118 protein-coding genes, 1 tRNA gene and 1 pseudogene (2 of these 120 only partly in view) are annotated in these 109,890 nt (G+C 64.3%); 55 read left to right on the forward strand and 65 right to left on the reverse strand.

Going from position 1 to position 109,890, the window contains the following annotated elements; translation table 11 throughout:
* From FJ973_RS02630 to FJ973_RS02640, 3 genes are all read right to left on the reverse strand, one after another.
* Positions 1-488, reverse strand: the 5' portion of a protein-coding gene (locus FJ973_RS02630; protein WP_140554780.1) for a type II CAAX endopeptidase family protein. The gene continues 478 nt to the left of window position 1, outside the view; 488 of the gene's 966 nt are visible here — the first part of the coding sequence; its start codon is at positions 486-488; its stop codon lies beyond the left edge, outside the window.
* Between the two features lie 171 nt (positions 489-659).
* Positions 660-1,256 carry a DUF1236 domain-containing protein gene (locus FJ973_RS02635; protein ID WP_140554781.1) on the reverse strand — a complete coding sequence of 199 codons (597 nt, stop codon included), beginning with the start codon at positions 1,254-1,256 and terminating at the stop codon, positions 660-662.
* Positions 1,257-1,318: 62 nt separating this feature from the next.
* Positions 1,319-2,416, reverse strand: a complete 1,098-nt coding sequence (locus tag FJ973_RS02640; protein WP_140524572.1) for a putative zinc-binding metallopeptidase — start codon at positions 2,414-2,416, stop codon at positions 1,319-1,321.
* A 255-nt stretch (positions 2,417-2,671) separates the two neighbouring features.
* On the opposite strand from FJ973_RS02640, the gene FJ973_RS02645 reads away from it, so the two are divergent.
* Positions 2,672-3,472 carry a lytic transglycosylase domain-containing protein gene (locus FJ973_RS02645; RefSeq protein ID WP_140554782.1) on the forward strand — a complete coding sequence of 267 codons (801 nt, stop codon included), beginning with the start codon at positions 2,672-2,674 and terminating at the stop codon, positions 3,470-3,472.
* 186 nt (positions 3,473-3,658) lie between these two features.
* Here the strand turns inward: FJ973_RS02645 and FJ973_RS02650 are convergent, their stop codons facing one another.
* The gene (locus FJ973_RS02650) at positions 3,659-4,882 is read right to left on the reverse strand and encodes an argininosuccinate synthase (RefSeq protein ID WP_140554783.1); all 1,224 of its coding nucleotides are present in this window, start codon (positions 4,880-4,882) and stop codon (positions 3,659-3,661) included.
* A 192-nt stretch (positions 4,883-5,074) separates the two neighbouring features.
* Here FJ973_RS02650 and FJ973_RS02655 point away from each other — a divergent pair, with 192 nt between their 5' ends.
* Positions 5,075-5,716, forward strand: a complete 642-nt coding sequence (locus FJ973_RS02655; RefSeq protein WP_140492181.1) for a LysE family translocator — start codon at positions 5,075-5,077, stop codon at positions 5,714-5,716.
* 79 nt (positions 5,717-5,795) lie between these two features.
* Here the strand turns inward: FJ973_RS02655 and FJ973_RS02660 are convergent, their stop codons facing one another.
* Genes FJ973_RS02660 through rlmN form a run of 3 tightly spaced genes read right to left on the reverse strand, consistent with a single transcriptional unit; the run spans position 5,796 to position 7,926 of the window.
* Entirely contained in the window at positions 5,796-6,248 is a 453-nt protein-coding gene (locus tag FJ973_RS02660; protein ID WP_140554784.1) for a hypothetical protein, read from the reverse strand.
* Positions 6,245-6,694 (reverse strand): hypothetical protein, encoded by a 450-nt coding sequence (locus FJ973_RS02665; protein WP_140524580.1) that lies wholly within the window; start codon positions 6,692-6,694, stop codon positions 6,245-6,247. The genes FJ973_RS02660 and FJ973_RS02665 overlap by 4 nt, the downstream gene beginning before the upstream one ends.
* Entirely contained in the window at positions 6,691-7,926 is a 1,236-nt protein-coding gene (gene rlmN, locus FJ973_RS02670; RefSeq protein WP_140554785.1) for a 23S rRNA (adenine(2503)-C(2))-methyltransferase RlmN, read from the reverse strand. The genes FJ973_RS02665 and rlmN overlap by 4 nt, the downstream gene beginning before the upstream one ends.
* 266 nt (positions 7,927-8,192) lie before the next feature.
* Between rlmN and FJ973_RS02675 the strand changes: the two genes are divergently transcribed.
* Both FJ973_RS02675 and FJ973_RS02680 read left to right on the forward strand, forming a co-directional pair.
* On the forward strand, positions 8,193-8,492 hold the full coding sequence (locus FJ973_RS02675) for a hypothetical protein (protein WP_140554786.1): 300 nt from the start codon (positions 8,193-8,195) through the stop codon (positions 8,490-8,492).
* 308 nt (positions 8,493-8,800) lie between these two features.
* Positions 8,801-10,159 (forward strand): chloride channel protein, encoded by a 1,359-nt coding sequence (locus tag FJ973_RS02680; RefSeq protein WP_140554787.1) that lies wholly within the window; start codon positions 8,801-8,803, stop codon positions 10,157-10,159.
* Positions 10,160-10,213: 54 nt separating this feature from the next.
* On the opposite strand, the gene FJ973_RS02685 is transcribed toward FJ973_RS02680, so the two are convergent.
* From FJ973_RS02685 to FJ973_RS02695, 3 genes are all read right to left on the reverse strand, one after another.
* On the reverse strand, positions 10,214-10,717 hold the full coding sequence (locus tag FJ973_RS02685) for an invasion associated locus B family protein (protein WP_140492199.1): 504 nt from the start codon (positions 10,715-10,717) through the stop codon (positions 10,214-10,216).
* A 275-nt stretch (positions 10,718-10,992) separates the two neighbouring features.
* On the reverse strand, positions 10,993-11,355 hold the full coding sequence (locus tag FJ973_RS02690; RefSeq protein ID WP_140554788.1) for a YkvA family protein: 363 nt from the start codon (positions 11,353-11,355) through the stop codon (positions 10,993-10,995).
* A gap of 426 nt (positions 11,356-11,781) precedes the next feature.
* Complete coding sequence (locus FJ973_RS02695) at positions 11,782-12,075, reverse strand: 4a-hydroxytetrahydrobiopterin dehydratase (RefSeq protein WP_140554789.1); 294 nt, start codon at positions 12,073-12,075, stop codon at positions 11,782-11,784.
* 51 nt (positions 12,076-12,126) lie between these two features.
* On the opposite strand from FJ973_RS02695, the gene FJ973_RS02700 reads away from it, so the two are divergent.
* The gene (locus tag FJ973_RS02700) at positions 12,127-12,645 is read left to right on the forward strand and encodes a low molecular weight protein-tyrosine-phosphatase (protein ID WP_140524586.1); all 519 of its coding nucleotides are present in this window, start codon (positions 12,127-12,129) and stop codon (positions 12,643-12,645) included.
* Here the strand turns inward: FJ973_RS02700 and thpR are convergent.
* Both thpR and FJ973_RS02710 read right to left on the reverse strand, forming a co-directional pair.
* Positions 12,549-13,145: an RNA 2',3'-cyclic phosphodiesterase gene (gene thpR, locus FJ973_RS02705; RefSeq protein WP_140524588.1), complete on the reverse strand. Its 597-nt coding sequence runs from the start codon at positions 13,143-13,145 to the stop codon at positions 12,549-12,551. The two genes, FJ973_RS02700 and thpR, sit on opposite strands and share 97 nt — an antisense overlap.
* Before the next feature lie 127 nt (positions 13,146-13,272).
* Positions 13,273-13,917 carry an arylesterase gene (locus FJ973_RS02710; RefSeq protein ID WP_140524590.1) on the reverse strand — a complete coding sequence of 215 codons (645 nt, stop codon included), beginning with the start codon at positions 13,915-13,917 and terminating at the stop codon, positions 13,273-13,275.
* 82 nt (positions 13,918-13,999) lie between these two features.
* On the opposite strand from FJ973_RS02710, the gene FJ973_RS02715 reads away from it, so the two are divergent.
* The 4 genes from FJ973_RS02715 (at position 14,000) to FJ973_RS02730 (ending at position 18,951) form a co-directional block, all read left to right on the forward strand.
* The gene (locus FJ973_RS02715) at positions 14,000-14,695 is read left to right on the forward strand and encodes an ABC transporter ATP-binding protein (protein ID WP_140492216.1); all 696 of its coding nucleotides are present in this window, start codon (positions 14,000-14,002) and stop codon (positions 14,693-14,695) included.
* Complete coding sequence (locus tag FJ973_RS02720) at positions 14,695-17,244, forward strand: ABC transporter permease (RefSeq protein ID WP_140554790.1); 2,550 nt, start codon at positions 14,695-14,697, stop codon at positions 17,242-17,244. Before FJ973_RS02715 ends, FJ973_RS02720 begins: the two co-directional genes overlap by 1 nt.
* A 240-nt stretch (positions 17,245-17,484) precedes the next feature.
* The gene (locus FJ973_RS02725) at positions 17,485-18,258 is read left to right on the forward strand and encodes a Bax inhibitor-1/YccA family protein (protein WP_140492223.1); all 774 of its coding nucleotides are present in this window, start codon (positions 17,485-17,487) and stop codon (positions 18,256-18,258) included.
* Between the two features lie 123 nt (positions 18,259-18,381).
* Positions 18,382-18,951, forward strand: a complete 570-nt coding sequence (locus tag FJ973_RS02730) for a GNAT family N-acetyltransferase (protein WP_140524595.1) — start codon at positions 18,382-18,384, stop codon at positions 18,949-18,951.
* Positions 18,952-19,002: 51 nt separating this feature from the next.
* Here FJ973_RS02730 and FJ973_RS02735 read toward each other — a convergent pair whose 3' ends face one another.
* On the reverse strand, positions 19,003-19,389 hold the full coding sequence (locus FJ973_RS02735) for a DUF2794 domain-containing protein (RefSeq protein ID WP_140524596.1): 387 nt from the start codon (positions 19,387-19,389) through the stop codon (positions 19,003-19,005).
* Positions 19,390-19,926: 537 nt separating this feature from the next.
* Between FJ973_RS02735 and FJ973_RS02740 the strand changes: the two genes are divergently transcribed.
* From FJ973_RS02740 to FJ973_RS02765, 6 genes are all read left to right on the forward strand, one after another.
* Positions 19,927-20,589, forward strand: coding sequence for an XRE family transcriptional regulator (locus FJ973_RS02740; protein WP_140514019.1), 663 nt, complete (start codon positions 19,927-19,929; stop codon positions 20,587-20,589).
* 35 nt (positions 20,590-20,624) lie between these two features.
* Positions 20,625-21,695 (forward strand): extracellular solute-binding protein, encoded by a 1,071-nt coding sequence (locus tag FJ973_RS02745; protein WP_181170856.1) that lies wholly within the window; start codon positions 20,625-20,627, stop codon positions 21,693-21,695.
* Positions 21,696-21,718: 23 nt separating this feature from the next.
* On the forward strand, positions 21,719-22,570 hold the full coding sequence (locus tag FJ973_RS02750) for an ABC transporter permease (RefSeq protein ID WP_140554792.1): 852 nt from the start codon (positions 21,719-21,721) through the stop codon (positions 22,568-22,570).
* Positions 22,570-23,367, forward strand: a complete 798-nt coding sequence (locus FJ973_RS02755; RefSeq protein ID WP_140492241.1) for an ABC transporter permease — start codon at positions 22,570-22,572, stop codon at positions 23,365-23,367. Before FJ973_RS02750 ends, FJ973_RS02755 begins: the two co-directional genes overlap by 1 nt.
* Complete coding sequence (locus tag FJ973_RS02760; RefSeq protein WP_140492243.1) at positions 23,364-24,476, forward strand: ABC transporter ATP-binding protein; 1,113 nt, start codon at positions 23,364-23,366, stop codon at positions 24,474-24,476. Before FJ973_RS02755 ends, FJ973_RS02760 begins: the two co-directional genes overlap by 4 nt.
* 124 nt (positions 24,477-24,600) lie before the next feature.
* On the forward strand, positions 24,601-25,986 hold the full coding sequence (locus FJ973_RS02765; RefSeq protein WP_140554793.1) for an FAD-binding oxidoreductase: 1,386 nt from the start codon (positions 24,601-24,603) through the stop codon (positions 25,984-25,986).
* A gap of 91 nt (positions 25,987-26,077) precedes the next feature.
* Here FJ973_RS02765 and FJ973_RS02770 read toward each other — a convergent pair whose 3' ends face one another.
* Entirely contained in the window at positions 26,078-26,893 is an 816-nt protein-coding gene (locus FJ973_RS02770) for a thioredoxin family protein (RefSeq protein WP_140554794.1), read from the reverse strand.
* Positions 26,894-27,072: 179 nt separating this feature from the next.
* On the opposite strand from FJ973_RS02770, the gene FJ973_RS02775 reads away from it, so the two are divergent.
* On the forward strand, positions 27,073-27,750 hold the full coding sequence (locus tag FJ973_RS02775; protein WP_140554795.1) for a ceramidase domain-containing protein: 678 nt from the start codon (positions 27,073-27,075) through the stop codon (positions 27,748-27,750).
* A 34-nt stretch (positions 27,751-27,784) separates the two neighbouring features.
* Here FJ973_RS02775 and acnA read toward each other — a convergent pair whose 3' ends face one another.
* Complete coding sequence (gene acnA / locus FJ973_RS02780; protein WP_140524606.1) at positions 27,785-30,475, reverse strand: aconitate hydratase AcnA; 2,691 nt, start codon at positions 30,473-30,475, stop codon at positions 27,785-27,787.
* 284 nt (positions 30,476-30,759) lie between these two features.
* On the opposite strand from acnA, the gene ccmA reads away from it, so the two are divergent.
* The 5 genes from ccmA to FJ973_RS02800 all read left to right on the forward strand — a co-directional run bounded on the left by ccmA (position 30,760) and on the right by FJ973_RS02800 (position 33,114).
* Positions 30,760-31,368, forward strand: coding sequence for a heme ABC exporter ATP-binding protein CcmA (ccmA, locus tag FJ973_RS02785; RefSeq protein ID WP_140554796.1), 609 nt, complete (start codon positions 30,760-30,762; stop codon positions 31,366-31,368).
* A gap of 196 nt (positions 31,369-31,564) precedes the next feature.
* Positions 31,565-32,230: a heme exporter protein CcmB gene (ccmB, locus tag FJ973_RS02790; RefSeq protein ID WP_140492261.1), complete on the forward strand. Its 666-nt coding sequence runs from the start codon at positions 31,565-31,567 to the stop codon at positions 32,228-32,230.
* Entirely contained in the window at positions 32,217-32,366 is a 150-nt protein-coding gene (locus FJ973_RS30740; protein ID WP_181170857.1) for a hypothetical protein, read from the forward strand. Before ccmB ends, FJ973_RS30740 begins: the two co-directional genes overlap by 14 nt.
* Entirely contained in the window at positions 32,363-32,536 is a 174-nt protein-coding gene (gene ccmD / locus FJ973_RS02795; protein WP_140492264.1) for a heme exporter protein CcmD, read from the forward strand. The genes FJ973_RS30740 and ccmD overlap by 4 nt, the downstream gene beginning before the upstream one ends.
* A complete protein-coding gene (locus tag FJ973_RS02800) occupies positions 32,533-33,114 on the forward strand; it encodes a DsbE family thiol:disulfide interchange protein (protein WP_140492460.1) in 582 nt (193 codons plus the stop codon). The genes ccmD and FJ973_RS02800 overlap by 4 nt, the downstream gene beginning before the upstream one ends.
* Before the next feature lie 26 nt (positions 33,115-33,140).
* On the opposite strand, the gene ppa is transcribed toward FJ973_RS02800, so the two are convergent.
* The 5 genes from ppa to FJ973_RS02825 form a co-directional block, all read right to left on the reverse strand.
* Entirely contained in the window at positions 33,141-33,674 is a 534-nt protein-coding gene (gene ppa, locus FJ973_RS02805; RefSeq protein WP_140492463.1) for an inorganic diphosphatase, read from the reverse strand.
* A gap of 190 nt (positions 33,675-33,864) precedes the next feature.
* On the reverse strand, positions 33,865-34,371 hold the full coding sequence (locus FJ973_RS02810) for a GNAT family N-acetyltransferase (protein WP_140492466.1): 507 nt from the start codon (positions 34,369-34,371) through the stop codon (positions 33,865-33,867).
* A gap of 116 nt (positions 34,372-34,487) precedes the next feature.
* On the reverse strand, positions 34,488-35,126 hold the full coding sequence (locus FJ973_RS02815; RefSeq protein WP_140514007.1) for a TPM domain-containing protein: 639 nt from the start codon (positions 35,124-35,126) through the stop codon (positions 34,488-34,490).
* An 8-nt stretch (positions 35,127-35,134) separates the two neighbouring features.
* On the reverse strand, positions 35,135-35,944 hold the full coding sequence (locus FJ973_RS02820) for a YgcG family protein (RefSeq protein WP_181165206.1): 810 nt from the start codon (positions 35,942-35,944) through the stop codon (positions 35,135-35,137).
* 51 nt (positions 35,945-35,995) lie between these two features.
* Complete coding sequence (locus tag FJ973_RS02825) at positions 35,996-36,631, reverse strand: LemA family protein (RefSeq protein WP_140514006.1); 636 nt, start codon at positions 36,629-36,631, stop codon at positions 35,996-35,998.
* A 162-nt stretch (positions 36,632-36,793) separates the two neighbouring features.
* Between FJ973_RS02825 and FJ973_RS02830 the strand changes: the two genes are divergently transcribed.
* The 6 genes from FJ973_RS02830 (at position 36,794) to FJ973_RS02855 (ending at position 42,058) form a co-directional block, all read left to right on the forward strand.
* Positions 36,794-37,045 carry a hypothetical protein gene (locus tag FJ973_RS02830; protein WP_140492477.1) on the forward strand — a complete coding sequence of 84 codons (252 nt, stop codon included), beginning with the start codon at positions 36,794-36,796 and terminating at the stop codon, positions 37,043-37,045.
* Between the two features lie 7 nt (positions 37,046-37,052).
* Positions 37,053-37,937, forward strand: coding sequence for a pyridoxal kinase PdxY (gene pdxY / locus FJ973_RS02835; protein WP_140514004.1), 885 nt, complete (start codon positions 37,053-37,055; stop codon positions 37,935-37,937).
* Positions 37,934-38,704, forward strand: coding sequence for a DUF429 domain-containing protein (locus FJ973_RS02840; RefSeq protein ID WP_140554797.1), 771 nt, complete (start codon positions 37,934-37,936; stop codon positions 38,702-38,704). The genes pdxY and FJ973_RS02840 overlap by 4 nt, the downstream gene beginning before the upstream one ends.
* A gap of 138 nt (positions 38,705-38,842) precedes the next feature.
* Positions 38,843-39,487 (forward strand): carbonic anhydrase, encoded by a 645-nt coding sequence (locus tag FJ973_RS02845; RefSeq protein WP_140492485.1) that lies wholly within the window; start codon positions 38,843-38,845, stop codon positions 39,485-39,487.
* A 20-nt stretch (positions 39,488-39,507) separates the two neighbouring features.
* Positions 39,508-39,918, forward strand: coding sequence for a nuclear transport factor 2 family protein (locus FJ973_RS02850; protein WP_181168552.1), 411 nt, complete (start codon positions 39,508-39,510; stop codon positions 39,916-39,918).
* A gap of 85 nt (positions 39,919-40,003) precedes the next feature.
* The gene (locus FJ973_RS02855; RefSeq protein WP_140554798.1) at positions 40,004-42,058 is read left to right on the forward strand and encodes a M3 family metallopeptidase; all 2,055 of its coding nucleotides are present in this window, start codon (positions 40,004-40,006) and stop codon (positions 42,056-42,058) included.
* On the opposite strand, the gene FJ973_RS02860 is transcribed toward FJ973_RS02855, so the two are convergent.
* The 4 genes from FJ973_RS02860 to FJ973_RS02875 form a co-directional block, all read right to left on the reverse strand.
* Entirely contained in the window at positions 42,059-43,564 is a 1,506-nt protein-coding gene (locus FJ973_RS02860; RefSeq protein ID WP_140554799.1) for a M81 family metallopeptidase, read from the reverse strand.
* Between the two features lie 78 nt (positions 43,565-43,642).
* A complete protein-coding gene (locus tag FJ973_RS02865) occupies positions 43,643-44,467 on the reverse strand; it encodes a carbohydrate ABC transporter permease (RefSeq protein ID WP_140554800.1) in 825 nt (274 codons plus the stop codon).
* On the reverse strand, positions 44,464-45,333 hold the full coding sequence (locus FJ973_RS02870; RefSeq protein WP_140554801.1) for a sugar ABC transporter permease: 870 nt from the start codon (positions 45,331-45,333) through the stop codon (positions 44,464-44,466). Before FJ973_RS02870 ends, FJ973_RS02865 begins: the two co-directional genes overlap by 4 nt.
* Before the next feature lie 126 nt (positions 45,334-45,459).
* Positions 45,460-46,692, reverse strand: coding sequence for a sugar ABC transporter substrate-binding protein (locus FJ973_RS02875; protein ID WP_140554802.1), 1,233 nt, complete (start codon positions 46,690-46,692; stop codon positions 45,460-45,462).
* Between the two features lie 280 nt (positions 46,693-46,972).
* Between FJ973_RS02875 and FJ973_RS02880 the strand changes: the two genes are divergently transcribed.
* From FJ973_RS02880 to FJ973_RS02890, 3 genes are read left to right on the forward strand one after another with little or no spacing between them, the layout of a single operon-like run.
* Complete coding sequence (locus tag FJ973_RS02880; RefSeq protein WP_140554803.1) at positions 46,973-47,743, forward strand: SDR family oxidoreductase; 771 nt, start codon at positions 46,973-46,975, stop codon at positions 47,741-47,743.
* Positions 47,744-47,745: 2 nt separating this feature from the next.
* On the forward strand, positions 47,746-48,813 hold the full coding sequence (ugpC, locus tag FJ973_RS02885; RefSeq protein WP_140554804.1) for a sn-glycerol-3-phosphate ABC transporter ATP-binding protein UgpC: 1,068 nt from the start codon (positions 47,746-47,748) through the stop codon (positions 48,811-48,813).
* Positions 48,814-48,837: 24 nt separating this feature from the next.
* Positions 48,838-49,719, forward strand: coding sequence for a MurR/RpiR family transcriptional regulator (locus FJ973_RS02890; RefSeq protein ID WP_140492512.1), 882 nt, complete (start codon positions 48,838-48,840; stop codon positions 49,717-49,719).
* A 3-nt stretch (positions 49,720-49,722) separates the two neighbouring features.
* Here the strand turns inward: FJ973_RS02890 and FJ973_RS02895 are convergent, their stop codons facing one another.
* Together FJ973_RS02895 and FJ973_RS02900 are read right to left on the reverse strand one after the other, a co-directional pair.
* Positions 49,723-50,040, reverse strand: a complete 318-nt coding sequence (locus tag FJ973_RS02895) for a DUF167 family protein (protein ID WP_140554805.1) — start codon at positions 50,038-50,040, stop codon at positions 49,723-49,725.
* Between the two features lie 12 nt (positions 50,041-50,052).
* Positions 50,053-50,343, reverse strand: coding sequence for a YggT family protein (locus FJ973_RS02900; protein WP_140492518.1), 291 nt, complete (start codon positions 50,341-50,343; stop codon positions 50,053-50,055).
* A gap of 136 nt (positions 50,344-50,479) precedes the next feature.
* Between FJ973_RS02900 and FJ973_RS02905 the strand changes: the two genes are divergently transcribed.
* The 5 genes and pseudogenes from FJ973_RS02905 (at position 50,480) to FJ973_RS02930 (ending at position 54,004) form a co-directional block, all read left to right on the forward strand.
* Positions 50,480-50,555 (forward strand) — tRNA-Ala (locus FJ973_RS02905).
* A gap of 325 nt (positions 50,556-50,880) precedes the next feature.
* Positions 50,881-51,626: pseudogene (locus tag FJ973_RS02910) on the forward strand (helix-turn-helix transcriptional regulator).
* A gap of 402 nt (positions 51,627-52,028) precedes the next feature.
* Positions 52,029-53,123, forward strand: coding sequence for a SagB/ThcOx family dehydrogenase (locus tag FJ973_RS02920; RefSeq protein ID WP_246675817.1), 1,095 nt, complete (start codon positions 52,029-52,031; stop codon positions 53,121-53,123).
* Between the two features lie 69 nt (positions 53,124-53,192).
* Complete coding sequence (locus tag FJ973_RS02925) at positions 53,193-53,444, forward strand: hypothetical protein (RefSeq protein ID WP_140492525.1); 252 nt, start codon at positions 53,193-53,195, stop codon at positions 53,442-53,444.
* Between the two features lie 236 nt (positions 53,445-53,680).
* Positions 53,681-54,004: a hypothetical protein gene (locus FJ973_RS02930; RefSeq protein ID WP_140492528.1), complete on the forward strand. Its 324-nt coding sequence runs from the start codon at positions 53,681-53,683 to the stop codon at positions 54,002-54,004.
* Between the two features lie 74 nt (positions 54,005-54,078).
* Here FJ973_RS02930 and FJ973_RS02935 read toward each other — a convergent pair whose 3' ends face one another.
* The 4 genes from FJ973_RS02935 to FJ973_RS02950 are packed head-to-tail and all read right to left on the reverse strand — an operon-like array spanning position 54,079 to position 57,267.
* The gene (locus FJ973_RS02935) at positions 54,079-55,023 is read right to left on the reverse strand and encodes an energy transducer TonB (RefSeq protein ID WP_140554806.1); all 945 of its coding nucleotides are present in this window, start codon (positions 55,021-55,023) and stop codon (positions 54,079-54,081) included.
* The gene (exbD, locus tag FJ973_RS02940) at positions 55,020-55,487 is read right to left on the reverse strand and encodes a TonB system transport protein ExbD (RefSeq protein ID WP_140554807.1); all 468 of its coding nucleotides are present in this window, start codon (positions 55,485-55,487) and stop codon (positions 55,020-55,022) included. The genes FJ973_RS02935 and exbD overlap by 4 nt, the downstream gene beginning before the upstream one ends.
* Positions 55,488-55,499: 12 nt before the next feature.
* Positions 55,500-56,420, reverse strand: coding sequence for a tonB-system energizer ExbB (gene exbB, locus FJ973_RS02945; protein ID WP_140554808.1), 921 nt, complete (start codon positions 56,418-56,420; stop codon positions 55,500-55,502).
* Between the two features lie 55 nt (positions 56,421-56,475).
* On the reverse strand, positions 56,476-57,267 hold the full coding sequence (locus tag FJ973_RS02950; protein ID WP_181168304.1) for an ATP-binding cassette domain-containing protein: 792 nt from the start codon (positions 57,265-57,267) through the stop codon (positions 56,476-56,478).
* 219 nt (positions 57,268-57,486) lie between these two features.
* On the opposite strand from FJ973_RS02950, the gene FJ973_RS02955 reads away from it, so the two are divergent.
* On the forward strand, positions 57,487-58,161 hold the full coding sequence (locus tag FJ973_RS02955) for an isochorismatase family cysteine hydrolase (protein WP_140554810.1): 675 nt from the start codon (positions 57,487-57,489) through the stop codon (positions 58,159-58,161).
* Between the two features lie 98 nt (positions 58,162-58,259).
* Here FJ973_RS02955 and FJ973_RS02960 read toward each other — a convergent pair whose 3' ends face one another.
* Together FJ973_RS02960 and FJ973_RS02965 are read right to left on the reverse strand one after the other, a co-directional pair.
* Positions 58,260-59,207, reverse strand: a complete 948-nt coding sequence (locus FJ973_RS02960) for an LLM class flavin-dependent oxidoreductase (RefSeq protein ID WP_140554811.1) — start codon at positions 59,205-59,207, stop codon at positions 58,260-58,262.
* A 137-nt stretch (positions 59,208-59,344) separates the two neighbouring features.
* Positions 59,345-59,500, reverse strand: a complete 156-nt coding sequence (locus tag FJ973_RS02965; RefSeq protein WP_140492547.1) for a hypothetical protein — start codon at positions 59,498-59,500, stop codon at positions 59,345-59,347.
* Positions 59,501-59,792: 292 nt separating this feature from the next.
* Here FJ973_RS02965 and FJ973_RS02970 point away from each other — a divergent pair, with 292 nt between their 5' ends.
* On the forward strand, positions 59,793-60,560 hold the full coding sequence (locus FJ973_RS02970; protein ID WP_140492551.1) for an SDR family oxidoreductase: 768 nt from the start codon (positions 59,793-59,795) through the stop codon (positions 60,558-60,560).
* Between the two features lie 43 nt (positions 60,561-60,603).
* Here FJ973_RS02970 and FJ973_RS02975 read toward each other — a convergent pair whose 3' ends face one another.
* From FJ973_RS02975 to FJ973_RS31200, 9 genes are all read right to left on the reverse strand, one after another.
* On the reverse strand, positions 60,604-61,548 hold the full coding sequence (locus tag FJ973_RS02975; protein ID WP_140524643.1) for an ABC transporter permease: 945 nt from the start codon (positions 61,546-61,548) through the stop codon (positions 60,604-60,606).
* Positions 61,545-62,600: an ABC transporter permease gene (locus FJ973_RS02980; protein WP_140492557.1), complete on the reverse strand. Its 1,056-nt coding sequence runs from the start codon at positions 62,598-62,600 to the stop codon at positions 61,545-61,547. The genes FJ973_RS02975 and FJ973_RS02980 overlap by 4 nt, the downstream gene beginning before the upstream one ends.
* The gene (locus tag FJ973_RS02985) at positions 62,600-64,111 is read right to left on the reverse strand and encodes an ABC transporter ATP-binding protein (protein WP_140554812.1); all 1,512 of its coding nucleotides are present in this window, start codon (positions 64,109-64,111) and stop codon (positions 62,600-62,602) included. Before FJ973_RS02985 ends, FJ973_RS02980 begins: the two co-directional genes overlap by 1 nt.
* Before the next feature lie 165 nt (positions 64,112-64,276).
* Entirely contained in the window at positions 64,277-65,308 is a 1,032-nt protein-coding gene (locus FJ973_RS02990) for a BMP family protein (RefSeq protein ID WP_140554813.1), read from the reverse strand.
* Positions 65,309-65,458: 150 nt separating this feature from the next.
* Complete coding sequence (pcaF, locus tag FJ973_RS02995) at positions 65,459-66,664, reverse strand: 3-oxoadipyl-CoA thiolase (RefSeq protein WP_140554814.1); 1,206 nt, start codon at positions 66,662-66,664, stop codon at positions 65,459-65,461.
* Positions 66,665-66,862: 198 nt separating this feature from the next.
* Positions 66,863-68,161, reverse strand: a complete 1,299-nt coding sequence (locus FJ973_RS03000) for an FAD-binding oxidoreductase (protein ID WP_181170858.1) — start codon at positions 68,159-68,161, stop codon at positions 66,863-66,865.
* Between the two features lie 2 nt (positions 68,162-68,163).
* The gene (locus FJ973_RS03005; protein ID WP_140554815.1) at positions 68,164-69,537 is read right to left on the reverse strand and encodes a glutamine synthetase family protein; all 1,374 of its coding nucleotides are present in this window, start codon (positions 69,535-69,537) and stop codon (positions 68,164-68,166) included.
* Positions 69,438-69,866: a nucleotide disphospho-sugar-binding domain-containing protein gene (locus FJ973_RS31695; RefSeq protein WP_348642395.1), complete on the reverse strand. Its 429-nt coding sequence runs from the start codon at positions 69,864-69,866 to the stop codon at positions 69,438-69,440. Before FJ973_RS31695 ends, FJ973_RS03005 begins: the two co-directional genes overlap by 100 nt.
* The gene (locus FJ973_RS31200) at positions 69,776-70,096 is read right to left on the reverse strand and encodes a hypothetical protein (RefSeq protein ID WP_224655810.1); all 321 of its coding nucleotides are present in this window, start codon (positions 70,094-70,096) and stop codon (positions 69,776-69,778) included. Before FJ973_RS31200 ends, FJ973_RS31695 begins: the two co-directional genes overlap by 91 nt.
* 93 nt (positions 70,097-70,189) lie before the next feature.
* On the opposite strand from FJ973_RS31200, the gene FJ973_RS30745 reads away from it, so the two are divergent.
* A complete protein-coding gene (locus FJ973_RS30745; protein WP_181168303.1) occupies positions 70,190-70,384 on the forward strand; it encodes a hypothetical protein in 195 nt (64 codons plus the stop codon).
* A 29-nt stretch (positions 70,385-70,413) separates the two neighbouring features.
* On the opposite strand, the gene FJ973_RS03020 is transcribed toward FJ973_RS30745, so the two are convergent.
* The 6 genes from FJ973_RS03020 to FJ973_RS03045 all read right to left on the reverse strand — a co-directional run bounded on the left by FJ973_RS03020 (position 70,414) and on the right by FJ973_RS03045 (position 76,243).
* Positions 70,414-71,121 carry a hypothetical protein gene (locus FJ973_RS03020; protein ID WP_140554816.1) on the reverse strand — a complete coding sequence of 236 codons (708 nt, stop codon included), beginning with the start codon at positions 71,119-71,121 and terminating at the stop codon, positions 70,414-70,416.
* Positions 71,122-71,443: 322 nt separating this feature from the next.
* A complete protein-coding gene (locus FJ973_RS03025) occupies positions 71,444-72,205 on the reverse strand; it encodes a glucose 1-dehydrogenase (protein ID WP_140492572.1) in 762 nt (253 codons plus the stop codon).
* Between the two features lie 10 nt (positions 72,206-72,215).
* The gene (locus FJ973_RS03030) at positions 72,216-73,028 is read right to left on the reverse strand and encodes an ABC transporter permease (RefSeq protein ID WP_140554817.1); all 813 of its coding nucleotides are present in this window, start codon (positions 73,026-73,028) and stop codon (positions 72,216-72,218) included.
* Positions 73,028-73,885, reverse strand: a complete 858-nt coding sequence (locus FJ973_RS03035) for an ABC transporter permease (RefSeq protein ID WP_140554818.1) — start codon at positions 73,883-73,885, stop codon at positions 73,028-73,030. The genes FJ973_RS03030 and FJ973_RS03035 overlap by 1 nt, the downstream gene beginning before the upstream one ends.
* Before the next feature lie 77 nt (positions 73,886-73,962).
* Complete coding sequence (locus FJ973_RS03040; protein ID WP_140492580.1) at positions 73,963-75,126, reverse strand: spermidine/putrescine ABC transporter substrate-binding protein; 1,164 nt, start codon at positions 75,124-75,126, stop codon at positions 73,963-73,965.
* Positions 75,107-76,243, reverse strand: a complete 1,137-nt coding sequence (locus FJ973_RS03045; protein WP_140513973.1) for an ABC transporter ATP-binding protein — start codon at positions 76,241-76,243, stop codon at positions 75,107-75,109. The genes FJ973_RS03040 and FJ973_RS03045 overlap by 20 nt, the downstream gene beginning before the upstream one ends.
* Before the next feature lie 119 nt (positions 76,244-76,362).
* Here FJ973_RS03045 and FJ973_RS03050 point away from each other — a divergent pair, with 119 nt between their 5' ends.
* Complete coding sequence (locus FJ973_RS03050; RefSeq protein ID WP_140554819.1) at positions 76,363-77,169, forward strand: LuxR C-terminal-related transcriptional regulator; 807 nt, start codon at positions 76,363-76,365, stop codon at positions 77,167-77,169.
* Between the two features lie 27 nt (positions 77,170-77,196).
* Here FJ973_RS03050 and FJ973_RS03055 read toward each other — a convergent pair whose 3' ends face one another.
* The 5 genes from FJ973_RS03055 to FJ973_RS03075 all read right to left on the reverse strand — a co-directional run bounded on the left by FJ973_RS03055 (position 77,197) and on the right by FJ973_RS03075 (position 83,868).
* Entirely contained in the window at positions 77,197-79,269 is a 2,073-nt protein-coding gene (locus FJ973_RS03055) for a 3-hydroxyacyl-CoA dehydrogenase NAD-binding domain-containing protein (protein WP_140554820.1), read from the reverse strand.
* A gap of 145 nt (positions 79,270-79,414) precedes the next feature.
* Positions 79,415-80,362 (reverse strand): ABC transporter permease, encoded by a 948-nt coding sequence (locus FJ973_RS03060; RefSeq protein ID WP_140554821.1) that lies wholly within the window; start codon positions 80,360-80,362, stop codon positions 79,415-79,417.
* A 3-nt stretch (positions 80,363-80,365) separates the two neighbouring features.
* Positions 80,366-81,340: an ABC transporter permease gene (locus tag FJ973_RS03065; RefSeq protein ID WP_140554822.1), complete on the reverse strand. Its 975-nt coding sequence runs from the start codon at positions 81,338-81,340 to the stop codon at positions 80,366-80,368.
* A gap of 1 nt (position 81,341) precedes the next feature.
* On the reverse strand, positions 81,342-82,805 hold the full coding sequence (locus FJ973_RS03070; RefSeq protein ID WP_140554823.1) for a sugar ABC transporter ATP-binding protein: 1,464 nt from the start codon (positions 82,803-82,805) through the stop codon (positions 81,342-81,344).
* A 49-nt stretch (positions 82,806-82,854) separates the two neighbouring features.
* Positions 82,855-83,868, reverse strand: a complete 1,014-nt coding sequence (locus tag FJ973_RS03075; RefSeq protein WP_140492600.1) for an ABC transporter substrate-binding protein — start codon at positions 83,866-83,868, stop codon at positions 82,855-82,857.
* 208 nt (positions 83,869-84,076) lie between these two features.
* Between FJ973_RS03075 and FJ973_RS03080 the strand changes: the two genes are divergently transcribed.
* From FJ973_RS03080 to FJ973_RS03100, 5 genes are all read left to right on the forward strand, one after another.
* Entirely contained in the window at positions 84,077-86,494 is a 2,418-nt protein-coding gene (locus FJ973_RS03080) for a glucan 1,4-alpha-glucosidase (RefSeq protein ID WP_140554824.1), read from the forward strand.
* Positions 86,495-86,536: 42 nt separating this feature from the next.
* Entirely contained in the window at positions 86,537-87,553 is a 1,017-nt protein-coding gene (gnd, locus tag FJ973_RS03085; protein WP_140492606.1) for a phosphogluconate dehydrogenase (NAD(+)-dependent, decarboxylating), read from the forward strand.
* 22 nt (positions 87,554-87,575) lie between these two features.
* Complete coding sequence (zwf, locus tag FJ973_RS03090; RefSeq protein ID WP_140513965.1) at positions 87,576-88,952, forward strand: glucose-6-phosphate dehydrogenase; 1,377 nt, start codon at positions 87,576-87,578, stop codon at positions 88,950-88,952.
* Between the two features lie 16 nt (positions 88,953-88,968).
* Positions 88,969-89,673, forward strand: coding sequence for an ROK family protein (locus FJ973_RS03095; protein ID WP_140554825.1), 705 nt, complete (start codon positions 88,969-88,971; stop codon positions 89,671-89,673).
* A gap of 216 nt (positions 89,674-89,889) precedes the next feature.
* Positions 89,890-90,351: a MucR family transcriptional regulator gene (locus tag FJ973_RS03100; RefSeq protein WP_140492615.1), complete on the forward strand. Its 462-nt coding sequence runs from the start codon at positions 89,890-89,892 to the stop codon at positions 90,349-90,351.
* Between the two features lie 179 nt (positions 90,352-90,530).
* On the opposite strand, the gene FJ973_RS03105 is transcribed toward FJ973_RS03100, so the two are convergent.
* Together FJ973_RS03105 and FJ973_RS03110 are read right to left on the reverse strand one after the other, a co-directional pair.
* A complete protein-coding gene (locus FJ973_RS03105) occupies positions 90,531-90,938 on the reverse strand; it encodes a lysozyme inhibitor LprI family protein (protein WP_140492618.1) in 408 nt (135 codons plus the stop codon).
* A 34-nt stretch (positions 90,939-90,972) separates the two neighbouring features.
* Complete coding sequence (locus tag FJ973_RS03110) at positions 90,973-91,398, reverse strand: hypothetical protein (RefSeq protein ID WP_140554826.1); 426 nt, start codon at positions 91,396-91,398, stop codon at positions 90,973-90,975.
* 893 nt (positions 91,399-92,291) lie between these two features.
* On the opposite strand from FJ973_RS03110, the gene FJ973_RS03115 reads away from it, so the two are divergent.
* On the forward strand, positions 92,292-93,530 hold the full coding sequence (locus FJ973_RS03115; RefSeq protein WP_140554827.1) for an MFS transporter: 1,239 nt from the start codon (positions 92,292-92,294) through the stop codon (positions 93,528-93,530).
* Positions 93,531-93,615: 85 nt separating this feature from the next.
* The gene (locus FJ973_RS03120) at positions 93,616-93,846 is read left to right on the forward strand and encodes a hypothetical protein (protein ID WP_140492627.1); all 231 of its coding nucleotides are present in this window, start codon (positions 93,616-93,618) and stop codon (positions 93,844-93,846) included.
* A gap of 21 nt (positions 93,847-93,867) precedes the next feature.
* Here the strand turns inward: FJ973_RS03120 and FJ973_RS03125 are convergent, their stop codons facing one another.
* From FJ973_RS03125 to hemC, 6 genes are all read right to left on the reverse strand, one after another.
* Complete coding sequence (locus tag FJ973_RS03125; RefSeq protein ID WP_140492630.1) at positions 93,868-94,596, reverse strand: glutamine amidotransferase; 729 nt, start codon at positions 94,594-94,596, stop codon at positions 93,868-93,870.
* Between the two features lie 22 nt (positions 94,597-94,618).
* The gene (locus FJ973_RS03130) at positions 94,619-95,098 is read right to left on the reverse strand and encodes a TerB family tellurite resistance protein (RefSeq protein ID WP_140492633.1); all 480 of its coding nucleotides are present in this window, start codon (positions 95,096-95,098) and stop codon (positions 94,619-94,621) included.
* A 36-nt stretch (positions 95,099-95,134) separates the two neighbouring features.
* The gene (locus FJ973_RS03135; RefSeq protein WP_140554828.1) at positions 95,135-96,736 is read right to left on the reverse strand and encodes a heme biosynthesis protein HemY; all 1,602 of its coding nucleotides are present in this window, start codon (positions 96,734-96,736) and stop codon (positions 95,135-95,137) included.
* A gap of 10 nt (positions 96,737-96,746) precedes the next feature.
* Positions 96,747-98,228, reverse strand: coding sequence for a COG4223 family protein (locus FJ973_RS03140; protein WP_140554829.1), 1,482 nt, complete (start codon positions 98,226-98,228; stop codon positions 96,747-96,749).
* A gap of 89 nt (positions 98,229-98,317) precedes the next feature.
* Positions 98,318-99,034: a uroporphyrinogen-III synthase gene (locus FJ973_RS03145; RefSeq protein ID WP_140554830.1), complete on the reverse strand. Its 717-nt coding sequence runs from the start codon at positions 99,032-99,034 to the stop codon at positions 98,318-98,320.
* Between the two features lie 2 nt (positions 99,035-99,036).
* Positions 99,037-99,963, reverse strand: a complete 927-nt coding sequence (hemC, locus tag FJ973_RS03150; protein WP_140554831.1) for a hydroxymethylbilane synthase — start codon at positions 99,961-99,963, stop codon at positions 99,037-99,039.
* A gap of 104 nt (positions 99,964-100,067) precedes the next feature.
* Between hemC and tsaD the strand changes: the two genes are divergently transcribed.
* Genes tsaD through FJ973_RS03180 form a run of 6 tightly spaced genes read left to right on the forward strand, consistent with a single transcriptional unit; the run spans position 100,068 to position 104,112 of the window.
* Positions 100,068-101,153: a tRNA (adenosine(37)-N6)-threonylcarbamoyltransferase complex transferase subunit TsaD gene (gene tsaD / locus FJ973_RS03155; RefSeq protein WP_181170862.1), complete on the forward strand. Its 1,086-nt coding sequence runs from the start codon at positions 100,068-100,070 to the stop codon at positions 101,151-101,153.
* Between the two features lie 26 nt (positions 101,154-101,179).
* Positions 101,180-102,202, forward strand: coding sequence for an NAD(P)H-dependent glycerol-3-phosphate dehydrogenase (locus tag FJ973_RS03160; protein ID WP_140554963.1), 1,023 nt, complete (start codon positions 101,180-101,182; stop codon positions 102,200-102,202).
* 23 nt (positions 102,203-102,225) lie between these two features.
* Positions 102,226-102,522, forward strand: a complete 297-nt coding sequence (locus tag FJ973_RS03165) for a YciI-like protein (RefSeq protein ID WP_140554833.1) — start codon at positions 102,226-102,228, stop codon at positions 102,520-102,522.
* A gap of 28 nt (positions 102,523-102,550) precedes the next feature.
* On the forward strand, positions 102,551-102,976 hold the full coding sequence (locus FJ973_RS03170) for an EVE domain-containing protein (protein ID WP_140492656.1): 426 nt from the start codon (positions 102,551-102,553) through the stop codon (positions 102,974-102,976).
* Positions 102,973-103,644 carry a methyltransferase gene (locus FJ973_RS03175; protein WP_140554834.1) on the forward strand — a complete coding sequence of 224 codons (672 nt, stop codon included), beginning with the start codon at positions 102,973-102,975 and terminating at the stop codon, positions 103,642-103,644. Before FJ973_RS03170 ends, FJ973_RS03175 begins: the two co-directional genes overlap by 4 nt.
* Before the next feature lie 51 nt (positions 103,645-103,695).
* Positions 103,696-104,112, forward strand: coding sequence for a DUF1761 domain-containing protein (locus FJ973_RS03180; RefSeq protein ID WP_140513953.1), 417 nt, complete (start codon positions 103,696-103,698; stop codon positions 104,110-104,112).
* 9 nt (positions 104,113-104,121) lie between these two features.
* Here the strand turns inward: FJ973_RS03180 and gcvA are convergent, their stop codons facing one another.
* Positions 104,122-105,054: a transcriptional regulator GcvA gene (gene gcvA / locus FJ973_RS03185; protein ID WP_140492662.1), complete on the reverse strand. Its 933-nt coding sequence runs from the start codon at positions 105,052-105,054 to the stop codon at positions 104,122-104,124.
* Between the two features lie 165 nt (positions 105,055-105,219).
* On the opposite strand from gcvA, the gene FJ973_RS03190 reads away from it, so the two are divergent.
* Positions 105,220-105,465, forward strand: a complete 246-nt coding sequence (locus FJ973_RS03190; protein ID WP_140554835.1) for a hypothetical protein — start codon at positions 105,220-105,222, stop codon at positions 105,463-105,465.
* 56 nt (positions 105,466-105,521) lie between these two features.
* Here the strand turns inward: FJ973_RS03190 and FJ973_RS03195 are convergent, their stop codons facing one another.
* Positions 105,522-106,058, reverse strand: coding sequence for a L,D-transpeptidase (locus FJ973_RS03195; protein ID WP_181165209.1), 537 nt, complete (start codon positions 106,056-106,058; stop codon positions 105,522-105,524).
* Positions 106,059-106,202: 144 nt separating this feature from the next.
* Between FJ973_RS03195 and FJ973_RS03200 the strand changes: the two genes are divergently transcribed.
* Both FJ973_RS03200 and FJ973_RS03205 read left to right on the forward strand, forming a co-directional pair.
* Complete coding sequence (locus tag FJ973_RS03200) at positions 106,203-106,886, forward strand: response regulator transcription factor (protein ID WP_091576052.1); 684 nt, start codon at positions 106,203-106,205, stop codon at positions 106,884-106,886.
* A 121-nt stretch (positions 106,887-107,007) separates the two neighbouring features.
* The gene (locus FJ973_RS03205; RefSeq protein ID WP_140524662.1) at positions 107,008-107,463 is read left to right on the forward strand and encodes a cyclic nucleotide-binding domain-containing protein; all 456 of its coding nucleotides are present in this window, start codon (positions 107,008-107,010) and stop codon (positions 107,461-107,463) included.
* A 122-nt stretch (positions 107,464-107,585) separates the two neighbouring features.
* Here FJ973_RS03205 and FJ973_RS03215 read toward each other — a convergent pair whose 3' ends face one another.
* From FJ973_RS03215 to FJ973_RS03225, 3 genes are all read right to left on the reverse strand, one after another.
* Positions 107,586-108,392, reverse strand: coding sequence for an exodeoxyribonuclease III (locus tag FJ973_RS03215; protein ID WP_140492674.1), 807 nt, complete (start codon positions 108,390-108,392; stop codon positions 107,586-107,588).
* 130 nt (positions 108,393-108,522) lie between these two features.
* Positions 108,523-109,203: an outer membrane lipoprotein carrier protein LolA gene (locus tag FJ973_RS03220; protein ID WP_140513951.1), complete on the reverse strand. Its 681-nt coding sequence runs from the start codon at positions 109,201-109,203 to the stop codon at positions 108,523-108,525.
* A gap of 136 nt (positions 109,204-109,339) precedes the next feature.
* Positions 109,340-109,890 carry the 3' end of a DNA translocase FtsK gene (locus FJ973_RS03225; RefSeq protein WP_140554836.1) on the reverse strand. 2,116 nt of this gene lie beyond the right edge of the window, so only the last 551 of its 2,667 coding nucleotides appear in the window; its start codon lies beyond the right edge, outside the window; the stop codon is at positions 109,340-109,342.

Consider the following 109,890-nt stretch of genomic DNA (forward strand, 5'->3'; position numbering starts at 1 on the left):
GTGAGCGCGAGGATCGGGATCAGGAACAGCAGCCAGGACGACAGGGCGATGGAGCCGCGCGCGATCTCGGGCTGCATCAGGTAGAGCAGGACCTCGGACACGAGCGAAGTGACCAACACCGCGACCAGTCCCTTGATGAAACCCGAGCGCGAAATGCGACGGCTGTTGCCGAGGAGCGCCGACAGCTTCTCGCCATGCACCCAGCGCATGGCGATCCACAAGCCGATCCAGATGCCGGCGAAAGACGCGAGCGCGGTGAGAATGCCGACGGGCGACGCAAGGAAACCCTGCATGCCGCCGGCGGGCGCAGCCGCGCCTTGCGCTGTCCGCCAGGCGAAAAAGGCATAGGTGCCGCCCAGCAGCACGACCGCCGTCGACACGGCCCAGAACAGGACGACGATCCCGGTCCCGAGAAGCAGGCGCGGCAGGGTCGTCTTTTCGTTGGCTGTGTTTCGATAGTGCTCGAAGGCGGCAGGGTCAGATATCACGCTCTCTCGCAAGCTGGTGCTTCGCGTCGCATGATCTATGGGATCGGACGGTTCTGCGCAATCATTCCTGTTCGGTACGCCCCGCCAGCCTTCGGCGCATTCGCGCCGCCCTCGCCTGCCTGCCGGCAGGCGAAAGGCATGCTCCGTGATTAACCCCGTGTCCTATCCGCCTCAACGCACCACATACACGATGCGCCGCGTCTGCGGGTCGATCAGCGCCGGCTGGCCGTTCACATAGACGTAGCGGTAGTCGTAATCGGGGATCTCGCGCAGTTCGACGCTCTCGGGCAATACGGCCCCGGTGACCACCTCGCCCTCAAGATAGACAGGGTCGACGCGATGCGTGTCGACATAGGTCCTGACTTCGGCGGGAGGCTGCGGGATGGCGTCCTCGACCGGCTCGCCGGCGATGATCGAGCCGGTGTAATCGGTGGAATAGCCCTCGGGCGGCGACACGACGGCGACGCTGGAGCCGAGCGGACGTCGCGTCAACACGACCCGGTTGCCGCCGAAATCAGCCGTCACATAATCCGAATAGACCCAGCCCTGGCCACCGGCTTCGGCGATGGTGCACCATTTGCTGTTTTCGATGCAGCCATTGAGCGTCGCCGACTGGCCGGCGGCGAGCACGCCGATGATAGGATATTGCGGGCCCGGGCCAGCGCGGACGTTGAGATCGGTGATCGCGGAGACCGGGGTGTCGGCCATGGCGGCGCCCGAGAAGAGCGCGAGCATTCCGGCGACCGCGGGAAACAATACGGATTTCATGGTTTCTCTCCGTTTCATGGTCCCTCGGCAGCGAAAACGGGAGAGCGGCGCATGCGTTCCAGCTAAAATGTTGAAGCCAACTCACGATTTGTTCCCGTTTCTTGCGGCAGGCCGGTCAGAAGGTCGTGAACGAAGGCCAGTTTGCGCGCCGCGACATCCGAGATGACGAAGGGGTAGAGGTCGGGCAGACCCATGCAGCGATTGATGGAATTGGAGGCTTCCGACAGCACCAGCCAGCGCGACAGGATCTTTTCGAACGGTTCGGGAGCGGGTGTCGGTTCGGACGGCGCTGGTTGTAGCATGCCCCCGGTATCGCCCTGGGGCAATTCGTTGGCTTCCACCGTCTCCAGCCGGCCGAGCGGGAAGTTCAGCGCATGGACCATTTCCAGCGTGTCGGTGATGTGCAGGTGGTGGGCCCAGCTTTCGGCCCAGTCCTCCCAGGGATGGGAGGTGGCGTAGGACGAGATGTGGCGTTGCTGCCAGTCGGGTGGGGCACCATTGGCATAGTGGTTCTTCAATGCCTGCTCGTAGCCGGTGCGCTCGTCGCCGAACAGCGCGCGGAAGGCGTCAAGCCTTTGCGGATTGTCGCGGATCAGCCGGTCCCAGTAGTAGTGGCCGAGCTCGTGGCGGAAATGGCCGAGCAAGGTGCGATAGTTCTCGCCCATCTCAACGCGCCGCCTTTCGCGCTCGGCGGAGTCGGCTTCGGCGACGTTGAGGGTGATCAGGCCATTGTCGTGGCCGGTCAGGATGCGCTCGCCGCCCGGGCCGCCGCCGATCGGATCGGCAAGGAAGTCGAAGGCAAGGCCGGCCTCGTCGGCGGGGTTCTGCTTGGGCGTCACCGGCAGTCCGAAAGCCAGCAGCGAATAGACCGCGCGCTTCTTCGCGGCCTCGACCCGTATCCAGCGGCGGCGGTTGCCGTCGACGGAGAGGTCCGGGATCAGCTGGTTGAGCGCGCAGGCGCGGCAGAAGGGCTGTCCCGGCTCGGCCATCCAGTTGCAGGCGCATTCGTCGGCGTTGGCGCATGGGGAGCCGCCGTCGGCACCGGACAGGGCAAAGCAGGCGCGCTGCGGATCATAGAGCACGGCACTGGAGCAGTTCAGGCACCGGGCGTTCTCGAAATAGAGACGATGGCCGCAATGAGGACAGTCGAAGAGTTTCATCTCGGTCTCGGACCAGGGAACAGGGGAAGGCGCGTCGTGCAAAACGCCGGCCGACAGACGTCGTTCCCGACTGTGACGTCATTGAGCAACATGGCGCAAGGATCGTCGGGCCATGGGTGGTTCTTGCCACAATATTTGCTTGATCGTAGGCAAATTCCCTTCCATTGGCCAGCTTGCGCGCGCGACAGTGACAAGTGCGCGTTTCACTGGCAAATTCCGGCCGGGACGTGATTCAGGCAACCAGGAGAGAACAACATGGCATTTCTTGCCAAAGGTAAGATGTTTGCAGCGGCCACTGTGGTGGCGATGATTGCGCTGGCGACGGGCGCACAGGCGGCGGCCAGCTGTGGCAAGACCGGAGCCGGCTTCGATGCCTGGAAGCAGGACTTCGCAGCGGAGGCCAGGGCCGAGGGCGTGGGTTCGAGAGGACTGGCGGCCCTGGCCGGCGCGACCTACGCGACCAGGACCATTTCCGCGGACCGCGCCATCCACAAGGCTTTCAGCGGCTCGGTGGAAGCCTTCATGAAGCGCCGCGGCGGGGCGGCGATCATTTCCAAGGGCCGGGCGCTGAAGAAATCGAATGCGGCGCTGTTCGACAAGATCGAACGGACCTACGGCGTCTCGCCGGGCGTGCTGCTTGCCATCTGGGGCATGGAGACGGGCTTCGGCGCCTCTATGGGCAACCAGAACACGGTGTCCGCCATTTTGACGCTTGCCTATGACTGCCGCCGTCCGGATTACTTTCAGCCGCATGCCATTGCGGCGCTGAAGCTGGTCGATCGCGGAACGTTGACCGCCTCGTCGGTCGGGGCCATGCATGGCGAGATCGGCCATACGCAGTTCCTGCCCGGAAATGTCCTGAAATATGGAGTGGGCAGCGGAAACCTGCGCGATAAGAGCACCGCGCTGGCTTCCACGGCCAACTTCCTCAAGGCGCATGGCTGGCAGGCCGGCGCGAGCGCTCAGGCGAATATGGGTGCAATTGCCGGCTGGAACTCGGCGAGTGTCTATCAACAGGCCATCGCCCGTATCGCCACCGCAATCGATGGCGAGTAATCGTTAGGGCAGTTCACCGTTTCACGGAGACGGCGAACCGCTCTATGTCTTTGTTTTTGCGCGATTCCCAAGGGAAAGCGCTACGCGCTTTTCCCGGGAAAACCGTACACACTTTTCCTGGAATTGCTTTTCAGCAGAAAGCCCGGCCGCGTTGCCGGGGTTCCTGTTCGCTGACTGGCAGAGTGGTCAGTCCCGGCGGTTGCGTGCGGCGAGCGTGCGCAGCCTCAGCGCATTGAGGCGGATGAAGCCGGCGGCGTCCTTCTGGTCGTAGGCGCCGCGGTCGTCCTCGAAGGTCACCAGCGCGTCGGAATAGAGCGTCTTCTTCGACTTGCGGCCGGTAACGATGACATTGCCCTTGTAGAGCTTCAGACGCACCGTACCTTCGACATCCTCCTGGCTCTTGTCGATCATCGTCTGCAGCATCAGCCGCTCGGGCGCGAACCAGAAGCCGTTGTAGATGAGTTCGGCGTAGCGCGGCATGAACTCGTCCTTGAGGTGGGCAGCTCCCCTGTCGAGCGTGATCGATTCGATGGCTCGGTGGGCAGCGATAAGGATGGTGCCGCCGGGGGTCTCGTAGACGCCGCGCGACTTCATGCCGACGAAGCGGTTCTCGACGAGGTCGAGCCGGCCGATGCCGTTGTCGCGGCCGAGATCGTTGAGGGCGGCGAGCATGGTTGCCGGCGACAGCTTCTTGCCGTCGAGCGCGACCGGATCGCCCTTCAGGAACTCGATCTCGATCTCGGTGACCTTGTCCGGCGCGTCCATGGGCGAGACGGTGCGCTGATGGACGAATTCCGGCGGCTCGCTCCACGGGTCCTCAAGCACCTTGCCCTCGGAAGAGGAATGCAGGAGATTGGCGTCGACCGAGAACGGCGCGTCACCCTTCTTGTCCTTCGGCACCGGAATCTGGTGCTGCTCGGCGAAGTTGATGAGGTCGGTGCGCGACTTGTACGACCAGTCGCGCCAGGGCGCGATGACCTTGATATCGGGATTGAGCGCATAGGCCGAAAGCTCGAAGCGCACCTGGTCATTGCCCTTGCCGGTGGCGCCGTGGGCGATCGCGTCGGCGCCGGTCTCCTTTGCGATCTCGACGAGGTGTTTCGAGATCAGCGGCCGGGCGATCGAGGTGCCGAGCAGATAGGTCCCTTCGTAGACGGCGTTGGCGCGGAACATCGGGAAGACGAAGTCGGCAACGAATTCCTCGCGCACGTCGACGATGCGGATGTCCTTGATGCCCATCATCTCGGCCTTGCGGCGCGCCGGCTCCAATTCGCCGCCCTGGCCGAGGTCGGCGGTGAAGGTGACGACCTCGGCGCCGAGCTCGGTCTGCAGCCATTTCAGGATGATTGATGTGTCGAGGCCGCCGGAATAGGCGAGCACGACCTTCTTGACGTCTTTTGTTTTCGACATTTGCTGTTTCCGCGACAAGAGTTCTCGGCCGGCGAGGTATCACGCCGTTTCCGGTCACCGCAAGGGATGAACGGGGCAAGGCGCGGAGAAACAGGCATACGGGACAGCTGGATCATCCTTTCCGTCGCACAGCCGCTGGCAACGGCAGGCCCCGTTCATTATAGCTGCGTATCGAAAGTCAACGGGCCTACCATGTCCTTCATTCCCGACACCGCAACGCTGATCCAGTTCGCCATCGCCACGGTCATCCTGGCGATCACGCCGGGGCCGGACATGACGCTGTTCGTCTCGCGCACGCTGAGCCAGGGCCGCGCCGCAGGCTTCGCCTCGATGGCGGGGGCGCTGTGCGGCACGCTGATCCACACCACGCTGGTGGTGGTCGGCGTCTCGGCGCTGATCGTCGCCTCGCCGATGGCCTTCTTCGTGCTGAAGATCTTCGGCGCCGGCTATCTCGTCTTCCTGGCCTGGCAGGCGATCACCAAGGGTTCGGCCTTCTCGCCGGAGAAGAAGACGGGCCCGCAAATCTCGCTGTTCCGGAGCTGGATGGTGGGGCTGGGCGTCAACCTGCTCAACCCGAAGATCATCCTGTTCTTCATGACCTTCCTGCCGCAATTCGTCTCGGCGCATGATCCGCACGCGCCGGGAAAGCTGTTCTTCCTCGGCGCCATGTTCGTCGTGCTGTCGACCCCGGTGACGACACCGATGGTGCTGGCGGCGGAGAAATTCTCGGCGGCGATGAAGGCCAGCCCGCGCGTGACGCGGGTGGTCGACTATCTCTTCGCCGGCGTGTTTTCCGCGTTCGCGCTCAAAATCCTGACTGCCCAGGCGAAGTAGGATTTTGCTGTTCGCTGCTGATCTCTTCCGAACCGGAGGTCAGCAAAGCTCCCTGCTTACGCGGGCGCTCGGTTCGAGGTCAGGGTTCGGCTTTCCACCAGCTTCCGGCCCAGCGCCCGGCGCTGAGCCAATAGAAAATGCCCCCGACCATGCCGCCGCCGATGACGGCGGCCATGGCGCGCGGCTCGGTGATGGCGAATGGCGTATCGCCCATCTGGTCGGCGAAGCCGAGGAAGACGGCGGCGACGATCGCACCGGCCAGCGCATAGAACAGCCAATCGCGCCGGCCGAGGATCTCGGCGATCAGAATCGCGAGGGCCGCCGGCATGAAGGCGAAATAGGCGGCAAACAGCGCGACGAAGGGGATCGAGAAATAGAGCGAGGCGGTCGCCGCCGGCTCCGCATGCGCCAGCGTGTAGCCGAGCGAGGCCAGGAACAGGACATTAAGGAACGCGCTCGCCGCCAGCGCGGCGACGGCATAGCCGAACAGGATGACGGCAAGGCGCACGATATAGGCGACGAGGCGGGTCATTGCGGATCCCGGCGCATGGGATGGCCGGACTTGCGCCCGGCCAGAAACCAGTAGACCGAACCGGCGGCAATGCCGGCGGTGGCCAGGAAGCCGAGAAAGCCCGGGTTGAAAACAAACCCTCCGGCCGAGCCCGGGACAAGAACCCCGAATGCGATGGACGTGATCGCGCCCGTGGCCGCGAAGTAGAACCACCCCCGAAGCGACAAGCGTTCGGCCATGAAGATCGCGGGGCCGACGATCAACAACGCGCAGACCGCCACTGTCACTACCGCGAGCGGGAAGGAAACCAGCCAGTCGAACGCGAAAACGATGGACCAGGTGCCATATTCGAGCCCTTCCAGAAGAGCGATCAGCAGCACAGGCACCAGGATCGAGGTCAGCACGGCGGCGATATAGCCGACTGCTATGATGACGAAGCGCTTGAGCCCGGCGACGAGACGCCTCACGCCTCGCCGTGCCCCGCGATCATCATGGCTTCCAGCGCCAGCCGGTCGACCTTGCGCATGCGCTCCGATTCCGACTTGAGCTGGCCGCAGGCGGCGAGGATGTCGCGGCCGCGCGGCGTGCGGATTGGCGACGCATAGCCGGCGTTATTTATGTAGTCGGCGAATTTCTCGATCGTCTCCCAGTCCGAGCACTGGTAGTTGGTGCCGGGCCAGGGGTTGAACGGGATCAGGTTGATCTTGGCCGGAATGCCCCTGAGCAGCTTGACCAGCGCCTTGGCGTCGTCGAGGGAATCGTTGACGTCCTTCAGCATCACATATTCGAAGGTGATGCGCCTGGCGTTCGACAGGCCGGGATAGGCGCGGCAGGCGGCGATCAGCTCCTTGAGCGGATATTTCTTGTTGATCGGCACCAGAAGGTCGCGCAGATCGTCATTGGTGGCGTGCAGCGAGATGGCGAGCATGACGCCGATCTCCTCGCCGGTGCGGAAAATCTCCGGCACCACGCCTGAGGTCGACAGCGTGATGCGGCGCTTCGACAGCGAAAGGCCGTCGCCGTCGGAAGCAATCAGCAGCGCCTTCTTGACCGCCTCGAAATTGTAGAGCGGCTCGCCCATACCCATCATGACGATGTTGGACACTTTGCGGCCCTCGGCCGGCACGATGGCGCCGTCGGGCGTGTCGCGGTCGGGGAAATCGCCGAGCCGGTCGCGCGCGGTGAGCAACTGGGCGAGGATTTCCTCGGCAGTCAGGTTGCGCACCAGCTTCTGCGTGCCCGTGTGGCAGAAGGAGCAGGTCAGCGTGCAGCCGACCTGCGAGGAGATGCAGAGCGTGCCGCGGCCTTCCTCGGGGATGTAGACAGTCTCGATCTCGACCGGGCGACCGGCGCCGCGCGGCGGGAAGCGGAACAGCCATTTGCGCGTGCCGTCGGCGGAGACCTGCTCCTCGACGATCTCGGGCCGCGCCACCGTGAAATGCCTGTCGAGTTCGGCGCGCAGATCCTTGGAAATGTTGAACATGCCGGCGAAATCGGAGACGCCGCGCACATACATCCAGTGCCAGAGCTGCTGTGCACGCATTTTTGCCTGGCGCTCCGGCACGATGCCGGACGCGACGAGCGCCTCGCCCAGTTCGGCGCGCGTCAGGCCGATCAGCGACGGCTTTTCCGGCTGTGTCGCGCGGGCACGCAACGCGTCACGGGCGCCTTCGGCGGTCAGGTCGAATGAAAGGGTCATGGTTGCACTGATATAAGCGGTTTGCGGCCGATTTCATCCGTCGGCCCGATATGAAGCGCGGCCCATAGCACAGCTTGGCGGCGGAGTCATGCGATGGCGAGGCGATCCGTGCGCCGACCGATTGACAGATGCGCCGGCCGGTCAGACCTGCGGTCCGTGCTTTTCGCCCGAAAACGGATCACTTGATCGTGTTGAAGTAACGGTTCTCACCGCGCGTTCGAACCCTGAATGGGGCAACCATGCCCCGACAAATGGGAGTATGCACGATGAACTCTATCAAGCTCGCCGTCATTGCCAGCTTCGTCGGCCTTTCCGCCTCGCAGGCATTTGCCGAAGACGCGATGGGCACAATGACAATGATGAAGGCAGGGCAAGTCACGGCAATCATGCCGGACGGGCATATGGGCACCATGACGCCGGACGCGAAAATGAGTGCCGAGATGATGAAGATGGCAAAGCCGATCAAGCACTGCATGATGATGATGACCGACGCCAAGGGCAAAGCCTTCATGATCGACACGTCGACCAAGAAGGCTCAGGCGGAATGCGAAAAAATGGCCATGTGAGGCCTGCCGTCGATCGATATTCCCGCCGGCTCGAAGGTCGGCGGGAGCCCATCCGAGCCTTGTTCCCGCAGACCACTCCAGCACACGCAGGTCGAGATATCCACCTGTCGGTGTTGAGGGTGTCTCACGATCAATGCGGAAACGACGATCATTGCGCCGAACCGGCATAACTCATGGTTCCTTGTTCATGGTGCCAAACCGCAGCCATGGACTTTTGCTCCACGTCCGTCTTCCATTTCACGTTTGATGCGAACGCTTGATCGAGGCCATGCCTGTGTTAGGGCTGGGGCTCCGTCGAGAGGACAGACATGGCCGGTACAGTGCGAAAATACCCCTTGCTGCGGCGTTCGCGCGCGATGTGGGGCTCTCGCCGGGTGTGGCAGCCGCGGCTGGTGTTCTGGGCCGGCGCGATCTGCATCGGCGTGATCAGCGTGCTGTTCGCGGTGCTCGCCGACAAGGCGCAGGTGCTGTTCCATGCCATGACCGGCGATGACGGCGGCTGGCGCTTCTACCTACCTTTGGCGATCACGCCGCTCGGCTTCGTGCTGTGTGCCTGGCTGGCGCAAGCCTTCTTCCCGGGCTCGCAAGGCAGCGGCATTCCGCAGGCGATCGCGGCGCGGCATCTGCGCGACGACGACGACCGTGGCCACATCCTGTCGCTGAAGCTGGTCGCGGGCAAGATCGCGCTCACCCTGGTCGGCCTGTTCTGCGGCGCTTCGATCGGCCGTGAGGGACCGACCGTGCAGGTCGGCGCGTCGTTGATGCTGCAGGCGGCACGCTGGGGCGGCATGGCGCAGGCGCGCGGCCTGATCCTGGCCGGCTCCGCCGCAGGCATCGCAGCCGCCTTCAACACGCCGCTGGCCGGCATCGTCTTCGCCATCGAGGAAATGGGCCGCACCTACGAAGCGCGGACCAATGGACTGGTGCTGACGGCGGTGATCCTGGCCGGCATCGCCTCGCTCGGCCTGCTTGGCAACTACACCTATTTCGGCGTCTCGAAGGAGACAATCTCGTTTGCCGCCGAGTGGCCGCTTGTCATTGCCTGCGGCGTTATCGGCGGCGGCTTCGGCGCGCTGTTCTCGCTCCTGGCGCTGAAGGCGACGCGCCGGATCCGGCGCTGGAACACGGGGCAGCCCTTGCGGCGCGTCCTGCTGGTCGCCGCCATCTGCGGGCTCGGCGTGGCGGCGATCGGCATCGCCTCGGGCGGCCTGACCTTCGGCACCGGCTACGCGCAGGCGCGCGGCGCCGTTGAAGGCACGCCGCTGCCCTGGTTCTTCTTCGCCGAGAAGTTCCTTGCCGGGCTGCTGTCAATGGTCTCAGGCATTCCGGGCGGCATCTTTGCGCCTTCGCTTTCGGTCGGCGCCGGCATCGGCAGCTCGCTCGGCCTCGTCTTCGGCGCCAGCACGGGTGCGGCCGCGTTGCTCGGCATGGCCGGTTATTTCGCCGGCGTCGTGCAGGCGCCGATGACGGCCTTCGTCATCATCCTGGAGATGACCGGCAATCACGACAATGTCATCGCGCTGATGCTGGCCTCGATGCTGGGCTACGGCACGGCGCGCATGATCTCGCGCGAGCCGCTCTATCATGCGCTGTCGCGCGTCTTCATCGCGGAAGCCATCCGCAGGCGCAGGGCGGCGGAGGCGGCGCCGGAACCGGGTCCTGCGTGAAAAACAAAGGCCGGACCCAGCGGTCCGGCCTCTCTGTTCAAAGCGAAATTTCGACTATTTGCAGTTGGCGATCGACGACAGCGCCGCCGAGATGCCTTTCAGCGAGAAGACGTAGGAGGTGGTGTTGCCGCGGCCGGACTTGGCCTGCACCTTCATGTCGGTGCCGGATTTCATGGCGGCGATCAGCACCGGCTCCTCGGCGGCGTTCTCGACCCAGGCCGACTTGCCGCGCGTGAACATCGAAAACGTCTTCTTGTCGATGGTGACGGTGGCCTTGGAGTTTTCCTGGAAGGTGTAGCCGGCGATGAATTGCGGCTCGTAGGACACCTGCTGGCCGGGCCGCTGGCTGACGAAGAAGAACATGTCGCCATGGTCGAGCGTCGGCGGCTGCTTGTCGGTCGGCACGGTGAGGACATAGCAGACCTTGCCGCCCGATGCCTGGTAGCTGTAGGTGCCCCAGGCATTGTGCTGGCCGATCTTGGTCGCCTGCTGCGCCATCGCCGGCGCTGCGAAGGCCACCAGGACCAGGCTCGAAACTGTAGCAATCAATCCGCGCATCGTTTTTCCCGTATTCCAAATGGTGCGGAGGCGGGCCGCGTGGCGTCCTGCCGTCGCTTCATTTTGATTTAATCTGGGTTACCAAACGGTGAATTACCTCTGAGAAAAGGACGCTCACCCCAGGAAACCGCCGCCGTCTTCGCGCCGCCGCCTTTCAAGCGGCTGGCGCGATGTCCCTTCGGCGACTTGGAGGGCATGAAAGCGGCAAGAGTTTGACTTTTCCACAAGCCCTCTGAACGCTGGTGTCCAGCGCGCGCGAAGGCCGGTTCCAGGGCTCAGCCCTTGTCCGATATGGCGTCCTTGGCGGCCTGCCGGTGCGCCGGCGTGATATGGGCGCTGACGGCGGTGATCGCGGCGGTGAGCACGGCGATATCGTCGGTGAAGCCGAGGCCGAGGATGAAGTCGGGGACCATATCCACCGGCAGGACGAAATAACCGAGTGCCGCCACCAGGATGCCTTTTGCGCGCAGCGGCGTGTTCTTGTCCATGGCGCAGTAATAGGCCGCGACGACATCTTCCATGAACGGGATCTGCCGCGCGGCCCTCTTGGCCGTGCGCCAGAATTTCTCGCGCACCTCGCCCTCACCGCCCAGCCTGTCGCCAAAGCCGAAGAAATCAAAACCGGATTTTTGCGCCATCAATTTCTCCTTGCGGGCTCATGCGCTTGCCTGCGCATGGCCGCGGGGCAAAATGTGGTGAAACCCGACGCTTGCTGCAAGAGCTTGGGAGATCGCTGGCCTGAAAATCGGATCAGTCTTTACCGTGCTGTCCTGCGGATCAGGTGATGCCGGCCTAGCGGACACTCCGGTGGCAGTCGTCCTCCCTTGGAGTTCGGCGGCAAACGCCCCTCCCGTCGTCATTCTAGGGCGAAGCCAGGAGCGAAGCGACGCGGCGCAGACCCTAGAATCCATGCCGCGACTCAAGAGCGACGCAGCGGTGCTGAATTCTGCTCGACTGCACCCCTTGGTCAACGTCGCGGCATGGATCCTCGGGTCTGCGCGTCCGCTTCGCTCCCGCTCCGCCCGTGGCTGACGAAGCCGGGGTTGCCGCACCTATGAATTACCCTAGCCAGCAAAGCGGTCCATTTTCTTCGCCAACTCGATGTCAAGCGCCGTGACTCCGCCGGCATCGTGCGTGTTCAGCGTCACGTCGACGGTTTTGTAGACATTCGACCAGTCGGGATGATGGTCCATCTTCTCGGCCGCAAGCGCGACGCGGGTCATGAAGGCGAAGGCTTCGGAGAAATTCCTGAAGGTGAACGTCCGTTTGATGGAAGCGCCATCCGCAGCCAGCGACCAGCCTTCGAGGTCTGTCAGCGCCGCGACGATGGCTTCCTTGCCAAGTTTCTCTCTCGTCATGTCCGGTTCCTGTGCTATTTCGAAGATGACTTTCACCATAGCGCCGGATCGATGAGCACGAAGCCCATAAAATCCATTCTGTTCGTCTGCCTGGGCAACATCTGCCGTTCGCCGCTGGCGGAAGGCGTGCTTCGTTCCGTGCTGACGGAACGTGGACTGGGCCGGGACATAGTGCTCGATTCAGCCGCAACCAGCGACTGGGAGGCGGGCTCCGCCCCCGATCGGCGTTCGATCGCCATCGCGTCGCGCCACGGCATCGACATATCGGAACTGCGGGCACGCAAGATCGCGCCCGAGGATTTCTCGCGTTTCGACCTGATCTTCGGCATGGACAGGTCGAACGTCGCCGACCTGAAGACGCTGGCGCCCGCCGGCGTGCGCGACCGCATCCACCTGTTCCTGGAATTTGCGCAGGGAAAGGCGCGAGACGTTCCGGATCCCTATCACGACGGCGAGGAAGCCTTCGCCGAGGTCTACCGCATGATCCGCGAAGCGTCGGAGGCGCTGGCGACGCGGCTTGCCGCGCGCGTATCGGCGCCCGACAACGGCCAGGCTTCCTCGACGATGTAGGGGCCGCCGCCGACCGAATCGCGCGACGACATCAAGACGAACCGGCTGATGCGGAACGGCAAGGTCGAAAAATTGCCGCGCGCCGAAAGATATTGGGCGACGTCCAGCGGGCTCGAATTGCGCAGGCGGGCCAGTGTGACATGCGGCATGAACTTGCGCGGATCGGCCGGAATGCCGAGCCGCTGGCAGATGCGCTCGATTTCAGCCTGAAGCGCCGAGAGATCCGGCGAGGCAGAGACCCCGGCCCATACGGCATGCGGTTTCTTCTGGCCGAAAGCGCCGACGCCCGACAGCGTCAGCGGGAAGGAGGGGCGGTGGACGCGGTCGAGCGCGTTGGCGATCTCGTCGGCGACATGGCCTTCGACATCGCCGATGAAGCGCAGCGTCAGATGATAGTTCTCGACGTCGATCCAGCGGGCCCCGGGCAGGCCGCCCCTGAGCAGGGACAGCGAAAGGGCGGCGTCACGCGGAATTTCGAGGGCGGTGAAAAGACGCGGCATGAAGAGCCTCCCTTCCTCGAATCGAACTGTGCCCCCAGCGAATCATCGATAATCAAGCGGGGCAAGAGGTTTGTTGGTCACAGGTCTCGTCAAAAAGATTTCCCCAACGGAAAGGGCCTATCCCGTCTTACGATCCTCCCGGCGCCGCCGCGATGGCCTTCTCGACCGCAGGCAGGATGCGCTCGACCATCTGGGCGACCCCCTTGGCGTTCGGATGCAAGCCATCCTCAAGCTGCAGGGCGGACTGGCCGGCTACGCCGTCGAGAAAGAACGGGTACAAGGTAACGCCGTATTTTGCAGCCAGTTCCGGGAAGATGGCGTCGAAGGCGTTCTGATAGTCGGCGCCGAGATTGGGCGCTGCGCGCATGCCGGCCAGCAGAACGGCGATCTTGCGCTCTTTCAACTTGGCCAGCATCGTATCCAGGTTCTTGCGGGTGATGTCGGGCGAAACGCCGCGCAGCATGTCGTTGGCGCCGAGTTCGAGGATGACAAGCTGCGTGCCGTCCGGCACCGACCAGTCGAGCCGCGCCAGCCCGCCGCTGGAGGTGTCGCCGGAAACGCCGGCATTGGCGACGGTTACATCCCTGCCCCTGGCGCGCAGCGCCGCCTGCAGCCTGTCGGTAAAACCCTCGTCGGGTCCGAGGCCGTAGCCGGCCATCAGGCTGTCACCGAAACCGACGATCTCGAAAGGCTCGGCGCGTGCCGACGAGATGGCGCCGCAAATGGCGAGGAAAACGATCAGGCCTGCGGCAATTCTGCGTTGGAAAGACATGCGGCAGGTCCCATATGACAGAGAATTCTTCCGGCGACGGCCCGCAGGCGGAGCCCTCATCTCCATATAGGACGCTTTCATTTTGACAGAAGCCGTCATCGAGCTGAAAGACGTATCGCTGACATTGGGCGAAGGCGCCTCGTCCGTCCATGTGCTGAAGGGCGTCAGCCTCGATGTGGCGCGCGGCGAGGCGACCGGCATCGTTGGACCGTCGGGGTCGGGCAAGTCGACGCTGCTCATGGTTCTCGCAGGTCTGGAAAGGGTCGATTCGGGCACGGTACGAATCGCCGGCGAGCTGCTCAACGGCAAGAGCGAGGATCAGATCGCATCGTTTCGGGGGCGAAACATCGGCATCGTGTTCCAGTCCTTCCATCTCATCCCCAATATGACGGCGCTCGAAAATGTCGCCGTGCCGCTGGAGCTGGCCGGTCATGCCGATCCGTTCTCGGTGGCGGAACGCGAGCTGGCGGCCGTCGGTCTGAGCGACCGCGTGACGCACTATCCCGGCGAACTTTCGGGCGGCGAGCAGCAGCGCGTCGCGATCGCCCGGGCGCTTGCGCCATCGCCGCGCATCCTCATCGCCGACGAGCCGACCGGCAATCTCGACCAGGCAACCGGCAAGCAGGTCGCCGACCTTTTGTTCGCCAAGGCGGCCGAGCGCGGCATGACTCTGGTGCTGGTCACGCATGACCAGGCGCTCGCGGCGCGCTGTTCGCGCCAGGTCTCCATGCGCTCCGGCAGGATCGAGGCACCGGCGCCGACCAAGGCCATCGCCTGATGTCACCGGCGCGGACGTTGAAGCTCGCCGTCCGCTTCTCCTTGCGCGAGATGCGCGGCGGCCTGTCCGGTTTCCTGATCTTCCTTGCCTGCATCGCGCTCGGCGTCGCAGCGATCGGCGGCGTGAATTCCGTGGCCCGCTCGATCAGTGGCGGCGTCGCCAACCAGGGCCAGACGCTGCTTGGCGGCGATCTGCGCTTCCAGCTTAACCAGCGCGACGCAAGCGAAGCCGAACGCGGCTTCCTCGATGGGCTGGGCACGGTGTCGAGAACCGCCAGCATGCGTTCGATGGCGCGGCTTGCCGACGGCTCCGATCAGGCGCTGGTCGAGGCCAAGGCCGTCGACGAGGCCTATCCGCTTTACGGTGCGCTGGAAACCGAGCCGGCGCTGACGAAGCAGGAACTGTTTGGCGAACAGTTCGGTGTTTTCGGCGCGGCCGCGCCCGACCTGCTGTTCGAGCGGCTGCATGTGAAGCTCGGCGATCGGCTGAAGCTCGGAACCGCCACCTTCGAACTGCGCGCCAGGCTGGTCACCGAGCCCGATGCCGTGTCCGAAGGTTTCGGTTTCGCGCCGCGCCTGATGATCTCGACCGAGGGCCTGGTCGCGACAGGGCTGGTTCAGCCGGGCAGCCTCGTCGAGAATTCCTACAAGATTCGGCTGGCCGCCGACGCCGACGAGGCGCGGCTCAAGGCCATCCAGGACAAGGCTGCCAAGGATTTCCCGGAGTCCGGCTGGTCGATCCGCACGCGCAGCAATGCGGCCCCGGCGCTCTCTTCCAACATCGAACGCTTTTCGCAATTCCTGACCCTGGTCGGGCTGACGGCGCTGGTGGTCGGCGGCGTCGGCGTCGCCAACGCGGTGCGCGCCTATCTCGACGGCAAGCGCGGCGTCATCGCCACCTTCAAGAGCCTGGGCGCATCGGGCGGCTTCGTCTTTGCCGTTTACCTCGTGCAGATCCTGATGATCGCGGCCCTCGGCGTCGCCGCAGGTCTGGTGCTCGGCGCACTGATGCCCTTTGCCGCGAGCGCCGCACTTCAGTCGGTCGTTCCGGTGCCGGCGCAAGGCGGCTTTTATCCCGGCGCTCTCGGCATGGCAGCGCTGTTCGGACTGCTGGTGACGCTGGCCTTCGCGCTGCTGCCGCTCGGTCGCGCCCGCGATGTGCCGGCGACCGCGCTGTTCCGCGAGATGGGACTGGAAGGCCGCGGTTTTCCACGCCCTGTCTATGTCGTTTCGGCGCTCGGCATCGCAGTGCTTCTTGCAGCGCTCGCCATCCTGTTTTCGGGCGACCAGCGCATCGCTTCGATTTTCGTCGGAGCCACCATCTTCGCCTTCCTGGTGCTGCGCCTGGTCGGCGCGCTTGTGCAATGGGCGGCAAGGAAGTGCCCGCGCGTGCGCTTCGTGGCGCTCAGGCTCGCCGTCGGCAACATCCATCGGCCGGGCGCGCTGACGCCGTCGGTGGTGCTGTCGCTGGGGCTTGGGCTGACGCTGCTGGTGACGCTGGCGCTGATCGACGGCAATCTGCGGCGGCAGATCTCCGGCAGCCTGCCGGAGCGGGCGCCGAACTTCTTCTTCGTCGATATCCAGAGCAGCGATGTCGACGGCTTCTCCAGTCTGATCAGCAAGGAGGCCCCGCAGGGGACGCTTGCCAAGGTGCCAATGCTGCGCGGCCGGGTGATGGCGCTGAACGGCGTTGCCGTCGACAAGGTCAAGGTACCGGCGGAGGGCGCTTGGGTGCTGCGCGGCGATCGCGGCCTGACCTATGAGGCCAAGCAGCCGGACAACGCGACGCTGACCGAGGGCAGCTGGTGGCCGGCCGATTATACCGGCGAGCCGCTCGTCTCGTTTTCCGACAAGGAAGGCAAGGAAATCGGGCTGAAGCTCGGCGATACCGTCACCGTCAACGTGCTCGGCCGCAATGTCACGGCCAGGATCGCCAATTTCCGCCAGGTCGAATGGGAGACGATGGGCATCAACTTCGTCATGGTGTTCTCGCCCAACACATTTGCCGGCGCGCCGCATGGCTGGGTGGCGACGCTGACCGAAAAGAGCGCCACCGCGGCTGATGACGCCCGCATCCTCAATGCCGTCACCCGCGCCTTCCCGGCAGTCACCACGGTGCGCGTCAAGGACGCGCTCGACATCGTCAACCGGCTGGTCGGACAGCTCGGCGCGGCGATCAGGGCGGCGGCCGGCGTGGCACTGATCGCGTCGGTGCTGGTGCTGGCCGGCGCGCTCGCCGCCGGCAACCGGGCGCGCATCCATGACGCGGTGGTGCTGAAGACGCTCGGTGCGACGCGGCTGACGCTGATATCGGCCTTCTCGCTCGAATACATGCTGATCGGCCTCGCCACGGCGGTCTTCGCGCTCGCCGCCGGCAGTGCCGCCGCATGGTTCGTCGTCGCCCGCATCATGACATTGCCGTCGCATTTCATGCCGGAAGTGGCGGTGGCGACCATTCTCTTTGCGCTGGTCATCACCGTCGGCATCGGTCTCGCCGGCACCTGGCGGGTGCTCGGCCACAAGGCAGCGCCCGTGCTGCGAAACCTCTGAGTCCGTATTGGTTCCACCCCGCCGACGGCCGTCATTTGGTTAAATCGACGTAATGTTTCGCGGCCAAAGGGCTGGAAAACCGCGCCATGCGTGCCTCACGAAGCATTACACCCGGTTACGGTCTTGTTCTTGACGCGAATAACCATCATATTTCGCCGCAGGCATGCTGGAGTCCCGCCAGCGGCGCCTGGGTCCGGGTGGACCCGACACCGGACGGGGCAGAAGCAATAGAGGACCACAATGGCTGAACCCATTCGCAACTATCAGACGCGCGCCGTGCCCGGCGCCGCCGTCGACATCGATCAGGGCCTGCGCGCCTATATGATCAAGGTCTACAATTTGATGGGGCTTGGTCTCCTCATCACTGGTCTTGCCGCCGTCGGCACGATCATGCTGGCCACAACCACCGATCCGGCCTCGGCTGTCGCGACGCTGCCGAGCGGCGAGATGCTGACCTCGTTCGGCTACGCGATCTTCGGCTCGCCGCTGCGCTGGCTGGTGATGCTGGCCCCGCTGGCCGCCGTTCTGTTCCTGTCGTTCCGCGTCCAGTCGATGAGCGTGTCGGCGGCGCAGACGACGTTCTGGGTCTATGCGGGCCTAGTCGGCCTGTCGCTGTCGTCGATCTTCCTGGTCTACACCACCGCCAGCATCTCGCAGACCTTCTTCGCCACCGCCGCGGCCTTCGGCGCGCTGTCGCTGTTCGGCTACACGACCAAGCGCGACCTGACGGCGATGGGCTCGTTCCTGATCATGGGCGTGTTCGGCATCATCATCGCGATGGTGATCAACATCTTCCTGCAGTCGTCGGCGCTGTCCTTCGCCGTCTCGGCGATCGGCGTGCTGGTCTTCGCCGGCCTCACCGCCTACGACACGCAGAAGATCAAGGAGATGTATTTCGAGGGCGACGCTTCCGACGTTGCCGGCCGCAAGGCCATCATGGGAGCGCTGACGCTCTATCTCGACTTCATCAACCTGTTCATGTTCCTGCTCCAGTTCATGGGCGACCGCCGCTAAGGGCTGGTCCGCGTCATGGTCTGACTGGACCATCGGGTTTGGAGGGGCGGCCCAACGGCCGCCCTTTTCTTTTGCGCCGACCTTTGCTGTTATTGCAGGCAGACAAAGAGGCCTGCATAAAGAATGAGCACTATCGTTATACGGGCCGCGCGCGCGGCCGACCTCGACACCATTACGCAAATCTATGCCGACGCTGTGACCCGCGGCACGGCGAGCTACGAGCTGGAGCCGCCGGGGCGCGCCGAAATGGGCATGCGATTCGACACGCTCCAGGCCGGCGGCTTCCCCTACCTTGTGGCGGAAAAGGATGGCGCCGTGCTCGGCTATGCCTATGCCGGTCCCTTCCGGCCGCGCCCGGCCTATCGCTTTGTCGTCGAGGACTCCGTCTATGTCGCGCCTGATGCCAAGGGCCAGGGTGTCGGCCTCAAACTGATGCAAAGCCTGATCGCGGCCGCCGAGGCGGCGGGCTTTCGCCAGATCGTCGCTGTGATCGGCGATGGCCATCCCGACAGCGCTTCCGTCAAGCTGCACGAAAAGCTCGGCTTTCGTCATTCCGGCCGCCTTGAAGGCTCCGGCTACAAGCACGGACGCTGGCTGGACACCGTGTTCATGCAACTGGCGCTGAACGGCGGGGCCTCGGCTCCGCCGGATCCGGAATCATTGCCGGAACGGAAATTCCGTCAAGAAAAATAAGGGCTTAGATGAGCGCCAAGACTGAGGTCAACCGAGCAATTGCGCCGCGGTTCAGGCCTCGACCAGCTTCAGCTTGTTGTCGAAGACGCCGAGCACACGGCCAAGCTCCTGCCCGCGCTTGAGGATACGGCCGCCCGCGGCGATGACGGCGAAGGCGCCTTGTTTGCGTGCCAGTTTCGGGTCCTTGACGATCTGGAACAGCGGCACCTCGCTGGCCCGGCGGAACACTGAAAACACGGCCCTGTCGGTGAGATGATCGATAGCGTAGTCGCGCCATTCATTGGCGGCAACCATGCGCCCGTAGAGTTTCAGGATCTGGTCCAGTTCGCGCCGCTCGAAGCGCACCGGCTGGTCGAGGCGCGCACGGCGTGCCTCGTGGAGCGGGATCAGTATCGCGGATGCGTCGCCATCCTCCGTCCCGCCGCCGTGATCGGTCATGCCTCGATCCTTCAAAAATGAATCTTTGCCAACCAAAGTTGGCGCTTTCGCCATCGAATTGCAAGTGCCGGCGAAGCGGTGCGGACCCGCGCCATTTCCGTCGCGTCCAGTCACGTTTGCAAACGACATGTTGGAATTGGTGATGCTCCGCCACATTCTCGCCATTTTTTATCCGCGCTCATGCCCCAATGTCCGACGAATTTACCGGCGTTGCCTGAGACGGTTCGGTCCGGCACCGGCTCGTAAACCCCAAGCCCCCCGCCCACGGGTCTGCGTCGGATCGAACCAACCTCGGTTTTTCCTCGGAAAGACCGGGTGCGACGATCCCAAAACCTAAATGACCGACGTCAGAAGCAAGCTGACGTCGGTTTTTTCATGCCTGGGTCGCCGCTAATGCGGATTTCCCGCCGTATGGACGGTTTTCAGCCCGATCCGGTGCGACCGGCAGGATCGATGGGCGCCGAAATCTTGGCATGCCGTCCGCGCTTGCCAACGCCATCACCACTTAATAAGGTGTTAAGTGAAACGGGAGCGGCAATGCCACGCATATCGGACTCCACGGCGAAAGAGGTGAATGGTACGGTCGCGGCCACCCCTGAGGCCGGCGGCGTCGGTCCCCGCATCAAGGCGCTGCGCATGGCAAGGCGCGTCTCGCTGCGCCGGTTGGCCGACATGACCGGCACGACGGCGAGCTTCATCAGCCAGCTCGAGCGCAATCTGTGCGGCGCCAACACAGGCACGCTGCTCAGGATCGCCGCCGCTCTCGATCTCGGCATCAACGACCTGTTCGAGGGCAGCAGCCGTCCGTTGCACAAGGTGCTGAGGCGCGAGGAACGGCCTGTCGTTCCCGTCGGCGTGCGAGGCCGCAAGATGCTTTTGTCGCGGCGGCCGATCCATCAGTTCGAGGTTTATGCGGGGCATTTCGAGGTCGGCGGCTCGACCGGCGACGACGCCTATGTGCATGGCGGCGAGCATGAGATGTTCATGGTGCTCAAGGGAACCGTCGAACTGACGCTTGCCGACGAGCGCCATCTGATGCGCGAAGGCGACAGCGTCGAATACGCGACCTCGGTGCCGCACCGCACGGTCAATGTCGGCGACACACCGGCGGAGGTGCTCTGGATCATCGCGCCGCCGACCGCCGGCGCGCTGGAACTCGATCAGTACAGGACCGGAAACCGCTCGCATCCGGGTGAATGAGAACAAATGCGAGCTCTGGAATGGGAGAGTTGAACATGAGAGTGAAATTTGCACATGCGGCGTGCCTGGGCGTGCTTCTGGCGGCGACGGCCGCGCTCGCGCAATCGAAGCCGGTTGCCGGAGAGGTGGCCGAAGGCTCGCTGAAGGGCAAGACCCTGACTTTCGTGTCCTATGGCGGCATCTACCAGGACGGCCAGGCGGCAGCGCTCAAGGAGTTCGGGGACAAGTCGGGCGTCAAGCTGCTCAATGACGGCCCGACCGAGATCGCCAAGCTGCAGGCGCAGGTCGAGTCCGGCAATGTGACATGGGACGTTGTCGATACCGACGATCTGCCGCCTTATGTCTATTGCGGCAAACTGTTCCAGAAGCTGGACTTCACCAAACTCGACGTCTCGAAAATTCCCGAGGGCCAGGTCGGCGAGTGCTCGGTGCCGGCGATGAACTACGGCGTCGTGCTGATGTACAACACCGAAAAGTACAAGGACAATCCGCCCAAGAGCTGGGCCGACTTCTTCGACACGCAGAAATTCCCCGGCGTGCGCGGAATCGACGGCTCCGGCAGCCCGACCGGTGGCTTGCTGGAACAGGCGTTCAAGGTTGCCGGCGGGGACCCCAAGGCGATGACGGTGGCCGATATCGACAAGGCCATCGATGTGGTTCGCAAGCTCGGCCCCGATACCATCTTCTGGAAGACGGGTGCAGAATCGCAGCAACTCGCCGAATCCGGCGAGGCCGACATGCTGATGATGTGGACAGGCCGCGCCATGACCGCGGTCAAGAACGGCGCCAAATACGCACCGGCCTGGCAGGACTGGCTGGTGGTGATGGATCAGATGACGATCCCCGTCGGCGCCAAGGACACGGAGGCATCCTACGCGCTGCTCAACGCCTATCTTGGCAAGCACGCGCAGGAGGTGTTGACGGAGCAAACGTCTTACACGCCGATCAACAGTGAAGCGCAGCCCAAGGTCGACGCTTCCGTCTCCGCTTTCCTGACCAACACGCCCGAACGCCAGAAGCAGGGCTACAAGCAGAACTTCAAGTTCTGGGTCCCGAACTTCGCGGTGGCGCAGGAGAAGTGGTCCGCGCTGATGTCCGGCAACTGACCGGCTGAGGGAGACCAAAAGCCGTGAGCGCGTCCCAGCCAGCCATTCCGGCCGCCGAAAGGCGCCGGGCATGGCGGCCGTTCGCGCTCGCGCTGCCGGCGCTGGTCCTGCTCTTCGCGGTGATTGGCTATCCGCTGCTCACCATCGTCGTGCGCAGCCTGTCGGAGCCGCAGTGGGGCCTACAGAACTATATCTGGTTCTTCGGCGCGCCCATCAACCTAGCCGTGCTCCGGCGGACCTTCCTCATTTCAGCATGGGTCACGCTGGTCTGCGTGGTTTGCGCCTATCCCTATGCCTATCTGATGACCGCGGTCCGACCACGCGTGCGCTTGGTGCTGCTGCTCTGTGTGCTGATCCCGTTTTGGGTAAGCGGCGTGGTGCGCACTTTGTCCTGGGTGATACTGCTGCAGGATTCGGGGGTTACCAACTCGATCCTGCGGGCGCTCGGGTTCGGCGGCATCAGGCTGATCCGCACCCAGACGGGCGTGGTCATTGGCATGGCGCAGGTGCTTTTGCCTTTCATGATCCTGCCGCTCTATTCGGTCATGAAAGGCATCGATCTCAGGCTGATGCAAGCCGCGCGGAGCCTCGGGGCGAGACCCTCGCGCGCGTTCCTCACGGTGTATCTGCCGCTGTCGCTGCCTGGCGTCTATGCCGGCGCGATCATCGTCTTCATCCTGGCGCTCGGCTTCTACATCACGCACGGACCGCGCTCGACGATGCTGTCGACGCTGGTGCAGACACAGGTGCTCAGCCTCCTGCAATGGGGCAGGGGCGGGGCCATGGGCGTGGTGCTGCTCGTCACGACCTTCGTGCTGCTGGCGCTTGCCGCGCCCGTGATGCGGTCCAGCCATCGGCAAGCGGGGCGGCCCTGATGGAGATGAAGCCGCTTACCCGCGTCATGCTGGGTCTTGTCTGCCTGCTGGTAGCCATATGGCTGGTGGCACCGACGCTCGTCGTGGTGCCGATGTCATTCAACGAGAACAAATCGCTGGCATTTCCACCCCAGGGCTTCTCCTGGCAATGGTACGAAAATTTTGTCACCAATCCGGATTGGTCGACCAGCTTCCTCAACTCACTGAAGGTCGCATCGATCGTTGCGGTTCTGGCAACGGTGCTCGGCACCCTTGCCGCCTTCGGCCTCGACCGCATGCAGGCGCGGCCGGCAAACCTCCTGCGCATGCTGATGCTGACGCCGATGGTGGTGCCGGGCGTGGTCCTGGCCATCGGCATCTACGCCGTCTATCTCGACACGCGGCTTGTCGGCACGCTGCTCGGCTTCGTTCTGGCCCACACCATCCTTGCGCTGCCTTTCGTGCTGATCGCCGTTTCGGCCAATCTCGAAGTGTTCGACAAGCGGCTGGAGACAGCCGCGGCGAGCCTGGGCGCAGGTTCGCTCACCACGTTCCGCACGGTGACGCTGCCGCTGATTGCCCCCGGGGTACTGTCAGGCCTGCTGTTCGCCTTCGCCACCTCCTTCGACGAGATCGTCGTGTCGCTGTTCATCACCAATCCCTATCTCAAGACGTTGCCGGTGCAGATCTTCGCTTCCATCACGCGCGACGCCGATCCGACGGTCGCGGCCGTCGGCACGATCCTCTTATGCGCAACGACACTGCTGATCGGCGGCGGCATGCTGCTTCTTGGCCGTGAGCGGAAGGGAGGCTTATGAATCAGAAAGCGGAAAATCGCGGTGCGGCGATCGACCTGGAGTCGGTAAGCAAGGCCTATGGTTCCTTCAAGGCGCTCGACGGCGTGTCGCTGCGAATCGAGCCGGGTGAATTCATGACGCTGCTCGGCCCGAGCGGCTCAGGCAAGACGACGACGCTGAACGTGATCGCCGGCTTTACCGACCTGACCAGCGGCAAGCTGCTGGTCGGGGAAAAGAGCGTGGTCGGCGTGCCGGCGCACAAGCGCAACATCGGCGTGGTGTTCCAGCACTATGCACTGTTCCCGCACATGACGGTCGGCCGCAATGTCGCCTATCCGCTGAAGCTGCGCGGCGTCACCGGGGCAGAACGCGAACGCCGCGTCCGCCACGCGCTCGACATGGTCAAGATGGCCGATTTCGGCCATCGCTTTCCAAGCGAGCTTTCGGGCGGCCAGCAGCAGCGCGTGGCGCTGGCCCGCGCCATCGTCTTCGATCCGCCGCTGCTGCTGATGGACGAGCCGCTCGGCGCGCTGGACAAGAAACTGCGCGAATGGCTGCAGCTCGAGATCAAGCGCATCCACCGCGAACTCGGCACCACCTTCGTCTATGTGACGCACGACCAGGAGGAGGCGTTGGTGCTCTCCGACCGCATCGCCGTGTTCAACCGCGGCGGCATCGAGCAGATCGGCACCGGCCGCGAACTCTACGACGAGCCGGCGACGCTTTTCGTCGGCAAGTTCATCGGCGATTCTACCGTGCTGCGCGGCCCCGCCGCCACTTCCGGCAAGGAGACGGCGATCGAGATATCAGGCCAGAGAGTGGCGACCGCCAAGCGTCTCGCCAATGGCGGCAAGCCGGTGATGCTGCTGCGCCCCGAAAAGCTGGCGCTTGCGCGTCGCGGCGGCGGCGGGGATGGCCGCAACCGGCTCGCCGGGCGTATCGGCGAGGCCATCTATCTCGGCTCCGGTTCCAAATACGAGGTGGAGCTCGCCGACGGCTCGAAAGCCATCGTGCGCTCGACGCTCGAGGCGGACACCTTTGCCATTGGAGACGAGGTCGACGTGCTCTTCGCCGGCGGCGACGTGAAACTGCTCGCCGATGACGACAAGGCCGACCTGACGCTTACCTGAAACAAAGCGGCCTCGCCTTTCCATGGAAAACGACGGGCCGCCTCCTCTCTTGGTTTTGAACGCAGTTCCGGACGGGAAACCGCTCCACACTTTTCCTGGAATCGCACGGAGAACGGATCACAAGATGCAAGCCCAGCGCAATGGCGACGTGTCGTTCTGGTATGCCGACATAGGTGGCCCGCCGGCCAGCCGCCCACCCTTGCCCGGCGACATCGAGGCCGATGTCTGCATCGTCGGCGCCGGCTATACCGGACTGTGGACGGCCTACTATCTGAAGAAGGCGGAGCCCGCGCTGCGCATCGCCATCGTCGAAAAGGAGTTCGCCGGCTTCGGTGCCTCGGGCCGCAATGGCGGATGGCTGTCCGGCGGCTTCAGCTGGTCGCGCGAGAAATATGCAAAAACCTCCTCGCGCGGGGCGGTGATCGACATGCAGCGCGCCATGTCCGGCACGGTCGACGAGGTGATCGCGATTGCCGCTGCCGAAGGGATCGACGCCGACATCCGCCGCGTCGACAACATCACCGTCGCCACCAACGCCGCGCAGCTTGAGCGCGCCAAAGCCGAGTACGAAGAGGCCCGGCACTGGGAAATGCCGCCGGAGCGGTTGGCCTTCCTCGGTGCGCAGGAAGCGCGCGAGCGCATCGCCATCGACAATGTATTGGGCGCCTTCGTCGTGCGCGACGTCGCGCGCGTGCAGCCGGCCAAGCTGGTGCAGGGTCTGGCGGCGGCGGTCGCGCGGCTCGGCGTTCCGATCTACGAGCAGACGCAGGTGCTGGCGCTCGAGAAGGGCAAGGTCACCACCGACCGCGGCGTCGTGCGCGCCGAAAAGATCGTGCGCGCCACCGAGGGCTTCACCGCCGGCATTGCCGGCTACGAGCGTCTCTGGCTGCCGCTGAACAGCGCCATCGTGGTGACCGAGAAGCTGCCGCAGAAGCTCTGGGACGAAATCGGCTGGAGCGGCTACGAGGTGCTGGGCGATGCCGCGCATACCTACTGCTATGCGCAGCGCACGCGGGAAGGCCGGATCGCCATGGGCGGCCGGGGCGTGCCCTACCGCTTCGGATCGCGCACCGACACGCGCGGCAAGACACAACAGGCGACCATCGACCAGCTGCACGAGATCCTGACCAGGCTGCTGCCGCAGACCAAAGGCGTGCGGCTCGACCATGCCTGGTGCGGCACGCTCGGCGTGCCGCGCGACTGGTGCACGACGTGCGGCTTCGATCGCGAAAGCGGCATGGGCTGGGCCGGCGGCTATGTCGGGCTCGGCGTTTCCAGTTCGAACCTGTCCGGCCGCACCTTGCGCGACCTGGTGCTCGGACATGACACGGAGCTGACCCGGTTGCCTTGGGTCAACCGCACGGTGAAGAAATGGGAGCCGGAGCCGCTGCGCTGGCTCGGCGTACACGCCATGTACCAGCTCTACCGCATCGCCGACCGGCGGGAGGCAAACGGCCTGGGGCGGACGTCGCGCCTCGCCGCTTTCGCTGATCGCCTGACCGGCCATTGAGGCAGGTCACTCAAACGCGATTCCGTTTGGTCGACAGGCATGAATGGAGACCGACAGCGCGTCGCATCATTTCCGTTTTCGGCGGCGCGCCTCAGAGCCTTCGATCGAACGGCGCATCGGAACCGGGGCGGTGAATGAAGGCGGCGCCCAGGATGGGCCCTGGCAGGCCGTCCTTGCCGACGGACTGCAAAAGCACGGCGCAGCCGCCCTTCTTGGAAATCTCACTCATCGGCAATTCGTAGCGCTGCGCCTTGCCGTGCCAGATGCCCGCTGTCTGGATGCCGGTCACCGCGTTCCAATAGGTCATCTTGCGGCCCGTGTTCTCGCCCTGGCCGATCGTGACCGTCTGCGGCGGCTCGAAATAGACGATGACGACATGAGCATCGCTGGGACCGGTCCCGCCATCGCCGGCATCGATCATGACGCGGTCGCTGGTCCGGCTGACCTTGATGGCGACCCGCATGTCTTCGCCGATCCTTGCCATGCGGGCGAGTTGGCCATCGACCTCGCCGCGATTGGCGCCGTTCACATGGACCCGGCCGTTGATGACCGCCTGCGGCGTATAGACTGAGCGGTTGCCGAAGGCCCGCATATACTCATATTGCCGCTCGGTGTTTTCCTTGCTGCTCAGCGTGTCCCGCCAGCCGAGATAATCCCAGTAGCCGACGTGATAGGAGAGCGCGACAAGATCCTGCCTGGCGGCAAGTTCGGAGAAGAAGGCGTCGGCAGGCGGGCAGGAACTGCAGCCTTGGCTGGTGAACAGCTCGACCACGCCCACGGGCCTGTCGCCCTGGGGCTTGTCGGCCAGGAGCCTGCCGGACTCGCCGGCGTGCCCGGCACCGGCAAACGCCGAGAAGGCCAGCGCGAACGCTGCCAGCCACAATGATCTACGCGAGGCCATGACCATTCCAATTCCCGCCGGTGATGCCGGCTTTGTTTTGATTGGCTGAAATATGTGGCAGAACCGGAAGTCAACGGGAAGTCACGTTGCGGTGAAATTTTGCCATTGCAAGCCTGGGTAGGGCGGCAATAGGAGAAGCCACTGCATTTCAACCGGCGGTTCGATTCGGGGGCGGGATCATCATCATGTGGCAAAGTTTCCTGGCTCCAGTCGATCTTTATTGCGAGCGAACGGGTCCTGAACTTTGGGCCGAGCCGGTGAATGCTTTGACCAACCTGGCTTTCATTGCCGCGGGACTATGGGGCGTCCGCGAAGTGCGGCGATGCAGGACCGGCATTTTCGCCGAGGTCCTGGCCTGGTGGGTGGTGGCGATCGGCGTCGGCTCGACGATCTTTCACATCTTCGCCACCAAGGGAACGGTCTGGGCCGACGTGGTGCCGATCGCCGGCTTCACGCTGGCCTACACGCTGTTCAACCTGCGCCGCTTCCTGCGCCTGGAATGGGGCAAGGCGATCGCGATCTTCGTCGTTTTCTATGCCGTTGTCGGAGCGATAACTCTGGCCGTGCCGGATTGGCTGCGCCAGGCGTCGAACGGCACCACAGGCTACCTGCCGCCGTTCCTGGCGCTCGCCTTCTTCGGTGTCTGGGTGACGGCCCGCGGCAATCGCGCCGGCTGGTATAATCTGGCCGGATCGGCGATCTTCGTGCTGTCGGTCATCTGCCGCATGGTCGATCCGCTGGTCTGCACCAGCTTCCCGCTCGGCACGCACTTCCTCTGGCACCTGCTCAACGGGCTGATGCTGGGCGTGCTGCTGGCCGCCGCGGCGCGCTACGGCGCGCCACAGCGAGGCAGTAGGCAGTAGGTCCTATTACTGCCTAAGCCCTACTCCCTTGCCGCTACGCGGCAAGATCGCGCAACACGTACTGCAAAATGCCGCCGTTCTTGAAGTAGTCGAGTTCGTCAAGCGTATCGATGCGGCAAATGATCGGCACCTTCTTCACCGTGCCGTCGCCATAGGTGATCCTGGCTTCCATCTTCTGGCGCGGCTTGAGGGCGTCCAGGCCGTCGATCTCGACCAGCTCATCCCCTTTCAGGTTGAGCGAAGCCCATGAGGTGCCTTCCTCGAAGACGAAGGGGATGACGCCCATGCCGACCAGGTTGGAGCGGTGGATGCGCTCGAAGGACTGGGCGATGACCGCGCGGACACCAAGGAGATTCGTTCCCTTGGCCGCCCAGTCGCGCGACGAGCCGTTGCCGTATTCGACGCCGGCGAAGATGACCAGCGGCACGCCTTCCTTCTTGTATTGCATCGCCGCGTCGTAGATCGATTCCTCTTCCTTCGACGGGTAATGGATGGTGTAGCCGCCTTCCCTGCCGTTCTCGCCCAGCATGTGGTTGCGGATGCGGATGTTGGCGAAGGTGCCGCGCATCATCACCTCATGGTTGCCGCGGCGCGTGCCGTACTGGTTGAAGTCGGCAACGCCGACGCCATGCTCGGTAAGGTATTTGCCGGCCGGCGAGGCGGCCTTGATCGAGCCCGCTGGCGAAATGTGGTCGGTGGTGATCTTGTCGCCGAACAAGCCCAGCACGCGGGCGCCCTTGATGTCGCCGATCTTGCCGAAGCCCGTGGTCATGCCGGCGAAATAGGGCGGGTTCTGCACATAGGTGGAATTGTCGTCCCAGGCATAGGTCTGGCCTTCCGGCGCCTTGACGTTCTGCCAGTTCTCATCGCCCTTGAAGACGTCGGCATATTTGCGGGCGAACAGCTCGCGCGTCACGTTCTTCTCGATGAATTCCTGGATTTCCGCCGAGCTCGGCCAGATATCCTTGAGGTAGACCGGCTTGCCGTTCCTGTCCTCGCCGAGCGGCTCGGTAGTCAAGTCTTTCGTCACCGTGCCGGCCAGCGCGTGCGCCACGACCAGCGGCGGCGAGGCGAGATAGTTGGCCTGCACGTCGGGCGAGACACGGCCCTCGAAGTTGCGGTTGCCGGAAAGCACCGCGGCGGCAATCAAACCCTTATCGTTGATGGTCTTGGAGATCGGCGCCGGCAGCGGGCCGGAATTGCCGATGCAGGTGGTGCAGCCGAAGCCGACCAGGTTGAAGCCGATCTGGTCGAGCTCCTTCTGCAGGCCGGATTTCTCGAGATATTCGGCGACCACCTGGCTGCCTGGCGCCAACGAGGTCTTCACCCAGGGCTTCTGCTTGAGGCCGAGGCGATTGGCGTTGCGGGCGAGCAGGCCGGCGCCGATCAGCACGCTCGGGTTCGAGGTGTTGGTGCAGGAGGTGATGGCGGCGATGACGACGTCGCCATGGCCGAGATCATGGCCGGTGCCTTCGACGGCGTAGCGCTTCGAGATTTCAGCCGCCTTCTTGTATTCGGTGTCCATAGCCTTGACGAAGCCGGCCGGGATGCCTTCCAGCGCGACGCGGCCCTCTGGGCGCTTCGGGCCGGCCATCGACGGCACGACGTCGCCGAGATCGAGCTCCAGCAAGTCGGTGAAGACCGGGTCGGCGGAGCCTGCGTCACGCCACATGCCTTGCGCCTTGGAGTAGGCTTCGACCAGCGCGATGCGGCTTTCCTCGCGGCCCGACATTGTGAGATAGCGGATGGTCTCGCTATCGACCGGGAAGAAGCCGCAGGTGGCGCCATATTCAGGCGCCATATTGCCGATGGTGGCGCGGTCGGCCAGCGTCATGTTGGAGAGACCGGGGCCGAAGAATTCGACGAACTTGCCGACGACGCCCTTCTTGCGCAGCATCTGGGTGACGGTGAGCACGAGGTCGGTGGCGGTGACGCCCTCCTTCAGCTTGCCGGTGAGGCGGAAGCCGATGACCTCGGGCAAAAGCATGGAGACGGGCTGGCCGAGCATGGCCGCCTCGGCTTCGATGCCGCCGACGCCCCAGCCGAGTACGCCGAGGCCGTTGATCATGGTGGTGTGCGAATCGGTACCGACGCAGGTGTCGGGATAGGCTGATGTTTCGCCGTCCTCGGTGTTGGTCCACACCACCTGGCCGAGATATTCGAGGTTGACCTGATGGCAGATGCCGGTACCGGGTGGCACGACGCGGAAATTGCGGAACGCCTGCTGGCCCCATTTCAGGAACTTGTAGCGTTCCTCGTTGCGCTCATATTCGAGCTCGACATTGCGCGCGAAGGCCATCGGCGAGCCGAACTCGTCGACAATGACGGAATGGTCGATGACGAGGTCGACCGGCACCAGCGGGTTGATCTTTTGCGGGTCGCCGCCGAGCGAGGCCATGGCGTCGCGCATCGCCGCCAGGTCGACCACCGCCGGAACGCCGGTGAAATCCTGCATCAGGACGCGGGCAGGGCGATAGGCAATCTCGACGCCGGCCGTCCCCTTGTCGGTCAGCCAGCCGGCGACGGCCTTGATCGAGTCCTTGGTGACGGAGCGGCCGTCCTCGTTGCGCAGAAGGTTCTCCAGCAGAACCTTCATCGAATAAGGCAATTGGGCGATGCCGGTGAGCCCGTTCTTCTCGGCCTCGACGAGGTCGAAATAGGTATATTCGGCGTCGCCCGCTTTCAGCGTGCGGCGGCAATTGAAACTGTCGAGGGATTTTGACACGTGCGATCCGTCCTTGTCTGTTCAGCCTGAAAGGGAACGGACGCCGATGGCATGCAATCACGCGCAAAGGTGCGGGTACGGCCATTTCCGCTGTCCGCTCCCAAGCAACCCGAGCCGTTCAAGGCGGCGCGTGCGCTGGTTCGGCGCTAGTTCTGTTCCCGCGCCGACCGCTGGCACGGATGCACCGCATATAGAGAATTTTCTGGAATAGTTCTAGACAGTTAAAAAGCAAATTTGTGCGATGCGGCAGGGGCCGAGGCGGATTGTTTCAGGGCGGGCGAGGGATGCGGCTTATCGCCGAAAATCTGGGCGGCGAACGCGGCGGCGAGACGGTGTTTTCGGGCATTGGCTTTGAGCTCGATCAAGGCCAGGCGCTTGTCGTCACCGGGCCGAACGGATCAGGCAAATCGACCTTGCTCAGGATCGTCGCCGGACTGCTGCCGAAGGCTGAAGGCAATTTGCTGATCGAGGGCGGCGGCGATGAATTTCCGTCGATCGCTTCGGCCTGCCACTATCTCGGCCATCAGAACGCAATGAAAACGGCGCTCAGCGTGACGGAAAACCTGCGCTTCTGGCGCGACTTCAACGGCGGTGGATCCTTCGGCGTCGAGGAGGCGCTGGAGACGGTCGGACTGGGCGGCATCGGCCATCTGCCGTTCGGCTATCTCTCGACCGGGCAAAGACGACGCGCGGCGATTGCGAAACTGCTGGTCAGCCACCGACCGATCTGGCTGCTCGACGAGCCGACGGCGGGTCTGGACAGGGATTCGGAGGCGCGATTCGCGGGATTGATGAGGGGGCATTGTGCGGATGGTGGGATGATCGTCGCGGCAACGCATCTGCCGCTCGGGATCGAGGGGGCGCAGACGTTGAGGATGGGGCAGGCCTTTTGATGACGGCACTCTACGGCGCCCCCCTCTGTCCTGCCGGACATCTCCCCCTCGAGGGGGGAGATCGGCTGCCAGCTTGGCTTTCGCCAATTACAACGGTTGAAAGATTGGCGCGCCACCGAAGCTGCCAATCTCCCCCCTCGAGGGGGAGATGTCCGGCAGGACAGAGGGGGGCGCTCAAGCGCGAGTATCTCATATCATGCTAGCCCTCCTCCTCCGCGATATCCGCCTTTCGATTCGGGCCGGCGGCGGGGCGCTGACGGGCGTGATCTTCTTCCTCGCCGTGATCGCCACCATTCCCTTCGGCGTCGGGCCGGACCTGAGACTGCTAGCCCGCATCGGCCCGGCGATCCTGTGGATCGGAGCACTGCTCTCTTGCCTGCTCGGCCTCGACCGGTTGTTCCAGGCCGACCGCGAGGACGGCTCGCTCGATCTCCTGGTGCTTGGCAACGACCGCCACATGCTGGCGCTGACGGTGCTCACCAAATGCCTGGCGCATTGGGCGGGCAGCGTGCTGCCGCTGGTGGTCGCCGCGCCCCTGCTCGGCCTGTTCATGAACATGGAGCCGGTCGCCATCGGCGCCACGGCGCTTACGCTGCTGGTCGGCACGCCGGCGATCACCTTCATCGGCGCCGTCGGCGCGGCGGTGGCGGTGGCGCTGCCGCGCGGCGGGCTCCTGATTTCGGTGCTGGTGCTGCCGCTGACCATCCCGGTGCTGATCTTCGGGGTTTCGGCGAGTTATGGCGCGACGGCCAATCCCGATCCGTTCCTGCAACCTTTCCTCATTCTTGCCGCGCTGACGTTGTTTCTTGCCGTGCTCGGACCGCTGGCGGCGGCGCTGGCGCTGCGCCATGGCACGGATTGAGGCGGCCATGACCGGCAAGGGCTGCGGCGCGGCGGCCAATTGCGCGGTCACCGGCGCGGGGCTAAGGGAAGGCATGATCGAGCACGGCGGAAGGATCGAATTGGCGGGCGGCATGCCGACGAGGTGGACGGCATGAGCCCGCATGCGCTCTACGTCACCGCCGCCTATGCCGTCACGGCGATTGCGCTGGCCGGGCTGATTGGCTGGATCCTGCTCGATCAACGGGCCCGCAAGCGCGAACTGGCCGAACTCGAGGCGGCGGGCGTGCGCCGACGCTCCGACAAGGGCGGGGAGCGCGTGTCATGAGCACGGATATGCCAACGCCGGCGCCGGCCCGGCGCCGCCTGTTCGTGCTGTTGCCGCTGCTGGTCTTCCTCGGGCTGGCGGGGCTGTTCCTGGCGCAGCTCCTGTCGGGGCGCGACACTTCGGAGGTGCCGTCGGCGCTGATCGGCCTGCCGGCGCCGCCGACCAACCTGCCCCCGCTGGACGGCACGAACCTGCCGGGACTCGATTCGAAATCGTTTGCCGGCAAGGTGACGCTGGTCAACGTCTTCGCCTCATGGTGCGCGCCTTGCCGCGAAGAGCACCCGGTGCTTTTGGGGCTGGCGCAGGACAGGCGCTTCACCATGGCGGCGCTGAACTACAAGGACCGGCCGGAAAACGCCCGCCGATTCCTCGGCGATCTCGGCAATCCGTTCCAGGCGATCGGCGTCGACGAGGCCGGCCGCACGGCGATCGACTGGGGCGTCTATGGCGTGCCGGAAACCTTCGTCATCGGCAAGGACGGCAAAATAGCCTACAAGCATGTCGGCCCGCTGACGGCCGAGACGGCTCGGACGCTGCTGTTGCCGCAGATCGAGAAGGCGCTGGCCGCGCCGAACTGAGGCGACTTGCCGGCCTACTTGCCGGCCTACTTGCTTGCCTTGGCCCGCTCGATCGCGTCGACGATCATCTTCTTGGCGTATTTGGAATCGTGCCAGCCCTCGATCTTGACCCATTTGCCGGGTTCGAGATCCTTGTAGTGCTCGAAGAAGTGCTGCACCTGATCGCGGGTGATCTCGGGCAGCTGCGTGTATTCGGTGACGTTCTCGTAACGCAACGTCAGCTTCGGCGACGGCACGGCGATGACCTTCTCGTCCTGGCCGGCATTGTCTTCCATGATCAGCACGCCGATCGGCCGCACATTGATGACGCAGCCGGGCACCAGCGCGCGCGTGTTGCAGACCAGCACGTCGATCGGATCGCCGTCGCCAGACAGCGTGTGCGGAACGAAGCCGTAATTGCCGGGATAGCGCATCGAGGTGTGCAGGAAACGGTCGACGAACAGCGTGCCGGCCTCCTTGTCCATCTCGTATTTGATCGGCTCGCCGCCGATCGGCACCTCGATGATGACGTTGACGTCCTCGGGCGGATTCTTTCCGGTGGCGATGGCTTCAATACGCATGATTTATCCCTCTCTCGATTGGCAGACCGATAGCGGGCGGCGCAAAATGGTGCAATGCGGCGAATGGTGCTCAAGAACGCCCAGCAAGACGCAATGGCATTCAATGCGTTCAATCATTAGCAGAAGATGTTTCAGTGTCGTGATTGCGTAGGTTGCGCTTCGCGCCGCTTACGCGATCGTTCCTCGCCGGTCATTCCCAGACGAAAGCAACCTTCTTCAGCGCCTTCTGCTCGAATATCTCGACGCCTTCGGCGATATCGCGGCCGCCGGCGCCGGAATAGAAGGCGAGCGCGTTCTGATTGTCTTCCAGCGCCCACACCACCGTGCCCTTCAATCCGTGGTCGGCAAGCCGCGCCCGTGCCGCCTTGAAAAGCCGGCTGCCGAGCCCGATGCCCTGATATTCCGGCCGAAGGTACAATTCATAGATCTCGCCCTGCTGCTTGAGTTCGCGGGCCCGGTTCTTGCCGATCGTGGCGTAGCCGGCAACCGTGCCGCCAATCTCGATCACCAGGACGGTGGCGGCGCGGCGGATGGCATTGGCCCACCAGTCGGCGCCGCGACGGTTGATCATCGATGTCAGGGTGCGGTGCGGGATGATGCCGCTATAGGCGCCGCGCCAAGCCTGCAAATGCACGTCGGCGATCGCCGCGGCGTCGCGCGATTCGGCTTTGCGGATATCGATGCTCAGCGTATTCATGATTTGTTAACCATAAACCCGCATCGCTCGAATGCAAGAGTCCGGGCAGTCCGGAGGACGCTTTCTCACAGGCCGTCATCGCCTGCGCAATGCGCGTTCGAGGCTGTCGGTTGAGCTCAAATCTCGACCAGATGATCGTCGAGCTCGTTGGTGTCGCCCGACGTCACCGGGAAGTGCTCGGCGAGCACCGCTCCAACCGATCGGATCGCCTTGACGAAGCCGTCGGCAAGCCGGTCGTCGCCGGCATGTGCGGTAAGCTCGCGCACCACATCGTCCCAGACATGCTGGCCGACCTTGGCGTCGATGCCTGAATCGGCGACCACCTCGGCGTAGCGCTCGGTGACCGAGACGAACACCAGCACGCCGGTGCGCGCGGTCGTGCGGTGGACGTTGCGGGCCAGGAACTGCTTCAGTGCGTTGTCATGCGCGGTCTGATAGCGCAGCCGTCTCGGCACCATATGGATGCGCAGCCCCGGAAAGGCCCATAACAGCAAAAGAAAGCAGGCCAGCGCCAGAAGCTGGGCAATGACGAAGTGCGGCAGGCGGATGGTGAGCCACCAGGCCTCGAGCCCATAGGCGACGGCGAGGCTGACCAGCAGCGTGGCGAGAGCCGCCACGAAGGCAGCCGGAAAGAAGTAGTTGCCGCTGGCATGCGCCACCACGCAGTAGATTTCGCCGTCGGTCCTTGATTCGGCGGCGCGGATCGCCCCGGCGATGCGTTCATGGTCCTGCGGACTGATCGGTCGTATCGCCATGATCCCTCTCACCAGCTTCCCGAAGAGCCGCCGCCGCCGGAAGAGCCCCCACCGCCGGAGAAACCACCGCCGCTACCGCCCGAGGACCAGCCGCCGCCGCCCGACCAGCCGCCGCCACCTGACGACCAGCCGCCACCTGACGATCGCCGGCTCGGCTCGAACGTCATGCCGAGCCAGCGGTAACGGCCGGGACCGATCTTCTGGCCGAAGATCGGCGGCAACACCGAGGCCGCTATGCTGCCGAAGAAAATGAGCGCCCAGATGCCGATGAAGATGGCGAAGAACAAATCGTCGGAATTGAACGGCGCCTGCTGGTTGCGCTTGCCGCGTGCTTCCAGCTCCTCGGGATTGCCGTTGAGCACCATGATCATGTCGTCGACGGCCTTGGTGATGCCGCCGGAGAAATCGCCGGCACGGAAGGCCGGCACCATGTCGTTTTCGATGATCAGCTTGGTGTGCAGGTCGGTCAGCGTGCCTTCCAGCCCGTAGCCGACCTCGATGCGCATCTTGCGGTCGTTCGGCGCGACCAGAAGCAGCACGCCGTTGTTCTCCTTCGCCTGGCCGAGTTTCCAGAACCGGTACAGCCGGTTGGCATAGGGCTCGATCTCCTCGCCGCCGAGACTGGGAATGGTGGCGACGACGATCTGATCGGAGCCCTTCGTCTCGAAATCGGCAAGCTTCTGCGTCAGTGCCGCCCTGGTCGCCGCATCGATGATGCCTGCATTGTCGACGACACGGCCGGTCAGCGCCGGGAGCTCGGCGGCGAGGGCCGCAAATGGCACCACGAGAACGAGGAGCAGGACAGCGACGCGATACATGGCGCGTCGTCCCTCATTGGCGAGCAGGATCACCACGTCGGAATCCGGCAATCATCCGCCCTGTTTCGTGCCGAAATCGACCTTCGGCGTCTGCAATTTGTCCTCCTCGACCGTGAAATTGGCGAAGGGCTCGTTGCCGCGGAACCAGAACGTCGCCCACAGCACCGAGGGGAAGGTCCGCAGCGTCAGATTGTAGTCCCTGACCGCCTGGATGTAGTCACGCCGCGCCACCGCGATGCGGTTCTCGGTACCTTCGAGCTGCGCCTGCAGCGCCAGGAAGTTCTGGTTGGCCTTCAGGTCCGGGTATGCCTCCGACACAGCAAGCAGCCGCGACAGCGCGCTGGTCAGCCCTGCCTGGGCATCCTGGAACCTCTTGAGGGCTTCGGGATCCTTCAACGTTTCTGGCGTTACCGTGACCTGCGTCGCCTTGGCGCGCGCCTCGACCACCGCGTCAAGCGTGTCCTTTTCGTGCGAGGCGTAGCCCTTGACCGTCTCGACCAGGTTGGGGATGAGGTCGGCGCGGCGTTGATACTGGTTCAGCACCTCACTCCACGCCGCCTTGGCGTTCTCCTCCGCCGTCGGGATGGTGTTGTAGCCGCAGCCGGCAAGCAGCGGCAGCATGACGGCCATCACCAGCAAGGCGGGCAGCGTGCGGAATGTCGGGAAAGCAAGGCGCTGGGCAAACATGATCGGTCCCCTCGGTAGAAGTTGCATGCGAAGCATTACCACAATCGGCGCGCAAGAAAACGACCTCGGCGCAGACGGTTACCGATGGGGTTACGGTCGGTCGCAAGGCGCTGTAATTGACGGAGCGAACGCGGTAAGGTCGCCACGAAACAGGACAGCATCATGGTGCAGCGCCAGGACAGCGACACCGAATCGCGCCGCATCCTCGAGCGCGTCGCGCGCGAAACCGATCCGGCCGCCACTTCGCTCGCGGCGCGGACCGCGAAGGCCGTTCGCGACCACGTCGCGGCGGCCGATGCCGACCGCGCGGATCCGATCGAAGTCTGGGGCACGCGCATTGGCCGGATAATTGGGCTGCTGCTGGCGCTGGGCCTGATGGTCTGGCTCGTGCTTTTCCTCACCCGGGGCAGTTAGGATTCCAATGAGCACCGAGCAAGCCGACGCGCCGCGCGCGGTCATCGTCATTTCCAGCCATGTCGCACGCGGCTCGGTCGGCAATCGCGCCGCCGTCTTTGCGCTGGAATCGCTGGGTTTCCCGGTATGGGCGGTGCCGACAATCCTCCTGCCCTGGCATCCCGGCCATGGGCGCGCGACCCGCATCGTGCCGCCGCTCGATCAGTTCAAGGCATTGATGGCCGATCTGGAGCGCGCGCCGTGGCTGGGCGAGGTCGGGGCGGTGCTGTCGGGCTATCTCGGCGAGGCCGGCCAGGCCGAAGCCGTCGCCTCGCTGGTCGCCGCGGTCAAGGCGAGGACGCCCGACGCCGTCTATATCTGCGATCCGGTAATGGGCGATTCGGGCGGGCTCTATGTGCCGGAGCCGACGGCGATCGCCATGCGCGACCGGCTGATGCCGATCGCCGACATTGCTACCCCTAACCGCTATGAGCTGGAATGGATGGCCGGCGTGCCGTTGCCCGACCTGAAGTCGGTGATGGCCGCGGCGCTCCATGCGGGGCCTTCAACCATGCTGGTCACCTCGGCGCCGTCGATGATTTCAGGCGGCACCGGGAATCTTCTGCTCGACGGCAGCCAGGCGCTGCTCGCCGAGCACCGCGTCATCGACAAGCCGCCGAACGGTTTGGGCGACCTGACAGCGGCGGTCTACCTGGCGCGCATCCTCTCCGGCCAGCCGGCGATCAAGGCGCTGCAATCGACGACGGCGGCGGTCTACGAGATCCTGGCGCGCACGGCCAAACGCGGCGGCGACGAATTGCAGCTCGAAACCGATGCGCAGAGCCTGTCGCACCCGATGGCGATGGTGCAGCTTCGCCGTCTCACGCATCCGGGGCGGGACCGCCGCGCGTGACATCGGCCGAAGTCGTTGTTGCCGGCGTCGACGGCTGCAAGGCCGGCTGGATCGTCGTTCGACGTGCACCCGGCTCATTGCCCTCCGTCGAAATTTTCGCCAGCTTCGCCATGCTGCTCGCTGCGGTTCCCGACGACGCGATCGTCGCCGTCGACATGCCGATCGGCCTGCCTGAATTTTCGAGCAAGGGCGGGCGCGGACCGGAGGCGCAGGTCAGGCGGCTGCTCGGGCCACGCCAATCCAGCGTCTTCTCGATCCCCTCTCGTGCGGCACTCTACGCCGATACCGCCGAGTTCACTTCGATCGAAGCCTGGTACGCCGCGCACCGCCGGGCGAGCGACGTGGCCAGGACGACATCCGATCCGCCGCGCGGCGTTTCGATCCAGGCATTCGGCATCTTTGGCAAAATACGCGAGATCGATACGTTGCTGATCTCGCGGCCCGAACTGCGTGGCCGCGTCTTCGAATCGCATCCGGAAGTGGCTTTCTGTCGGCTCAACGGCGGGCAGGCCATGCTGCTGCCGAAGAAGGTCAAGGGCAGCATCAATCCGGCCGGCATGGCGGAACGCAAGGCGCTGCTTAGCCGGCACGGCTATGCCATAGACTTCCTCGATCAGGCGCCGCCGCGCGGTGCGGCCGCTGACGATTTCCTCGATGCGGCGGCGATGATGCTGATCGCCGGCCGCATCGCCGCCTGCACGGCACGGCCGTTTCCCGACCCGCCACTTACCGACGGCTTTGGCATACCGGTCGCCATCTGGGCGTGACAACATTGCCCAGCTTTGCGCCTGACGCAGGGCATTTCTCACCAACCCCACAATTCTGCATTGCTCGCGACGGGCTTTTACCGCTAGAGCGTTTTCTCGACCGCAACGAGCTGCCGCCTCCAACCCGGAAAGCCGCCCATGCCTCACCTTCCCGACCACCTTCTTGCCGGCTACCGCAATTTCATGAACGGTCGCTATCTCACCGAGAGCGGCCGCTATCGCGAGCTCGCCCGGGAGGGGCAAGCGCCGGAAACCATGATCGTCGCGTGCTGCGATTCCCGCTCGGCTCCCGAGGCGATCTTCGACGCAGGGCCCGGCGAACTCTTCGTGCTGCGCAATGTCGGCAATCTGGTGCCGCCTTACGAGCCGGACGGCGAGTTCCACTCGACCTCGGCCGCGCTCGAATTCGCGGTGCAGAGCCTCAAGGTCAAGAACATCGTTGTCATGGGCCATGGCCGCTGCGGCGGTATCCGTGCCGCGCTCGACGCCAATTCCGCGCCACTGTCGCCGGGCGATTTCATCGGCAAATGGATGAGCCTGATCGCGCCGGCCGCCGAGACCGTGTCGGCCAGCACCTTCATGACTGCGACGGAGCGCCAGACGGCGCTGGAGCGCATCTCGATCCGCTATTCCCTCGCCAATCTCAGGACCTTTCCCTGCGTCTCGATCCTTGAGGGCAAGGGGCGGCTGTCGCTGCACGGTGCCTGGTTCGACATTTCGACCGGCGAGCTCTGGGTGATGAACAAGGAAACCGGCGATTTCGAGCGCCCGGTGCTGGAGTGACCGAAACGGCACGCCAGGCAATGAACATCCGGCCGGTCATGTTCACCGCCGCCGCACTGCTGATGGCGATAATGGCCGCCCGCGCCGATGACGGCGCCATCATCAGCCGGTGGTATTCGGCCCTGCTGGTCGCCGACCGCACCGAACTTTCCGACCTGCTCGCCGACAATGTGCGCATCGAACTCGACGACCTCGGCATCGTGCAGGGAAAGCAGGAGTTCATCGCCTCGCTCGACGAATGGAAAGGTGCGGTTGCTGGTGCCGCGATCCGACACCGGATCGAGAAGAACGAAGGCGGCGTCACCACGGTGATCGCCTGCTACGACTTCCCCGACAACGACATGCTGATGCATGAGACCTTCGCCATAGCGGGCGACCGCATCACGGCCAGCACGCAGAAAGCGCTTGCGGAAAGCTGCGAAGCCTACTGACCGGCAGCGCTGTTGCGCGCGCCGGACGAGCGCCCTACATCGGTGATTTCAGCCCCTCCCGACCTGCCAGCCCGAAAGACAATCCATGCCCGCCACGAAAGCCGTCGACCTCGCCGCCCATCCGCTGACCACGTGGCAAGGGCCACTCGGCCTGCCCGATTTCGCCCGATTTGGCGACGACGAGTTCGCACCCGTCTTCGACGCGGCGCTGAAGGCGCATGAGGCCGAGATCGAGGCCATCGCCGCGAACGAGGATACGCCGACCATCGAGAACACGCTTCAAGCCCTGGAGCTCGCGGGCGAAGCGCTCGACCATGTCTCGTCGATCTTCTGGTGCCGTGCCGGGGCCCACACCAACGAGGACATCCAGGCGCTGGAGCGCGACATCTCGCCAAGGATGTCGAGGCATTTCTCGGCGATCTCGATGAATGAAAGGCTCTTTGCCCGCATCGACGACCTTTACCGGCGCCGCGAGACGCTCAAGCTCGATGCCGAGACGCTGCATGTGCTGGAAAAGACCTGGAAGGGTTTTGTCCGCTCGGGCGCGAAACTCGATGCGGATGGCAAGAAGCGGCTGGCAGGGATCAACGAGGAGCTCTCGTCGCTCGGCACCAGCTTCGGCCAGAACGTGCTTGCCGACGAACGCGACTGGGCGCTGTTCCTCGACGAGGCCGACCTGGCCGGCCTGCCGGATTTCGTGAAGAGCTCGATGGCCGAAGCCGCCGAGATGCGCGGCCAGAAAGGCCGCTACGCCGTCACCTTGTCGCGCTCGATCTACGAGCCGTTCTCGACCTTCTCGGAGCGCCGCGACTTGCGAGAGATCGCCTTCCGCGCCTTCACCATGCGCGGCCAGAATGGCGGCGCGACCGACAATACGGCCGTGGTGCGCGACATGCTGAAGCTGCGCGCCGAGAAGGCGAAGCTGCTCGGCTACGGCTCCTTCGCGGCGCTGAAGCTCGACGACACCATGGCCAAGACGCCCAAGGCGGTGCACGACCTGCTCGATCCCGTCTGGGAAAAGGCGTTGGAAAAGGCCGCCGCCGACCAAAAGGAGCTGGAACGGCTGGCGGCGGAAGCCGGCAGCAACGAAAAATTCGCCGCCTGGGATTGGCGTTTCTACCAGGAGAAGCTGCGCGCGGAGAAATTCGCCTTCGACGAGGCGGAATTGAAGCCCTATCTCCAGCTCGACCGGATCATCGATGCCTGTTTCGACGTCGCGACAAGACTGTTCGGCATCACCTTCGAAGAGAGGAAAGGCATTGCCGCCTGGCATCCGGACGCGCGTGTGTTCGTGGTGAAGAATGCCGATGGCAGCGAGCGCGGCCTGTTCCTGGCCGACTATTTCGCGCGGCCGTCGAAACGCTCCGGGGCCTGGATGAGCGCACTGAAATCAGGCTACCGCCTGGGCCCCGGCGCGAGCCCGATCATCTACAACATCATGAATTTCGCCAAGCCGCCCGTGGGCGAGCCGGCGCTGCTGTCGGTGGACGAGGCGAAGACCTTGTTCCATGAATTCGGCCATGCCCTGCACGGCATGCTGACCGATGTCACCTGGCCTTCGGTGTCGGGCACTTCCGTCAGCCGCGATTTCGTCGAACTGCCCTCGCAGCTCTACGAACACTGGCTGACCGTGCCGGCGGTGCTGGAAAAGCACGCTTTGCATGTCAAGACCGGCAAGCCGATGCCGAAGGCTCTGCTCGACAAAATGCTGGCGGCGCGCACTTTCGGGGCTGGCTTTGCCACGGTGGAATTCACCGCCTCGGCGCTGATCGACATGGCCTTCCATGCAAGGCCCGACGAGCCTGAGGAGCCACTTCGTTTCGAGGCCGAAACGCTCGAAAAACTCGACATGCCCGACACCATCGCGATGCGCCACCGCACGCCGCATTTCGGCCATGTCTTTGCCGGCGAGGGCTATTCGGCCGGCTACTATTCCTACATGTGGTCGGAAGTACTCGACGCCGACGCCTTCGCCGCTTTCGAGGAGACGGGCGACCCCTTCAATCCCGCGCTGGCCGAGCGGCTGAGAAAGAACATCTATGCCGCCGGCGGCTCGAAGGATCCGGAAGAACTCTACACCGCGTTTCGCGGCAAGATGCCGTCGCCGGAAGCCATGATGGTGAAGCGGGGGCTGGTGTGATCAGCCAATTTCCCCCCTTGTGGGGGAGATCGGCTGCTTCCACGGATCCGCCACCCTTGGCCAGATCGCCCGCTTCAGTTTCCTGTAATCCGTCACCGCCGGATTGCTGGGGTACGCGCTCGGCGCCGAGAGATAGATGATCTCGGCGGCGATCGGTTCGAAGCCGGCGTAGAAATGGTTGGTCGATTTGATCAGCAGCATGTCCTTGGCCAGCGGATCGACGCCGATGTTGGAAAAAATGTCCGGCTCGAAGGTCTGCGTGCGGTTGGTGTTGAGGATGATGTCGACCTCGGTGCCCTCGATGCGGATCAACGCGGCGGGCCCGAGCGTCACCCGGCTCGGCCCGAAGCTCTGCCAACCTTCGGCGAGAACTTTCAGCATCATGACGCGGGCGTCGATCGGCTCGCCGGCCTGGGGACCGGCCTTGCCGCCGAAACGCAGGTCGATGACGGCGCCCTCGCCCGCGGCCCGGCAGAAGGTCACGGCGACCGGATCCCAGATCGTCGCCACGCCGACATTGTCGATGCCGCGGGCCAAAAGCTCCCGCAGCACGATGGTGCCGTCACCCGGCACGCCGCCGCCCGGATTGTCCCAGATGTCGGCGATGACCACCGGCCTGCCGCGCTTTTCAGCGTGCACCGCCAGCGCCCGATCGATGCCATCGCCGGCGCTCAGCATCGTCATCGCCGTCTTTTCGCGCATCGCGTAGAGCTCGCGGCCCAGCGTTTCGGCCAGCGCGTCGCCCTTGGCCTTGTCATTGTCGGTGACGACGAGGATGCGCGTGCCCATTTCGGGCACATCCGCGGCCATGAAGCCATGGATGACCGAGACCGACAGCACGTCGTCCTTGCCGTGCAGCGCCTTGATGCGGTCGACGAAGGAGCGCATCGGTTCGCGGCTGGTCGGCAGCACCTGGATCATGCGGCAGTCGAAGGTCGAGATGACGGGCTTGATCTCGCCACGCGCCGCGGCGAGGCCGAGTTCGACGACATGCTCGCCGCGCTCGTAGAAGTCGGTGTGCGGGAATTCGAGGAAATAGGCCATGATATCAGATGCCGCCACGCGCTTGGGCGTGAGATGACTGTGCGGATCGAACTCGCAAGCGATCACCACGCCAGGCCCGACGATCTCGCGCACCCGTTCGAGCAGGTCGCCCTCGCAGTCGTCATAGCCTTGCGCCACCATGGCGCCATGCAGGCCGAGAATGACGGCCTCGACCGGCAGCGCCGCCCTGAGCTGGCCCAGAATCTCGTCGCGCAGCGCCTCGTAGGTCTGCCGCTGCACCAGGCCGCCGGGTTCGGCCCAGGTGGCGGTGCCCTCGATGACGGTCAATCCCTCTGCGGCCGCGCGCCGGCGCAGCGCGACGATCGGCGAGGAGCACAGCGTCGGCGTCTCCGGATGCTTGCCCGGCCCGGCATAGAAGGCCATCTCGAACGATGCCCTGTCGGTCGGCACCGGCGAGAAGGTGTTGGTTTCCGTCGCCAGCGAGGCGGTGAAGATGCGCATGAAAGCTCCGTGGACAGGTTACTCTTCGCTCTCGCAATTCCGGACGGAAAACCGCCACACACTTTTTCAATGGAATTGCTATTTGACGGCCCCGAGCGCCAGCCCCCGCACGAGGTAGCGCTGCAGCCAGATGAACAGGATCGCCACTGGCAACGTCGCCAGCAGCGTGGCGGCCATGACGTGATGCCATTCGATGGTGTAGCGCCCGGCGACCAGCGAGAACACCTGGATCGGCAGCGTGTAGCTCTCCTGGCTGCGCAGCATGGTGAGCGCCACGACGAATTCGTTCCAGGCGTTGATGAAGGTGAAGATGGCGGTGACGGCAATGGCCGGCAGGCAGAGCGGCAGGAACACTTTGCGCAGCGTCAGCCAGCGGCCGGCGCCTTCCATCCAGGCCGCCTCCTCGAGATCGCGCGGGATGGTGTCGAAATAACTCTGCAGCATCCACACGGTGAAGGCGACGTTGAAGGCCATGTAGATGAAGCCGAGCGCGGTCGTCGATTCGACCAGCCCCCAGGCGGCCATCAACCGGAACAGGCCCAGCACCAGCACGATCGGCGAGATCATCTGCGAGATCAGCAGGAACTGGCGGAAGGCGCCATAGCCGGCAAAACGAAAGCGCGACATAGCATAGGCCGCCGGCACCGAGATCAGGATGGCGCCGACGGTGGCGATCACCGAGACATAGAGCGAATTGGCGAGCGCCCGGCCGAAGCCGGTCGCCACCCACATGTCGGCAAAATTCGACCAGCGGAATTCGCTCGGCCACCAGGTCGGCGACAGCACCTCCTGCCGCGGCTTGACCGCGGTCAGGAACATCACCGCGAAGGGGAAGACCGTCACCACGATCAAAGGCGCCAGCAGCAGCCAGGCGATGACGGTACGTTTCAGCTTGCTCCTCATACGCGCTGCTCCCGCATGGCGAGGCGCACATAGATCATGGTGAAGACCAGCAATATGGCGAACATCACCAGCGACACGGCGGAAGCCTCCCCCAGTTTGCCGATGCGGAAGGCAAGCTTGTAGAGGTGAGTGACCAGGATGTCGGTCGAGTTGGCCGGCCCGCCCTGCGTCATTACCCAGATGATCGGGAAGGAATTGAAGACGTAGATGGTGTTGAGCACGATGGCGATGTTGATGAACGGTTTCAGGAGCGGAAAGGTGATTTCGCGGAACTGCTGTGCCGGCGTCGCTCCTTCGAGCGCGGCGGCCTCGTAGAGATCGTCCGGAATCGAAGACAGGCCGCCAAGGAAGATCGTCGTGGTGAACGGCACCGTCACCAATATGCCGATCAGCACCTGCATCGGGAACGCCGTCTCGGCGCTGGCCAGCCATTGGACATTGTGATCGATCAGGCCGAGGCCGAGCAGCGCCGAATTCAGCATGCCGCTTTCGCCGCTCAGCGCCCAGCGCCAGACCACCGCCGTCATGGTCAGCGACACCGCCCAGGGCAGCATGATGATGACGCGGGCAAGGCCGCGGCCGTAAAAATCGGTGTTGAGGATGATGGCGACCGGGATCGACAGAAGCAGCGCGCCGCCAACCACCAGAACGGTCCATATCCCCGTGCGCCACAGTGCGGCGACGAAATCGGGATCGGCGGTGAGGGCGGCGAAATTGGCAAGACCGCTGAATTCGCGCAGCTGGCCGAAACGGTTGACGTCATGCGTGGCGATCTGGATCAGGTCCCAGACCGGCCAGAAGATCACGATTGCCGCCAGGAACAGGCTGGGCAAGGTCAGCAGATAAGGCAGGAAACGATTTTGCATCGGCTGGCCTGTAACCTCGGCGCACGGGATCGGAAGGTTCTGCTTATGCGGATTTCGGATCGGGAGACCAAAGATGTGGCGCGCCCCGCCTGAGTGGGGCGCGCCACGGGCGCAGGGAGATACGCCCTATTTCTTCAGCACGGCGTTGGCCTTCGCCGCCGCATCCTTCAAACCCGCCTCCGGGTCGCCGCCGAGGTATATCTTCTGGATCGCATCCGACGTGATCTGGGCGATCTCCTCCCAGCCCGGAATGACCGGCGCGAAGCGCGCATCGGGCAACAGCGCGGTGAAGGCGGCGAGGTCGGCATTGTTGACGTAATAGTCCATCTTGGCCTCTTCCTTGTTCACCGGCAGGAAGCCTTCGCCTTGCGTGAACTTGGCGCGCTGCTCCGTGGTGAACAGGAAGTCGAGCAGCTTCCAGGCCTCGTCCTTGTTCTTGGAGTTCTTGAACATGATGATGGAATCGGTGACGCCGTAGGTGCCGCGCGCGCCCGTCGGGCCGGCGGGTATAGCCGCCACGCCGTATTTGAGGCTCGGCGCCTCGTCCTTGATCTGGTTGGACAGGAAGGGTGCGGTGATCATCATGCCGACCTTGCCCTGCTTGAACAGGTTCTGAACGTCCTCACGGTTGTTGGAGGTGACGCCGGGCTCCGTCAGGCCCTCGTCGATCATCGACTTGTAGAGCTTGGCGGCTTCGAGCGCGCCAGGCGTGCTCAAGCCCGATGTGCCGTCCTTGTTGAGGATCTCGGTGCCGTATGACCACATCGCATAGTAATAGTAGACGTCGGTCTCGATCTCCTTGCCCTGCAGGCCGAAGCCGAATGTGCCGGACCCCAGCGCCTTGATCTTGCGGGCGTCCTCCTGCAGCTCGGTCCAATTGGCCGGCGGCTTGGCGATGCCTGCCTTCTCGAACAGCTCCTTGTTGTAATACATGGCGCGCGCCGAAGCGGCGATCGGCAGGCCGTAGGTCTTGCCGTCCATGATCGAGGGCGACAAGAACGTGTCGATGAAGCGGCCCTTGAAGTCTGGCGTGATGTAGCTGTCGAGCGGCTCGGCGACGTCCTGCTGCACGAAATCGATCAGCCAGCGCGTGCCGATGATCGAGAGATCCGCATTGGTGCCGGCGGTGATGTCGGTGGTCAGCTTCTGCAAGAGCACATCCCACGGCACCACTTCGAACTTGACCGTGATGCCGGGGTTCTTTGCCTCGAACTCCTTCTTGACCTCCTCGAAGTAGGGGCCGGTCTTGGCGCTGTATTCGGCGACGGTGACGCGCACCTCGCCGGCTTGCGCCTGTGCCGCGAAGGCCAGCATGCTCATTCCGGCCATCAAGCCGACAGTCCATTTCGCAATGCTCATCCGATCTCTCCCATTTTGTTCCGCGCTTTTGCGCTCCTCACGCCGATGTTGGCGCAGGATTATGTGACTTTCCTACATTATCGAGGATCTGGCCGCACGCAAGCAGATTATCGTGTTGCTTAATTACATTCCATTCACTAGCCTGCCGACATCTGCCTAGAGCAGTTCACCGTTTCACGGAAACGGAGAACCACTCTAACTCTTTGTTTTGACGCAATTCCGGACCGAAAACCGTATACACTTTCCTGGAATCGCTCGAACTGCCGGAGGAGCAAGCGCCGTGGTTTCGAAAGCCGAGTTCGAAGGCCGCACTGTCGTTGTCACGGGCGCCGGCGGTGGCCTCGGCTCGGCGATCGTCGCATTGCTGGCCGGAAGAGGCGCGCGGGTGATCGGCTGCGATCAATCGGAGGAGGCGCTGGCAAGCCCGCACCTCGCCTCGCGCCATGTCTTCAACCTTCTCGACCGGGTTTCGGTCGAGGCAGCCGTCGCGGCCGTGCTCGACAAGGACGGCGTGCCCGACATCCTGATCAACAATGCCGGCTGGACGCGCGCGGAGACGCTCGGCGCATTGACGGCCGACAGGATAGAGCAGGAACTCGACCTCAACCTGACCGGCGTGATGACTTTTGCCGACCCGCTGGTGAAGGCGATGGCGGCGCGCGGTTCGGGCAGCGTCGTCTTCATTTCTTCCGTCAACGCCATCGCCCATTTCGGCAATCCTGCCTACGCCGCCGCCAAGGCCGGTATCAACGCCTATGCCAAGGCGATCGCCGTCGAGCTCGGCCGCAGCGGCGTTCGCGCCAATGTCGTCTGTCCGGGATCGATCCGTACCGCCGCCTGGGACCATCGCCTGGCCAAGAACCCCGACATTCTCGGCAAGCTCCAGCGGCTCTATCCGCTCGGCCGCATCGTCAATGCCTCGGAGGTGGCGGAAGCCGTGGCGTTTCTTGCCTCCGACCGGGCGTCCGGCGTAACGGGCGTGGTGATGCCGGTGGATGCCGGCCTGACCGCCGGCTGCCTGCCGTTCATCGACGACATAGTGGGAGCGTGACCATGACCGACGTCCAGTTCCGCGACCTTTCGAAATCCTTCGGCCAGCACAGCATCCTCGAGAACATCGACCTCGACATCGAGAGCGGCGAATTCGTCGTGCTGGTCGGCCCGTCCGGCTGCGGCAAGTCGACCTTGCTGCGCATGCTGGCCGGACTGGAAACGATAAGCTCGGGCGATCTCGTCATTGGCGGCGTGCGCGCCAACGACCTGCCGCCGCAGCAGCGCAACATCGCCATGGTCTTCCAGTCGTATGCGCTGTTTCCGCATCTCAAGGCCTCCGACAATATCGGCTTCGGACCGAAAATCCGCGGCGAGAGCCGCGCCGCGGTCGAGGACAAGGTCAAGAAGGCATCCGGCGTCCTCAACCTGTTCTCCTATCTCGACCGTTACCCCCGGCAATTGTCGGGCGGTCAGCGCCAGCGCGTCGCCATGGGCCGCGCCATCGTGCGCGAACCCTCGGTCTTCCTGTTCGACGAACCGCTATCCAACCTCGACGCGCAATTGCGGGTGCAGATGCGCACCGAGATCAAGGCGCTGCACCAGAGACTGAGATCGACGGTCGTCTATGTCACCCACGATCAGATCGAGGCCATGACCATGGCCGACCGCATCGTGGTGATGGATCGCGGCCGGATCCAGCAGGTCGGGCCGCCACTGGAGCTCTATGACCGGCCATCCAACAAGTTCGTTGCCGGCTTTCTCGGCTCGCCCTCGATGAGTTTCGTTTCCGGGTCCCTCAAGACGACGGCCACGAACAGCTGGTTCGAATCGACTGGCGGCGGAAGGCTTGCGCTTGCCGGCAAAGAGGTGCCGACAGGCGGCGCGGTGGAGGCCGGCATCCGGCCCGAACATTTTGTCATCGGCGAAGCTGCCGACGCCATGACCATCAAGGTGGACGTCGTCGAGCCGACGGGCTCCGAAACCCATGTCTACGGCGCCATTGGCAGCGATACGGTGCGCGTCGTCTTCCGCGACCGGATGCAGGTGAAGCCGGGCGACCGCCTGCCGGTCTCGGTCGAGCCGCGCAACGTCCATCTTTTCGACAAGGCGACGGGCCTGCCTCTATGAAAGCACAAGCGTGAAGACACCGGCATGAAGACACCGGCCGACATCATCACCCGGTTGCAGCTGATGTCGCAGGACGGCACCAAGTCGGATCGCCGGCTGGCGGGCCTGGTCCTGTCCGATCTCGATTTCGCCTCCAAGGCGGCGATCTCGGAGATCGCCGCGCGCGTCGGCGTCAGCGAGCCGACGGTGACCCGCTTCTGCCGCAATCTCGGCTGCGAAGGCCTGCGCGACTTCAAGTTCTATCTGGCGCAGGCGATCGCCATTGGCGGACAGTATCTGTCGCCCGAGCCGCTGAGCCGCGACGCCCGCGAGCAGCGCATCGCATCGGCCATCACCGAGGCGGCGATATCGGCCATCCAGCGCGCCAGCGAAAACCTCGACATGACGACGCTGGTCGATGTCGCCGCGCGCATTGCCACGTCAGGCAACGTGCTGTGTGTCGGCTCCGGCGGCATTTCCTCGATGATGGCGACCGAGATGCAGAACCGGCTGTTCAGGCTGGGCCTGCCGGTGCTGGCGCAGATCGACGGGCAATTGCAGCGCATGTACGCCGCCGTGGCCACGCCCGACACCACGCTGGTCGCCTTCTCGGTTTCCGGCTATGCACGGTCGGTCATCGAGGCGGTGCAGGTCGCGCAGCAATATGGCGCCACAACGGTCGCCGTCACCGCGCCGGACTCGGCATTGGCCAGGGCCGCCGACACCGTCATCCATTTGCAGCCGCTCGAGGACGGCAACATCTACAAGCCGACATCGTCGCGCTATGCGCTGCTGGCGATCGTCGACATGATCGTCACGTCGGTGGCCGAGACGCGCGGCCCGAAGGTGCTGGAGAATTTGCGCCGCATCAAGCAGAGCGTGAACACGCTGAAGGTCGACGATCCGCGTTTGCCGCTGGGCGATTGAACTTCAGGCCGAAGCACTGAGTGCCTCGATGCGCTGCATCAGCACCTGGGGTTCACCCGTCACGCGCAGCGTCTTGAGCCGTGCCGTGCCGCCGGCGACAACCGAAACGGCCGAGGCCGGCACTCCAAGCGTCTTGGCGGCCAGCTTCTCCAGCGCTTGATTGGCGGCGCCGTTTTCGGGTACGGCGCGAACCCGTGCCTTCAAATGGCTTCGCCCATCAGCCGATCTCTCTATGCCTTCGAACCTGTCCATGGAAGACTTCGGTGTCAGCCGGACGAACAATTCGATGCCGTTCTCGCGGATGCGGAACGGGGCACTCATGCGAGCATCGGGTTACAGCACCAGCGGTGCCACGGTGGTGAGCAGGAACTGCCTGAGGAAGAACAGGATCAGCAGCAGGATGATCGGCGAGATGTCGATACCGCCAAGGTCCGGCATGAAACGTCGGATCGGCCTGAGCGCCGGTTCGGTCAGCCGGTAGAGCATATTGCCGATGCTGCCGACAAACTGGTTGCGCGAGTTGACGACGTTGAAGGCATAGAGCCAGGAAAAGATCGCCGAGATGATGATGACCCACCAATAGAGGTCGAGCGCCATGACGATTGTTTGAATGAGGGCGAGCATGCCGGTCTCCAATTGTTGCCGACATGTAGCCATTGCGCGCGAAACCGGCAAGGGCAGGCTTCGGCCGCCAGGATTTCGGCAAAACGTCGCCTTGACAGAAAACTGCCGTGCCCGATAAATGCGCCATCCGCTGGACGGGGCTGTAGCTCAGCTGGGAGAGCGCGTCGTTCGCAATGACGAGGTCAGGGGTTCGATCCCCCTCAGCTCCACCAGCGGGATAGTCGTTTTCTTCTCTTCGCTGCATTGCAACAGCCGAACCCACGTCGGTGGCTACGGTGCGAAATGTCACGACACTGGCGCCCTTTTCCGTCCATCATGAAGGATTGCGAGAGCCTTCCGGGGCAAACGCCTGTCAATTGGACTTATGGCGGTGATCGCTATGGAATCGCGCTATTTTTTTTGGAATCCACCCCATTAGAGTGACATTACCAAATCAGTTTTTTCTGTGTGTTGTAGCAAGGCGTTTCGGTGGGGGCGGCTGACGGCGCTATACGGATTTGGAAGTCGATATGAAGAACCCGCCCGCGGAAGCAAAACGTGTCAATTCGCGAGTATCTCGCTGCAAATCTCAGACGGCTCTGTAAGGAGCATGCCTCGGTAAGCGCGGTATGCCGGGAACTGGGCATCAATCGCACGCAGTTCGAACGCTACCTTCAGGGACAGACTGTTCCGAACAAAGCGACAGCCAAGCTGATCTGCGACTATTTCCGCATCGACGAAGCCGAATTGTACCGGGAACCGGGCGCGCCGAAGCCTGCGGTTCGCGGCCTGCCACCGATTTCCGAAAGCCTGTTCAACCAAATGATCCGGCCGCCCGCCCCGTCGATCGCGGGCGGCACCTACTTCACCTATTTTTCGATCCCGGCCCGCCCCGACCTGTTGATGCGGTCGTGACCTTCGTGCGGCGCGACGCCGAGCTGGTGACGTTCCGAAGGGTTACCGGATGGTCGGAGCGCCGGGGAACGACATGGGCGCGGGCGCGCGGCAATCATTACGGCGTGGCGATCTCGCGCCTGAACTGGATCTACTTCAGCGGCGTCAATCGCCGCCAGACCGGTGAACCATCGCTGATCTCGGTGCAGTGGGCTCCCATCTCGGAACCGGTACTGATTGGCAAGGCCATGCTTCTAACGGAAGCCGGGCCGGCCTTCGTGTCGGTCATCATGCGGCAGGACGTATCCATCGGCCCGCGGCAGGCGATCCGCATGGCGCACGTCGTCAAGCTCGACGACCCGAGCCTCGACCACCTCGTGGTCAGCCTCGCTCGGGACGGGCTGGACTGATCGCGTCAGAATCTTCCCTTTTTACGCTAAATAAGAATAACTCTATCCGGAAATAGCGTATGCCGGCAGTCATCTACTCCGTATGTGAGTAAAATCGATTTTTTGTACTTTAGGGCTAAGAAAGATAATTTAGATTAATGCAGTTTTACTACCATTTTAACAAACCATTAACTCTTTCGATCTTACCTTCCGCCCGTGGATCCCGTTTTTGGGGATCTTTTCAACAGATCCCATTTGGGGGTCAGGAAGGGATGAAAATGGCGAAGAAAGTGAACACTGCTCCGAAGCTGACGATTGCCGCAGGCACCCAGACCGTCTTCTTTTCGCAGGGCATGCACTACAACAAGCGCTGAGCTGCCCGAGGCGCCGGCGACGGTTGTTCGTCGGCGCCTCGCCTTCGCAATGACATTTCTGCATTCGGCTTTCGGCATCATGAAAATACGCTCCGCAAAAACGCTTGTCTTCTACCCCGGCGCCAACAAGGTCACGGCGTGCAATTTCCTGACCAGAAGCGTCTTCGAATGCAGTTCCGAGGTGATCGGTCATCTCGCATCCTGGGACAAATGGGCATCCGCCGCGGAGATCGCGCGGGACCACGGATGGTCGCGATCAGAGCTGGATGCCGTCATCCCCCAATTGCTCGATTTTTCCGCACTGGTGACCGCCGGGTCGCAACTGGCCGAACAGGAGAGCCAATTCTCGGGACAATGGAACTGGGGCATTCCGACCGCGCTGATGCATTTCTGCGTCCAGGACAGCGAGTTCATGACCATCGAACAGGCGGAGGCACGGCAGATCGAACGCGCCGGTCACACCGTGCAGCCCGACCTCGTGCTCAGGAATTCCGCGGCGGCCATCCGGCTGCCGGACGCGCTGGACGACAATGAACTCATTGCCCTGATGGCGCAGCGTCGCACGAACCGAACGGCGGCGGCGCCCACCATCACCGCGAAACAGCTTTCCGACTGTCTGTTCGCGGGCATGGGCATCACCGGCGAGACCAGCAACTGCGTTGGCGCCCTGCCGCTGGGCATGACCCCTTCCGGCGGCGCGAGAAACCCCTACGAAGCCTATGTGGTCGCGCCGGCGGTGGAAGGGCTGGAGCCCGGCGTCTATCACTACTCGGCTGTCGGACACGATCTTGAAAGGATTTCGGCGAACCACCTGCCGAAAGTCTCCGAGCTGGTCGGCGGACAGGAATGGGCCGACCCCATGCCCTGCCTGGTCCTGCTCTGCGCAAGGCTCGACCGCACCATGTGGAAGTATGAGGACGCCAACGCCTATCGTGTCGTGCTGATCGAAGCTGGCCATATCGGCCAGAACATGATGCTTGCAGCGACCAGGCACGGCCTGTCGGCCTGCCCGACCGCGGCGCTCAGCCACTCGGCGATCAAGCGCTTGCTCGGCCTCGACCGGCTCACCGACGCGCCCATCTACGCCTTGACCCTGTCTATCCCGGAAACCAATCCGCGCCTGGCAGCGCGGTCAATCAATTAGCCGATTGATTATGTTCAGAGTGCCCGGTGAGGGGGTCCCCTGAATTCCACCACATCACAGGAGCAGCACGTGGCCAACCAATCCCTACGCCAGTCCGAGATCGATAGTCTCCAATATATCGCGTCGATGGCCAATGAGCTGGTGCAGATGGCCGAAGCAAGCCGTTTCCCCATGATCTCCTATCTGCTGGGCATGGCTTATGCCGAGGCCTTCGACGTCCTTCGCGGCGCCCGGCCGGCTAGGCATCCGCAGCTCAGCGGCAATTCGATGCACCCCAGGACGCAGGCGAAAGACAATCGCGTCCAGCCGAGGAGGGCATAGCCAGATGCAGCCATCATCTCTGTGGCGTGCCCCGGGACGTGCGCGGCAAGGCCTGCTGCCGTCCTTCAGGAAGGCCGCCGTCGGCTTGACCGCATCGAGATGGCCGATTGGTTGGAACACGCGGGCGCAGAGGCAACATCATCCAAGGCCGGCCGATGTCGCCGCGATCGCTGCAATGATCGCCCGCAGCCCGCCGAACCGGCATTTATGCACGACGACCTGAGGGGAACCCACAAATGAACATGATCGCAGCCATCAAAAGCGCCGATGCCGGTGAAAGTGTCTTCAGCCGCCTCCATGCCCTGATCGCCAGCCGGCCGGCATCGCCGGATGCGGCGCGCCTTCAAGCGCGCCAACTGGTTTCCACGGCGATAGCCGACACCTGGCACGCCGACAGTCTCTGGGGCGCGGTGGATGCCTTCCATGCCCATTTCGACTTCATGATGCAGACCATCGAGATCAACGGCGCCGGCGATCCGAACCTCAGGATCCTGCGCATGAGATGCCGCTTCTACCTCGAGCAGGTCGAGGCCCTGTGTCTGTCGATGAGCTATCGGTAGGCCGACCGTTCGACCTTGCTTTGATCCGTGGACGTCGTTTCTCCCGAACCGGGTTCAGTCTTGGGCGGCATGCGTCAATTCCGAAGGCTGAATACGAATGGCGCCGTGCGGCTGACGCGCGAACCCAGCTCCGGCGGCGGCGGCGGCACGGTGGCGCCCTGCAGCACGGCGAGCGCGGCGCGGTCGAGGTCGGGATCGCCCGAGGAGCGGACGACGCGCGCCGACGTCACCCGGCCTGAGGCGTCCACCGTGAAGGTGACGTTCGCATTGCCTTGCGAGCGTCGCGATTTCGCGGCGCTCGGATAGCGCGTATGCCGCTTGATCCATGACAGCAGCCGCGATTCCCACTTGGCCGGGCTGACGCCGGACGCCCCGGACGCCGATTTCGGCGCCGCTGTCCTGGGGGCGGGCTTTGCTTCCGCGCTCGCGGCGGTTATCGTCTTCGGCGGCGCCTTATCCTTTTTCGGCTTGGGCTTCTCGACCGGCTTTTTCACCGTGGCCTGGACGGGTTTCTTTTCCCTGGGCGTCTCGACCGGCTTCGGCTGCGGCAGCGGCACGACGACGTCAGGCGCGACCGTCTCGACCATGTCAGGGACGATCTCTTCAAGCGGGGGCTGGTCGGCCGGCTCAGCCCGCGTCGTTTCAGTCGGTTCGGTCGTGTCAGGCGGCGTTGCATCCGGCTCGGCAACGGGCTCCGCTTGCTCGGCCATTTTCTCGGGCTCGGCTTCGGCGGCCTTTTCGGTGTCCTCGACCGGCTCGGCCTGGTCGGGCACAGCGGCGTCCAACATCGCGGCTTGTTCGGGCACGGCCGGCGTCGCGACCATCGGCGCCATCTCGATGGCCAGCGCCGGCGGCGGCCCGCCATCCGCCGGGTCGACCGGAGTGAAGCTCTGTACCGCATAGGCGACCGCAACATGCGCCCCAAGCACCAGCGCGGCCGCAACCGCCCACAGGCCGAGGTCGCGCCAGCCGAGGCGCGACAGCTCCACCGTGGGCGAGGCGGCCGCTTGCCCGGTCATGGACCAGCGGCTCCGCCTGGATCCGCTGCGGGAGCACCGCCGGCGGGCGCAGCCTCCAGGCCGACCAGGGCGATCTTCAGATAGCCGGCGCCGCGCAGCAGGTTCATCGCCTCCATAAGGTCGCCATAGGCAACCGCCTTGTCGGCGCGAAGGAAGATGCGCGTCTGCTTGTCGCCTTTGGTCCTGCCGTCCAGCGTGGCGGCGAAAACCTGGCGCGGCACGGTGTCATTGCCGATCGCCAGCGAGAGGTCATCCTTCAACGTCAGGAACAGCGGCGTCTCCGGCCGCGGCGCCGGCGTCGCGGTCGAGCCCGGCAGGTCGACATTGACATCAACCGTCGCCAGGGGTGCTGCGACCATGAAGATGATCAGCAGCACCAGGATGACGTCGATGAAGGGCGTGACATTGATCTCGTGGCTTTCCTCGAGATCGTCGTCCATGGCCTGACGGATGCGGCTGCCCATGGTCTTGCCCCGCTACTGCGCCGCCAGCGCCGTTGCCGGCGCCACCGTGCGAAAATCGAGGTCGCGGCTGACCAGCCGCTCGACGCCAGCCGATGCGTCGGCGAGGATCTGCCGGTAGCCGGCTATCGAGCGCGCAAAGACGTTGTAGATGACGACGGCCGGTATCGCGGCGACGAGCCCCATTGCGGTGGCGAGAAGGGCTTCGGCAATGCCCGGCGCCACCACCGCCAGATTGGTGGTCTGCGCCTGCGAAATGCCGATGAAGGCGTTCATGATGCCCCATACCGTGCCGAACAGACCGACGAAAGGCGCGGTCGAGCCGATCGTCGCCAGCAGGCCGGTGCCGCGCGACATGCGTCGCGCCGCCGCCGCCTCGATGCGTGTCAGGCGCGAGGCGACCCGTTCCTTCAGCCCGTCGCCGCCGGCATGGTCGAGCGCGCCGGCCGAAAGTGCCGCTTCTTCCTCCGCCGCCCGCACCAGCAGGGCGCCGGTGCCGCCGTTGCGGCCGAGCGCGCGGCTCGCCTGCTTCAGCGTCGCGGCATTGCCGATGGCCCGCGCGGCGCGACGAGCGCCAAGCTTGCCGGCAAGCACTTCCAGCGACTTGGCCAGCCATATCGTCCAGGTGACGAGCGAGGCGAAGGCCAGCCCGATCATCACCGCCTTGACGATGATGTCGGCAGCCATGAACATGCCCCATGGCGACAGATCATGCGGCAAGCTCAGCGCCGGCGAGGGCTCGGCCGCCGTACCGGCCCCGGCTTGCGGCTGTGCAGGCGCTAGGGCTCCCACGGGAGCGGCGGGCGCGGCCGGCGATGGTGCTGGCGCCGTAATGGTAGCGGGCGTGCCGCTTGCCGGCTGCTCCTGCGCCGGCGCGCTGGCGGCCGCCAGCATGGCGGATGCAAACAGCGCTGCGACCAAACCGGTTCTCGACATCGTCTTCTTCCTCGTTCTCACAGCCGCCGGTCTCCCCCGCCGTGGCGCTGAAGCGTCACTGGACGTAGCCGACGGGCTGGCCTGTGACGGGGTGCGCGAACACACCCATCTCGACCCCGAAAATGCCGTTGAGCACATCGCCTTGCATGATTTCGCCGGGCGTGCCGCGCGTCAGCAGCCTGCCGTCCTTCAGGGCAATCAGCTCGTCGCAATAGCGCGCCGCCATGTTGGGATCGTGCAGCACCACGACGACGCAAAGGTCGCGCTTGCGGCTGAGATCCCTGACCAACCCAAGCACCTCGACCTGATGGGCGATGTCGAGCGCCGAGATAGGCTCATCGAGCAGCATGACGCCGGCATTCTGCGCCACCAGCATGGCGAGCCAGGCGCGCTGGCGCTCGCCGCCCGACAGCTCGTCGACCAGCCGGTCGGCAAAGCCGGCCATGTCGGTCAGGGCCAGCGCTTCCTCGACATGCCGTCTGTCGTCCTGGCCGAAGCGGCCGAGCGCGCCATGCCACGGATAACGTCCGAGCGCCGCCAGCTCGCGCACGGTCAAGCCGGTCGCCGCCGGCGTCGTCTGCGGCAGATAGGCAAGCGCCCGCGCCAGTTCGCGCGCACCCCACTGGGCCAAAGGCCGCCTGGCGAAGGTGATGGCGCCAGAGCTTGCCGGCTGCTGGCGCGCCAAAAGCTTGACCAGCGTCGACTTGCCGGACCCGTTGTGGCCGATCAGCCCGTAGACGCGCGCACACTGCAATTCGAGCGAAACCGGACCGAGCAGCGTCCGCTCGCCCACGGCAAAGCGCAACGCGTCGATGTGGAAAGCAGTCTGGGTGTCAATTCCGGTCAAGGTCCGTCTCCAGTACGGCTGCGGGCATGTCATCAATCCGGTTTTCGGCAGCCGTGCCCGGTTGACTATGAAACATGACTTTACTAGTCAACAATGAAGTTGAGTTTTTTCGTCAACAAGACATCGTGACGCCTGATGCCGCTTCGAATTTCAGGCAAGGAAGCGTTTCCGTGAAGCGATGAACCGCTCTAAGGTCTTCGCTGAAACAGGAAACCGCGCATGATCAAGGCGACACCCTTCGATTTTCCCTATGACGGCAGGCTGGTGGCCGAGAACACCGCGCTGGTCGTGATCGACCTGCAGCAGGATTTCCTGTCGACGACGGGTTACTTCGCCAGGAAGGGATATGATCCATCGCCGTTGAGAGCGATCCTGCCCGCGGTGAGCCGGCTGATCGCCGCTGCCCGCGAGGCGGGCGTCAGCATCGTCCATACAAGGCAGGGCTACCGGGCCGACATGGCCGACATGACGCCGTACGAGAAATGGCGCCGCAGGCGGGCCGGCCTCGACGGCACCGAGATCCTGCTTCGTTCGGGTCCGGGTTTTCAGATCGTTCCGGAGATCAACGTCGCGCCGCGGGACATCATCGTCGACAAGACCTGCAACGGCGCCTTCACCTATACGGATTTCGAGCTCGTGCTGCGCGCGCGAGGCATCACGCATCTTCTGTTTTGCGGATGCACTACGGATGTCTGCGTGCACACGACGCTGCGCGAAGCCTGCGATCGCAACTTCCAGTGCTTGACGATCTCCGACGCCTGCGCCAGCGGCGACGGACGGGCGCATGAGGCGGCCCTTCACATGGTGACGGTCGAAGACGGCGTCTTCGGCGTGCTGGCGGATTCTGGTGCAGTCATTGAAGGCCTGTCACGGCTGGGTAGCAAGGCGCGTTAAAGGATTAGGTACCGCAGAGCAGCCTCGCACGTCATAGACACGGCAGGATAGCACCCTCCGGCAGGCCAGAGCGGTTGGAAAGGAAATTTCTCCGCAGTTCAGCCCGTTGCCCGTGTTTCCAGTCCCGTGCGCTGCGCGAAAGCCCCATGCTGGAACTCGCCGCTTTCACGCCGCGCCAGCGAATTGCGCAGCAGCGCGATCGTCTCGCGGCCGACTGTCGCGATCTCGCGCGGCGTGTCGACACCGACGATCATGAATTCATCGATGCCGAGAGCCGCGTAAGCAAGCAGCGACAGGGCGGCCTGGGCCGGCGGACCGGAGACATCGACCGCCTTGTGCCCTGCCGAGGAAATTCCCCGGTGGATGCGGACCGGAAGGGCGAAGCGTAGTCTGGCGGCCCGGCCATGTTCGGCGGCGGCGCCGCGCACACGCTCCATCAACTGCCTGACATCGTCGATCGAACCGGGCGCCAGTTCGAAGACGTCGGCATGCCGGCCGGCCACTTTCAGTGCCGTGCCGGACTGCCCGCCCATGCGGATGACGAGGTCGGCACCATGAGGCCCCTTGCGCGGAACATAGCCGCCCTTGATGCTGTAGAACGCGCCTTCGTGGTCGAAAGGCCGCTCGTTCGACCATAGCCGCTTCAACAGAACCAGATACTCGTCGATGCGCTGCCAGAGGACACCGTGTCCGACCGGACGCGCTTCGGCATCGTCGTCGCTTAACGGCTCGCTGATCATCCTGAGCGCCAGGCGGCCGCCGCTGCGGGCGTCGATCGAGGCAAGCTGCCGCGCCGCCACGGTCGGTTCGACCACGCCGGCCCAATGGGTGAGGACCACTTCCAGCGACGAGCTGCGGTCCAGCACCTGGGCGGCAAGATCCATATTGGTCAGCAGGCCGGCCGGATCGTCGACGACGAGGTTGCGGAAACCGCCATCCTCGATCAGCGCCAGCCTGGTCGCCGTCTCGGCAAAGTCGTAGAAAAAGGAAACTGCGCTATCGGCAGGATAGGTCTTGCCGGGCACATGCGTGAATTCGATCGGCATTGCCATCTCCTCCATCTCTGGAATCACGGATGCGGTCAGATACGAATCAATGGCGCACGCGAAAGCGCACCAGGATCCGGTTCATTCAACTCCGATTGCCTGAAGGCGGTGGGTCGTCAGCCTGGCCGGACCACGGCTCAGGGAATGAGGCCCAGAACAACAGCCCCGGTGAACACGAACGCAAGGGCAAAGACGACATAGGCGAAAGCACCGGCATAGGCCGGGCGGAAGCTCTGGGCATTGGCCAGCCTCTGGCCGCTGCTGCGGGTCTCGGTGTTCTGCATATAGGACATGTCGACCTCCGTCTCGCCGGTTAATCTATAAAAGTTGTAGACTTTGTCGATTGCTATTTTTCGGCCATGCGCAGAATTTTTTTCTAACAGCGCCGTGAGAACTGGCGCTGAGTTGCTGCAGAGCGGCATCGGCGTGATCGACGGACATGGCAGCGTCGGTTTCACTTCCGGCGCTCGACGGCACTTCACTTGCCGATCCATTCGTGCATTGGCCGCCCCGCGCGGGCAGGATAGCATCGCGGCAGAGCGACAATGCGAGATCGTCCAAAGGACATTTGGGAGGAGCAAGGAAATGGGAGCAAGACTGGCCGGCAAGGTCGCCATCGTTTCGGGCGGCGCGACGGGAATGGGCGGGGCGGCCTCGGAACTGTTCGCGGCGGAAGGCGCAAAGGTGGCGATCATCGACCGCAATGGCGAAGCGGCGGCAGCCACCGCCGCGGCGATCCGGGCGCGCGGCCAAATCGCGGAGCATTTTGTCGCCGACGTTTCCGACGAGGCGCAGGTCGAGGCGGCCGTGAAGGGCGCGGCCGAGAAGTTCGGCGCGGTTACCGTCCTGTTCAATCATGCCGGCACCATCGTGATAAAGCCGTTCCTGGAGACCAGCGTGCAGGAATGGGACTGGCTGCATGCCGTCAACGTGCGCTCGATGTTCCTGATGACCCGCGCCGTGCTGCCCGGCATGATCGCGGCCGGCGGCGGCTCGATCGTCTGCACCTCGTCGATCTCGGCGGTGGCGGCGACGCCGAACGAAGTGCTCTATGACACCACCAAGGGCGCCTGTCACATGTTCGCGCGCGCCATCGCCGTGGAATTCCGCGACCGCAACATCCGCTGCAACGCCGTCTGCCCCGGCTTCATCCGCACACCGCATGGGCTGCGCGAGGTCGCCGATCTGGGCAAGCTCGGCGTCGATGTCTCCGACGCGGCGCTGGCTGCGCAGCAGGGGCGGATCGGCGAACCGGAAGAGGTGGCAAAGGCGGCGCTGTACCTCGCCAGCGACGAATCGAGCTTCGTCAACGGGGCCCATCTGTTCGTCGACAATGGTTTTACCGCGATGTGAGGTGTCCCAAAGGTCCAGGGTCTTCGTCCCAAGCCCTACTCGTCTATCGTTCTTCCCGTCGAAACGGCTTCAGCAGCGCCGACGGCGCCACCGCGTTGCGCGACATCACCGCCATGGCGACGATGGTGAAGATGAAAGGCAGCATCAGGAACGCCTCGTAGGGAATATGCCCGAGACCACTCGCCTGCATGCGCAACTGCAAGGCATCGACAAAGGCGAATAGCAGCGCGGCGCCCGCCGAGCGCCACGGGTCCCAGCGGCCGAACACGACCAGGGCGATCGCCACCCAGCCGCGCCCCGAGACGACGCCGAAGGTGAAGGCGTTGAACTGCGCCATCGACAGAAAGGCGCCGGCCAGCCCCATCAGCGCCCCGCCGAGAATGACCGCCTGGAAGCGGGTGACAATGACGCTGACGCCGGCGGAGTCGGCGGCGCGCGGGTTTTCGCCGACCATGCGCACCGACAGCCCCCATGGCGTGCGGTAGAGCACGAAGGCGGCGATCGGGATGGCCAGGATCGCCATGTAGACCAGCGCGAACTGGTTGAACACCGCCGGCCCAAGCACGGGAATCTCGGAGAGGACCGGGATCGGCAGCGTCTGAAAACCCTTGATGCTCGGCGGCACCGATTGCTGGCCGAAGATCAGCCGGTAGAGGAAATAGGCCAGACCCGACGCAAGCAGCGTCACGCCGATGCCGCAGACATGCTGGCTTAAGCCCAGCGCCACCGTGAACAGCGCATGCAGCGCCCCCATCAGCATGCCGGTCAGCACCGCCGCCAGGACGCCCAGCCACAGGTTGCCGCTGAGGCTGGCGGCGGTGAAGCCGGCCATCGCCGACAACAGCATGATGCCTTCGATCCCGAGATTGAGCACGCCGGCGCGCTCGGAGAACATTTCGCCGAGGGTGGCGAAAGCCAAGGGCGTGGCGATGCGGATGATGGCGGCCAAGAAGCCGACCTGGAAGATCTGTTCGAACACCGCGCTCATCGGGAGGCTCCGACGCGGCGGATGCGATAGGTGGTGAACAGCAGCGCCACCAGCATGGCAAGCAGTGCCGTGCCCTGGATGACATCGCTGAGGAAGGCCGGCACGCCGGTCGCGCGCGACATCGCCTCGGCGCCGGTCATCACGGCAGCCAGGAAGATCGCCGCCGGCACCACGCCGAGCGGGTTGAGCCGCGCCAGCATTGCAACGACGATGCCGGAATAGCCGTAGCCCGGCGAGATGTCGCTCATCACCTGAAAATGCACGCCGCCGACCTCGCCGACGCCGGCGAGCCCGGCTAGCGCGCCGGAGAGCAGCGCCGTCGAGAGCAGCACCCGCTGGACATTGATGCCGCCATATCTGGCCGCTTCCGGATTCTCGCCGGTCACCCGGATCCGGAAGCCGAGCGTGGTGCGCACGATCAGGAACCATATCAGCGGTGCCGCGATAAGCGCCGCGATGACGCCGAGATGCAGCCGCGTGCCCTCGATCAGCACCGGAAAATTGGCCGAATCCTCAATCGGCGGCGAGATCGGATAGCCGCTGAAACTATCCTTCCATGGCCCTTCGATCAGCGCCATCAGCGCGTAATAGATGACCGAATTGAGCAGCAGCGAACTGACGACGTCGTCGACCTTGAATTTCACCCGCAGTGTTGCCGGCACGAGCGCGACGGCTGCACCGGCCGCAGCGCCTGCCAGAGCCATCAAAAGCATGGCGAGCGGTCCCGGCATCGGGATCGCGCCGACGAAGCAGCTCGCCACCGCGCCGGCAAGCAGTTGCCCTTCGGCGCCGATGTTCCAGAATTTGGCGCGGAAGGCGACAGCCACCGCCAGCCCGGTGAAGATCATGGGCGCGGCGCGCACCAGCGTTTCGGTGATCGCATAGCTGTCGCCGAGCGAAGCCGTGAACATAACGCCGTAGGATTCGAGCACGCCGGCGCCGGCCAGCGCGATCAGGCCGCTGCACAGCACCAGCGCGGCACCGATCGCCAGCAGCGGTAATGCGAGGTTGAACCAGGCTGGCGTCGAGCTGCGGACTTCGAGGCGGAACATCAGCTATGGCCCTCCGCCCCGGTCATCAGCAGCCCCAGCCGTGCGATCGTCGCCTCGGCGCTGGGAAGCGTGCCGGCGATGCGGCCCTCATACATCACCGCGATGCGGTCGCAGAGCACGAGCAACTCTTCCAGATCCTCGCCGATGACGATGATGCCGCAGCCCTTGGCGCGCATGTCGAGGAATTTTTCATGAATGAAGCGGGCGGCTCCGATGTCGAGGCCGCGCGTCGGCTGCGAAACGACAAGCACCTTCGGATCGAAGGCGAGCTCGCGCGCCAAAAGCGCTTTTTGCAGATTGCCGCCGGACAGCGCGCCGGCGCGCGTCATCGGCCCGGGGCATCTGATATCATAGGCCTTGATCTGCGCCTCGGCGAAGGCGCGGATCGCATCCGGCTTGAGCAGGCCCTTGCTGCTGAAAGCGGCGGTGCCGATGCGCGGCAGCACCATGGAATCGGCGAGCGGCAAATTGGTAACCAGTCCCGTCGTCATGCGGTCTTCCGGGATGCGGCCAAGGCCCAGCGCCTGCACCTCGCGCGGCGAGAAGCGAGACACTTTCTGTCCCGCAATCGTCATCAGGCCGGCATCCGGGGCTCGCACGCCGGAGATCACCTCCGCCAGTGCCCGCTGGCCATTGCCGGAGACACCGGCAATGCCGAGGATCTCGCCGGCGCGCACGGATAGCGACACATCGCGCAGCGGCGTGCCCGAATGGCTCGAGGTGGAAATACCGTCGAGAGTGAGCACCGCTGCCCCCGGCGTCGACGGCCCCTTGGCCGGCGGCACGATCTCGTGGCCGCACATCAGTCGCGCCATTTCCGCCGACGTGGTGTTGGCCGGATCGTCGACGCGGCCGGCGACGCGGCCATGCCGCAGCACCGTGCAGCGGTGGGTGAGTGCGCGCACCTCGTTGAGCTTGTGCGAGATGAAGATGATGCCCAGACCCTGCGCCGCCATCGACCGCAAGGCCGAAAACAGCCCGTCGACTTCGCTCGGCGCCAGCACCGCGGTCGGCTCGTCGAGAATCAGCAGTTTTGCGCCGCGAAACAGCGCCTTGACGATCTCGAGACGTTGCTGCTCTCCGACAGACAGCGCCGAGACCGGCAGGCTGGGATCGAGTGTCAGCCCGTGCTGGCGGCTGATTTCAACCAACCGCGCCAGTCCGCCGGCGCGGTCGATCCGCCCGGATTTGCCCGGTATGCCGATAAGCAGGTTTTCCAGCACCGTGAGCCGTGGCGCCAGGTGAAAATGCTGGTGCACCATGCCGATGCCCGCGGCCAGTGCATCGGCCGAACTGGTGATCCGCACCTTCCGGCCCTGGATGAGGATCTCGCCGGCGTCGGGCGCATAGGCGCCGAACAGCACGTTCATCAGCGTCGTCTTGCCGGCACCGTTCTCGCCCAGCAAGCCGAGGATCTCGCCGGGCGCCACGCTGAGGTCGACGGCTTCGTTCGCCTTGACGGCGCCGAAGCTCTTGGTGATGCCACGCATTTCGATGAGGGGGGCGGGCAAGGGCGCTCCTGCGGAGATGGCTCTGCTTCACCCTCCCTCTTGTGGGGAGGGTCGGCTTGCGATCGCAGCGAAGCGAAGATCGTAAGACGGGGTGGGGTGCGGCGCCGACCCCAACCCGCTCCGCTTCGCGGATCGACCCTCCCTACAAGCGGGAGGGTGAGAAACTCAATCCGAAACCGGTGTGTTCTCGTCCACGTCGACGCGGAAATTGCCTTCAAGGATTTCGGCCTTCTTCTTCTCGACCATGTCCTTGACCTCGGCCGGCAGCGTCTTGTCGAACTTATGGTAGGGCGCCAGGTGAGAACCGCCCTTGGCCATGCGCGAGAAATCGCCATAGTCCTGCGCCGTGAAGACGCCGGCCTTGACCAGTTTTATGGCTTGTTCGACGGTGGGATACATATCCCAGACCGGGCCGGTAATGACGGTGTCGGGGCCAAGGCTCGACTGGTCGGACATGTTGGAGATGGCGTAGTTCTTTTTCTCCACCGCCGCTTCGATGACCCCGAAACGCTCGGCATAGATGACGTCGACGCCGGCGTCGATCTGCGCCACCGCCGCTTCCTTGGCCTTGGGCGGATCAAAGAAGGAACCGATGAAGGCGACCTTCTTCTTGATGTTCGGATTGACCTCCTTGGCGCCGGCGAAGAAGGCGTTGACCAGCCGGTTTACTTCCGGAATGCCCATCGCCGCGACGGCGCCGACCGTGCCCGACTTCGACATCTTGCCGGCGATCATGCCGGAGAGATAGGCGGGCTCGTGGATCCAATTGTCGAAGACGCCGAAATTGGGCTCCGCCGGCCCGGCGCCGGAGCCGAACAGAAAAGCAGTCTTCGGGAACTGCTTGGCGGTGCGGCGCGATTCACGCTCGGCGGCGAAGGCATCGCCCAGCACCAGTTCATAGCCGCCCTGTGCATATTCGCGCATGACGCGGCTGAAGTCGGCGGTCTGCACCTTCTCCGACCATTTATACTCGATGCCGAGTTCCTTCTCGGCCTTCTGCAAGGCGACATGGATCTGGTTGTCCCACGGCTCCTCGATGGGCGTGGCGAAGATCGCCGCTACTTTCAGCTTCTTGTCCTTGGCGAAGGCGGCGCCCGGCAGCATCGCCGCGGCCAGGCCAAGCGCGCCCAGTTCCAGCACGTTGCGCCGCGAAAGGCCTTCGCGCGTTGAATGAGATTTGTTCTTCCGGTTTTCCATTGCAGTCCCCTCTGTTCGACAGCCGTGTCGAGCCGGCCGTTCTAAAAATCAGACGAGGAACTATGGAACGGGTCCGGACTTTTGTCCACATGGTCAAATTTGGCAGATCGATCATATCCACTCTCCTGGACTAGCCGGGAGAGCGGTTGTTCAGACCCGTTCGAGCACGATGGCGATGCCTTGGCCGACGCCGATGCACATGGTCGCCAGCGCATAGCGGCCGCCGCGTTCGCGCAGCTCCAGCGCCGCCGTGCCGGAGATGCGCGCGCCCGACATGCCCAAGGGGTGGCCGAGCGCTATGGCGCCGCCATTCGGGTTGACGTGCGGCGCATCCACCGCGATGCCGAGCTGGCGCAGCACTGCGATGCCTTGCGAGGCGAAGGCTTCGTTGAGCTCGATGACATCGAACTGTTTTGGCGTCAGGCCAAGCCGTGCGCACAGTTTTTGCGTCGCCGGCGCCGGGCCGATGCCCATGATGCGCGGCGCGACGCCGACGGCGGCCCCGCCGAGGATGCGGGCGATCGGCGTCAGGCCGTATTTCCTGGCCGCCGCTTCCGAAGCGACGATCAGCGCCGCCGCCCCGTCATTGACGCCCGAGGCATTGCCGGCGGTCACCGTGCCGCCTTGCCGGAACGGCGTCGGCAGCTTGGCCAAGGCCTCTATCGTGGTGCCAGCGCGGGGGTGCTCGTCCTTCGAGACGACAACCGGATCGCCCTTGCGCTGCGGAATGGTCACCGCGGTTATTTCCTTGGCCAGCCGGCCATTGGACTGCGCGGCGACGGCCTTGTCCTGGCTGCGCACCGCGAAAGCGTCCTGGTCCGCGCGGGAAACCGAAAAATCCTCGGCGACATTTTCGCCCGTCTCCGGCATGGAATCGACGCCATACTGACTCTTCATCAGCGGGTTGACGAAGCGCCAGCCGATCGTGGTGTCGTAGATCTCGGCATTGCGTGAAAACGCCGTCTCGGCCTTGGGCATGACGAAGGGCGCCCGGCTCATCGATTCGACGCCGCCCGCGATCATCAGCTCGGCCTCGCCGGCCTTGATTGCACGGGCCGCGATGGTCAGCGCATCCATGCCCGAGCCGCACAGGCGGTTGACGGTCGAGCCGGGGATTTCCTTCGGCAGGCCGGCCAGCAGCAGCGCCATGCGCGCCACGTTGCGGTTGTCCTCGCCGGCCTGGTTGGCGCAACCGTAGACAACGTCGTCGACCGCCTGCCAGTCGACGCCGGCATTGCGCTCGATCAGTGCCTTCAGCGGAATGGCGCCGAGGTCGTCGGCGCGTACCGAGGACAGCGAGCCGCCAAAGCGGCCGATCGGCGTGCGGATATAGTCGCAGATATAGGCTTCGGCCATGTCAGTCAGCTCTCCCGTTTCCCTCATGCGCCGCCTTGGTGCGACGCGTGCAGGTCGCGCAATGTCGTAGCTCGGTTCGCTTGGCGCCGGCATTTCGTCAAGCGCCTGCGCGAACTTAACCACCCAGCCACAGCTCTCCTGCCCTGCTGGCGAATCACGCTTGGATGCAGCGCCACGATCAGCCGGTTGGCCGCGAGCTCAATGCTTCATCCGATCCCTCATCGCATACCACAGCATTCCCAGCACATAGAGCGGCCCGCGCAGCGCCGTGCCTCCGGGGAAGGGCATCGGGGTCAGCGTCGAGAACAGGTCCAGCCGCGAGGCGTCGCCGGTGATGGCTTCGGCGAGCAGCTTGCCCGACAGCGTCGACAGGATGGCGCCCTTGCCGGAATAGCCGTGCGCGTAATAGACCTCGCCATAGTGCCCGACATGCGGCAGTCGCGACGTCGTCACCGACACCAGCCCACCCCAGGCATGGTCGATCCGGCAGCCCTTGAGCTGCGGAAAGGTGCCTTCCATGTGCGGCCGCACGAAACCGGCAATATCGGCCGGCGGCGACGGCGTGTAGCGCTCGCCGCCGCCGAACAGCAGGCGACCGTCGGCCGACATGCGGTAATAGTTGACGACGAAGCGCGTGTCGGACACCGCGACATTGGCAGGAATGACGTTGCGGGAGCCCTCCAGCGGCTCGGTGGCGACGATGTAGTTGCCGACCGGCATGATGCGGCTGTTGACGCGCGGCTCCAGCCCATTGAGCAGCGCGTCGCCAGCCAGCACGACATGCTTTGCGCGCACCGATCCTTTTGACGTCGAGACCCGGATCGAAGGCTCGCGCTCAAGCCGCACGGCCACCGAATTCTCGTGGATGACGACGCCGGCCGCGCTTGCAGCGCGGGCAAGCCCGAGCGTGTAATTCAAGGGATGCATGTGGCCGCCGAGCGGCTCGTACATCGCGCCGTGATAGGGCGTGTCGACCTTGGCCCGGGCCTGCGCCGCCGACAGGATCTCGACGTCGCGGAATTTCATCACGCTCTCTAGGCATTTCGCCTCTTCCTCCAAATCCCTGAGATCGGAGCCGTTGACCGCGCCGACCAGATGGCCGGTCAGCCTGAGATCACAGTCGATCGTATGGCGCTCGATAATGTCGAGCACCAGGCTGCGCGCCTCGAAGGCGAGATCGAACAGCGCCTTTGCCCGTTCAGGCCCATAAAGCTTGACCAGGCCCTTGGCGCCCTTGCGCAGGCCGGGGATCATTTGGCCGCCATTGCGGCCCGAAGCGCCCCAGCCAATCTTGCCGCCTTCCAGCAGCACCACCTTCAACCCGCGTTCGGCGGCGTGAAGAGCGGCCGACAGACCGGTGCAGCCGCCGCCGACGACCACCAGGTCGGCCTCGACATCGCCGATAAGTGCCGGATGGTCCGGCGCCGGATTGGCGGTGGCGACATAGTAGGACTTGCCGATGTCGAGACCGGAATTGAAACCCGTTGAAGATGCCATGATCACACCTTCAAGAGCAGGTGGTCGCGTTCCCAGCTCGTCACCACGCTCTGGAACAGGTCGAGCTCGACGCTTTTCACGCGCAGATAGGTCTGGAAGAAGTCCTCGCCGAGCAGTTTGCGCACCGGTTCACAGGCCTCGAAACGATCCAGCGCCTCCTCCATCGTTTTCGGCAGCGTGCTCTTGATCTTGTAGGCATTTCCGGATGCTTCCGCCGAGCGCGCCAGCTTCTGTTCGACGCCCAGATAGCCGGCCAGAAGCGAGCCGGCGATCGCCAGATACGGATTGCAATCGGCACCCGGCAGCCGGTTCTCCACCCGCCGCGCGGCGCGCCCGCCGGCCGGCACGCGCAGGCCGCAGGAACGGTTGTCATGCGACCATTCGATGTTGGCCGGCGCGCTGTGGTTTGGTCTAACGCGTCGGAACGAATTCACGTTGGGCGCGAACAGCGGCATGATTTCGGGAATGTATTTTTGCAGGCCGCCGATGAAATAACCGAACATCGCGGTATCGGCATCATCGCTGCCGGCAAACAACGTGTTGCCGGCCTCGTCGATGACTGACATGTGCAGATGCATCGAGCTGCCGGCCTGTGCGGCGATCGGCTTGGCCATGAAGGTCGCATACATGCCGTCTTGCTGGGCGGCCTGGCGCGTCAGCCGTTTGAACAGCAGCACCTTGTCGGCCAGCGGCAGCGCGTCGCCATGCAGGAAGTTGATCTCCAACTGCCCCGGTCCCGATTCATGAATCAGCGTGTCGAGCGGCAGTCCGGCCGCCTCCGCATAGTCATAGACGCGCCGGACCACCGGTTCATATTCCTCGAGCGCCGCCATGTCATAGGGATGCTGCACGGCCTCGGCGCGGCCATTGCCGCCGGTCGGCGCGGTCAGCGGCTTGTCGGGATCGGGATTGGGCGCGGTCAGGTAGAATTCGAGCTCCGGCGCCACTACCGCCCGCCAGCCGCGCTGCCGGTAGAGATCGAGCACGGCGCGCAGAACATGGCGCGGCGAGGCCATCCATGGCCGGCCGTCCATGTGGAAGGCGTCGGCGAAGACGTAGGCCTTGCCAGCGCCGGCGCCCGGCGCCAGGCAAAGCGTCGAGACATCGGGCACCATGCGCATGTCGGGGTCCGAATACGCAAAACCCTCGTCGATGGAACCGGAATAGCGCCCGTCTATGCTGACCAGGAAGGCGCTGCTCGGCAGATAAAGCGCGCGGTCTTCCAGCGCCGTGAGGAATTTTGCCGTCGGCAGCGACTTGCCGCGCAGCACGCCGTTCATGTCGGGCACCAGGCATTCGACCTCGTTGATGCCGTGCTGCGCCAACCATGCCTTGGGATCGCTGAAGGGCGCGGTATTCGTGTTCTTCTCAAGCATTTTGTTCGAGTCCGTATCAGAGAGAGTATGGCTTGCGCGACCACGTCCGTTCCGGGGTTCAGCGCCATCTGGGCTGCATTTCCCTTGAGGCGGGCGCGCATGGCGTCGTCGGCCAGAAGGCCGGGAATGGCGCTCTCCAATACTCCTTCGGTCCAGCCGTCACGGCCGATATGATCGCCGGTGCCGGTCTCTTCGGCGCGGCGTGCATTGTCGTGGCCGTCCCGGCAATAGGGCATGATCAGCGACGCCACACGGAAGCGCAGCGCCTCAAAAAAGCAGTTGCTGCCGCCATGGTGGATGAAGAAATCCGACTTCGCTGCGGAAACCAGGGGTCGAGATAGATATTGTCGGGCACCGCTCGGTAGGCGTCGCGCAGGCCGCCGACATTGACGATGAAGCGCGCCGGCAGCTTGTCGGCAAAGACACCGGAAAGGCCGGGTTGGGAGATGAAGACGGGGCGGGCGCCCCGCACGGCCTGCGCGATGCCGACGCAATTCAACGCCGCGCCGAAGCCTGCTTCGGGAAACAGCGCGATGGTCGGGCTGGCTTTACGCGTCAATTATTTCCTCTTCATTCCGGCCGGCTGGTCATGCCGAACGGCGCGAGAGCGCCGTGGCCGGCCGCTTGCGGTCGCAGTTTGCGAGAGCCGCAGATGGACGCGAAGCAGATCGGCAGTAACCTAATACTGCCGGCTTTCGAGCTGGTCGAGTGCTTTCAGATGTTCGCGCAGCGATTGCCGCAGCCGAAAGACATTGGCGACCACCGGCATAGATGCCGACAGCCGCCGCAGCTTAAGGTGATCGGACAACGCATCGGCCACGAAGCGATTGGCCGCAAACACGTGTGAGGCCGGCTGCCCCCTTGTCGCTGGCGATGCTACGGCGTCGGTTGCATGGCAGCGGCCGTCTCGTCGATCTTGCCGGCAAGGACGCCTTGGGCCCAAGCGGTGACCTCGGCGTCGACGGGCTTGTTGGCCATATCGGTCAACGCCGCGTCGAGTGCGGCCGGGTCGGTGCCGACCGCCGCCGCGTCGACCACTTCCTGCTGGGCGTCGATCTGGTCCTGCAGAGCCGATATCTGTCCAGGCAGGGCCGCCTGCTCCTCGGGGGTCATGGCGGCGATCTGGTCCGGCGTCAGCGACGTCAGCGCGTCCAGCTGTGAATTCAGGACGTCCAGCTGGGTTTGTGCGACCTTGGCTTTTGCCGACTGCGTCACGAAAGCCTGAAGCGCAGCGAATTTCCTGCTCTTGGAATTCATATAGGCGTTGACGTTGCGCTGCAGCGAGTTCAACCGGCCGAGCTTGGCGTGGAGGTTCTTTTCCTTGGGCAGGGACGAAACCTTTGTCTTCGTATCGACCGTGGTCGTTGCGTCCCTTGTCGCCTTGGCTACCTGCCCGCGGGCCGACGAGGACTTACCGTGCGCAGCGCCGCTGTTGCCGTGGGCGCCACCATTGCCGTTGCCGCCGCTGTGACCACCGCCATGGCCTCCGCCATGGCCTCCGCCGTGTCCATTGCCGGCCAGTGCCGGAGACGCCAGAAGCGCCAGTGCGGCTAACGCCGCCAACACAGTTTTCCGGTTTGTCATGTCAGTCTCCGGGGAAACGCCGCTCTGCGCCCGCTGCTATCGTAAGTTCGTATGAGAAGCCGCTAATTATGCGCAGTAAACTTTAGACAAAGACTGTCTCAATAAGAGAGCAGGGAACCTGTCGGTACGGCAACTGCTTGATATCCAACAGAAATCGACGTTTTCGAACGGCTGTGGTACTGAAGTCCCATGCCGGTCGGACCATGGTCCGAACTGCCGGTCAGAGTTGATTTCGGCGCTGCCGGCCGGCGACGCGGCTCTGGCCCAGAACGCGCAGGCGACGGCGCTTTTCACCAATCGGCCGAAGGCCCAGACGGCTGATTCAGCCGATGCTTTCGCCACCGTCGATCACCAACGCCTGGCCGGTCATGAAGGATGACCGATCGGACACGAGGAAGAGGATCGCCTCGGCGATCTCCTCGGCGCTGGCCCAGCGGCCCATCGGGATCTTGGTGCGGACATAGGCTTCGATTGCCTCGCGTCCGCCCATCTGGGCGATGAACGGTCCATTGAACGGCGTGTCGACCCAGCCGGGGCAGAGCGCGTTGACGCGCACATTGTGGCGGGCATAGTCGAGCGACATCTGCCTGGTCATCGCCACCACGGCATGTTTCGAGGTCGCATAGGCGATCATCTCGCGGTCGTAGAACACGCCCGAATTGGAGGCCGTGTTCAGGATGACGCCGCCGCCCTGTGCGACCATCGATGGCATGACGATCCTTGCCGCCAGGAACTGCGCCCGCACATTGACCCGCCAGGAAGCGTCCATGCCGCCGGTCTCGACCTCGGTCAGCGTGCCGCCGACCTGGATGCCGGCGTGATTGTGCAGGATGTCGATGCGCCCATGCCGGTCGAGCGTACCGGCAAGGAGCTGCTCGACCGCATTGTCGTCCGAGACGTCGGTGGCGACCGCCTCCGCCCGGCCGCCCGCGGCGCGTATATCTGAAGCCGTCGCCTCGCCGCTGGTCCGATCCCTGTCCGCGATGACGACTACCGCGCCTTCCCTGGCCATGATCATGGCGCCGGCGCGCCCGATGCCGGAACCGGCGCCTGTCACCACGGCGATGCGGTCTTCGAGGATCATGATGCGACCTTTAGTTTGACGGCTTGCGCTGGCGCAGCTGCCATTGGGCAAGCACCACGAGCAGGACGGACGCGACGAGCACGATCGTCGCGATGGCATTGATCTCCGGCGTCACCCCGCGCCGGATCGACGCAAAGACATAGATCGGCAGCGTCGTCTGCGCGCCGGCGACGAAGAAGGCGACGATGAAATCGTCGAAGGAGAAGGTGAAGGCGAGCAGGAAGCCGGCGACCACCGCCGGCAAGATCTGCGGCAGGACGATGGAACGGAACGTCGTCAGCGGCGTGGCGTAGAGATCGCTGGATGCCTCGACCAAGTTGCGATCAAGGCTGCCCAGCCGCGTGCCGACGATCATCGTCACCAGCGCCATCGAAAACAGGCCGTGCGCGGCGATGATCGAACCATAGCCGAGCGACAGGCGCGGCGGCTGATCGTCCGGCCAGATCGAGGCGAGGAACGGGTTGATGACGGCGAACAGCTGGACGAGTGCGACCAGTGTCGAAATGCCGATGACGACGCCGGGAACGACGATTGCGGCTCCAAGCAAGGCGTCGAAGACGGCGCGGGTCCGCACCCCGACGCGTGCCAGGCCGAGCGCGGCCGCGGTGCCGAACACCGCCGCAAGCAAGGCGCTGGTGGTGGCGATGAACAGGCTGTTCTTCAGCGCCTCGACCAGGAACGGGTTCGCCAGCGCCTTGCCGTACCATTGCACCGAAAAACCGGTGAACTCGCTGGCATGATGACCGGCGTTGAAGGAGAACAGCACGACCAGTGCGATCGGCAGGTAGAGGAAGGTGAAGACGGCAATGACGAAGGCGCGCATTAGATCAAATCCACCCGGCGGGCGCCCGAGACGCGGGTCGAGATGCGGTTGGCGGCAATCAGCACCACAACCGAAACCAGCACCAGCGTGATTGCGATGGCCGATCCGAACGGCCAGTTGCGCGACTGCAGGAACAGGTCGACCAGGGCATTGCCGATGAAGAACACCTTGCCGCCGCCAAGCAGCGTCGGGATCAGGTATTCGCCGAGCAGCAGGATCATCACCAGCGAGAAGCCGGTCATCACGCCGGGCAGCGACAGTTTCAAGGTCACGCCCAAGAAAGTGGAGAGCGGCGTCGCGCCGAGATCGGCGGAGGCCTCCAGCAGGAGGCGATCGAGCCGCTCGAGGCTGACATAGATCGGCAGGATCATCAGCGGCAGATAGCCGTAGACGATGCCGAGCAGGACGGCGCCCGGCGTGTTGATCAGCCTGACATCCTCGATGCCGGCAAGCGCGAGCAGCGCCGGGATGCCGCGTCCGCCCAAAATGTACATCCAGGCATAGGTACGCATCAAAAGGCTGGTCCAGAACGGTATGACGACCAGCGCGAGCAGGATCAACCGCCAGCGCTGCGGCGCCCGCAGGGCGAGGTAATAGGCGACGGGATAGGCCACGAGCAGACAGGCGAGCGCGCCCACCGGAGCCAGCACCATCGTGTTCCAGAACGCGGTCGCCCGCGCCGGAAGATTGGCATATTGCGCCAGCGTGAAGGCCGCCCGATAGCCGCCCTCCGGCGCCCGCTCGCCGACGCTGAAGACGGCGATGGCCATGAACGGCAGCACCAGGAACACGACGAGCCACGCGGCCGCCGGCCCGAGCAGCATGGCCGTCAGCAGATTTTTGCGAATGCCGCGCATCGAAGGATTGCCCCGGTGCCGGCGGGTCTGGGCCCGCCGGTCAAGTTGTCTCGAATGGGATTTGTTGCCCGCCTAGCTCAAGCCGACTTGAAGCGCGCCATCAGCTCGGCGCGACCCGGATCGGTCAGCGTTGCAGCAGCGCCGAATTCCAGCGGCGTCAACAGGTCGGCCGCCGGATAGAGGATCGGATTGTCCAGCACCTCCTTCGGCAGCAGCTTGTTGACGCGGGCGTCGGTGGAAGGCGCGCCGTTGGCGAGGTGCTCCTTGACCGCGACCTGCGGGTTCATCAGATAGTTGAGCAGGGCGTAGCCGGCCGGCTTGTTCGGCGCGTCCTTCGGGATGGCGTAGAAGTCGGTCCAGATCTCGCCGCCTTCCTTGCCCAGCACATAGGCGATCTCCGGAATGTCGCGATGAAGCTGCGCACCGTCATTGGTCCAGCACATCGTCATCCAGGCATCGCCCGCGCGCATGCCCGGCTGGTAGTCGGAAGACACCGCGAACAGATGCGGCTTGACCTTGAGCAGCAATTCCTCGGCCTTGGCGAGTTCGTCCTGCTTCAGCGAGTTGAAGGAGTAGCCGTAATATTTCAGCGCATTGCCGATGGTGGTCAGCTGATAGTCGTGCACCATAGTGCGGCCGTCGCCCTCGGTCATGGCGGTGTCCCAGAATTCCTTCCAGCTCGTCATCGGCTTGGTCAGCTTCTTGGTGTTGACGGCAAATCCTGTCGTGCCCCAATTCTTCGGCACGGCGTAGATCGTGCCGTCGATCGTGCCTTCCGAGGTGAAGCGCGGGTCTTCCTGCGTGCCGTCGAAATTCGGCAGCTTGGCCATGTCCAACGGCTCGATGATGCCGAGCTTCTTGTAGGTCGAGATGGTGTAATTGGTCGGCACGAACAGGCTCCAGCCCGACGCCCCGGCCTGCAATTTGGCCAGCATCTCCTCATTCGAGCCGAACACGTTGACCTCGACGGCCACGCCTGTGTCCTTCTTGAAATTCTCGAAGGTCTGCGGGTCGTGATAGTTGGGCCAGGTGGCAATCGACATGCGGTCGCCGAGGTTCTCGGCGGCAAAGGCCGGCGTCGGCATGATGCCGATCTCGCGCGCCATCACCGCCGTCGCGATGCCGAGGCCGGTGAGGCCAAGGAAGTCGCGGCGGCCGATCGAGCCGCGCTTGAGGCGCATTAGCTGGTCGACGAAATTCTCGGGGCTTATCGGCAGTCCGTCACGATATGATTTCGACATGTTTTTCTACCCTCTGGTTGGTCCCGTTGTTCTTTGGATCCGCGAACGCCAACGGCGTTCCGGCGGCAAAGCCGATGGCGACGGGTTCACCCGGCTTGAAGAGATTGCCCTGGCCGATCATGTGGTCGGCCTTGGCCAGCAGCGTTCCGATGCCCTGGACCTCGACTGCGTATTCCGCCGTGGAGCCCAGAAAGATCCGGTTGCGGACGATGCCCTTGAGCGGGCCGCTAGTCGGGCCACCGAGACTGAGCGATTCAGGACGCAGGCTGACCGAAACGGTTTCGCCCTGCCGCAAATCCACCCGCTTGCGCGCCGCGATGACGGTGCCATCGGCCAGCTTCACATCCACCAGATCGCCCGAATGCCCTGCGACGGCGCCGCTCAAGAGATTGGTCTTGCCGACGAAATCGGCGACGAACAGGTCGGCCGGTTCGTCATAAATCTCGCTCGGCTGCCCAAGCTGAACGATGCGGCCGCCATTCATGACGCAGACGAAATCGCTCATCGACAGCGCTTCCTCCTGGTCGTGGGTGACCAGCACGAAGGTGATGCCGATCTCGCGTTGCAGGTTCTGCAATTCGATCTGCATGTCGGTGCGCAGCTTCTTGTCGAGCGCCGCCAGCGGCTCGTCGAGCAGCAGCACCGCCGGTTTGTTGACCAGCGCGCGGGCGAGAGCGACACGCTGCTGCTGGCCGCCGGACAGTTCGTGGACCTTGCGGCCGCCATAACCGGCGAGCCGCACCATTTCCAGCGCTTTGCCTGCCCGCAGGCCGATCTCGCGCGACGACAGCCGCGGTCGTGCCTGGCGCAACCCGTAGGCGACATTGTCGTTCACGTCCAAATGCGGGAACAGTGCATATTGCTGGAACACCATGTTGACAGGCCGCCTGTAGGGCGGCGTGTCGGCCATGTCCTGGCCGCGGATGAGCACCTTGCCCTCGCTCGGCTGTTCGAAGCCGCCGATCATGCGCAGGCAGGTCGTCTTGCCGCAGCCGGATGGTCCGAGCAGGGCGACGAAGGCGGAGGGCGGCACGGCCAGATCGATGCCGCTGACCGCGGTCACCGCGCCATAGCGCTTGGTGACGCCGCGAAACTCGATGTCGGGCACTGCGGTCAAGGCTGCGGGCTCCAGCGACAGGACGATGCGATTTCGGGACGCTACCAGAGCCAATGGCAGCTAGTATATACCTCGCAGGTGGTATATCTGACCTATTTTCTTGTTTAAGGGGGTATTGGATGTCCCGCAGCGACGACTACAGCCAGCTCGCCGCGCTGGTCGCGGCGACGCGGGAGACGAGCGGCGACGTCTTCGGCAAGGCGATGGTCGCTTGGCTGCGGCAGCATGTCGGCTTCGACCACTGCGTGGTCTTCGGCTATCGCGGCGCTGCACGCCCGCCGCTGCTGTTCGAGACCTTCTCGTCGGCCGAGAACCATGTCTTCGTTGCGCTTTACCAGGAAGGCCCATACCTGCTGGATCCGTTCCACCATGCGGCGGTCGAGCGCAAGGAAGGGTTCTGGCGCATGCGCGAGCTGGCGCCCGACCGCTTCTACGCCAGCGAATATTTTCGCTCCTACTACAGCCAGACCAGGCTGGCCGAGGAGGTCGGCTTCTTCGTTCCGCTGCCGGGCAAGGATGCGCTGGTGCTGTCGCTGATGCGGCTGCGCGCTTCAGGTCCGTTCGGGACCGCCGACGCCAGACTGCTGCGCGACATGGCGCCGGCGGTGGTCGCCTTCGCCCGATTGCGCTGGCCCGCCCTTCCCGCCGACGAGCCGGCCGAGGCCAGGCAAGACGATGCATTGGCGGCGGTCAACGAGTTCGATCGCGCCCATATCTGGAAGAGCCTGTCCCTGACGCCGCGCGAAAAGCATGTCGTCGATCTAGTGCTGCAAGGGCATTCCACCGAATCAATCGCCCGGGCCATGCGCATCGTGCCGGGGACGGTGAAGGTCCATCGCCGCAACATCTATCGCAAGCTCAAGATCAAATCGCAGGCCGGCCTTTTTGCCCGCTTTGTCGAAATCATCGACGCGCGGATAAGATAATTCCGACGGCCTTCAACCGCCTTTCGATCAAGGTCTTGCGCCAGCCTCCCAGGAGCCGGTCTCGGCCATCCGTTTCAGCAGCCGCGCCGGCTTGAAAACATCCTTGCCCGTCCGCTGGTGCCAATATTCGAGCCGCTCGACGATCCTGGGCGCGCCTTCGAGGCCGGCCCAGAACATCGGACCGCCCTTGCCGATGGGAAAGCCATAGCCGTTGACCCAGATGACATCGATGTCGGAGGCGCGGGCGGCTATCCCTTCTTCCAGAATCTTGGCCCCCTCGTTGACCATGGGATAGAGCGTGCGCTCGATGATTTCTTCCGCGCTGATTTCGCGCGACGCGATGCCCTTCTCGGCTGCCTTACCGCGGATCAGCGCATCGATCTGCGGGTCCGGGACCGGCATACGTGACCCGTTCTCGTAAAGATAATAACCTCGACCGGTTTTCTGGCCGAAACGCCCCTGTTCGCACAACGTGTCGGCGATCACGGCCGTCTGGCCTCGCGCCTTGCGGTTGCGCCAGCTAATGTCGAGGCCGGCGAGATCGCTCATCTGGAAGGGCCCCATCGGCCAGCCGAAATCGGTGAAGGCCTTGTCGATCTGGCTGGGCGTCGCGCCTTCCAGCAGCAAGGCTTCCGATTCGGAGCCGCGCGCGGCCAGCATGCGGTTGCCGACGAACCCATGGCAGACGCCGACGACGACGGCCACCTTGCCGACCCGCCGCGCCAAGTCGACTACGGTTGCCAGCGCGTCGGACGCGGTCTTGCCGGCGCGCACGATCTCCAACAGCTTCATGACGTTGGCCGGCGAGAAGAAGTGCAGGCCGAGCACGTCTTGCGGGCGCGAGATCGAGGCGGCGATTTCGTCGATGTCGAGATAGGAGGTGTTGGTGGCGAGTATCGCTCCCGGCTTGGCCATGGCATCGAGCTTGCCGAACACCTCTTTCTTGACCGCCATGTCCTCGAACACCGCCTCGATGATCAGGTCGCAATCGGCGAGGTCGGAATAGTCGATGGAGCCCTTGAATTGAGCGAGGCGTTGGCGCTTGGCGTCTTCGGTCAAGGAGCCACGCGAGACCGAGACGGCATAGTTCTTGTCGATCATGCCGAGCCCGCGCTGCAAGGCTTCCTGGCTGGTCTCCAATAAGGTGACTGGAAAACCGCCATTGACGAAGGCCATGGCGATGCCGCCGCCCATCGTGCCGGCGCCGACGACGCCGACGCGGGCGATCCTGCGCCGGACAAGGTCCTTGCCCGGGATCTTTGCGGCTTCACGCTCGGCGAAGAACAGATGCCGCTGCGCCCGCGACTGATCGCCGGCAACCAGCTTCATGAACAGCGCGCGTTCGGCAGCCAGAGCTTCCTCGAACGACATCGTGACGGTGTTGCGCACCGCTTGCGCGCAAGCGATCGGTGCGTCGAGGCCGCGCGCCTTCCTGGCGAGATCCGCCGCCTCGGCATCGAAAGCGGCCAGCTCGGTTTTCTTGATCTCGTCATCGCGATCGCGCACCGGCGTGAACGGCCCGCCCTTGCGAGCGATCTCCCTGGCGAAGTTCACGGCATGCGTGGTCACGTTACTCTCGAAGACAGCATCGACCAGTCCGGCTTCATGCGCCTCATCAGCACCGACCAGCGCACCGGAAACGATCATCCTGAGCGCTTTGATCGCGCCGACGAGGCGCGGCAGCCGCACCGTGCCGCCGCCGCCTGGCAGCAGTCCAAGCTTCACCTCGGGCAGGCCGAGCCTGGCGTCGGCATCGGCAACGCGGAAGTGACAGCCGAGCGCCAGCTCCAGCCCGCCGCCCAGCGCGGTGCCGTGGATGGCGGCGACCGTAGGTTTGGCGATGGTTTCCAGCGTCCCAATGATGGCACGCAGCTCGGGCTGCTGCACGGGCTTGCCGAATTCGGTGATGTCGGCGCCGGCGACGAAGGTCCGGCCCGCGCATGCGACGACGATGACCGCGACGGATGCGTCGTCACGCAAGGCAACCAGCGCCTGCATCAGTGGTTCGCGGACATGAAAGCTCAGCGCGTTGACCGGCGGGTTGTCGATGGTGATGATGGCGACGTCGTTGTCCCTGGCGACGCTGACAAAATTGGACAAGCTGAACCTCCCGAGACCGGCTGCGATCGGGAGGGTTTACTAGGCCGCGCCGCGAATGGGAACCGCGTGTCGCACTGGCACAAGACTTGTCAGGACAGGCTGTAGGGCGGCACGCTGGCGAGTTGCGGTTGAAGTGAGGCGAATATCACCGCACCGCCTTCTCCCCGCCGGCCGCCGTGATCACGCCGACGATGATCAGCCCGGTCAAGAGCAGGCGCACGCCGGCGCTGACGCCGAATGTGTTGAGCATGGTCAAAAGCAGCACCAGGAACAGTGCTGCGCCCCAGACGCCGGGGACATTGGCCTTGCCGCCGGCCACCGAGGTGCCGCCGATGACCACCACGGCGATCGAAGCCAGCAAATACTCGTTGCCGATATCGACATTGGCGCCGCGGAAATAACCGGCGAGCAGCGCGCCGTCGATGCCGCCGAGCGCGCCCGACAGCGTGTAGGTGAGGAAACGGACGCGGCCGACATTGACGCCGGCGAGCCAGGCGGCGCGGATGTTCTGGCCTATCGCCAGCACCGAGCGACCATAGATCATGCGCTGCAAGGCGATGGCCGCACCGATGGTAAACAGCACGGTGAGAACCGCCAGCACCGGAATGCCGAGAACCTGCCGGTTGGCGAAATCGGCAAAGCCCGGCGGCGGCTTGATCTGCAATCCGCGCCCATAGCTGATGTCGACCGACTGGATGATGAAGCTCGCCGACAAAGTGGCGATGATCGGCGGTATTCGCAGCGCCCAGATCAGCAGATAGTTGACGGCACCGATAGCCGCACCACAGGCAAGCGCAGCCAGCAGCCCGACCACAATCATGGCATCGCTGCCGCCCATCACCTTCATGGCCACCGCGCTGGCGAGCCCGATATTGGCCGGTAGCGACAGGTCGACATTGCCCGGCCCAAGCGTGATGACGAACATCTGGCCGACGCCGACGATGACGGTGAACACCGCGAGCGAAAGGGCAGCGGTTACCATGCCGCCGGCGCCATAGCCGCCGGTGAAGGCGATCGTCGCCAGCCACACCACAAGCGCGCCGACGAACGACCAGATCCAGGGTTTGGCAGCCAGCGATCTAACCAGCGTCATCGCTCACCTCTCCTTGCGGCTGATCAGCACCCGCGCCGCCAGCACAATGATCAGGATGGCGCCATTGGCCGCCACCTGCCAGTCGGGCGGGATGTGCATGAAGGTGAGCAGCGGCGATGCCGCCAACGCCAAGGTCAGCGCGCCGATTACCGCGCCGATCGGCGACACGCGTCCGCCGACGAATTCGCCGCCGCCGAGGATGACGCCGGCGATCGAAAGCAGCGTGTAGCCATTGCCGATATTGGCATCGGCCGAAGTGGTGATGCCGATCAGCGCCATGCCGGACAGCACGCCGAACAGACCCGTCAGCGCGAACAACACGACCTTGGTCTTGAGCAGCGACCAGCCGGCACGTTTGAGCGCAGCCGGGTTGCCGCCCGAGCCGCGCAGGATCACGCCATAGGAGGTGCGCATCAGGCCGAAATGGACGATGAGGCCAATCAGCAGCGCCGCGATGATGGGGAAGGGCACAAAGGGCGGCTTGAACGCCATGATCGCCAGCAGCCAGTCCGGCGCCTTGCCGCCCGGCTTGGGCAGCACCAGGATGGCCAGCCCCTGCCAGACGAAACTCATGCCCAGCGTCACCACGATCGATGGCAAATTGCGCAGGTGGATCAGCGCGCCGAGCAGCGCATAGACGCCGATCGATCCGAGCAGGATGAGGACGCCGATGAGCGGTGCGTCCTTCAACCACGTCGCGGTGACGCAACCGACGAAACCGACAAAGGTGCCGATCGACAGGTCGAGCTCGTTGCCCGATATGACGAACATCTGCGCTATCGTCGCCAGCGCGATCGGGATCACCAGGTTCAGCATCAGGCCGAAGCCGAAATAGCTGATGGCGCGCGGATTGAGCCAGGCGATAGCGAGCAGCACCAGCACCAGCGACAGCGCCGGCAGCAGCCCACGCAGTAGGCGGGCGCGTGCCGCTCCGCGACCAAAGGTCTTCGAACCGTTTTGAACAGAGACGGCCGTCATCTCAGGCCGCGTCGCCGAAGGAGGACTGGATGATCTTTTCTTCCGTCAGCTCGTCGCGCGTCAGATTGGCGACGATGCGGCCGTTCTTGAAGACATAGACATGGTCGCAATTGTCGAGTTCTTCCGTTTCCGTGGTGTACCAGAGGAAGGTGCGGCCTTTGCCGGCCTCCTCGCGCACGAGATCGTAAACCTCGAGCTTGGTGCCGATGTCGACGCCGCGCATCGGGTCGTCCATCAGCACGATCCCGGCATCGGAGCCGAGTGCCCGGGCGAACAAGGCCTTCTGCTGGTTGCCGCCCGACAGCGAAAAGATGTTGTTGTTCATATCCGGCGTGCGGATGCCGATCTTCTTTTGCCAGAACCCGGCCAGTTCGGCCTCGCGCCGAGGCGAGATCAACAGCCCGTTGCGCAGCCGAGCCAGCGAGCGGATGCCGATATTTTCAGCGATCGACCACTGCGGGAAGATGCCGTCCGCCTGGCGGTCGCCGGCCACAAGCGCCACCGGTGCGGTGACCTCGACGCCGGCCTTGGCGCGCGATGCCGCGGCGAAGATCGCCAGCAGCAGATCGGTCTGGCCATGGCCGGCCAGGCCGGCAAGTCCGATGATCTCGCCGGCGCGGGCCACCAGCTCCTTGCCGTCCTGCTGCCGCGCCGGCCGTGCGCGCACCCGCAACGGGCCGGCCTCGGCTTTCCGGATTTCGGTGGCGGTCCTCCGATGTCCTTCGGCGCCGCCCATGGTGGCGACCAGCCTATCGCGGTCGAAAGCGTTCGCCGCGTCGGCGGCGACAACCTTGCCGTCGCGCATCACGACGATGCGATCGGCGTTCTGCAGCACTTCGCCCAGCACATGCGAGATGAGAATGCAGCTGCCGCCCGACGCGACGAAGCGGCGCACGAAGGCAAGCAGCTGACCCGCCGTGTGCGCGTCGAGCGAGGACGTCGGCTCGTCGAGGATAACCAGGTGCAGCGGCTCGCGGCTCAGCGTGAACGCGCGCGCCACCTCCACCATCTGTCGCCGTCCGATGGAAAGGTCACCGGCGATGTCGGCCGCCGAGATGCCATGGTCGGGAAAGATTTCGTCCAGCTTGGCCGTGATCAGTTCGGCCGCCTTGCGCCGCCAGCCGAAGCCGGTGAGCGAGGCGTGGTTGATGCGCGTGTTCTCGGCGACGCTGAGATTGGGGCACAGCGACAATTCCTGGAACACGCAGCGTATGCCGAGCTGCTGTGCCCGCGACACCGAGTAGTTCTCCTCGGCCTCACCATGCACGCCGATCGTTCCGCTGTCGGGTGTCAGCGTGCCCGCCACCATGTGCATGAGCGTCGATTTGCCGGCGCCGTTGTGGCCGACGAGGCCGACGCACTCGCCGGGCCCGACAGTGAAGTCGACGCCGCCAAGCGCGCGAACGGCGCCGAAGTGTTTTTCGGCGCCGCTCAGTCTGATGATGTCCGCGTTCCCTTCAGGCATGCTCAACGATATCCGGTCGGCGATGTGCACGGCAACGCGTGTGCGACATTCACTTGATATTGGCTTTGATGGCCGCGATGGCATCTTCCTGTGTGTATTCGTGCGTGGCGACACCGCCCTCCTTGATCTTCGGCAGAGCGGCCTCGAAATCGTCCTGAGTGAAGGCGAGATACGGCACCAGCAGGTCGTGGGGAATGTCCTTGCGGCCGTCGAGCACTTGCTGCGCCACCCAGAAGGCGAGCGTCGAGACACCGGGCGCGATCGAGGCCGACCAGGTCTGGTAGCCGTCCTTTTCCTTCTGTTCCTTCCACCATTTCAGCTCGTCCTGGCGGTTGCCCATGATGATGGTCGGGCGCGGCTTGCCGGCGGCGGCGAAGGCTTGCGCGGCGCCATAGCCGTCACCGCCCTGGTCGACGATGCCGACGATTTCGGGCAGCGAGGGCAGGATGGTCGCCACCGCCTTCTGCGCCGTCGTCTGGTCCCAGTCGCCGGTCACCGAGCCGACGATCTTGAACTCGGGATGGGCGGCCACGCCTTCGAGGATGCCGGCATGGATGGCGTCGTCGATCGAGGTGCCGGCGAGGCCACGGATCTCGAGCAGGTTGCCGCCCTTGGGCTGGAACTTGGCCATATGCTCGACTTCCTGCTTGCCCATGTCCTTATAGTCGACGACGACGCGGTAGGCGCAGGGTTCGGTGACGATGCCGTCGAAGGAAACGACCACGATGCCGGCGTCGCAGGCCTGCTTGATGGCACCGTTCAGCGCGTCGGGCGAGGCGGCGTTGATGACGATGGCGTCATAGCCCTGTAGAATCAGGTTTTGCACCTGGGCTGCCTGGGTCGGCACTTCCTTGTCGGCCGTCGTGAAGACATCGGCGGCCCCGACCACCTTGTCGGCCACCGCCTTCTTGGTGACGGCGTTGTAGCTGTCGAGCATCGCCTGCCGCCACGAATTGCCGGCGTAATTGTTGGAGAAAGCGATCTTCTTGCCGCTGGTGTCGGCAAACGCCGTACCGGCTGCGAGCACCGCTGCAAGGGTGCCCAGGACGAACAGTTTCTTCATGTCATACTCCTCCCGAGTTGCTGGTCTTGATGGCTGCTGGTGACTATCGCGCTTGCGTACCTGTTTTTTATCTATTGTCAGACAAAAGTGCAGAAGGCCGGCGAGCTGTCAACTGCAATCCATAAGATGCCGCTGATCACATTGCGGTGCGACGATTGAAAAGGCTTCGGTGGATGGGCTAGGCATGCGGGCAGGAGGCCGCAGACGCATGGCAGTGACGCCGATCGTTCCCCCGGGGGCTCCGGGAATTCCGGCGCGCTGGACGTCAAGCGCCAAAAGCGGCGTCGGCGCGGCGCTTTCGCCGTCGAGCCGCGTCTGGTTCACGGTCAGCCATGGCATCCTGAACGAGATCTACTATCCCGGTGTCGACAGTGCCTGCACCCGCGACCTCGGCCTGATTGTCACCGGCCCGAACGGATATTTCTCGGAAGAAAAACGTGATGCCGCGCATGGCATCGAACCGTTCGAAGAAGGCGTGCCAGCCTACAGGCTGGTCAACACCGCTGATGACGGCGCCTACCGGATCGAGAAGCGTATCCTGGCCGACCCTGCACGACCCACCTTGCTGCAGGAGATCACCTTCACGCCGCTCAAGGGCGCGCCGGGCGACTACCGCGTCCACGCCTTGCTGGCGCCGCATCTGGTCAATGCCGGCATGGGCAACACCGCCTGGGTCGGCGACCATGAGGGAGAGCCTGTGCTGTTCGCCTCGGGCCGCGGCACTTGCCTTGCGCTGGCCCCATCGCTGCCCTGGCGGAACGGCTCGGCCGGATATGTCGGCGTCTCCGACGGCTGGCAGCAACTGCGCAACACCGGTAGGCTCGATCCAGCCTTTCAGCAAGCCGAGGACGGCAATGTAGCGCTGACCGGCGAAATCGGGTTTTCCGCCAACAGCACCAAAACGGTACTGGCGCTGGGCTTCGGGGCGACGTCCGAAGAGGCCGCTCGAAATGCCTTCGCCAGCCTCAGGCAGGGTTTCGCGGCGGCGGCGACTTCCTACGCCGAACAATGGCGCGAATGGCAGGCTGGCCTGCTGCGGCTGGACCGCCGTGGCGCGTCCGGAGTGAACAGCTACAGGATCTCCACCGCCGTCCTGGCGACGCACCGGTCATCGCTCATGCCGGGCGCGGCGGTCGCCAGCCTGTCTATCCCATGGGGCTTCGACAAGGGCGACGACGATCTCGGCGGCTACCATCTGGTCTGGCCGCGCGATCTGGTCGAGACGGCGGGCGGCTTTCTCGCCGCCGGCGATGCCGCTTCGGCCCTGCAAACCCTCGACTATCTCTGCTCCATCCAGCAGCCGGATGGCCACTGGCCGCAGAACGCCTGGCTCGATGGGACAGCTTATTGGCCGGGCATCCAGATGGACGAATGCGCCTTTCCGCTGCTGCTGGCGGATGCGCTGCGGCGCCAGGGCCATTTGCCGCGCGCCAGGCTTTTGGCCTTCCTGCCAATGATCGAGCGCGCCGCAGCCTATGTCGTGCGCAATGGACCCGTCACCGGCGAGGACCGTTGGGAGGAGGATTCCGGTTACAGCCCGTTCACGCTCGCCGTTGAGATCGCGGCGCTGCTTGCCGCCGCGGATATGCTGGAGGCCTGCGGCAAGCAGGACGCAGCAAGCTATCTGCGCGAGACCGCCGACGGCTGGAACGACCAGGTCGAGCGCTGGACCTATGTCACCGGCACGGCAAGCTGCGAGGCGACCGGCGTCGCGGGTTACTATGTCCGCATCGCACCGCCCGACAGCGCCGAGGCCGGTTCGCCGAAGGACGGCTATGTGCCGATCAAAAACCGCCCGCCTGGCGATGCCGACCGGCCGGCGCAGGAAATCGTCAGCCCGGACGCATTTGCCCTGGTGCGCTTTGGCCTCAGGGCAGCCGACGATCCGCGCATCGTCGACACGGTCAAGGTCATCGACGCGCAGCTGCGCCGGCAACTGCCGCAGGGGCCGCTCTGGTATCGCTACACCGGCGACGGCTATGGCGAGCACGAGGACGGCGCGCCATTCGACGGCACCGGCCAGGGCCGCCCCTGGCCGTTGCTCGCCGGCGAACGGGCCCATTACGAGCTGGCGGCCGGACGCAAGGACAAGGCGACCTCGCTGCTGGCGGCGATGGAGGGCTCGTCCGGACCGGGCGGCCTGTTGCCGGAGCAGATCTGGGACGGCGCCGACCTCCCCGAGCGCGAACTGCTGCATGGCAAGCCCTCGGGCAGCGCCATGCCGCTGGTCTGGGCGCATTCCGAACATATCAAGCTGCTGCGCTCGCTGCGCGACGGCGCGGTGTTCGACATGCCGCCGCAAGGCGTCGAACGCTATATCGACAATAGGACCGTCTCGCCGTTCCGGACATGGCGCTTCAACAACAAGATCCGTTCCATGCCGGCCGGCAAGACAATGCGCGTCGAGCTTTTGGCGAAGGCAACCGTTCATTGGAGCGTCGACAATTGGGCGACCGTGCATGACAGCGCGACCAGCGAGAATGCCTTCGGCGTCCATGTTGCTGATCTGCCGGTCGCCGGCCTGCCCGAGGGGAGCACGCTGATCTTCACTTTTTTCTGGCCCGGCAGCGGCGATTGGGAGAATGTCGACTTCTCCGTCATCATTGGTGAACAGGACAGACTGTAGATCCTTCCCGGCAGATCCTCTTCAAGACACAAGGATGAGACCATGCAGATCGGAATGATGGGACTGGGCCGAATGGGCGCCAACATGGTCCGGCGCCTGATGCGTGACGGCCACGAATGCGTCGTCTACGACATCAACCCGGCAAGCGTCGCGGCCCTGGTCGGCGACGGCGCCTCGGGGGCTGCATCGATGGCGGAATTCGTCGGCAAGCTCGCCAAGCCGCGCTGCGTGTGGCTGATGCTGCCTGCGGCCATCACCGGCAAGATCGTCGATCAGGTGGCGGCGCTGATGGAACCCGGCGACATCATCATCGACGGCGGCAATTCCTACTATCACGACGACGTCGACCGGGCCGCCAAGCTCGCCGCCAAGGGCCTCAACTATGTCGATGTCGGCACCAGCGGCGGCGTCTGGGGCCTGGATCGCGGCTACTGCCTGATGATCGGCGGGCCCGATGACGCGGTCCGGCATCTCGATTCGGTCTTCGCCACGCTGGCGCCCGGCGCGGATGCCGGTGCGCCCGCTCCCGACAAGACGGCCGGCACGGCGCCCTTCGGCTATCTGCATTGTGGCCCGAGCGGCGCCGGCCACTTCGTCAAGATGGTCCATAACGGCATCGAGTACGGCGTCATGGCCGCCTATGCCGAAGGCATGAATATTCTCAAGGCCGGCAATGCCGGCAAGGTCAAGCGCGAGGCCGATGCCGAGACCAGCCCGTTGCAGAACCCCGAATACTACCAGTTTGACATCGACCTTGCCGAAGTGGCCGAGGTCTGGCGGCATGGCAGCGTCATCGGCTCGTGGCTGCTTGATCTCACCGCCGGCGCGTTGAAGAGCGATCCCGGCCTGACCCAGTTTGGCGGCCGGGTGTCCGATTCCGGCGAAGGCCGCTGGACCCTGAAAGCGGCCATCGACACCGGCGTGCCGGCGCCGGTGCTGTCCTCGGCCCTGTTCGACCGCTTCTCCTCGCAAGGCGAATCCGAATTCGCCGACAAGCTCTTGTCGGCCATGCGCTATGCATTCGGCGGCCATGTCGAAAAACCGAAGGCCGGCAAGTGACGGCGGCAGGGGAGACGCGCTCATGAGCCCGGAACGGTCCGATACGCTGGTGCTCTTCGGGGCGACCGGCGACCTTGCCCATAAGAAGATATTTCCTTCCCTCTATGCCATGGTCGCCAAGGGGACGCTTACCGAACCGGTGATCGGCGTCGCCTTCGACGCCTGGGATTTGAGGAAATTGCAGGACCGCGCGCGCGACGGCATCGTCAATACGCTCGGCAAGATCGACGAGAAGGTGTTCGCCAAGCTCGCTTCGCTACTGCGCTATGTCAGCGGCGACTATCGCGATCCGGCCACGTTCGAGAAACTGAAGAGCGCGCTGGGCACCGCCCAGCGGCCGCTGCACTACATGGCGGTGCCGCCGACCATGTTCGAGACGGTGGTCCAGGGCCTGGAGCAATCGGGCACGGCGCGCGGCGCGCGGCTGATGGTGGAAAAGCCCTTCGGCCATGACCTGCAATCGGCGCGCTGGCTGAACCGGGTGCTGCATCTGGTGTTCGACGAACAGTCGATCTTCCGCATCGATCACTATCTCGGCAAGGAGGCGATCCAGAACCTGCTCTATTTCCGCTTCGCCAATTCCTTCCTGGAACCGATCTGGAACCGCAATTTCGTCGAGAGCGTGCAGATCACCATGGCCGAGGATTTCGGCATCGATGGGCGCGGCCGGTTCTATGACGAGGTCGGCTGCGTCAGGGACGTGATCGAGAACCATCTGCTCAACATCCTCCTGCTGCTGGCGATGGAACCGCCGGTCGGCCGTTCCGCCGACGACCTGATCGACGAGAAGGTGCAGGTGCTGCGCGCGATCCGCACCTTGACCAAGGACGATATCGTGCGTGGCCAATTCGACGGCTATCTCGCCGAGCCCGGCGTGGCGCCCAACTCGCCGGTCGAAACTTTCGCGGCGGTGCGCTTCTTCGTCGACACCTGGCGCTGGCGCGACGTGCCGTTCTTCATCCGCGCCGGCAAGAACATGCCGGTGCATGCCACGGAGGTGATCGTGCGGCTGAAGCGGCCGCCGCTCGATGTCTTCGACCCGATCAAGCCGAACGACGCCAATTATGTGCGCTTCCGCATCGACCCGCAGGTGGCGATCTCGATCGGCGCCCAGCGCAAGGCAGCGGGCGACGACATGGTCGGCGAACAGGTCGAACTGACGGCGCTCGACGACAGCAAGGGCGATATGCCGCCCTATGAACGGCTGATCGGCGATGCCATGAACGGCAATGGCCAGCTTTTTACCCGCCAGGACGCCAGCGAACTTGCCTGGCGCATCGTCGGGCCGGTCCTCGGCGACACCACGCCGCCGCATCTTTATGAACCGAAGACCTGGGGGCCGGCAGCCGCCATGAACGGCTTCGGGCCGCCGAACGGCTGGATCAATCCATCGAAATAGGCTGGGAGAGGGCAGCATGGCCAGGACGGCAAGGCCGAAAGCGGCGAGCGGCGATCCGATCGTGCTGTCGATCGACATAGGCGGCTCGCACGTCAAGATCCTCACCAGCTCAGGCGGTGCTGAGCGCCGCGCCGATTCCGGGCCGGACCTGAGGCCCCAGCAGATGATCGATGCGGTGAAGGCGCTGGCCGACGGACTGTCCTACGACGTCGTCTCGATGGGCTATCCCGGCCCGGTGCATCACAACAGGCCCTTGTTCGATCCCGCCAATCTCGGCAAGGGCTGGGCCGGCTTCGACTTCGCCGCGCAGTTCGGCAAACCGGTCAAGGTGGTCAACGACGCGCTGATGCAGGCCATCGGCAGCTATGAAGGCGGTCGCATGCTGTTCCTGGGGTTGGGAACCGGCCTGGGTGCGGCGATGATCGTCGACAACGTCGCCCAACCGATGGAACTCGCCCATCTTCCCTATAAGAAGGGCAAGAGCTTCGAGGACTATGTCGGTGAGCGCGGCCTGATAAAACGCGGCAAGAAGAAATGGCGAAAATCCGTTTTCGACGTCGTCGACCGGCTGCGCGCCGCCATGCAGCCCGATTATGTCGTCATCGGCGGCGGCAATGTCGACAAGCTCGGCGATTTGCCCGCCGACAGCAGGCGCGGCGACAACACACGCGCCTTCGAAGGCGGATTTCGTCTGTGGCGAGACAAGGCCCTGATCGTCTGATAGTATTACAGTTCAGTATAGTTATTCAAAATAATGTGTGACGCGGGGCCAAGTCGTTGCATTGCGCAGATTTGCCGACTAGGAATTCCGGCGCACTACATCGCGACGAACCGCGAGGGACGTGCAAAGACGCCGCCGCACTTTAACTTTGCGCATCATCCCATCCGAAACTGTGCCGATTTCGGGCCCCATACGCCATAGACGGAGGAAAATAGATTGACCGACGACAGCAACGACGCTCGCAAGGATATCGACCTTCTCGAGCTGACCGCCCATATCGTGTCGGCTTACGTCGAGAAGAACCGCCTGCCCGCCTCCGGCCTGGCCGACCTCATCGCCAGCGTCAGCGCTTCGATCAGCGGGCTCGGCCAGCCGGCCGTACCCGTGGCGGCGCCGCTCGTGCCGGCGGTCAATCCCAAGAAGTCGGTGACGCCGGATTTCATCATCTGCCTGGAGGACGGCAAGAAGTTCAAATCGCTGAAGCGTCATCTGGGCGTGCATTTCGGCCTGACGCCGGACGCCTACCGCGCCAAATGGGGCTTGCCGTCGGACTATCCGATGGTCGCTCCCAATTACGCGGCCTCGCGTTCGGAACTGGCTAAGTCGATCGGTCTCGGCCGCAAGGCCGTCGCCCCGAAAGCGCCGGCCAGGGGCAGGAAAGCCAAGGTCTCGGCCTGAGCGCGCATTCCGGCGCTGAGCCAATGGTTTGATTGAGGCCTGCCGGCGGTTCCGTCTTGGCAGGCTGCCCGATCTTACGCTCTTCCATGGCGAGCGCGCAATTGCAGGGCGGGCTCGATGCCATCTCCGGCGCGCTGAGGGAATGATTTTCCACCCCGTCTGCAGACTGGCAGGAAACCTCAGTTCGCTGCCGGAACGGAACAGCTCAGATCGCCTTCCTTGCAATTCAGGTAACCCTCGAAATCCTTGACCCGGGATTGCGTCAGGCCATCCATGCACATCGAGAGGAGCATGGGGACCACGCTGCCTCCGGCCGCTCCCGCGATCTGGAAATTGCACTCGGCGTCGCGGAACTTGATCCAATTCTGCTGCGCTTGGACAAGAAGCTTCTTGGTATCCGCGTCGTCCTTCAGGCGGGTTTCGATCTGCTTGTAAAGTTCGTTGAGCTTCTTGTCGGATTTCCTGAACGAAGCATCGGCGCATTGGTTCATGGTGGCCTGATCCTTGGCGTCGGCGCACTTGTCCTTGGCAAAAGCGAAAGCCGGCATGGCCAGAACTACGGCGGTGGTCAGAATTGCGGTTTTCATTGGTTCTCGTCCTCTTTGCAGGTGAGCGGCATCGTCATTCCGTAACGGTTTCGGCGAAGCACCTGGCCAGCTTTTCCGGCGCTCCGAGCTTCTTCGCCCAGGATACCAGTCCAGGCTTTTCCGATGGATCGGCATAGCCGCCCCAGACGTCACGAAACTGCTTCTTTCCGTCGACGGTCTGGAAGAACATCACGCCGTCATCGCTCACAGGCGTGGAGACATAAGCGGCGCTCCAGTTGCCGCTTTCCAAGATGGTGATGAACTTGGCGCGGGCGGGCTTGAACTTATTGTCCATCGCCGAAGCGACGAGCGGTGCATATTCCTGTTTGCGCGCCTTCGTCACTTCGACCTTGACGCCGTCGCAGGCATCGTTCGCGAAAGCAGATGTCGGTATCAACCCCGCCAGCCCGATCATGACGATTTTGGCGTGCCGTCGAACCAAGTCGCCGAATTCAGACATAGGTGGTTTTCCTCTTCCTTTGCGGAGTGTGGCTGTCAGTCGGAATCGTCGTCACCCGATGAATTGTCATCGTCAGGCGCATCGACCTGGCAGCCGATGCCATTGCACCCCTGATAGTTGCCCTGCGTATCGAAGCTTGGATTGCCGGGCTGTGGCCCATGCATTCGACGACTTTGCGGCCGGCCGTCGCAATTCCTCAAATCGAGGGGAGCGCTCCCAGCGGGAGCCGCCTTGGCGAATGTCCATTTCCCTCTCCATGCCTAGCGCCCATCCGCCCAAGCATGCCAACGATCCGCCGGCGCGGTTGATGTATCCATAGGTTGTAACCGATGTCCCCGGCTAGCAAGGAAAAATTGCCCGATCTTGAGTTCTGTTTTGAAAATGCTTAATAATCCAGTAAGCACCCTGCTTGATTTAGCAAGTACTTAAATGCAATGACAGAAAGGCGCCAGCAAAAAGATTGCTGATTACGCGTACGCTTTTCGCATTATTCCAACATGGAATGGTCTATTGTTCCAATTCACAAGGAACGACGATATATAAGGGTGAAGTTACGCTCGACATTATCGCCAAAACCCAATGTATCGGTAGGTTTCGGCCATGCCAGTGGGCAGGCCGAAAGAATGCTGCTCATCGATCGGCTTTCAAGGCTATCGCGTGCACGATGGGGAGACATGCGGTCTTCGAGACACCCGATAGGCTTTCCTGTCCCGCCGGGCCTTGGCGGGTGAGTTTCGTGTGCGTTCGATGGAACACGTCAGAAAATCCTTGATCCAGAACCTGTTTTTTGCGCGCGTCATACGTCGAACTGGGCTAAAGGGTTCCCCGGCCGGACCAGCGTCCTTCGTGGAAGTGCCCCGCCGGCCTCCATCCTTCTAACGGGGCCTCGTTCCATGACCTCCGAACAGATATCACCGGACCAGCGCTATACCGCGTTCCGCCATCGCTCCTTCCTGAGCTATTGGGCGGCGCGCTTCCTCACCACATTCGCCACCATGATCGTGTCCGTCGCGGTCGGCTGGCAGATGTACGACCTGACCCGCGACCCGCTCGATCTCGGGCTTGTCGGCATCGTCCAGTTCCTGCCTGCGCTGCTCCTGGTGCTGGTCACGGGGGTCGTTGCCGACCGTTTCGGCCGCCGGCTGATCATGGCGCTGGCGGTGCTGCTCGAGGCGATCTGCGCGCTCGCGCTGCTCATCCTGACCCTGCGCGGCATCAGCGGCCCGCTGCCAATCTTCATCGTGCTCGCCATGTTCGGCATTGCCCGCGCCTTCTTCGGACCGGCCTCGTCGTCGCTGTTCGCCAATCTGGTGCCGCCCCGGGATTTCGCCAACGCCATCGCCTGGAACTCGTCGGCCTGGCAGACGGCGACCATCGTCGGGCCGGTCGCCGGCGGCCTGCTCTACGGCGTATCGGCCGAGGTGGCCTATGGCACGGCCACGGCGCTGATGCTCGTCGCCGGGCTGCTGATCTTCACCATACCGAGGCCGGCACAGCGCAGCGAGACCGACAAGCCGACCATGCAGACCCTGTTCGCCGGCTTCGGTTACATCTGGGGCGAGAAGATCGTGCTTGGCGCCATCTCGCTCGATCTCTTCGCCGTGCTCCTGTCCGGCGCCTCGGCGCTGCTGCCGATCTATGCCCGCGACATATTGCAACTCGGTCCCTGGGGACTTGGTTTGCTGCGCTCGGCGCCAGGGGTGGGTGCCATCTGTGTCGCCATCTGGCTCGCTGGTCATCCTATCCGCAACCACGCGGGCCTGATCATGCTCGGCTTCGTGGCCGCGTTCGGCGCCTTTACGGTGCTGTTCGGCCTGTCGACCATCGCCTGGCTGTCGATCCTGGCATTGGCCTTCCTCGGCGCCACCGACATGTTCAGCGTCTACATCAGGGAAACCTTGATCCAGCTCTGGACCCCCGATCATGTCCGCGGCCGCGTCAACGCCGTCAATCAGGTCTTCGTCGGCGCCTCCAACGAGCTCGGCGAATTCCGCGCCGGCACCATGGCGGCGCTGATCGGCACGGTGCCGGCCGTCGTCATCGGCGGCGTCGGCGCCATCGCCGTTGCCGGCCTGTGGGCCTACCTGTTCCCGGCGCTCCGAAGGGTGCGGCACCTCAATGGACGAAACTGACGGGGCATCGAATTCAGGTCCACCGGTATCGGCGGGCTGCGAATCCGTGCTAAGCCGCCGCCCGACCAACCAAAGGACGATAACTGTGAGCGAACCGACCGTGGCTGAGGCAACCGAGAGTATCTATGTGTCGCTGCGGGCCGACAATGCCGATCTCGACGCCCATATCGCGACGCTTAAGGCAGCGCTGGCACGAGAGGGGATGAAGCAGGCGGTGTTCGATCCCACCAAACTGGCGCAGAACAACCGCTCGGGCCGCAAATTGATGCAGGCTTATTTTCGTCAGCGCGGCGTGAGCGTGACGTTTTCGAACTAGCAGGCGTTAAACGACCCGCCATCAGGGGATGGTTGTGCCGCGACCGCGCCGTCGGCCGCCGAAAATCAGCACCAGGAACTCGTCCAGCCAGCGCTTGAGGTGCATGTCCCAGATCAGCCTGCCGCCGAGATGGTCGCGGCCGGGCTGGGCGCCCGGCAATTCGAAGCGGTGCGCGCCGCGCACCACCCAGCGCTGCATCATCAGCCTGGTCAATTCGCCGTGGAACTGGATGCCCCAGGCATTGTCGCGGTAGCGGAAAGCCTGGTTGGGATAGGTCTCGGCGGTCGCCAGCAAGGTCGCGTCGCTGGGCAGCGAAAAACCTTCGCGGTGGAACTGATAGACCATTTCCGGCCAGCGCATCAGTTTCTGGCCCGCTTCCGTCGCCTTCAACGGATACCAGCCGATCTCGACAAGCCCTTCGCCATGCCCCTCGACCTTGCCGCCCAAATGGTTGACCAGCATCTGCGCGCCAAGGCAGATGCCCAGCAGCGGCCGGTTCTCGCGCAGCGGAACCTCAAGCCACTCGGTCTCGCGGCGGACGAACTCGTCCTCGTCATTGGCGCTCATCGGCCCGCCGAACACCACGGCCCCGGCATGGCCGTCGAGCGTCTCTGGCAAGGGATCGCCAAGCGGCGGGCGGCGGATGTCGAGATCGAAGCCCTCTTCGAGAAGCATGTGGCCGACGCGCCCGGGGCTCGAATTCTCCTGATGCAGCACGATCAGGATTCTCGGCTTCGAACGCGGCGGCATCGGCGGCATCGGCGGATGGATCCTATTCGTCGCTCGACGTTCCACGGGCCCCCGGCGCCGCGGCCGCCGCCTTGCGGCGCGCCTCGATGCGATCCTGGCGTTCGACGCCGATCAGCTCGGCAACGCGCCAGACCGTGTTGTCTTCCAACTCGTGCAGCTCGCCATCGGCATAGACGATCTCCCACATCAGGCCGATGAAAGCCTTGCGGCCTTCGGCATCGAGGTGGCGCTTCAGCACGCTGGTGAAGGCATAGAGGTCGATCGCCTCGTTGTCGGCGCGCTCGCCGGCGGCGGCCAGCGCGTCGAGCTCGTTGCCGCTGACCGAATAGGCCTGCGCCAGCACTGCCTTGAACCGTTCCCACTCGACGTCCTGGCGCACGCCGTCGGCGCTCATCACGTGGTAGAGCAGCGCCGAAGCCGCCACGCGCGGATCATCGGCGCTGGCGCGGGCGCCGGTACCGGTCGGCAAATCCCTCAGAAACGACAGGACGCGTTCGAACATCGATCCATTCCCAAACGGCCGGGCCACCCAGCCAACTCAAAACAACCGGAACCGGCGCGGCGACTTTTCCGCCGCATCGTCCGGATCGACGCCGGGATCGTCCGGCAGGCGTGCCAGTTCCTGCGCCGGTTCGACGGCCTCGGCATCGGCGGGCGCCGCGGCGAAAGCCTGCGCCGTCACCGGCCTGACGTGGTCCTGATCGTTCTCGGCCTGCTTGCCGGCCGTCTCGCCGCCCGGGCCAGCGTGATCGATCACCTCGACCGACTCTTCCTGCGCCGGCCTGCCCGGCGCCTCGATCGCCACCGCCGGGGCGTCCGGCGCATCGTCACGGCTGTCGATCAGCTGGCCGAGACGCTCCATCGGGGCGCGCCACTCGAAGGCGTCAAGCCGGCCGGTGACCGGCGATACCGGCGCCCAGCGCTCCGAGACGACGCCGTCGGCGACCCAGGCCGGGTCGCGCGGCGCCCGCACCGCCTTGGACAAGAGCTGTCGCACCTTGCCTTGGTCGCCCGTCTCGGCTTCTTCGATGTCGGCCAAAAGCAGATAGGCGCCCTCGCGGCGGTCCATCCGGATCGCCGCCTCGGCTTCGCGGCGGGCAGTCGCAAAATCCTGTGCATCGAGCGCGGCGCGCGCCACCGTCATCGAGGATTCGGCGTGGTTCTTCTTCATCTCCTGCAATTTCCTCGCCCGGTTGAGGCGATCGAGCACGGCGTCACCCGGCCTGGCATGGGTATAGAGCTCCGCTATCTCCGGATGCGGTTCGGCCCTCCAGGCTGTCTCGAGGATCTTCGAGCCCTTGCGCACGTCGTTCTGGCGAAACAGCAGCGTCGCAGCCGCGACCGCGGCCGGCGCGAACTCCGGCTGCAGCCGATTGGCCTCTATCGCCGCCGTGCGGGCAGCTGCGGGATCGCTGTCGGCGAGTGACTGCGCCTTGGCGGTCAACAGCACGGCGCGTCGGCGGTTGGCGGCGTCACGTTCGATCTGGCGGGTCGCCTTCTGCGCCTCGACCAGCTTCAGCGCGCCGTCCCAGTCGCCGCGCCCGGTCAGCTCTTCAAGCGTCGATTCGGCCGCCCAGGCCAGTTGCGGCGCCATGCCGGCGGCGCGCCCAGCATAGTGCCTGGCGGCATTGCGGTCCCCCAGGCGCTCGGCTTCGAGATAAAGCCCGCGCAGCCCGAGCAGCCGCATTTCGGGATCGTCGAGCATGCTCTCGAATTTCTGGCGCGCGCCTTCGTGGTCGCCTTCGAGCAGCGAAGCCTGGGCCTCGAGCAGATGGATCAATGGCTCCTGGTCGGAGCGGATCAGCTTGGCCGCTTCCTTGGTCTTCTTGCGGGCCAGCGCGCCGTCGCCGGCGCCGGCGGCGATCATGCCGGTCGACAGCGCCTGATAACCGCGGTCGCGCCGCCGCACCCGGAAATAGCGCGAAATGGTGTAGGGGCTGTTCCAGACCGACTTGATCAGCCACCACAGGATCATCACCGCCGCGACGACAGCAACCACCGCCACCGCCGCCACCATCAGGCTGACCTGATACTGGTAGCCGTTGAAGGTGATGACCATGTCACCCGGCCGGTCCGCCAGCCAGGCAAAGCCCAGGCCCAGCGCGAAGACGGCGGCGAGGAAGAGCAGGATTCGGATCATCGCCAGTTCCTCACGCCTTCATCGCGCCTGATATCAGCGCATCGATCAGCGTCTCGACCTCGATGCGTGCCTTCAGCTTGCCGGCAAAATCGGCGCCGGCCGCCTTTGCAGGCGCCGGCAGCGTCTCATATTCGGTAAGCGCCTTGGCATAGTCGCCCTGATTGACCGCCACCTCCATGCGCGCAATGGTTTCCGGCGCGCCGGCGCCCTGGACGGCGCCGATCGGCCGGACCTTGACCAGCGATTCGGCGCTCGACAGAAGGTTCTGCAGCAGCCCGGCATTTTCGTCGACCGGCGTGGCCGCCGCGACCATGGCGTTGGCGGCGGCATCCATCTGCGATGCGATCTCGGTGCGGGTCTGGACGCCCTTTTGCGCGTAGGCGCGCAGAGCCGCAAGCTGCGGCGCGTCCGGCGCGATCGCGGCGAAGGTCTCGAGTTCGGCACCGAACGGCGCGCCACGGTCGAGCGCCGCCTTCAGTGCCGAAGCGGCGATGGCGAGCGCGACCTTCGGCTGTCCGGCCTGCGCCTCGACCTTGCCGGAAAGCTGCGCCACCGACTGCTCCAGCGCGGTGAGCCGGCCGTCCTGCTTCGCCGCCGCCTCGCCGGCCGATTTGACCAGCGCATCGAGGCCAGCCAGCCTTTCATTGAGCGGGCCGAGATCGACTGGAGCCGGGTTGCCGGCCTTGCCTAGCGCCGTAACCGCCGTCTCGATCTGCCTGACCTTGTCGCCAAGCGCGGCCAGCCCGGCATTGTCGCCCGCTCCGCCTTGCTCGACCGCCGATTTGAGCGCTGCGACATCCGTCCTGACCTGATCCAACGCCGCGGACAACCCGTCGACCTTGGCCGACGCACCGCCGTCGCCGGCTTGCCTCAGATCCGCGATCTCGGTTCTGAGCGCGGCGATTTCGCCGTTGACGCCTTCGAGCGAGACGCTGGGAGCGGACCCCGGCGCGCCGAGCAGGCCGGCGAACTGCAATCCGCCGGCGCCGACCAGTGCGATGACACCGCCGATGATGCCGGCCGCGATGCCGTTGACCCGCTTCGGCGGTGGCGGTGCGGATGCGGTTTTCCCGTTCCCCGCCGAGGCGCCGGTCACCCGCCCGGCCGGTTCAGGTTCGGCGCGCTTCGCCGATGTGTCCTCGAAACTGTAGTCGAAGGCGCCGGCCTTGCCAGCGGCGTCGTCCGGGGAACCGGGGTAGGCTGCCGCCGGTTCGTCCGCCTCGGCGGCGCGTTCCGCGGATCGTTCCGATCGGGGCGCTGTCGCCTCGGCGTGCTCCCAGGGTTCTAGATCGGTCTGGTCGGCGTGCACAGGCTCTTCGGGCGCCTCCGGCCGCGAGGCGTTCGCGGCTTCCTCCGCCTTGGCCTCGTCGGTTTGCGCCCCGGCCCTGGCGGCATTCTCGTCGGCGATGCGGGAAACGGCGCCGGGCTCAAGTTCGATGGTCACCGGCTCGCGGCGGCTTTTCGAATGTCGCATCTTCGGCGTCTTCACCATGCTTGGGCTCCGCAAATTCGCTTGGGGATGGTTCAAAGAGGGTCTAGCACATCACCAAGCGGTGAAAAGGGGCGGTGTGATGACGCGGCTCAGGACCGGGGCCGCAAAAGCGAAAGCAGCGCACCCTCGTCGGGCCGTGCGGCTATGTGGATACGGTCGCCAGCGACGTCGCCAAGGACAGCGGCGATGCGATGCGACAGGGCAAAAACCCGCGTCTTGTCAAAGGCTTCATGCAGCGCAGGCCGCCTGACCAGGGCCTGCAGCGCGGCAGCCGCCCTGGCGGAATAGAGCAGCACCGCATCCGCGGTTTGCCCCGACAGACGGGCAAGCACGGCCTCGTCCGAATAGGTCACGGCGAGCGTGTCGTATGTCTCGACGGGGCGGACCCTGACATCGGCAGCTTGCAGCCGCTGCTCGAATGCCGGGAAGCGCACGCGTCCGCAGAGATAGACAATGGTCTTGCCCTGGAATTCGCCGGCAAGACTGCCGGCAAGACCTTCGGCATTGCCGGGACCTTCGCTGACGGACAAAAATCCTGCTTCACGCGCGGCTTGCGCGGTCCTCTTGCCGACGGCATGGCAAGGCAAGTCCGAAAGCCGGGCGACGACCTCCTTAGGCGCAAAGCGCACGCCATTGGCGCTGGTCACCGCAACGGCCACGGCATTGCCGATGACGAGGTCCGTATCGATCGGCAAGGCCACCGTCTCGGTCAGCGGCAAAAGCAGCGGTAGAAACCCCATGTCCTTGAGCATTCGCGCGGTGCGGGAGGCGCCCGGTTGAGGCCGCGTCACCAGAACGCGCTGCACCGTCAGGCCCAGCCGTCGAAGAATGTCTCGCCGGCCCTGGCCCGCACCGTCCTTGCCGCCTCTTCACCGATGCGGGCGGCATCCAGCGCCAGGCCTTTCATCTCGACCATGTGCGACTGCGTGCCATCAGGCGAGATGATCAATCCCGCGAAAGAAAGGTCCGCGCCGTCTATCACGGCATGACCGGCAATCGGCGTGCGGCAGGAGCCGTCGAGGGCCGCCAGGAAAGCGCGCTCGCAAGCCAGCGCCTGTCCGGTCGGCAGGTCGTGGATGGCCGCCAGCATCTGTTCGACGTCGCCATCGCCTATGCGGGTTTCGATGCCGATCGCGCCTTGGCCCGGCGCCGGCGGAAAGATGTCGAGCGGGATCAGATCGGTGACCACGTGGCCGAGCCCGAGCCGCTTCAGCCCGGCATGGGCGAGGATGGTGCCGGCGGCAACGCCTTCATCGAGCTTGCGCAGCCGCGTCTGCACATTGCCACGAAACATCACCACGTCGAGATCCGGCCGCATGCGGCGGATCAGCGCCTGCCGCCTGAGCGACGACGAGCCGACTTTGGCGCCACGCGGCAGGTCTGCAATCGTCTTAGCCGCCTTGCCGACGAAAGCATCGCGCGCGTCCTCGCGCGGCAGGAAAGCAGACAGCTCCAGCCCATCGGGCAACTGCGTCGGCATGTCCTTCGAGGAATGCACGGCAATGTCGATCGCGCGGGCGAGCAGCGCCTCCTCGATCTCCTTGGTGAAGAGGCCCTTGCCGCCAGCTTCCGACAGCGGCCGGTCCTGGATGCGGTCGCCGGTGGTCGAGATGACGACGATTTCGAACGCTTCTTGCGGCAAACCATGCGCCGCCATAAGCCGCGCCTGGGTTTCCTGCGCCTGCGCCAGCGCCAGCGGGCTGCCGCGTGTTCCGATCTTCAAGATTGTTTGCATGGCGCGCGGTCCGTGATAACCCCCGGCAGGCGAAGTCGCCTTTTCCGGGCGTCTCCTACCGGGGAATGCCCCGATACACAATCCTTGGGGACAGCGACCAATTGATCCGCGTTCTGGGCATTGAAACGAGTTGTGACGAGACCGCCGCCAGCGTCGTGGCGCTGGAAGGCAATGCCGCGCCCAAAATCCTGTCCAATATCGTGCTGTCGCAGATCGAGGAGCATGCCGCCTTCGGCGGGGTTGTGCCGGAGATCGCCGCGCGCGCCCATGTCGAGGCGCTGGACGGCATTGTCGAGGCAGCACTTGCCGATTCGGGCGTGGCGCTGGCCGATATCGACGCCATCGCCGCGACCGCAGGCCCGGGCCTCGTCGGGGGCCTCATCGTCGGGCTGATGACGGCCAAGGCGATCGCGGCCGCGGCCGGCAAGCCGCTGATCGCCGTAAACCATCTCGAAGGCCATGCCTTGACGGCGCGGCTGACCGATGGGCTCGACTTTCCCTATCTCCTGCTGCTGGTCTCCGGCGGCCACACACAGATCTTGGCCGTGCGCGGCGTCGGCGACTACCAGCGCTGGGCGACGACCATCGACGATGCGCTCGGCGAAGCCTTCGACAAGACGGCCAAGATGCTTGGCCTGCCCTATCCCGGCGGTCCCAATGTCGAGAAGGCGGCGGCATCGGGCGATGCGGGTCGGTTTGCCTTCCCGCGTCCGATGAAGGGATCGGCGCAGCCCGATTTTTCTTTCTCCGGCCTTAAGACCGCCGTGCGCCAGGCGGCGAGCGCGATCGAGCCCTTGAGCGACCGGGACGTCGCCGACATCTGCGCGTCGTTCCAGGCGGCGGTGGCCGACGCGCTGGGCGACCGTGTCTCGCGCGCGCTCGCCCGGTTCCGCCGGGAATTCCCCGACACGGCCGCGCCGGCGCTGGTCGTCGCCGGAGGAGTCGCCGCCAACCACACGATCAAGGCGACGCTGGAACGGCTGTGCGCCGAGGCGCGCTTCGCCTTCGTCGCGCCACCCCTGAAACTTTGCACCGACAATGCGGCAATGATCGCCTGGGCCGGCATCGAGCGGATGCGCGAAGGCCTGGCCCAGGAAAACGGCTTCGACTTCGTGCCGCGCTCGCGCTGGCCGCTGGACAGCATCTCCGCGCCGATGATCGGCTCGGGCCGGCGCGGGGCCAAGGCATGAGCAAGGAGGGCATGAGCAAGGAGGGCATGAGCGAGGAAGGCATGAGCGGCATCGAGACCTCGCCAACCGGCTGGCGCGTTGCCGTGCTCGGTGGCGGGGCCTGGGGTACCGCTCTGGCGCTGGCCATGCTGCGTGCCGGCCATTTCGTCCGCCTTTATGCGCGCGACCCGGAGACCGTCGCCGCAATCGACCACGGCGAAAATCGACGCTATCTGCCTGGCATAGCGCTCCAGGCCGGCATCGTGGCGACGAGCAACATCCAAGCCGCGCTCGACGGTGCCGATTGCGTGCTGGCAGTGGCGCCTGCGCAATCGCTGCGGGCGATGCTGACAGCCACCAAGCCGCATATGCCTTCCGGCGTTCCGCTTGTCCTTTGCGCCAAGGGCATCGAACGCGACACCGGCGACTTGCTTTCGGCGATCGTCGGGGAGATCCTGCCTGGGAATCCGGTCGCCGCTCTGTCCGGCCCGAGCTTCGCCACGGACGTTGCCCGGGGCTTGCCGACAGCGGTGGTGGTTGCCGCCCGCGACGAGGCGCTGGCGGCCAAGCTTGCCGCGCGCTTCTCGGCGGAAAATCTGCGTTGCTATTCGAATGATGATTTGATCGGCGTCGAGATCGGCGGCGCCTTGAAGAACGTCTTCGCCATCGCCGCGGGTGCCGTCACCGGCGCCGGGCTTGGCGCCAGTGCCCAGGCCGCCATGGTGACGCGCGGCTTCGTCGAACTGCGCCGCATCGGTGCCGCCTTCGGCGCCAGACCCGAGACGTTGATGGGGCTTTCCGGCCTTGGCGACCTGCTGCTCACCTGCTCGTCCACGCAATCGCGCAACTTCGCCTACGGACTGGCGCTCGGCCAGGGCAAGCCGCTTGACGGGCTGCCGCTGGCGGAAGGCGTGCCGACGGCGGCGATCGCCGCCCGCATCGCCACCGAGCGCGGCATCGACGCGCCTATCATCGCCGCAGTCGCCGCCATACTGGACGGCACCATCACCATCCGGCAGGCTGTGGCGGCCTTGATGACCCGGCCGCTGAAGACCGAAACCGACGATTGATTCCAGCATCAGGAGACAGAGACATGTTGTTCGCGTTGATTTGCAAGGACAAGCCCGGAAGCATGCAAGTGCGCATCGATACGCGGCCGGAGCACCTCGCTTTTCTCGAAGGGCTGAACAGCGACAAGAAGCTGGCCTTCGCCGGTCCGTTCCTCGACGCCGACGGCAAGTCCAACGGCAGCCTCGTCGTCGTCGAAGCGCCTGACATGGCAGGCGCGCAGGCGCTGTCGGCAGCCGATCCCTATGCCAAGGCGGGACTGTTCGAAAGCGTCGAGGTCCGCCAGTGGAACTGGACCTTCAACAAGCCGGCGGCTAATTAATCGGCACAAGGCTGGAGGAGCAATACGAATGAACTACTGGCTGTTCAAATCCGAACCCTCGGTCTTCTCGTTCGAGGCGTTGAAGGCCAAGGGCAAGGCAGGCACGCAATGGGACGGCGTGCGCAACTATGCGGCGCGCAACAACATGAAGGCCATGCAGATCGGTGATCTCGGCTTCTTCTACCACTCCAACGAGGGGCTGAACGTGGTCGGCATCGCCGAAGTGTGCGCACTGGCTCATCCCGATACCACATCGGACGATCCGCGCTGGGAATGCGTTGACATCCGCGCCTTCAAGGATGTGCCGAACCCGCCGACTCTGGAGCAGGTCAAGGCCAATCCCAAGCTCGCCGACATGGCGCTGGTGCGGCTCGGCCGGCTTTCCGTGCAGCCGGTGACGCCGGCCGAATGGAAGGAAGTCTGCCGCATGGGTGGCCTGACGCCGGCTCCGTGACGGTTCTCACGAGCCATAGCGCGGAACGCTTCATCCTCGACAATACGGCGCTGATAGCGCCGCCGCACGTGCCGGAGATTGCGCTGCATCTTGCCGACGAGGCGCATGATCTGTGGCAGCGAACCGAGGACGAGCTGGTCGAGATTGGGCTGCCGCCGCCTTTCTGGGCCTTTGCCTGGGCCGGCGGCCAGGGGCTTGCCCGCCATATCATCGACAATCCGGCCATGGTGCGGGGCAAGCGCGTGCTCGACTTCGCCTCCGGCTCCGGTCTCGTCGCCATCGCCGCAGCCAAAGCCGGCGCGGCAGGGGTGACGGCCGCCGACATCGACCCGTTCTGCGCCACGGCGGTCCGCCTCAATGCGCAAGCCAATGGCGTCGCGGTCGAATTCGTCCAGAATGACTGCGTCGGAACGGATGCGGACTGGGACGTGGTTCTTGCCGGCGATGTCTTCTACGACAAGCCGTTCGCAGACCGGCTGACGCCCTGGTTCGCGGCTCTGAAGCGGCGCGGCGCCGATATCCTGATCGGCGATCCCGGCCGCTCCTATCTGCCGCGGTCGGGGTTGGAACCGCTTGGCGTCTACCAGGTGCCGGTGACGCGGGCGCTCGAGGATGCCGAGATCAAACGCACCACCGTCTGGCGGTGGAGCACCGCGCGCCCGGCTTGACGCCGCCACTGAACAGGCGTTTCCATGAGCTCCGTATCAGAGGGGAATATCATGGATTTTTCAGCGGTTAACTGGCTGGCGGTGATCGTCGCCGCAATCCTGGCGTGGCTGTTCGGCGCCGGCTGGTACACCGGTTTGAGTAAGCCATGGCTGAAGGCTGCAAAACTCGATCCGGCGACCATGAAGAAATCGTTGCTGCCGTTTCTCATCTCTTTCATCGCCGAGTTGGTCATGGCGCTTGTGATGGCCCTGGTCGTCGGCGCGGTGACTGGCGGCGAGCCGACATTGCTGGCGGGACTGGTCTTCGGTTTCGTGCTTTGGCTCGGCTTCGTCGCAACCACGCTGTCGGTCAATCATCGCTACGAGAATTTCGGCTGGGACCTGACCATCATCGACGGCGGCCACTGGCTTGGCGTGCTGTTGATCGTCGGCGCCGTGGTCGGCTGGTTCGGCGCCGCAGCGAGTTGAAGGCCTCCGCTACACCCGGTCCGCGGTTTGGGATTTTGCCATTTCCTCCAGAATCCACGTGCGAAAGGCAACGATGCGCGGATCGTTCACCAGTTCCTTGGGATAGACCAGGAAATAGGCGAATTCCGGCGCGACCTTGATGCCGAGTTCGAAAGGCCGCACCAACCTGCCTTCGGAAAGGTCGTTGGCCACCATGGCGAAATCGGCGAGCGCCACGGCGCTGCCCTCCATCGCCGCCTGGACCGCGTCGGCCGAGGTGCCGAAAACGATGGTGCGGCTGTCGTCGAAATCGTCGACGCCGGCTGCCGCCATCCACATGCGCCAGTTCGGCCAGGTCACGCCCTGACGCGCCCATTCGATATGGGCAAGCGTGTGATGGAAGAGATCGCGCGGTTCGCGCAGCGGCGGACCTGACGCCAGCAGGCTCGGGCTGCATACCGGGATGATGACGTTGTCGAACAGCCGATGCGCGCAAAGTCCCGGATATCTGCCGGCGCCGAAGCGGATGCCGACATCGACATCGTCGAGGTCGAAATCCCGCAATCCGTAGGCGATGTCGAACCTGAGTTCGATGCCTTCATGTTTTTTTCGAAAATCCTCGACCCGCCGCATCAGCCATTTCGTCGCGAATTGGGCGTCGAGCGTCACTTTCAGCAGCGTCGTGCCGCGCGTCATCTTCTGTGCCCGCGAGACGGCCTTGCCAAGCAGGTCGAGGGCATCGGCAGAGGCCTCGAACAGCACCGTTCCGGCCTCCGTCAGCCGGATGCTGCGGCTGGAGCGCGTGAACAGGACGATGCCGAGCTGGTCTTCGATCTCCTTGATCTGGTGGCTGACGGCGGCTGGTGTCAGGCCGAGTTCGTCGGCGGCCCGGGTGAAATTGAGATGCCGGGCCGCTGCCTCCAGCGTCCTCAGCGCCCGGGTTCCCGGCACCAGGCGGGCCATCAGCGTGGCCCCAGAACAGACGCGGTCATGGCGTCCTGATCCTCAAAGAAAACTTGATAATCCGGAAAGAACTACTCGTTTCTCTCCAATCTTTCAATCGGGCATGATGCGACCATCGAACCAATATCAAACCGGATTTTATGTCCGGATGGAAGGAACCGTATCATGTCTCACATAGCTTTGAGAGCTCCCGCGAGCCGGCTGAACTGGCTGACCGCCGCGTTCGACTGGCTCCGCCAGGCCAAGGTCGCGGCAAGCCTGCCGCAGGACGACATCGAGGACCTGTCGGATCGCCAGTTGCGCGATGTTGGCGCCACGCGCAAAGACGTCTCCCGCGCCATGGACCGCGAACTCGGCCGGCTGGGCCTGCTCGACATCGGCTGGCAGGTAAGGAAAGGGAATAGGAATTAGGAGTAGGCAATAGAAAGAGAACCCTACTGCCTACTGCCTATTCCCTACACCATTCCCTACCTTACCACCCTCACCACCGTCCGGTCCGACAGCAGCGGCAAAAGGCGCGCCATCGTGCGTGCGGTCACCGCGACGCAGCCTTGCGTGGGCGTGAAGCCCGGGCGCGCCAGGTGGAAGAAGATGGCGCTGCCGCGTCCGCGGCGGCGCGGCGTTATATTCCAGTCGAGCACAAGGCAGGCATCATAGAGCCTGTCGTCGCGCCGCATGCGTTCGTGGCTGGCGCCGTAGGGGATCTTGACCGGCCTGTTGTAGTTTCGGTCGTCGGGCACTTCGCACCAGCCGAGATCAGGCCCGATCGGCGTCATCGCCAGCCGGGTGATGCGGCCGCTGGAGAAGTGGTCTCCCCGGAAATAACCCGACAGGATCCGCATTTGGCCAAGCGGCGTGGCGCCGTCGCCTTCGCGCTTGCCCGCCGAGATGCCGCCACGCCCCAGCGCGCAGGCAAACACCGTTCTGCCCGCCTGCAGCAGCCCCTGGCTGGGACGGCCGGGCCTTGCCCGCACGGTCAGCACCCGCAGTCCTTTTCGCAAAATTGCGCCGGCTGCATTGCGATCGTGTTTTTTCTTGTATGATCGTGCCACGGAACAAATCACTGTGATCGGCTGTTGTGCCGGTCAGCTTCCGCATAAACAGGCAGCGGTCAACTGAATTTTCTTTTCAAAACAACGGATTGATCCATGACTTCACGAACCATCCTGATCGTCGACGACGATGACGACCTGCGCGGCACGTTGGTCGAGCAATTGTCTCTTTATGAGGAATTCGACGTGCTGCAGGAGTCCACTGCGGCAAAAGGCGTCGCCGCGGCGCGTGGCGGCCTCATCGACCTGCTGATCATGGATGTCGGCCTGCCCGACATGGACGGCCGCGAAGCGGTGAAGATCCTGCGCAAGGGTGGCTACAAGGCGCCCATCATCATGCTGACCGGCCACGACACCGATTCGGACACGATCCTTGGCCTCGAAGCCGGCGCCAACGACTACGTGACGAAGCCGTTCCGCTTCGCGGTGCTTTTGGCGCGCATCCGCGCGCAGCTGCGCCAGCACGAGCAAAGCGAGGACGCCACCTTCTCGGTCGGCCCCTACACCTTCAAGCCAAGCCAGAAGCTGCTGATCGACCCGCGCGGCGCAAAAGTGCGGCTGACGGAGAAGGAGGCCTCGATCATCAAATATCTCTACCGCGCCGACCAGAAGGTGGTGACGCGGGACGTGCTGCTCGAGGAGGTGTGGGGCTACAATTCCGGCGTTACCACGCACACACTAGAAACCCATGTGTATCGCCTGCGCCAGAAGATCGAGCGCGATCCTTCCAATGCGGAAATTCTTGTGACAGAAAGCGGTGGCTACAAGCTGGTTCCTTAAACATTTTATTATCCAATAAGCGGTCTGGGCGGGGCTGCTTTTGGGTGCGATCCTGTTGGAGCGGGATTCTGGATCGCACCGCAGAGGAGGGATTGGACTGACCGTTCGGGGACACAGCTAGATGGCGCTGGATGACGACATCCGCATCCTGTCAGCCGTGAGGCTTTTCGAGGGCTTCACGCAGGAACAATTGCGCCTGCTCGCCTTCGGCGCCGAGACCATGCTGCTGCAGGCAGACCACAAGCTCTATCGCGAGGACGATATGGCTGATTCGGCCTATATCGTGGTCAGCGGAGAGATCGTGCTCTACCGCGAACAGGCAGGCGGACGCATCCCTATCGGCACGGCCAGCCCCGGCACCATGCTGAGCGAACTGGCGCTGATCGCCGACACCAACCGGCTGACCAGTGCATCGGCCGCGGTCGATTCGGAGGTGATCCGGCTCAGCCGAAAGATGTTCCGCCGCATCCTGGAGGAATATCCGGATTTGGCGGCACAGCTCCACCAGCGCATCCTGGAAGACTTTCAGGCAATGATCCACCGCATCGAGAAGCTGGCGCCGCGCTTTTCCGAGTGAACGGGAGAGACAGGTGGAGTTCCGGCTGGTTCGCGCCACCGAAAATGACCTGCCCTTCATCATGGCGACCGAGCGGCTTGACGCAATTGTCGCCGGAGTGGGAAAAGCGCCGGCCCGGCTGATCAGTCCAGGTTGAACCGCGCGATGACCGGAACATGATCCGAGGGACGTTCCCAGCCACGCGCCGCCCGCAGGATTTCGTAGCCGGTGAAATCAGGCACCAGGTTCGGTGACGACCAGACATGGTCGAGCCGCCGGCCGCGGTTGGATGCCTCCCAGTCCTGCGCGCGGTAGCTCCACCAGGTGTAGAGCTTCTGTTCTGATGGCACGTTGAGCCGCATCAGGTCGACCCAGTCGCCGGCCAGCCGCATGGCCTCGAAACTCTCCGTCTCGACCGGTGTATGGCTGACCACGTTGAGCAGTTGCTTATGCGACCAGACATCGTGTTCGAGCGGCGCGATGTTGAGGTCGCCGACCAGGACCGAGGCGGACACTTCGCTGTGTTCGGCGCGGATTGCGTTCATCTCGGCGACGAAATCGAGCTTGTGCCTGAACTTGCGGTTGACCTCCGGGTCCGGTTCGTCGCCGCCCGCCGGAACGTAGAAATTGTGCAGCAGGATCGTCTTGCCGCCGGCCCGCACGGTCACCGACAAATGCCGGCTGTCGTCGATGTCGCAGAAGCGGCGCTTCTCGACCACCGCGATCGGCCGGCGCGCGACCGTCGCCACGCCGTGATAGCCCTTCTGACCGTGAAAGGCGATGTGCCCGTAGCCGAGCCTGCGGAAGGCCTTTTCGGGGAACAGCTCGTCGGGAACTTTTGTTTCCTGCAGGCAAAGCACATCGGGCGCGTATTCATCGAGCAGGCGCTCGATGATCGGCATGCGCAGGCGAACGGAATTTATGTTCCAGGTGGCGATGGAAAAGGGCATTTGGCGGGTCCGGCGAAAGATCGCCGAACTACTGCCAGCCCCGCGCCATAAAGACAAGCATTGCAGCAGTTGCGGAGGTCGGCGCCGCGCCGCCGAAACTGCACGAAAGGCTTCGCCAGCGCGAGGAAAGCTATCTGGTTTTCGTATTCAGCTCGCGATTGGCCGTATAGTCGATGGCAAACGTGTCGGGAGCGAAGCTGACGCCTTCCTTGGTGTTGAAGATCATCACCGTGGTGTCCTTGCCCTGCGCATCGGTGATCGTCCACTGGCGCAGATCATAGGTCTTCGGATCGAACATCATGGTGATCCGCGCATTGCCGAACACCGACTTGTCCGAGAGCTGGATGGTGGTGAGGTCGTCCTCTTCCTTGACGCTCTTGACGCGGTTTCCGGAGAGATCGATCCGGTCGTCGAGCAACAGTTTCAGCGGCGTCTTCGACAAGGGATAAAGATCGGACGTGTTCAGTTTCTTGTTGAGGATGACCACCGACTTGCCGTCCGAAATCACCCGGAAATTCGAGGATCCGTCATAATTGAAGCGGATCTTGCCCGGTCTTTCCAGGAAGAACTTGCCGCCGGTCTGTTCGCCCTTGGGGCCGAACTGCACGAATTCGCCGCTCATCGACTTAACCGAGGAAAAATGATCGGCGATCTTCTGCGCGGCCGCCGGCACGGCCGCCTGCGCGGATGCCAGCAGCTCGAATCCGGGCACCACGTTGAGGGCGGCAGCGCCCGCGAGCACCAGGCCGAGGCCAAGCAACTGACGGCGCGTCGGGGCAAGATCGCCGAGCGCGGAAAGATCGTTTTTCATGTCGGTCACTCTCATCTTGAGTCCTGATTTGTTGTTGTCCTGAACCCCCAGTTGGGCTGAAGTTTGACGGCGCGAACACTGCTTGACCGCTTGAACGCGCCAGAAGGTTCAAAGTTGCCGCCGGTATTTGTCGCGATCAGAATTTGTCCTCTTCGGTCGGCACCAGGATCTCGCGTTTTCCGGCATGGTTGGCGGGGCCGACAATGCCTTCTTTTTCCATCTTCTCGATGATCGAAGCGGCGCGGTTGTAGCCGATGCCCAGACGCCGCTGGATGTAGCTGGTCGAGGCCTTGCCGTCGCGCAACACCACGGACACCGCCTGGTCGTAAGGATCGTCGGAATCCTCGAAATTGCCGCCGCCGCCGCCCGAGCCGCCCTTGCCGGAGGGCTCGTCCTCGTCCTCATCATCGTCCTCGGTGATGGCGTCGAGATATTCCGGCACGCCCTGCAGCTTCAGATGCGCGACGATCTTCTCGACCTCGTCGTCGGAGACGAACGGGCCGTGCACGCGCTGGATGCGGCCGCCGCCGGCCATGTAGAGCATGTCGCCCATGCCGAGCAGCTGCTCGGCGCCTTGCTCGCCCAAGATGGTGCGGCTGTCGATCTTCGACGTCACCTGGAAGGAGATGCGGGTGGGGAAGTTGGCCTTGATGGTACCGGTGATCACGTCGACAGACGGACGTTGCG

Origin of the sequence: Mesorhizobium sp. B2-1-3, assembly GCF_006442495.1 — a bacterium.
Lineage (GTDB): Bacteria > Pseudomonadota > Alphaproteobacteria > Rhizobiales > Rhizobiaceae > Mesorhizobium.

Excerpts from the sequence above, each read along its gene's own strand:
- FJ973_RS30745 (WP_181168303.1), top strand. The coding sequence starts at position 70,190 with ATGGACGCGAAGCAGATCGGCAGTAACCTAATACTGCCGGCTTTCGAG.
- pcaF (WP_140554814.1), bottom strand. The coding sequence starts at position 66,664 with ATGGCCGAAGCCTATATCTGCGACTATATCCGCACGCCGATCGGCCGC.
- FJ973_RS03060 (WP_140554821.1), bottom strand. The coding sequence starts at position 80,362 with ATGACGCTGGTTAGATCGCTGGCTGCCAAACCCTGGATCTGGTCGTTC.
- FJ973_RS02810 (WP_140492466.1), bottom strand. The coding sequence starts at position 34,371 with ATGAATACGCTGAGCATCGATATCCGCAAAGCCGAATCGCGCGACGCC.
- FJ973_RS03125 (WP_140492630.1), bottom strand. The coding sequence starts at position 94,596 with ATGCCGCCGCGTTCGAAGCCGAGAATCCTGATCGTGCTGCATCAGGAG.
- FJ973_RS02800 (WP_140492460.1), top strand. The coding sequence starts at position 32,533 with ATGAGCACGGATATGCCAACGCCGGCGCCGGCCCGGCGCCGCCTGTTC.
- FJ973_RS03200 (WP_091576052.1), top strand. The coding sequence starts at position 106,203 with ATGACTTCACGAACCATCCTGATCGTCGACGACGATGACGACCTGCGC.
- FJ973_RS03170 (WP_140492656.1), top strand. The coding sequence starts at position 102,551 with ATGAACTACTGGCTGTTCAAATCCGAACCCTCGGTCTTCTCGTTCGAG.
- FJ973_RS02655 (WP_140492181.1), top strand. The coding sequence starts at position 5,075 with ATGTCCTTCATTCCCGACACCGCAACGCTGATCCAGTTCGCCATCGCC.
- FJ973_RS03220 (WP_140513951.1), bottom strand. The coding sequence starts at position 109,203 with ATGAAAAACGATCTTTCCGCGCTCGGCGATCTTGCCCCGACGCGCCGT.
- exbD (WP_140554807.1), bottom strand. The coding sequence starts at position 55,487 with ATGGGCAGCCGCATCCGTCAGGCCATGGACGACGATCTCGAGGAAAGC.
- FJ973_RS03040 (WP_140492580.1), bottom strand. The coding sequence starts at position 75,126 with ATGTCGAAATCATATCGTGACGGACTGCCGATAAGCCCCGAGAATTTC.
- FJ973_RS03025 (WP_140492572.1), bottom strand. The coding sequence starts at position 72,205 with ATGATCCTCGAAGACCGCATCGCCGTGGTGACAGGCGCCGGTTCCGGC.
- FJ973_RS02650 (WP_140554783.1), bottom strand. The coding sequence starts at position 4,882 with ATGTCGAAAACAAAAGACGTCAAGAAGGTCGTGCTCGCCTATTCCGGC.
- FJ973_RS02850 (WP_181168552.1), top strand. The coding sequence starts at position 39,508 with ATGAACATCCGGCCGGTCATGTTCACCGCCGCCGCACTGCTGATGGCG.
- FJ973_RS02975 (WP_140524643.1), bottom strand. The coding sequence starts at position 61,548 with ATGAGCGCGGTGTTCGAACAGATCTTCCAGGTCGGCTTCTTGGCCGCC.
- FJ973_RS02825 (WP_140514006.1), bottom strand. The coding sequence starts at position 36,631 with ATGTTTGCCCAGCGCCTTGCTTTCCCGACATTCCGCACGCTGCCCGCC.
- FJ973_RS03080 (WP_140554824.1), top strand. The coding sequence starts at position 84,077 with ATGGCAGTGACGCCGATCGTTCCCCCGGGGGCTCCGGGAATTCCGGCG.
- FJ973_RS03095 (WP_140554825.1), top strand. The coding sequence starts at position 88,969 with ATGGCCAGGACGGCAAGGCCGAAAGCGGCGAGCGGCGATCCGATCGTG.
- FJ973_RS03035 (WP_140554818.1), bottom strand. The coding sequence starts at position 73,885 with ATGCGCGGCATTCGCAAAAATCTGCTGACGGCCATGCTGCTCGGGCCG.
- FJ973_RS02765 (WP_140554793.1), top strand. The coding sequence starts at position 24,601 with ATGCAAGCCCAGCGCAATGGCGACGTGTCGTTCTGGTATGCCGACATA.
- FJ973_RS03205 (WP_140524662.1), top strand. The coding sequence starts at position 107,008 with ATGGCGCTGGATGACGACATCCGCATCCTGTCAGCCGTGAGGCTTTTC.
- FJ973_RS03005 (WP_140554815.1), bottom strand. The coding sequence starts at position 69,537 with ATGCTTGAGAAGAACACGAATACCGCGCCCTTCAGCGATCCCAAGGCA.
- gcvA (WP_140492662.1), bottom strand. The coding sequence starts at position 105,054 with ATGGCCCGCCTGGTGCCGGGAACCCGGGCGCTGAGGACGCTGGAGGCA.
- FJ973_RS02660 (WP_140554784.1), bottom strand. The coding sequence starts at position 6,248 with ATGACCCGCCTCGTCGCCTATATCGTGCGCCTTGCCGTCATCCTGTTC.
- exbB (WP_140554808.1), bottom strand. The coding sequence starts at position 56,420 with ATGTCGAGAACCGGTTTGGTCGCAGCGCTGTTTGCATCCGCCATGCTG.
- FJ973_RS03110 (WP_140554826.1), bottom strand. The coding sequence starts at position 91,398 with ATGTCTGAATTCGGCGACTTGGTTCGACGGCACGCCAAAATCGTCATG.
- FJ973_RS03105 (WP_140492618.1), bottom strand. The coding sequence starts at position 90,938 with ATGAAAACCGCAATTCTGACCACCGCCGTAGTTCTGGCCATGCCGGCT.
- FJ973_RS02675 (WP_140554786.1), top strand. The coding sequence starts at position 8,193 with ATGAACTCTATCAAGCTCGCCGTCATTGCCAGCTTCGTCGGCCTTTCC.
- FJ973_RS02775 (WP_140554795.1), top strand. The coding sequence starts at position 27,073 with ATGTGGCAAAGTTTCCTGGCTCCAGTCGATCTTTATTGCGAGCGAACG.
- ccmB (WP_140492261.1), top strand. The coding sequence starts at position 31,565 with ATGCTAGCCCTCCTCCTCCGCGATATCCGCCTTTCGATTCGGGCCGGC.
- FJ973_RS02720 (WP_140554790.1), top strand. The coding sequence starts at position 14,695 with ATGTCACCGGCGCGGACGTTGAAGCTCGCCGTCCGCTTCTCCTTGCGC.
- FJ973_RS02640 (WP_140524572.1), bottom strand. The coding sequence starts at position 2,416 with ATGAAACTCTTCGACTGTCCTCATTGCGGCCATCGTCTCTATTTCGAG.
- FJ973_RS02730 (WP_140524595.1), top strand. The coding sequence starts at position 18,382 with ATGAGCACTATCGTTATACGGGCCGCGCGCGCGGCCGACCTCGACACC.
- FJ973_RS02900 (WP_140492518.1), bottom strand. The coding sequence starts at position 50,343 with ATGCTCGCCCTCATTCAAACAATCGTCATGGCGCTCGACCTCTATTGG.
- pdxY (WP_140514004.1), top strand. The coding sequence starts at position 37,053 with ATGAGCACCGAGCAAGCCGACGCGCCGCGCGCGGTCATCGTCATTTCC.
- FJ973_RS02935 (WP_140554806.1), bottom strand. The coding sequence starts at position 55,023 with ATGACCGGGCAAGCGGCCGCCTCGCCCACGGTGGAGCTGTCGCGCCTC.
- FJ973_RS02700 (WP_140524586.1), top strand. The coding sequence starts at position 12,127 with ATGAGCACGAAGCCCATAAAATCCATTCTGTTCGTCTGCCTGGGCAAC.
- FJ973_RS02635 (WP_140554781.1), bottom strand. The coding sequence starts at position 1,256 with ATGAAATCCGTATTGTTTCCCGCGGTCGCCGGAATGCTCGCGCTCTTC.
- FJ973_RS02990 (WP_140554813.1), bottom strand. The coding sequence starts at position 65,308 with ATGGAAAACCGGAAGAACAAATCTCATTCAACGCGCGAAGGCCTTTCG.
- ccmD (WP_140492264.1), top strand. The coding sequence starts at position 32,363 with ATGAGCCCGCATGCGCTCTACGTCACCGCCGCCTATGCCGTCACGGCG.
- FJ973_RS02845 (WP_140492485.1), top strand. The coding sequence starts at position 38,843 with ATGCCTCACCTTCCCGACCACCTTCTTGCCGGCTACCGCAATTTCATG.
- FJ973_RS02820 (WP_181165206.1), bottom strand. The coding sequence starts at position 35,944 with ATGTATCGCGTCGCTGTCCTGCTCCTCGTTCTCGTGGTGCCATTTGCG.
- FJ973_RS02875 (WP_140554802.1), bottom strand. The coding sequence starts at position 46,692 with ATGAGCATTGCGAAATGGACTGTCGGCTTGATGGCCGGAATGAGCATG.
- FJ973_RS03165 (WP_140554833.1), top strand. The coding sequence starts at position 102,226 with ATGTTGTTCGCGTTGATTTGCAAGGACAAGCCCGGAAGCATGCAAGTG.
- FJ973_RS02955 (WP_140554810.1), top strand. The coding sequence starts at position 57,487 with ATGATCAAGGCGACACCCTTCGATTTTCCCTATGACGGCAGGCTGGTG.
- FJ973_RS03065 (WP_140554822.1), bottom strand. The coding sequence starts at position 81,340 with ATGACGGCCGTCTCTGTTCAAAACGGTTCGAAGACCTTTGGTCGCGGA.
- FJ973_RS03160 (WP_140554963.1), top strand. The coding sequence starts at position 101,180 with ATGAGCGAGGAAGGCATGAGCGGCATCGAGACCTCGCCAACCGGCTGG.
- FJ973_RS03075 (WP_140492600.1), bottom strand. The coding sequence starts at position 83,868 with ATGAAGAAACTGTTCGTCCTGGGCACCCTTGCAGCGGTGCTCGCAGCC.
- FJ973_RS02870 (WP_140554801.1), bottom strand. The coding sequence starts at position 45,333 with ATGCAAAATCGTTTCCTGCCTTATCTGCTGACCTTGCCCAGCCTGTTC.
- FJ973_RS02920 (WP_246675817.1), top strand. The coding sequence starts at position 52,029 with ATGACATTTCTGCATTCGGCTTTCGGCATCATGAAAATACGCTCCGCA.
- FJ973_RS02745 (WP_181170856.1), top strand. The coding sequence starts at position 20,625 with ATGAGAGTGAAATTTGCACATGCGGCGTGCCTGGGCGTGCTTCTGGCG.
- FJ973_RS03115 (WP_140554827.1), top strand. The coding sequence starts at position 92,292 with ATGACCTCCGAACAGATATCACCGGACCAGCGCTATACCGCGTTCCGC.
- FJ973_RS02890 (WP_140492512.1), top strand. The coding sequence starts at position 48,838 with ATGAAGACACCGGCCGACATCATCACCCGGTTGCAGCTGATGTCGCAG.
- FJ973_RS03180 (WP_140513953.1), top strand. The coding sequence starts at position 103,696 with ATGGATTTTTCAGCGGTTAACTGGCTGGCGGTGATCGTCGCCGCAATC.
- zwf (WP_140513965.1), top strand. The coding sequence starts at position 87,576 with ATGAGCCCGGAACGGTCCGATACGCTGGTGCTCTTCGGGGCGACCGGC.
- FJ973_RS03190 (WP_140554835.1), top strand. The coding sequence starts at position 105,220 with ATGTCTCACATAGCTTTGAGAGCTCCCGCGAGCCGGCTGAACTGGCTG.
- FJ973_RS02725 (WP_140492223.1), top strand. The coding sequence starts at position 17,485 with ATGGCTGAACCCATTCGCAACTATCAGACGCGCGCCGTGCCCGGCGCC.
- FJ973_RS02815 (WP_140514007.1), bottom strand. The coding sequence starts at position 35,126 with ATGGCGATACGACCGATCAGTCCGCAGGACCATGAACGCATCGCCGGG.
- ppa (WP_140492463.1), bottom strand. The coding sequence starts at position 33,674 with ATGCGTATTGAAGCCATCGCCACCGGAAAGAATCCGCCCGAGGACGTC.
- FJ973_RS03000 (WP_181170858.1), bottom strand. The coding sequence starts at position 68,161 with ATGGCATCTTCAACGGGTTTCAATTCCGGTCTCGACATCGGCAAGTCC.
- FJ973_RS03135 (WP_140554828.1), bottom strand. The coding sequence starts at position 96,736 with ATGATCCGAATCCTGCTCTTCCTCGCCGCCGTCTTCGCGCTGGGCCTG.
- hemC (WP_140554831.1), bottom strand. The coding sequence starts at position 99,963 with ATGCAAACAATCTTGAAGATCGGAACACGCGGCAGCCCGCTGGCGCTG.
- FJ973_RS02690 (WP_140554788.1), bottom strand. The coding sequence starts at position 11,355 with ATGGCGCAAAAATCCGGTTTTGATTTCTTCGGCTTTGGCGACAGGCTG.
- gnd (WP_140492606.1), top strand. The coding sequence starts at position 86,537 with ATGCAGATCGGAATGATGGGACTGGGCCGAATGGGCGCCAACATGGTC.
- FJ973_RS02980 (WP_140492557.1), bottom strand. The coding sequence starts at position 62,600 with ATGTTCCGCCTCGAAGTCCGCAGCTCGACGCCAGCCTGGTTCAACCTC.
- FJ973_RS02735 (WP_140524596.1), bottom strand. The coding sequence starts at position 19,389 with ATGACCGATCACGGCGGCGGGACGGAGGATGGCGACGCATCCGCGATA.
- ugpC (WP_140554804.1), top strand. The coding sequence starts at position 47,746 with ATGACCGACGTCCAGTTCCGCGACCTTTCGAAATCCTTCGGCCAGCAC.
- FJ973_RS03020 (WP_140554816.1), bottom strand. The coding sequence starts at position 71,121 with ATGACAAACCGGAAAACTGTGTTGGCGGCGTTAGCCGCACTGGCGCTT.
- FJ973_RS02860 (WP_140554799.1), bottom strand. The coding sequence starts at position 43,564 with ATGCGCATCTTCACCGCCTCGCTGGCGACGGAAACCAACACCTTCTCG.
- FJ973_RS02740 (WP_140514019.1), top strand. The coding sequence starts at position 19,927 with ATGCCACGCATATCGGACTCCACGGCGAAAGAGGTGAATGGTACGGTC.
- FJ973_RS02895 (WP_140554805.1), bottom strand. The coding sequence starts at position 50,040 with ATGAGTGCCCCGTTCCGCATCCGCGAGAACGGCATCGAATTGTTCGTC.
- FJ973_RS02830 (WP_140492477.1), top strand. The coding sequence starts at position 36,794 with ATGGTGCAGCGCCAGGACAGCGACACCGAATCGCGCCGCATCCTCGAG.
- FJ973_RS02965 (WP_140492547.1), bottom strand. The coding sequence starts at position 59,500 with ATGTCCTATATGCAGAACACCGAGACCCGCAGCAGCGGCCAGAGGCTG.
- FJ973_RS02695 (WP_140554789.1), bottom strand. The coding sequence starts at position 12,075 with ATGACGAGAGAGAAACTTGGCAAGGAAGCCATCGTCGCGGCGCTGACA.
- FJ973_RS02865 (WP_140554800.1), bottom strand. The coding sequence starts at position 44,467 with ATGAGGAGCAAGCTGAAACGTACCGTCATCGCCTGGCTGCTGCTGGCG.
- FJ973_RS03215 (WP_140492674.1), bottom strand. The coding sequence starts at position 108,392 with ATGCCCTTTTCCATCGCCACCTGGAACATAAATTCCGTTCGCCTGCGC.
- thpR (WP_140524588.1), bottom strand. The coding sequence starts at position 13,145 with ATGCCGCGTCTTTTCACCGCCCTCGAAATTCCGCGTGACGCCGCCCTT.
- FJ973_RS30740 (WP_181170857.1), top strand. The coding sequence starts at position 32,217 with ATGGCACGGATTGAGGCGGCCATGACCGGCAAGGGCTGCGGCGCGGCG.
- FJ973_RS02960 (WP_140554811.1), bottom strand. The coding sequence starts at position 59,207 with ATGCCGATCGAATTCACGCATGTGCCCGGCAAGACCTATCCTGCCGAT.
- FJ973_RS02930 (WP_140492528.1), top strand. The coding sequence starts at position 53,681 with ATGAACATGATCGCAGCCATCAAAAGCGCCGATGCCGGTGAAAGTGTC.
- rlmN (WP_140554785.1), bottom strand. The coding sequence starts at position 7,926 with ATGACCCTTTCATTCGACCTGACCGCCGAAGGCGCCCGTGACGCGTTG.
- FJ973_RS03130 (WP_140492633.1), bottom strand. The coding sequence starts at position 95,098 with ATGTTCGAACGCGTCCTGTCGTTTCTGAGGGATTTGCCGACCGGTACC.
- FJ973_RS03070 (WP_140554823.1), bottom strand. The coding sequence starts at position 82,805 with ATGCCTGAAGGGAACGCGGACATCATCAGACTGAGCGGCGCCGAAAAA.
- FJ973_RS03030 (WP_140554817.1), bottom strand. The coding sequence starts at position 73,028 with ATGCGCGCCTTCGTCATTGCCGTCTTCACCTTCCTCTACCTGCCGATC.
- FJ973_RS02685 (WP_140492199.1), bottom strand. The coding sequence starts at position 10,717 with ATGCGCGGATTGATTGCTACAGTTTCGAGCCTGGTCCTGGTGGCCTTC.
- FJ973_RS02710 (WP_140524590.1), bottom strand. The coding sequence starts at position 13,917 with ATGTCTTTCCAACGCAGAATTGCCGCAGGCCTGATCGTTTTCCTCGCC.
- FJ973_RS02970 (WP_140492551.1), top strand. The coding sequence starts at position 59,793 with ATGGGAGCAAGACTGGCCGGCAAGGTCGCCATCGTTTCGGGCGGCGCG.
- FJ973_RS02755 (WP_140492241.1), top strand. The coding sequence starts at position 22,570 with ATGGAGATGAAGCCGCTTACCCGCGTCATGCTGGGTCTTGTCTGCCTG.
- FJ973_RS03140 (WP_140554829.1), bottom strand. The coding sequence starts at position 98,228 with ATGGTGAAGACGCCGAAGATGCGACATTCGAAAAGCCGCCGCGAGCCG.
- ccmA (WP_140554796.1), top strand. The coding sequence starts at position 30,760 with ATGCGGCTTATCGCCGAAAATCTGGGCGGCGAACGCGGCGGCGAGACG.
- FJ973_RS02645 (WP_140554782.1), top strand. The coding sequence starts at position 2,672 with ATGGCATTTCTTGCCAAAGGTAAGATGTTTGCAGCGGCCACTGTGGTG.
- FJ973_RS02855 (WP_140554798.1), top strand. The coding sequence starts at position 40,004 with ATGCCCGCCACGAAAGCCGTCGACCTCGCCGCCCATCCGCTGACCACG.
- FJ973_RS02770 (WP_140554794.1), bottom strand. The coding sequence starts at position 26,893 with ATGGTCATGGCCTCGCGTAGATCATTGTGGCTGGCAGCGTTCGCGCTG.
- FJ973_RS02760 (WP_140492243.1), top strand. The coding sequence starts at position 23,364 with ATGAATCAGAAAGCGGAAAATCGCGGTGCGGCGATCGACCTGGAGTCG.
- FJ973_RS02680 (WP_140554787.1), top strand. The coding sequence starts at position 8,801 with ATGGCCGGTACAGTGCGAAAATACCCCTTGCTGCGGCGTTCGCGCGCG.
- FJ973_RS03050 (WP_140554819.1), top strand. The coding sequence starts at position 76,363 with ATGTCCCGCAGCGACGACTACAGCCAGCTCGCCGCGCTGGTCGCGGCG.